Consider the following 115,343-nt stretch of genomic DNA (forward strand, 5'->3'; position numbering starts at 1 on the left):
CACCAGCGCCGCGTCCTTCGCCACGCCCTTGGCCCCGTCGACCACGAACGTCGTCACCGACCTGGAGGGCACGGTGAGCGTGGCCGAGCGGTCGTCGCCGACCCGGACCGGCGTGCCGCGCACCAGACCCCCGTCGACGTCCGACACCACGGGGGTGACGGTGGCGTGCGGCAGCACCACGCCGAACCGCGACAGGTCCAGCGTCACGGCCCGCTGCCGGTCCGCGCTGTTGACGTGCACGACCGTCGCGGAGTCACCGGAGGCCGACACTGCGGCCAGGCTGGACGTGTCGTCCACCTTGACCACGCGGTCACCGGGGCGCACGAAGTGGGTGAAGTTCCGGATCGTGTTGAACTTCGTGTTCGTGCGGACCGGGCACGTCTCCAGCGTCGCGTCGGGCGCGCAGTCGAACGGGACCTGGACGCTGCCCCAGTTCTTCCCCGCCGCGAACTGCGGGTTGTAGTCCTCGATCGCCTGCCACAGCACCCACGCGGACGGCTCCAGCTCCCGCATGTCGGAGACGATCCGCTCGGCGATGCCGAGGCCGGGGTCCATGTCGGTGAAGCTGTGGCGGTTGCCCCAGGTGCCGTCCACCTCGCTCATCCACAGCGGCTTGCCGGCGCCCTTGGCGATGTCCCGCGCGGACGTCCGGTCACCGGTGCCGTAGGTGTGCACGTTCAGCTGGTCGACGGCCGCGCGCCCCTCCGCGCTGTAGCCGTTCCAGTTGGTCCGGAACGTCCCCGGGTTGGTCTCGTCCATCGCGGACAGGCGCGCGCCGAGCTGCGACTCGTCCAGCGCCCGCCGGAGCGCCAGGACCACGCTCTGCTGGAGGGCCGGGCCGGCGTGCGCGCCCTCCTGACGACCGCCGGTGGGCCGGCCGTCAGGACCGAGCTGCGTGCCCCAGTACGAGGTGTTCGGCTCGTTCAGCGGCTCGACCAGGTCGAACTCGATGCCGTGCGCACGTTCGATGTGCTCCGACACGCGGACCAGGTACGTGGCGAAGTCGTCCACCCGGTCGGCGCGGATCTGGTCGGCGCTCGGGTCGAACCCGCCGGACACGTACCCGCTGACCGTCTGGAACCACGGCGGCGAGTTGCTGAACGCCTCCCACGTGTCGACCTTGTCCTTGATCCGGTCGATCCACCACCGCTGGTTCGCGTCGGCGTCCCAGTTCCAGTGCTCCGGGTTGTCCGGGTCCCACCAGTCCACGTCCTCGCGCGTGGTGCCCTCCGGCGCGCGCCAGAAGCCCTCCATCGTCGCGCCGGCCTTCATGTAGTCCTTGCGCACGTCCGGCGCGTTGCCGCCGCCGATGTTGTAGCGGGCGATGTTGAGCCGCAGCCCGTCCTCGCCGAACAGCAGGTCGGCCAGGCGGTCGCGGACCTCGTCGGGATAGCCGCCGGTGGCGTTGGCGAACCAGACCAGGCTCGTGCCCCAGCCCTCGAACGCGGGCTGCTGGTAGGACGGATCGGGCCGGACCGTGACCGACTGCACCTCCTCGGCCTGGGCCACCTCTCCCTGGGCGACCGCCCCAGGAGGCCCGGCCGCGGCCAAGGCGCCGCCCGCCAGCACGGCGGCCAGGCCGAGGCGGACGAGCCTGACGGGTGTTCTGCGCGGTTCCATCGTCGTTGATCTCCTCTTCAGAACGGACGGCCCTGCGGGGAGGAACAGCGTGGAAAGCGCTTTCCCGCTACGGCGAAGCGCTCCCCACGACGGTGTGCACTACGGACTTGCTGCGCCCAGGCCTACAGCGCCCGGACCTACTGCGCCCGAGCCTCCTGGCCGGACAGCGGCGCGGTGATCGCGCGCGTGTTGCCGAACACCACGTAGAGCAGCGGCGCGCACGCCACCAGCAGACCGGCCACCGGCTGGGCCAGCACGATCCCCGCGGCCAGCCCGAGCACGACCACGTTGGCCAGCCCGAGGTACCAGCGCCGCGCCACCAGGCACAGGCACGGCCACAGGAGCGCACGCGCCCGGACGCCATCGGCGGACGTCGCGAGCACGAGGACCACCGCGATCACCGTCGCCACGACCAGCGCGGTCGCCGTCACGAAGAACGGCACCAGCGCCGGTCCCCACGACGTGCGGGCCACGATGACGGCGTCGAACCCCAGCACCGCCACCACGGCGGCACCGCCGAACCACACCGCCGACGCAGGGGCGGCAGCACGCCGGTATGCCGTGACGAACGGCCGCCACACCGACGGCGGACCGTCGCCCAGCGCCGCGAAGCAGCCGAACACCCCCGCCAGCGCCGGCGCGCAGACCCCCGACAGCACGACGAAGAACGGCCACGACGCGAGCGGATCGCGCACGACGGCCAGCGCCAGCAGCAACGGGGAGCAGGCAACGGCGAGCAGCACGTTGGCCATCAGGCCGACGTACACCATCCCGAAGACCTTCTCGTAGGTCTCCTGGGCGGCGGGGCGCAGCAGTCGCACGGCCACCGCGCTCACCCCTTGATCCCGGTCGTCGCGATGCCGCGGATGAAGTACCGCTGCCCCAGCAGGAACACCAACAGGATCGGCAGCACGGACAGCACCGCACCGGTCATGATCATCGCGTACTCGGCGTCGTACTGGCCGACGAACGAGCGCAGGCCCAGCTGCACGGTCCACAGCTCGTTGCTGGTCAGGTAGATGAACGGCCCCATGTAGTCGTTCCAGGTGTTGACGAACGTGAGCAGCGCCAGGCTCGCGAGCGCCGGTTTCGACAGCGGCAGGATGATCCGCCAGTAGATCCCGTACTCGTTCAGCCCGTCGATGCGCGCGGCCTCGCACAGCTCGTCCGGGATCGACATGTAGTACTGCCGCATCAGGAACACGCCGAACGCGCCGAACGCCTGGAGCAGGATGATCGACCAGTACGTGTTCGTCAGCTCCATCCGCTGCATCATGATGTACTGCGGCACCATGTACGCCTGCCACGGCACGGCGATCGTGGCGATGTACATCAGGAACAGCGCGTCGCGGCCGGGGAACCGCACCTTGGAGAACCCGTACGCGGCGAAGCTGCCGGTGAGCACCTGGAGCACGGTGATCGTCACCGAGAGGAACAGCGAGTTGCCGAGGTAGGTGGCCAGCGGGATGCGGTCCCAGATCTCCACGAAGTTCGACCAGCGGAGTTCGTCCGGGATCCACTGGATCGGCACGGTGAACACCTCGTTGTCGCGCTTGAGCGACGCGGAGAGCATCCAGGCGAACGGCACGAGCACGAGCAGCGCCACCGCGATCATCGCGGTGTAGGTGAGCACCGGTCGGGCGATCCGCCACGCGCCGCCGGAGGACTTGGCCGGTGGCGCCGGGTCGAGCGGCGGCGCGGTTGGCGGCGCCGGGTGCAGCGTGGTCATCAGGCGTTCCTCCGCTCGTTGAGGCGGAACTGGAGGACGGTCACGCTGAGCACGATGACGAACAGCACCAACGCGATCGCGGACGAGTAGCCGAAGTGGCCCTCGGTGATGCCCTCCCGGTACACGAGCTGGGAGAGCACCAGCGTGCTCCGGCCGGGGCCGCCGTTGGTCATGACGACGATGAGGTCCAGCACCTTGAAGCTCTGGATCGTCAGCATGACCAGCACGAAGAACGTGGTCGGCCGCAGCGACGGCAGGGTGATGTGCCAGAACCGGTGCCACGCGTTGGCGCCGTCCACCCGTGCCGCCTCGTAGAACTCCTCCGGGATGGACTGGAGCCCGGCCAGGTAGAGCACCATGTAGTACCCCATGTCCCGCCACACGCTGGTGATGATCACCGCGGGCATCGCCCAGTCGGTGCTCGACACCCAACCCGGCGGATCGCTGACGCCCAGCGCGCCGAGGAACTGGTTGACCGGGCCCATGGTGGGGTTGAACAGCATGTTCCACACCACCGCCACGGCGACCAGCGACGTGACGTAGGGGAAGAAGGCCGCGGTGCGGAAGAAGCCCACACCGCGGATCTTCCGGTTGAGCACGATCGCCAGGCCGAGTGCGGCGACCATGGTCAGCGGGATGTGCCCCGCCGCGTAGTACAGCGTGTTGCCCAGCGCGACCCGGAAGTTCTCGTCCTCCAGCATCTCGGCGAAGTTGTCCAGGCCGATCCACTCCGGCGCGCGGTAGGAGTCCCACTCCATGAACGCCAGGGCGAACGCCGCGATCACCGGCACGAGGGTGAACAGGGCGAACCCGACGAAGTTCGGGAGGATGAAGCTCCAGCCGATGAGGGTGTTGCGTCGTGTCCGTCGCCGTTGGGCCGGACCGCGAGGCGGCGCCACCGGCGGTGCTTTCGTCTTGGTCACTGCGTTGGCCATGCTCGTCCTCGTGCTGGTCTCGGGGGCGTCGAGGTCGGGGGAGGCTAGTCGATGACCTTCTTGACCCGGTCCCGCATGGTCCGGATGCCCTCCTCGACCGACTTCTCGCCGACCATGATCAGTTCGTGCTCCTCCTTGAGGATCGTGTCCACGTCGGCGGTGTGCTCGCTGACCGGCATCTCCAGGACGATCTTGTCCGGGGAGAGGGCCTTGGCGGTCTGATCGCCGCTGGGCATGCCTTCCAGCGACGCGTACAGCTTGGTGATCTCGTCGCTCTGGAGCGCCGGCACGACGCCGACCTTGGTGATCGCCTTCGCGCCCTCGGGCCCGGACGCGAACTCCACGAACTTCCGCGCGGTCTCGGTGTGCTTGGCGTTCTTGTTGACCGCGAACGCCGTCGGCGAGCCGAACGTGGTGGTGCCGGACGAGCCGGCGCGCTGCGGCATGGGCGCGATGCCCCACTCGACCGCGGTGTCGCCCTTCTTCTTGGCGGCCAGGATGCCCGCCGTGTACCAGGTGCCCATCGGCAGCATCGCGGTGGCGCCGGTCTCGAACATGGTGCGGTAGCTGGCCTGCTGGGCCGTCGCGCTGCCGAAGTCGAGCGCCGCGCCGGACTTCTGCAGGTCGAGCGCCAGCTCGTACTGGTCGGCGAAGAACTCGAAGTCGCCGCCGATCTGGTCACCGTCGTTCTGCGCCGCCGAGATGGCCTGCACGACCGACCGCCAGGTGTGGTGGTAGGTGCCGTAGACCTTCTTGCCGTCCACTTCCTTCGTGAGCTTCTTGGCTGTGTCGGCGTACTGGTCCCAGGTCAGGTCCTCCGGGTAGGCGATGCCGGCCTCGTCGAACATCTTCTTGTTGTAGTAGAGCAGCCAGAAGTCCTGCCGGTAGGGCAGCGCGAAGTACTTGCCCTCCTGGTCGAAGGCGTCGAGCCCGGCCAGGTCGCCGGTGTCCTCGTCCTTCACCAGGTCGCTGACGTCGGCCAGCTGCCCGCGGCCGGCGTAGCGGGCGTAGTCGATGACGTTCTTCATGGTGATCACGTCGGTCGTGTCACCGCCCGCGAGCATGGTCGTGACCTTCGTGGGGTAGTCGGCGGCCAGGATGTCGACCGGCTGCACCGTCACATCGGGGTTGGCCGCCTCGAAGGCGTCGAACACGGCCTGGAACTCGGGCGTGCCCGCCAGGTTCCACACCGCCACGCTCAGCGTGACCGGGCCGCTCTCGTCGGCCGGTGCACCCGAACCACAGCCCGCCGTCACCAGCGACAGCGCCGTGAGGGCGACCAGGGCCCCGCGGACGCGGCCACGCCGACCCGCGCGAGGCTCGTTCGGAGTCATCATTGATCCCGTCCCTTTCCCAACTTCATTCCGTGGTGGTGCGGCAGGTGCGCCGCGGTCGAGCCGCCGCCCGGCGGTCACGCGCTCTTCCCGAACGTGTCCGGGGTGACGGCGGCGCGCGGCGGGCGACCGGACAGGTAGCGCTCCAGCTCGTCGATCGCGCTGTCGCTCATCCGTCGGGTTTCCGAGCCCAGCGAGCCCGCGATGTGCGGGGTGATCATCACGTTGGGCAGGTCGTAGAGGACCGAGTCGGCCGGCAGCGGCTCCGGGTCGGTCACGTCCAGGATCGCGTCGAGCCGCCCGGTGGCGCACTCCCGCTCCAGCGCCGCCGTGTCGAGCACCGAGCCGCGCGCGGTGTTCACCACCGTCGCGCCGTCGCGCAGCATCGCCAGCTCGGCGGCCCCGATCAGGTGGTGGGTGGAGCCCAGCTCCGGCACGTGCAGCGAGAGCACGTCGCTGGCCCGCAGCAGCTCCGGCAGCCCCACCAGCCGGCCACCCGCCGCCGCCACCTCGGCCGGGTCCACGTACGGGTCGTACACCAGCACCGTCACGTCCATCTCGCGCAGCCGGTCCACCACCCGGCGGCCGACCCGGGAGAAGCCGGCCACGCCGATCGTGCGGCCCCTGTTGGTCAGCTCGCCGCGCCGCGCCAGGTAGGACCAGTCGTCGCGGTGCTTGCGGGCGTCCTGGGCGAGGAACGGCGCCTTCTTGCCCGCGAACACGATGGCGGCCACGGTGAACTCGGCCACCGGGATGGCGTTCTGGTCGGCCGCCGTGGTGACCAGGATGCCGCGCCGCCACACCTCGTCGGTGACGAACGACCGCACGCTGCCCGCGCCGTGGAAGATCGCGCGCAGGTCGGGCGCCGCGGCCAGCCGCTCCGTGGTGAGCGGCGGGCAGCCCCACGACGTCAGCAGCACCTCCACCTCGCGCAGTCTGCGCCGCACCGCCGGCGAGTCCAGCTCTGCCGTCGACACCGGGTCGGCCAGGCCGACCAGCCGGTCCAGGCGGTCCAGCTGCGCCGGTCCGAACTGGACCCGGAAGTGCTCCGGCTCCATCACCAGCAGCGCCTGTGGTCGTCGTGGTCCGTGGGTCACGCGGAATCCTTTGCGGCCGGAACGCTCGAAAGAGTGGACCGATCATGTGTGATCGTGTTTTTCAAGTCAAGACTTGTTTCGTTCAGTTACGATCAGAATGATCCAGGTGACCGAGCGAAGGTGAGCCGAGATGATCAACGCGGAGTCGAGCGGCGCCGAACGGTCCGTCGCGGGTCCGTTGCGGGCCACCTGGGGCTCGCGGGCCGAGGCGTCGGCGCTCGCGGACGTGCTGCTGCCGCCGTCGACCGCGCTGCCCCCGTTCGGCGACCCGGACCGGTGGCCGCCGGACGCGGTGAGCCGGCTGGCGTCCGTCCTGGAGCGCGCCCGCGGGGAGTTCGGCACGCCGTGGCCGCAGCCGACCGCGTCCCGGTACGCGCGGTTCTTCCGCGACGGCGACGGCGACCGGATCGCTTACGAGACACCGGTTTTCGACCACGACCACCGCCTCACCCGTGCCGCGCTCGCCGCCCTCGTCACCCCGGACGACGACGACCTGCTGGACGAGGTGGCCGACGGCATCGCGCTGCTGTGCGAGCGCAGCACCTGGTGCTGGCCCGCGCACGAGGAGCACCACCGGGTGCGCGGCGCCGTCGTGCCCGATCCCGACCTCCCGTACCTGGACCTCGGCGCGGGCGTCGTCGCCGCGCAGCTGGCCTGGCTCGACCACGTCCTCGGTGATCGGCTGGACCGCCGGTGGCCCGGCCTGCGCGCCCGCGTGCGCCGGGAGGTCCGGGTCCGCGTGCTCGACCCGTTCACGTCCCGCCACGACTGGCACTGGCTCGGGCTCGACGGCGACGTGCACAACTGGTGCCCGTGGATCTGCGGCAACGTCCTGGTCGCCGCCCTGCGCCTGGTGGACGACCCGGCCGACCGCGCCAGGGTCGTGGCCGACGCCGTGCGCGCGATCGACCGCTACCTGGCCGCCCTCCCGCCGGACGGGTCGGTGGACGAGGGCTTCGAGTACTGGTGGAACGGCGCGTGCCGGGCGTTGGAAGCCCTCGACGTCCTGGAGCACGCCACCGACGGCGGGCTGAGCGCGGCGGATGTGCCGGTGGTGCGCGAGACCGTGCGCTTCCCGCGCCTGATGCACCTCGGCGGACCGTGGTACGTCAACCTCGCGGACGCCCGCGCCCGGCCGGACGGCGGTCAGCCCTGGCACGTGCCGCAGGAGTGGGCCCGCCGCACCGGGGACCGGGACGTCGCCCGCCACGCCGCGGCCCAGCGGTCCACCTCCATCCCGGACACCGCCGAACTCGGGCGCGCGCTGCGCGATCTCGCCACCCCGCTGCCCGACCACCCCGCCGGACCACTGGCCGAGAGCGCCTGGCTGCCCGGCACGCAGGTCGGCCTGGCCCGCTCCACCGCCGGACCGACCCTCGTGGTCAAGGGCGGCCACAACGACGAGCACCACAACCACAACGACGTCGGCAGCGTGATCGTCGCGGTCGACGGGGTGCCGGTGGTGGTCGACGCGGGCCGCCCGACCTACACCAAGCAGACGTTCAGCGCCGACCGCTACGACATCTGGACGATGCAGAGCAGCTGGCACAACGTCCCCGAAGTGCGCGGCACGCCCCAGGGCACCGGACGCGGCCACCACGCCCGCGACGTCACCGCCGAGGACACACCCGACCGGTTCCAGGTCCGGCTGGACCTCGCCCCCGCGTACCCCGTGCCCGCGTTGCGGTCCTGGTGGCGCACCGCGACCCTGCACCGCGACCGCCGCCGGGTGACGATCGAGGACTCCTGGGACTTCGCCGACCACGGCGACTCCCGCTCGACGCTGCACTACCTGCTCGCCGGCGACGTCGTGCGGGACGGACCGGGGCGGCTGGTCGTCCATCCGGTCGACGGGGCGCGCGCTACGCTGGTCGCTTGGGATCCGAGCCTGGCGTCGGCCGCGCTGACCGTGCGCGAACTCGACGACCCGCTGCTCAGGACTGTGTGGGGAGTGAAGCTGACCCGGCTGGAGCTGCGCCTGCCCGAGGCGGCGCGAGGTAGCCTCGTGATCATGGTGGAGGTGTGCGCATGACGACGTCCGAGCCGTCCGCCATGCTGCCCTCGGAACGGCGCGCCAAGGTCGTCGAGCTGCTGCGCCGGCGCGGCACCGTGCGGGTGCACGACCTCGCCGACGAGCTCGAGGTCTCCGCCATCACCGTGCGCCGGGACATCACGCTGCTCGCCGAGCAAGGACTGGTCCGGCGGGTCCGCGGCGGCGCCACCGTCACGGCGACCGCGGCGGACGACGCCCTGGCCTACGCGGTGCCCCACGGGCACGCCGCGGAGTCGAACGGCAGCGCGGCGGCCGTCGCCGAACGCAGGCAGCCCGCCGAGCGCCCGGGTCAGCTGACCGTCGGCATGGTCGTCCCGTCGCTGGACTACTACTGGCCGGACGTGATCAAAGGTGTGCGCGAGGCCGCCGCCGAGGCCGACGTGCGGATCGTGCTGCGCGGCGCGACGTACGAGGCCGCCGACGAACGCCGCCAGCTCACCCGGCTGATCGAGGCCGTCGGCGTCGACGGCCTGCTGGTCGCCCCGACCACCACCGGCGACGAGGGCGAGGCCCTGATGCGGTGGCTGCGATCGGTCGAGGTGCCGGTCGTGCTGATCGAGCGCACGCCGACCGACAGCTACCACGGCGCGGTCGAGTCCGTGGTCAGCGACCACGCCCGCGGCGCCGCGATGGCCGTGCGCCACCTCGCCGAACTCGGCCACCGGCGCGTCGGCCTGAGCACCACGGCCCTGAGCCCGACGTCCCCGCACGTCCGTCGTGGCTGGCGGGAGGCGTGCGAGCAGCTCGGCCTCCCGATCGACGGCACCCCGGACCTGCGCACCGTGAACCGGCCCGACGCGCAGTGGCCCGCCGCCCTCGACGCCCTGCTGGACGCCTGCGTCGACTCCGGCACGACGGCCCTGCTCGTCCACTCGGACCCGGAGGCGATCTCCCTGGTCGAGCGGTGCCAGGAGCGCGGCATCCGGGTGCCGGAGGACCTGGCGCTGGTCACCTACGACGACGAGGTGGCCGAGCTGTCGGACCCGCCGCTGACCGCGATCCGCCCGCCGAAGGCCGCCGTGGGCCGGGCGGCCGTGACCCTGCTGGCCGAGCGGCTGAACGACCCCGACCCCCACCGTCCCGCGCACCGCGTCGTGATCGAACCCCGGCTGATCGTCCGCTCGTCCTCCTGAGAATCGAGTGGTGCCGTGCGCAGTCTCCCGGCCAAGGACCGACCCGGCAGGGACGCGTGGCTCGGGCCGCTCTCCCTGTGCCTGGGGCTGCTCAGCTGGCCGATCCCGGTCGGCGGCGTGGCCCTGGCAGTCGCCGCGGTGGCTTGCGGCGCGCTGTCGATGGGCACCAGGACGGAGTACCGGCTCGACTGGACCGCCGTGACCGGCACGAGTGTCGCGGTGCTCCAACTGCTGCTCTCGCTGATGCTGTTCGCCATGGAAGCCGGCGGTCACTGACCGCCCCCACCGCACGCCGGAGTGCGACTGTCGCTTCTGGACCGGAGATCGGTTAGCGCTAACACCGGTCGGCCGCCGAGCTGCCACGACCACTCCTCGCGCTCCATCGTCGAATGCCGTCGAACGAGACGGAACCCTTGACAGTCGAGTGATCGCCCGATTACGAATGGGTCTTCCGACCGGTGCTCACCGCCTGCCAGACACACTGATGTTAGCGGTAACAACACTGCTTGCCCAGGTCAGGCCGTCAGTCCTCGGTGGACACACAGCCCTTCCTCAACGTGGAGGATCGAATGTCCCGACTTGGCGTGCGCGGACGACCGCGCACCCGGACCAACAGACCCGCCGTGGTGCTCGCGGTGGCGGCCTCGGTGGTGGCCGGCGGCCTCGTCGCCGTCGCCACGCCCGCTTCCGCCGCCACGGTCGACACCAACGCCAGCTACGTGCTGGTCGCCCGGCACAGCGGCAAGGCTCTGGACGTCTACAACCTCTCCACCGCCGACGGCGGCCAGATCGTGCAGTGGCCCCGCAACGACGGCGCGTGGCAGCAGTGGCAGTTCGTGGACTCCGGCAGCGGCTACTACCGGATCAAGTCCCGGCACAGCGGCAAGGTCCTCGACGTCGAAGGGGCCTCCACCGCCAACGGCGCGAACGTCGTGCAGTGGACCGACAAGAACGCGAGCAACCAGCAGTTCCGGCTGGCCGACTCCGCCGACGGGTACGTGCGGCTGATCAACCGCAACAGCGGCAAGGCGCTGGACGTGTGGGAGCGCTCGACCGACGACGGCGCCCGGATCTCCCAGTACGACGACGTCGACGGCGCCAACCAGCAGTGGCAGCTGGTCAAGCTCGGCACCACGCCGCAGCCGACCGGCCGCCAGGTGGAGAACCTGGACCGGGGCGTGGTGAGCGTCCGCTCGGGCACCGGCAACCTGGTGAGCTGGCGCCTGCTCGGCAGCGACCCGGCCGGTGTCGGGTTCAACGTCTACCGGGGCACGACCAAGCTCAACAGCACGCCGATCACCGGTTCCACCAACCACCTCGACGGCGGGGCGGCGGTCGACGCCTCCTACACCGTGCGGGCCGTGGTGGACGGGGTCGAGCAGACGCCTTCACCGCAGTCGCTGCGCTTCGCCAACGGGTACCTCGACGTGCCGCTGCAGATCCCGGCGGGCGGCACGACGCCGAGCGGCGAGAACTACTCGTACTCGGCGAACGACGCGAGCGTGGGCGATCTCGACGGCGACGGCCGGTACGAGATCGTGCTGAAGTGGGATCCGTCCAATGCGAAGGACAACTCGCAGTCGGGTTACACCGGAAACGTCTTCATCGACGCGTACCGGTTGGACGGCACCCGGTTGTGGCGAATCGACCTCGGTCGGAACATCCGGGCGGGTGCGCATTACACGCAGTTCCAGGTGTACGACTACGACGGTGACGGTCGGGCCGAAGTCGCGATGAAGACCGCGGACGGCACGCGTGACGGTCGCGGTGTGGTGATCGGGAGTTCCAGCGCCGATTACCGCAATTCGTCCGGTTACGTCCTGTCCGGTCCGGAGTTCCTGACCATGTTCAACGGTCAGACCGGCGCGGCGATGTCGACCGTGAACTACGACCCGCCGCGCGGGAACGTGTCGTCGTGGGGTGACAACTACGGCAACCGGGTGGACCGCTTCCTGGCGGGCACCGCCTACCTGGACGGCACGCGACCGTCGTTGATCATGGCCCGCGGGTACTACACGCGCGCCGTGGTCGCGGCCTGGGACTTCCGCAACGGCGCGCTGACCAAGCGCTGGACGTTCGACTCCAACGCATCGGGCAACTCCGGGTACGCGGGTCAGGGCAACCACTCGCTGACCGTGGGCGACGTCGACCAGGACGGTCGGGACGAGATCGTCTACGGCGCGGCCACCATCGACGACAACGGCCGCGGCCTCTGGACCACCGGTCTCGGGCACGGCGACGCGGGCCACCTCGGCGACCTGGACCCGTCCCGTCCGGGCCTGGAGTACTACAAGGTCTCCGAGGACTCCTCCAAGCCCGGATCCTGGTTCGCCGATGCCCGCACCGGCCAGCGGCTGTGGACCACCGCCCCCGCCGGTGACAACGGGCGTGGAGTGTCGGCCGACATCTACGCGGGCAGTCCCGGCGCGGAGTCGTGGTCGAGCGCTGACACGCAGCTGCGCAACACGCGGGGCACCGGAATCGGCCGCAAGCCGTCGTCGGCGAACTTCCTGATCTGGTGGGACGGCGACGCGTCGCGCGAGCTGCTCGACGGCACCCGCATCGACAAGTACGGCACCTCCGGCGACACCCGCCTGCTCACCGGCAGCGGCGTGGCCTCGAACAACGGCAGCAAGTCGACGCCGGCGCTGTCCGCCGACCTGGTCGGGGACTGGCGCGAGGAGGTCATCTGGCGCACCGGTGACAACCGGGCGCTGCGCATCTACTCCACCCCGCACCAGACCAACCGCCGGATCACCACGCTGATGCACGACACCATGTACCGCGTCGCCATCGCGTGGCAGAACACCGCCTACAACCAGCCGCCGCACCCGAGCTTCGCGATCGGGTGACCGACCGGAGGTCCGGCTGAACCAGCGGCGGGGGGCGCACCAGCGTCCCCCGCCGTTTCCATCGGCGGCCGATCCACCGCGTGACCGACCCATTACCCGAACGACACATTCTCCACAATGGACCTTGCGGTGTGACGAGGCGGACGCGGAGCGCGACCGGTGTCCGACCCGGCGGGTCGCGGTGGATCGCGACCCGGGGGCTACGGGTTCCCGTAGCGATGACCCGACCCCGCACCAACTTCCGCCATTGCTCCGAATGGGTCTTGAGCCGGGCCGGTTCGTCCGGAATGCGCTCCGCCGACCGGCGCTCGATCCTGGCGTCTAGGATCCAGTTCATCGGCGGCGCGAAGCGGAACTCCAGCCGGCGCCGGACCCCCGTGCCGCTGCCCTCGGGGGTGCGCCGATGAGACCCCGGAAGTTGGCCGTCCGGTTCATCGGATGAAGCGCCTGGAGGATGTCCACGCGCTTCCCGGGCGTCAGCACGACTCGCTGAGTGCTCATCGGCGCCGGCATGCCGAGCGGTTTCCGCCGGAACCGGAACACCGTTTCGTTCTCCGTGCGGCGCAACCCACTTGATCGTCTGCGACCGCGGGTCGACCGCCTGGCACGCCTCGACGTCCACGATGAACGCCAGGACCCCGTCGGCTGGACGCCCGGTCACCGTCGTCGCCTCCCCCACTGCCGCCGCGCCACTCCCCCCTGAGTTTCTCGACCGAACCGGCACCCGCGCCGGCCATACTGGCCCCGGACGAGCGCACCGAGGGGAACAGCCGCCGATGATCGACCTGGTCCTGCCCGGCGCGGTCGCCTGTGCGGAACCGCTCCACGACCCGGAGGGAGCGGCGCTGTTCCCCGAGGAGGAGGCCGTGGTCGCGACCGCGTCGCCCAAGCGACGCAAGGAGTTCGCGTCGGCGCGGTTGTGCGCCCGGCCCGCGGCGGTCGGCCGGTCCGTCGACTGCGTGTCGACTGGCATCGACGCGGCGCCGGCCGGCCCACTGCCGGACGGTGACCTCGACGCGATCGGGATCGCCCGAGGAACGACGGGAACTCGACGCGCCCTCCGCGCGTCTACCCGACGTCGCGTGGGACCGGATCCTCTTCAGCGTTACAGAGTCCGCCTGCACGACGTGGTTCCTGTTGACCAGGAGGTGGTTGGGATTCGACGAGGCGACCGTCCACATGGCACCGGACACCGGCCGGTTCACCGCGTCGCCGCTGGTGGCAGGTCCGCCCGAGCCGGGCCGACCGACCGGCCGCCGGCTCGTCCGGGACGGGTTCGCGGTGCCCGCGGTGACGCGGGCAGACCGTCGGCGAAACGCGGCGTCAACCCCCGGGAAGCCCTTCGTTAACACCCGCCCGGTTGTGCTTGACAGGCGTTAAGTTACGTCGCTAGCTTACCGGGCCAATGTCAAGGAAACCTCTGGACCAGCCCAAACGCCGGCTCTCGTTCAGCGAACGACGGGCCGTCATCCTGGCCGCGGCGAGCGAGGTGCTCGCGGCGAACGGGTACGAGCAGGCGTCGATGCGGGAGATCGCCAAGGCCTCCGAGGTGACCACTCCCGTGCTCTACGACCACTTCCACTCCAAGATCGACCTCTACCTGGCGGTCGTCCGGCACCACGCGGAGAAGCTCGTCGTGAGCTGGTCGGAGCCGCCGTCGATGGCCGGCATCTCCGAGCGCTTCAAGCAGAGCAGCAGGGCGTTCTTCTCGTGGATCCGCCAGAACGAGGACAGCTGGCGAATCCTGTTCATGGACAACCCGCGTGACCCGGCCGCGATCCAAGCGCACCAACAGGTTCGCGGCCTGGCCACCGAAGCGGTGGCGAAGCTCCTCGATACGCTGCCGCCGGTCAGGATTCCCGGTACGTTCAACCTCGCCGACGCCAACCTGGCGATCGCGGCGCAGCTCACCGGTGCGGGCAACGCGCTCGCCACGTGGTGGTGGGACAACCGGGACATCCCGACCGAAACGATCGTCGAACTGAACCACGAGTTGGTCTGGAACGGGTTGAGCTCGTTCATGGGTGAACGCACGGACTGATTTCCGCACCGGGCGGAGACGGTGGGGCCGGAACACGACGGCCCACACCGGGGTTTCACCACGCTTGGGGAGGCGTCGTGAAGGAACACGGACAGGACGAAGAGCGACAACGGCGCGTCGCGATGATTCTTCCCGGGCAAGGCGCCCAACACCCCGGAATGGGTGTCGACCTGTACCGCAAAGATCCATTCTTCACCGCGGCGATGGAGGAGTTCTCCACAGCCGCGGGAAACTTCGGTGATCGGCTGCGGGACGAGTGCTCCTCGAAGCGGGTCCTCGGGGTGGTTGCAGTGCCATGGTGGGTCGACACCCGGCGATCCGGGCCGGCCGCAGTGTGCTGCGGCCGATGATCGCGGCACCGGGTTCGGATATCACCGACGATCTGCGCGTAGTGACAATCGATGCCGCACTCTCGTCACCAGACCCACAGGTGTTCGACTGAGCAGCAGGGACACCCAGGGACTCCATCAACCAACATGCCGTCGACCAGTCTTAGTTGGGGACCGCCGCCAATGTCTACGATAGCCAAGAACCAGTACGAGCAATGGCTCAAGGTCGTGTACGACCGCATAGCGGTGAACTTCAGCCGCGCCGAACCGCGCAGACGGGCGTGGACCTACCTGGCCGATCTACCGCGGGCCCACGCCTCGGGGTTGCGCAACAGGGACGGTCTCGGCAACTACTCCGGTGAACAGCGGGCGGACGGCGTCCAGCGACTGCTGACCAGCGCCCAGTGGAGCGAGACGCAGGTGCGCGACGAGCTGCGCGCCATCGCCGTCCACTACGGCGGGAGCACCGGCGGCATCCTGTACCTGGCGGAGGTCGCGTTCCCCAAGAAGGGCCGCAACGCGGTCGCGGTGGAGCGCCAGTACAACCCCGAGACGATGCGGGCGGAGAAGTGCCAGATCGGCCTGCTGCTGTTCCACGTCACCGCGCAGGGGCGGGCGTTCCTGGTCGACCGGGAGCTGTACGTGCCGAAGAGCTGGGCCGACGACGCGCAGCGGTGCGCGCGGGCGGGCATCCCCGACGACTACCGCTACCGCACCAAGTCCGCCATCGGCGGCATCATGGTCCGCCGGGCGTTCGAGGCGGGTATCCAGCCGGACTTCGTCATCTCGTCGGTCTTCTGCAACGACAAGCTGAAGCTCCAGAAGTGGTTGCGCCACAAGCAGGTCCCGCACATCATCTCGATCACCGCGGGCGAGGTCGGACAGGCGCGGCACTTCGCCGACGACATCGCGTTGCGGCCGGCCGACGTGCAGCGCGCGGCCGACCACCACCGACTCGGCGACTTCGACCGGCGGCACCAGGCGTCGCACCACGACCAGGAGACCTGCGCCTACAAGCGCGGCATCCTGCACAAGGTCAAGCTGGACGGCGACGCGCCCGCCGGCTTCGAGAGCTCCTACCTGATCGCGTCGCCGTCCACCCAGAACGCCGGGCCGCGGTCGTACTTCGCGTGTTACCTGAGGCAGCGGACGCCGTTGCCGGAGATCACCCCCATCGTCTCACTGATGCAGTCCACAGGCGCGTACTGCAAGAGGGCGAAGGAGGAGATCGGCCTTGGCCACTACGAGGTGCGCAGCTGGCGTGGCTGGTACCGCCACATCACCCTCGCCATGGCCGCCCACACCGCGCTGGAACTGGCCCGAGAGCCTAGTTCCGCGCTCCGGATCGCGTGACGTGGCGGGCACGCCGAAGGGCTGGGAGTCCTTCGGCGTGCCCTTGCTCTCCGGCCGGGCACAACGGCCGCCGGCCCGCCGGCCGCACCACGGTGACCGGCCTGCCCGCCCGACCGGCCCGTCGCTGCCAGGCGCCGGTCCAGCCCCGAGGCGCCCTCAGCCAGAGCGGTCTTCATCCGCACAGGGCACGCTCCTGCTCCCGCATCCCGCTGACGCCTTTCACTGCCGCCCGCTTCGCCACCGCCCGCTCCGTCACCGCGTGCTTCCTCACCGCGTGCTTCCTCACCGCGTGCTTCCTCACCGGCCGCCACGCACGAGCCGACCCCGCAGGACCACCGCGATCGGGTGGGAGAGCTGGTGCAGGTCCGTGCGCGGGTCCTCGGCGTAGACGACCGCGTCCGCCGGCGCACCCGGCTCCAGACCGGGCAGCCCGAGGTAGGCGCGGGCGTCCCAGGAGGCGGCGGCCAAGGCGTCGTGCGGTCGCATCCCGGCGGCGGCCAAGGCGCGGACCTCGTCCATGATCCGCCCGTGCGGCAGCGAATCCGTGCCCGCCAGCACCCGGACCCCCGCCTCGGCCGCTTGCGCCACCAGTGACGCGTGCGCCCGCGCGCCCTGGACGAACCACCGCTTACCAGGGCTGTCGTCCCGGAGGAGCACTTCCGGCAGCACGTTCTCCAGCACGGACAACGTCGGCGTCAACGCCGTGCCCTGCTCGGCCATCCGGTTGAGCAGCTCGGGCTCCAAACACATCCCGTGCTCCACCGAGTCGACCCCGGCGGTCACCGCCACCGCGCCGCCGCCGGCCTGCTGCGTGTGCACCGCGACCCGACCACCCACCGCGTGGACGGCGTCCACCACGCCGGTCAGCACGTCGACCGGCACCGGCTCGCCCGCCGAACTCCAGTCCCCGATGATCTTCACCCAGCCGGTGCGGGCGGCCTGGGCGGTGGCGACCGCGGCCATTTCGCCGTGGTCGACGCGGCGGCCCCAGCCGTCGAAGAACTGCCCGTGCTGCGCGAGCCACGGACCGGCGTGCCAGGCCCTCGGCGTCTCGGGATCGGTGCCGAACCAGTCCGGCGGCTCACCGGCCAGGCCAGGTGACCGGATCGCCGTCACCCCCGCGTCGACGTGCTGCCGGAGGTGGTCGCGCAGCATCAGGTCGTCGAGCGGTTCGCCCGCGACCTCGACGCCGGGGTGGGTGTGCGCGTCGACCAGTCCGGGCAGCAACCAGCCCTCGGCGACGACCTCAGCGTTCCGCACCGGGTCCGCGGTCCACCGGTCGCCGTCCGCGTAGAGATCGACGTACTCGCCGTGCGGGAGCGCACGGCCGCGAATCCGAACAACCACCGAACACCTCCGGTCACGGCGGGCCGAGCAGCACGGTCACCGCGTCGCCCTCGTCCGGCTCCTCAGCCTGCCGCACCGAGGCTGTCCACGGTGGCCGATCCGGTGGAGGACCCGCTTCAGTCGGTGATCCGCCGCCGGTAGAGGGCGGTGGCGATGGTGAACGACGCGATCAGCAGACCGACCGACCACGCCGGCGCGATCCAGCCCTTGTCACCGATCGGCGTCCCGGTGAGCAACCCGCGCACGGTCTCGATCACCGGCGTGATCGGCTGGTGCTCGCTGATGCCCTGCAGGAACGACGGCATGGTGTCCGTCGGCACGAACGCGCTGCTCAAGTAGGGCAGGAACAGCATGAAGAAGCTCATCGAACTGGCCGCCTCGACCGACTTCGCCATCGCGCCCAAGCCGGCCGCCAGCCACGACAGCGCCAGCACGTAGAGCAGCAGCAACCCCGCCGCCGCGAGCCACTCCACCAGCGAGGCGGACGGGCGGAAGCCCATGGCGATCGCCGCGCCGACGACGATCGTGGTGGACATGGTGTTGCGGGCGATGCTGGCCGTCACGTGACCGGTCAGCACGGCGAAGCTGCGGATCGGCATGGACCGCAGCCGGTCGATCATCCCGCTGTTCATGTCGTCGGCGACGGCCATCGCGGTGGACGCGGCGCCGTAACCCGTGCACAGCAGGATGATCCCGGGCACCACGTAGTTGATGTACGCGGTGCCGGTGTTGATGGCGCCGCCGAAGACGTAGACGAACAGCGCCATCATCATCAGCGGCAGGACGACGGACATGATCAGCGTCTCGGCGTTGCGCCGGCCGAGCCGGATGCTGCGGCCGATCATCGTCATCGAGTCCGCGATCGCGTAGCTCATGCGGGCACTCCTTCACGGACGGTCAGGGCGAGGAAGACGTCGTCGAGGGTCGGGCGGTGCGAGGAGACCTGGGCGGGGACCACGTTCGCGGCACGCAGGTCGTCCAGCACGGAGTGCAGGTGCGTGGCGGTGCCGTCGGACGGGAGGCTCAGCACCAGCCGTTCCTGGTCGGTGAAGCCGCCGAGCCGGGCGAACGCGGCGGCGAGCGCGGCGGCGGACGTGAAGCGGAGGTCCAGCCGGTCGCCGCCGACCTTGGCCTTGAGGGCGTCCGCGGTGCCGTAGGCGGCGACCTTTCCCCTGTCCAGCACCATGATCCGGTCCGCGAGGCGGTCGGCCTCCTCCAGGTACTGGGTGGTGAGGAAGATCGTGGTGCCGGTCCGGACCAGGTCGCGGATGGCGTCCCACATGGTGTTGCGGCTGGACGGGTCGAGGCCGGTGGTCGGCTCGTCCAGGAAGATCACCCTCGGGGCGGCGACGAGGCTCATCGCCAGGTCGAGCCGCCGCCGCATGCCGCCGGAGTAGGTCTTGACCCGGCGGTCCGCCGCGCCGACCAGGTCGAACCGCTCCAGCAGTTCGCCGGCGCGGGACTTCGCCTTCGATCGGCCGAGGTGCATCAGGCGACCGACCACGACCAGGTTCTCCCGGCCGGTCTGCTCGTCGTCCACGGCGGCGTACTGGCCGGTCAGGCTGATCACGCCGCGCACCTTGGCGGGCTCGCGCACCACGTCGAACCCGGCCACCCGGAGGTCCCCGCCATCCGGCTTGGTCAGCGTGGACAGGATCCGGATGGTCGTGGTCTTGCCGGCGCCGTTGGGACCGAGCAGCGCGAAGACCGAGCCCTCGGCGACCTCCAGGTCTATCCCGTCCAGCACCGCGTTCGACCCGTACGCCTTGCGCAGGTCCCTCGCCTCGACGATCATCGCCGCCCCCTTATGTGTATGCGATACGCTAAAAAGCGTAACTCATACGCAGTTAGTTCCGGAAGCCCTAGACTGACCGCCTGCGGTGACGAGAGGGTGAGGATGACCGAGGAGAACGGCCTGCCGGCGGACGTCGCGCTGCTCTGGGGGCTGCGCGATGCGCCACGGCGTGGCCGCAAACCGGCGCTCTCGGTAACCGACATCACCCGGGCCGCCATCGAGGTCGCCGACACCGAGGGGCTGGGCGCGGTGTCCATGGCCAGGGTGGCGAAGCAGCTGGGCAACTCCACGATGGCGCTGTACCGGTACGTGAAGAGCAAGGACGAACTGCTCAAGCTGATGTCGGACGCGGCGCTGGACGACCCGCCGGAGATGCCCGCGGACATCGACTGGCGCGACGGCCTGGCCCTGTGGGCGACCAGCGTGCTGGCCGCGCTCCGCAAACACCCCTGGTACGCCAGGATTCCGCTGGACGGGCCGCCGCTCGGGCCGCGGAACCTGGCGTGGTTCGACTGCGCGTTGGGCACGCTCGCCGACACCCCGTTGGAGGAGGGGGAGAAGGTGGGCGTGGTGATGGGGCTGCTGACGTTCGTGCACGGTGAGGTGCGGTTGACCGTGGAGCTGGCGGAGAGCTACCGGGACAACCCGGAGGCGTTCGGCCGGGCGTACGCGCGCGCGTTGCGACTGTTGGTGGACCCGCGGAAGATGCCCGCGCTGGGCCGGGTGGTCGACGCCGGCGTGTTCGACTTCGACACGCTCTACGACGAGCGCGAGGTGGAAGCCGACTTCGGGTTCGGCCTGGACCGCTACCTGGACGGCGTGGCGGCCTACCTGGCCCGCCGGGCCTAGTCGCGCTGCTCGACCTGAAAGGTGCTGCGGGGTCGGTCGGGACCCCGCAGCACCGCAGGATCACCGCCGGGCGGAGCCGGCCTGCGACACCCGCTGCCGCACGGGTGCGTCGGCCGACATGATCGCCAGGCCGGCGGTGATCAGGACCAGGTTCTTGACCACGAACTCGCCGGTCATGGTGAGGAGCAGCGGGTTGCCCGTCTGGAACGCGACGGACGGCTGCATGACGAGCGTCAAGAACGTGCCGCACAGGTGGAGCACGACGAGGAGCGCTACCCAGCGCAACCGGCGACCCACCACCAGAGCGACACCCAACACCACTTCCACCACCCCGAGCGCGAGCACGAATGCTCGCGGGTCGAGCCAGGGAACTGTTCGGGCGACCAGGTCGGCGACCGGCGTCGTGCCGGTGATCTTGAGGGCGCCGAACCACACGAAGACCACGCCGAGCGACCCTCGCAGGAGGGGGATGCTCAACGCGCGCAACGCATTCGCACGCGCATCCAGACGGGACGAGAGCTCGATCATCCACATCACTTCCTTCGCGAGCGGGACCACGTCGACCCGCACAGGAGGTCGTCCGCGTTCATGTCCACGCTGACCGGAACCGGACTGGGAGCGCTCCCAGAACTGTAACGGTAAGGAAACACAATGTGAAGACCCGATTCCAGTCGGCCACAACTACCACCTCGCGAGCCGTCCACTCGGGCATCGCGAGTCACGCGGTGGCGCAGCGGGGAGCGGATCGGGGGGTGGCGCAGGCGCGTGGGTGCCCGTCGCGGGTGGGCGGCGGATGCCTGCTCCTCGTGAGGTGGGCGTCGTTGAGTGGCGGCTTCGGGGTGGGGTTGGCGGTGGTGGCCAGCGGTCGCGGTGGGTGTTGGTCGTGGTGGTGGTGTTTCGGGGGTCCGCTTCTCTCAACCGAGGTACGGGAACAGTGTTTCCGGACATTCTCCGACGATGATCACCCGATCGTGTCCGGCAGCCAGGGCGTGAACTCGCCGGCTGGGACCGGAGGACCGAAGAGCCCACCCATACCGGCCACCGCGCCGGCCGCACGCCACCACTCCGCCTGCTCCTCCGTCTCCACCCCGTCCACCAGCACCTGCACGCTCGCCTGCCGCGCCAACCCCATCAACCCGGCCAGGTACTCCGCCTCACCCCGGGCCTGCCTCGCCACCAGCCGCGAAGCCACCCGCACCGACCCGACCGGCAACTCCGAGGCCGCCGCCCAGTCGTCCGGTCCCACCGCGAACTCGTCCAGCGAAGTCCCGACCCCCAACTCGGCCAACACCGTCAGGTTGTCCACGGCATCCGACTCCGCCAACACCTCGACCGGCATCCCGACCACGAGCCGCGACGCCGCGAACCCCGTGTCGTCCAACACCCGCCGCACCCGCCGGACCAGGTCACCGTCGCACGACTGGTGCCGGGTCAACCCCACGTGCAACGGCACCGCCAACCCGGACCCGCCCCACCACCGCACCTGTCCGCAAGCCGTCGCCAACTGCCACTCGCCCAACGGCAGGATCAAGCCGGTCCGCTCCGCCAAACCGACGCAACCCGCGTGGTCCAGCGCCTCGTCACCAGGATCCTCCCCAGCGACGAGACCTCCAGCGACGAGACCCCCAGCGTCGAGACCCCCAGCGTCGAGACCTCCAGGGACGAGTGCCCCGGCACCACGATCGCCGGCACCGAGATCCCAGTGCAGCCGCGCCGCCACACCCGCCAACCCACGCCCGGCCAACCCCACCACCGGTTGGTACCGAACGCCGACCTCCCCCTGCTCCCAAGCCCCCGGCATGGCCACAGCGAGCGCGTCCACCCGACGCTCGTTCGCGTCCTGCGCGTGGTGGAACAACTCCCACTGCCCGCGCCGCCCCAGCTTCGCCCGCCGCAACGCCTGCTCCGCCGCACGCATCACGTTCGCCGGATCCCAGTCCGACGGCGGCCGGCGCACCACACCGACGCTCACCGACACGGCCAACCCGCAGTCGTCGACGTACACCGGTTCCGACAGCTCCCGGTTGATCTCGGCCACGATCGTCCCGACGTCCGGCGTGCCGGCCGCGTTCTCCACCAGGATCCCGAACTCGTCACCCTCGAACCGCGCGATCATGGCCTTCTCCCGCGCCATCACCGCCTTCAACCGCTGCCCCACGTGCACGAGCAGCCGCTCGCCGGTCCGCCACCCGAGGCTGTTGCACACCATCCCGAACGCATCCACGTCGAGGTGGAACAACGTCACCCCGCGCACCGGGTCCGCCCGCCGCAGCGCGCTCTCCAGGTGCGTGCTGAAGTACTGCCGGTTCGGCAACCCGGTCGACACGTCGTGCAGCGCCTGCCGGTTCAGCTCCGACTGCAGCAGCATCAGCTCGGTGCCGTCCTCGACCACGGCCACGAAGTGACCCGGCTGGTCCTCCGCCCCGCGCAGCAACGACACCGTCAACGAGATCCGCGCGACGTCGCCGTCCTTGCGCAGCAACCGCTGCGGCTGCCGGATCCGCTCCTGCCTGCCCTCGACCAGCGCCTGCAGCGCCTCGCCGAGGACCTTCACCGAATCCGGGTGCACGAGGTCCAGCAGCGCGAAGCCCGTCAGCTCCTCGGTCGTGTACCCGAGGATGTCGCCGATCGCCGCGTTCGCCCGCACCAGCCTCCCGGCCAGGTCGATCACCAGGATGCCGCTGGACGAGGAGGTCGCGACCTCCTCGAACCGGGCCTCGCTCTCCCTCAGGTTCCACTGCGCGTCGCGGACCGCCTTCAGCATCGAGAGCTGCATGGACTCCTGGTGCTCGAACACCGCACGCTTGGTCGCGGCCAGGAACCCGCACGACAACGACCCGAGCGCGGACACGATCCGCTGCGCGTAGCGCTCGACGGGCTGGAACTCGGGCAGCGCGAGCAGCCCCTTCCCGAGCACCTCGGCGGTGACGCGCAAGCCGTCCTCACCGATGTAGCCGAGCCCGACCAGCTGTTCCCCGAGCCGCTCGACCACATGATCAGGACCGGACTCGGCGGACGGCTCGGCGTGCAGCACGTCGCACAACTCGTCCAACCGGTCGCTCAATTCGCGGTCGAGTTCGTCCCTCGTCAGCGGAACGACTACGGCGCCGCTGAGCAGGTACGACCACTTCCGCGCAAGGAGTTCCCGACCACGACCGGGTGGTGGCGTGGCCTCTGGTCTTCGACTGGGGTACGGCATTCCCGTTGCCCTGCTCCGATATAGAGGATCCGCGGAAGCTTACCCACCCCCCGCCGGCCAACACTCGACCGGACGTGTGAACCGGCGGTCTGAATCGGAAACAGCACAGGTGACTTTCCGTCATCCATTCAGGACATTCGCCCGACCTTCGCGCAGACCAGCGTGTTCATCCCCGGTTCGGACGCGATCTCGGCAGGTCCGGCGGGGTGCCACTCGTCACAGCGGACCACGCCCGGTTCGGCCGGGTCGGAGCCCTCGAACAACCGCACGACTTCGGCATGGGAACGAGAGTTCACCTGATCGGGGCTTTCGCTCCGCTTGATCACGTCGGTCGCCCCGGTCAGGCTCTCGCCCTGGTGGCCCTGGTGGCCCCGGTGACCTGGGTGATCGCCAGAAACTGCCCGGCGCCGGCGCGGCCCGGTACCGGGCCGCAGTCCCAGCGGGTCGACCTCCTCCGGCACCCAGTGCAGCATGAGCAGCCCGATGGGCTGGTCGAAGTCCAGCAGCCGACGCGCCTCGCTCTGTCCCACACCGTGTACCGGACGACGCGGCCGAGGGACTCGCAGTCGACGCGGGCGGCCTTGCGCCGGCCGGGATGGCGGCCTTGATCTGGCGGCGATCAATAGGTACCGCGATCGCTGAACCATCGGTGTGACACCAACCCACCCGGATGGGCCTGTCTGTGTCGACTGAAAGTAATCACTGCGCAATCACGACGAGGTGGTCCGTGTCGGTCCCGGCCCGGTGGAGGCGTATTTCATGACCAGCCCTCGACTCGCGCACCAAGTGCTGGTCACGGACAGCGCGCTTTTCCGCAAAAGTGCGATGTTCGACAAGTTCCCACGTATCCGGACAACGGTGTGATGCTCTCCAACGGCGCGTTCCACCGCGCGCTGCGCGAGGGTGTCGTGTGAGTCCTGCGTTCGGAACACCCGGGTTCAACGCCTAGTACAAGATCGTCTGTTCTGAGCGTTGAACCCGGAATCCGTGAACGCAGGACTCACGCGGTTTGTGGGCGCTCGGGGGTCAGCCGGCCCGGATGTCGTCGAGGGAGAAGCTCCCGCTCACCACGGGGTTGCCCTCGACCTGGTTGATGAAGATGTTGAACTGGGACAGGTCCTTCAGGTCTTCCGGCGTGATCCGCCGGTGCGCGTTGCCGGTGTCCCAGGGCGCCGGGCGCCAGTCCGCGAACGGGATCGTCACCACGCCGCCGGTCGTCCCGGCCAGCGACGGGTAGGCCTCGTAGGCCACCCCACCGGCGTTGAGCTGCAACACCAGCTTGTGGTTCGACCCGTCACCCTTCAGCCACACCGACAACCCGGTGTACGCCGACCAGTCGCCCTCGATGCGCTTGCCGATCCCGGTGTACGTCTGGAAGCTGAAGTCGTAGTCGAACTTCAGCGCCTTGCCACCGTTCTCCGCCGCCAACGAGATCGTGTTCGTCCCGTACGGGCTGTACTCCGCGGCCAACGCGGTGTCGTCCACGTGGCCCTCGAAGTCGTCCACCACGCCCGGCGCCAACGGCGGTTTCGCGCCCAGGATCACCCGGTTCTCCACCACCAGCGGCTCGCCGGTCGACGCGGTCACCTTGAGCTGCGTGACCTTGTTGGTCAGGTTCTCCGCGCCGATGTCCCACGTGCCGGTGTAGTAGCCGGACTGCCGGTCCAGCTTCAGCCGGTGCCTGGTCGGGTCGTCACCCACGGTGTAGTGGACCGACTTGGCCTTGGCGTCGAGCAGCCGCACGCGGATCGTCGTGGTCGGCGTGACGACGCGTTCGCCGTCCGTCGGCGACACGATGTGCATGAACGGCTCGTGCGCCTCCGCCTTCACCTTGCGCCCGTACACGTTCCCGAGGTCCAAGGCCTGGCTGAACACCGCGAACGGGTCCGCGTGCAGCCGCTTCAGGTCCGGCAGCAGTTCGTGCTCGGGCTCGGTGGCGGTCGCCGGGTACGGCAGGAAGAACTGCTCGGTGCCGAAGTTCACCCACGTCAGCATGAACGCGCTGCGCCTCGCCCACGGGTCAGCCTTGATGGCGTCGAACATCGTGGTGAACCAGCTGAGGTTCCCGTTCTGCCCGTTGGGCTTCAGCGCGCCGGTGATGCCGTACTCGGTGAACGCCGACACCTTCCCCTTCTCCGCCGCGATCCGGGCGATCATGCCGAGGTCGGCGACGATGCCGTCCAGGAACTGCTGCGACCCGTTGCTGCCGTCGTAGGTGTCGATGCCGAGCACGTCGACGTAGTTGTCGCCCGGGTACGTCCGCATGTAGACGTCGTCCACGCCGCCGTAGCCGCCGCCCGGCGAGTACGCGTACAGGAAGTTGTGCACGTCCTTGACGTCGCGCAGGTACTCGACGGTGTACCGGAACAGCTCGACGTACTTCGCCGGCGACGCGTGCGCCGCACCCCACCAGAACCACGAGCCGCTGTTCTCGTGGAACGGCCGGTAGATCATCGGGATCGGGTTGCCGTTCGCGTCGTCGACCTCGTGCGCGAGGCGGGCGACCCGGTCGAGGTAGGCGTTGAACTGCGCGTTGTGGTCGCCGCCGGGCAGGATGCGGGTGACGACGTCGCCGTTGGTGTCGTAGAAGCTGCCGCCGGTGACGAAGTTGTCCATGTGCGACGCGAGCGTGTGCACGCCGCCGATCTCGTTGTGCGCGGTCTCGATCAGCTTGACCGTGGCCTGGAAGTTCTCCTCCGGGGCCGGGTCGCCGGGCGAGGAGCCGTAGCCGAGGTGGCCGGTGTCCCAGCCGAACAGCGCCGGGTGGTCGCCGACGCCCGCCTTGACGTCGGACTTCAGCCCATCGGTCTCGGTGAACTCGTCCCAGGTGACGCCGAACTCGGTCGTCTGCTGGTGGCCGAACAGCACGCCCTTGCCCTGCTGCTCGCGCAGGTAGGAGAACAGGGACCGGGTCTCCGGGGTGGCGTCCGGGTCGGAGATCCGGACCGTCTCCCGCTTCGCCTTGCCGTCCGCGGACCCGGTCCCGGCGGGGGCGGCCGAAGCGCCGACCGCGCCGGCGCCCAGCAGGGCTGCGACCACGACCGCGACGGTCCCGCGTCTTGCTGGTGAACGTTTCCTCATGACTCCCGACCTCTCGGCTCTGAGGGGCACTCGCTGGGAACGCACGATAGCGGCCTAAGTTTGGTAAGTGAAGAAACTTGTCCGATGCCAGTCCACCGACCGTCTCCGGAGAACCGGGATCACGCGTCGCCGAGTGACTCCAGCACCTGCTTCAACGTCTCGGCCAACGCGGTCCGCTCACGCTTCGACAACGCGCTGAGCAGCCGGTTCTCCGTGGCGAGGTGATCAGGCAGGGTCCGGTCGATCAGCTCCCGACCCTCGTCCGTCAAAGCGACGACCACCCCACGCCCGTCGTGCTCGTTCGGCGTCCGGACGACCAGCCCGCGCGCTTCGAGGCGGTCGAGCCGCTGCGTGACCGCTCCTGACGTGACCATCGACGACCGCATCAGCTCGGTCGGGGTCAGCCGGTGCGGCGGCGCGCTGCGGCGCAACGTGGCCAGCACGTCGAACGAGGCGCGGTCCAGCCCGTGCTCGGCGAACGTCTTGTTCAGCTCGCCGTCCACCAGTCGGGCCAGCCGGCTGAGCCTGCCGATCACCGCCATCGGGGAGACGTCGAGGTCAGGGCGCTGCCGGCGCCACTGGCCGAGGACCAGGTCGACGTGGTCTGCCATCGAACTAGCTTAGCGGTGAGGTAAGTCACGGGTGAGGCGGTCTGGCGAGATACCTTAGCGCTGAGCTACTTTGTTTTAGTGCTAAGCAAATGGGTCACCGCGCTCGCCCCCGCCGTGTGGGGCACGACCTACTTCGTCACGACCGAGTACCTGCCGCCGGACCGACCGCTGCTGGCCGGCCTGCTGCGGGCGTTGCCGGCCGGGTTGCTGCTGGTCGCGATCACCCGGCAGCTGCCGCGCGGCGACTGGTGGTGGCGGTCGCTGGTGCTCGGCGCGCTCAACATCGGTGTGTTCCTGCCGCTGCTGTTCCTCGCCGCGTACCGGCTGCCGGGCGGGGTCGCGGCGACGGTCGGCGCGGTGCAGCCGCTGGTGGTGGCCGGGTTGGCGACGGCGTTGCTCGGTCAGCGGATGACGACCCGCACGGCGCTCGCCGCGATCGCGGGCATCGTCGGCGTCGCGCTGCTGGTGCTCCGGGCCGACGCCCGGCTGGACGCGGTCGGTGTCGCGGCGGCGCTCGGGGGCGCGGTGGCGATGGCGACCGGCGTCGTGCTGAGCAAGCGCTGGGCCACACCGGCGCCACTGCTGGCCGTCACCGGGTGGCAGCTCGTGGCGGGCGGCGTGGTGCTGCTGCCGGTGGCGCTGCTGGTCGAAGGCTTGCCGCCGACGCTCACCGCGACGAACCTCGGCGGCTTCGCCTACCTGGGGCTCATCGGCGGCGCGCTCACGTACGCCCTGTGGTTCCGCGGCATCCGGCTCTTGCAGGCCACCCAGGTGACGTTCCTGGGCCTGCTGAGCCCGGTCGTCGCCACGCTCGTCGGCTGGCTGGTCCTCGACCAGGGGCTGACCGCTCCGCAGGTGCTCGGCGCGACGGTCGTGCTCGGCGCGCTCGTCGTCGCCCAACGGAAGACAGTGGAGCAGAAGGGGGAAAGCCATGAAGATCACCGTGTTCGGAGCCTTCGGCGGCGTCGGCCGCCGGGTGGTCGAGGAGGCGCGGCGGCGCGGCCACGACGTCACGCCCGTCAGCCGCCGGCCCGGTCCGGGCAGCGAGGTCGGTGACGCGAGCGTCGTCGCGGACGTCGTGCGGCTCAGCGCGGGCCGGGACGTGGTCATCAGCGCGACGCGCCCGCGAGACGGGAGGGAAGCGGAACTCGTGACGGCCACCGAGGCGTTGCTCGCCGGGGTCGCGGAGACCGGGGTGCGGCTGCTGGTTGTCGGTGGCGCGGCCACGCTCATCACGCCCGAGGGCCACGCGGTCGAGGACGCGCCCGACTTCCCGGCCGAGCTGAAGCGCATCGCGCGAGCGTGCGCCGAGCAGTTGGCGGTGTGCCTGGCCGACGGCGTCGCCGACTGGACGTACTTGAGCCCGCCGGCGCTGCTGGAGCCCGGTGAACGGACCGGGGTGTTCCGGGTCGGCGGCGACGAGCAGGTCGGTTCCACGATCTCGATCGAGGACCTGGCGGTGGCGTTGCTGGACGAGGCGGAAACGCCCGAGCACCAGCGCGAGCGGTTCACGGTCGGGTACTGACGGCGGCACGCGGAAGGGGGCGGGCCTGTGCAGGCCCGCCCCCTTCCGCTTCCGATCAGGTCAGCTCAGCTCGGCGCACGTCCTGGCGTCCGGGTCGGCCGCCGCCTTCGGCACCCACCGCACGTTCGCGAAGGAGGCCTGGAAGGGGGCGTCCGTGTACACCAGGAACGGCGTGTTGACGTTCTCCAGGTCCAACCCGCCCTGCGCGAAGCACGAGATCGGGATCTTCACCGTCGACTTCACGCCCAGCGGCACCCCGCTGAACACCCCGGTCGCGTTGACCTCGGCGAAGCACGGGTACTGGCAGTGCGCGCTCACCACGGTCCGCGCGGTCGGGGCCTGGTGCACGATCACGTCGAACACCAGCGCCGCGTCGGCGTTGAGGTAGCCCCGCAGGTCGGTGCCACCCGCCGGGTCTTGCGCGTAGACCTGGCCCGGACCGGTGCCGGTCCACGTCGTCTTCATCGCGTCGCCCTGCACGTTCACGTCCGCCGGCACGACGGTGATCTCGCTGTGCGCGGCCTCGCCGTCGGGGCCGAGCTCGGTGCCGCCCCAGTTCTCCGGTGAGCCGATGGCGCTGCGGTACGGCGCGACGTCCGTCCGCACGTGGATCTCCAGGTCCTCGGTCGCCGTGCCTCCGCCGCCGTTGCCGGCGCAGCCGAACTCGGGGGACGTCTCGTCCAGCCGACCGACGTCGCCTGTCTGGTCGAGGGTCAAGCCGTAGCCCGCCTTGAACAGCGGGTCGCCGTCCGCGTCCAGCGGGGACTGGCAGGCGCTGCGCGGCCACGAGAACGACAGCTCGCCGGTGAAGCCGGTCTTGGTGTGCTTGCCCCGGACCAGCAGGTCCGCCACACCGCCGCCCTCGGTGCCGGGCAGCCACGCCGCCACGAACGCGTCCGAGCGGTTCAGCTCCTTGTTGACGTGCAGCGGACGGCCCGTCACGTACACCGTGACGACCGGCGCGCCCTTGCCGCTGACCTTGTCCAGCACGGCGAAGTCGTTCGGGTACAGCTTCGCGGCCTCCAGCGAGCGCTTGCCGAGGTCGCCGACGCCCTCCGCGTACGGGGTCTCGCCGATCACCGCGACCACCGCGTCGAACCCGGCCGGGTCGACGTCACCGGTCTCGCTGAACACCACGTTCTCCGCGCCGAGCGCTTCCCGCAGGCCACCGAGGATGGTGGTGCCGTTCGGGAAGTCGGCGTTCGTGTTGCCGGTGCCCTGCCAGCTGAGCGTCCAACCGCCGGTCTGGTTCTGCAGGCTGTCCGCGCTCTTGCCGACGACCAGGACCTTCGACGTCGGCGCGAGCGGCAGCACCCGGTCGTTGTTCTTCAGCAGCACCTGGGACTTGCGCACCGCCTCACGGGCGAGCTTGCGCGCCTCCAGGGCTACGGCCGAACCGGCGTCCTCGCGCGCCGACGGCTTCACGCCGTCCAGCACACCCGAGCGGAGCTTGACGCGCAGGATGCGGGTCACCGCGTCGTCGATGCGCGCCATCGGGATCCGACCGTCCTCGACCTGCGCGACCGTGTTGGCGATGAACGCCTTCCACTCGTTCGGCACCATCACGACGTCCATGCCGGCGTTGATCGCCTGCGGGCAGCTCGCGTTGGTGCAGCCCGCGACCTGGCCGATGCCGTTCCAGTCGGACACCACCAGGCCGTCGAAGCCCATCTTGCCCTTGAGGATGTCGTTCACCGCGAGCTTGCTGCCGTGCAGCTTGCCCTCGTCGATGCCCTGCTCCTCGTTGGTCCAACTGTTGAACGACACCATCACGGTCTGCGCGCCGGCCGCCAGCGCCCCGTAGTAGCCCTGGCCGTGCACGTTGATCATCTCGGCTTCGGTGGCCGGGTTGACGCCCTGGTCCTTGCCGCCGAGCGTGCCGCCGTCACCGATGAAGTGCTTGGCGGTGGCGAGCACGCCCACCCGGTTGCGCCCCTTGCCCTGGAGGCCCACGACGGCCTCGTAGCCGTAGGCGCGGGTGATCCGCGGGTCCTCGGCGAAGCCCTCGTAGGTGCGGCCCCACCGGTCGTCCAGCGGCACCGCCAGCGTCGGCGCGAACGCCCAGTCCTGGCCGGTGGCGCGGATCTGCCGGGCGGTCGCCTTGCCGATGTCCCGGATCAGGCACGGGTCCTGCGCCGCGCCGAGCCCGATGTTGTGCGGGAAGATCGTCGCGCCGTAGACGTTGTTGTTGCCGTGCACGGCGTCGATGCCCCAGAGCACCGGAACCTGCGTCCGACTGGCCTTGGACGCGTCCCAATAGGCGTCGGCCAGGGCCAGCCACGCCTCGGGCGCCGCGTGCTTGTCCCGGTTCGGCCACGAGCCGCCGCCGTTGAGCACCGAGCCGATGCCGTGCTCGCGCACCTCGTCCGGGGTGATCGCGCCGATCTCCGGCTGGGTCATCTGGCCGACCTTCTCGGCCAACGTCATGCCCGCGAGGATGCCCGCGATCCGCCGCTCGCCGTCCGGTGTGGACTTGACCCGGCTCTCGACCTTCGGCCAGTCGGCCAGTTCCGGGAGCTCGTCCTCGATCCGGGCGCAGCCGTGGTCGGTGTTCGGCGCACCGATGACGGGCTGGGCCGACTCCTGGGAGGCGGCGACGCCTCCGGTGATGAGACCGGCGGCGAGCACCGCGGCCAGCGCGGCGCTCAAGGTTCTGCGGGACATCGGCGGTTCCGTTCGTCTTCGGGGGCGACGGCTCTGTCGCGCCCGATCCTCGTTACCTCACCCACCCGGGTCAAGGGTTCCGTGGGAGCGCTTCCTCGCAGGTAGGAGTTACGGTCCCGGCGCGAGTTACGGTATTCCCGCACCGACTGCCACGACCCGGCACGTCGGCGTCCGCGATGAGGAGGCAACACTCTCCCCACCAGCGGACACAAGTGGGACATGACGACCGAAGACCCCGACGACCGCACCCTGTGGTCACCGGCCGCGGCAGGGAGCGGCGGATGGCGCGACTGCCGGTCGCCGTGGCGGAACTGCCGCGCAACGAGCGTGAAGCGCTCGCGTTGTGCGTGTGGTCCGGTGTGTCCTGTGCGGACGCCGAGCGCCCGGTGCTCGCGGACCGTCGCGGGAGCGGGTGGCCGAGATCGAGGACGGGTGCGCGCAGATCGCCTGGCATCCGCGAGAAAGCCGTGCTGCACCAGCACTTCACCGACGCCGTGGGCACGTCCGCCCTGCTCTGCACCGAGCACGCCGCGCTGGACTGCACGATGGACGGCCCGCCATGCCGTACAACGCCGGGTTCACCGGCGACCTGGAGGTCGAGTGGCTGCCCGGGGAGTTCTCCGTTGGACGTCCTCAGCGCGGCGGCCGGGGGTGACGGCGGCAAGGCGGAGTACGCGGGTGTGCCGGGGTACGAGCCAGGCGCCCGGGCGCGTGACGGCGAAGGTGGCCAAGGTGACCTTCGCCGTGGGCGGGCAGACCGCGGAGGCGACGATCGCCAACGGCATGCTCGTCGCATCCCGCCGTACCCCTCGGACCACCGGATCCCCGAGAACCGGACTATGACGCCTTGCACGCTTGCGGAGTAACCGGTTGAGCCATGCGGCGGTACGAGGGGAACGAAGGAGCTTCCTGGGGTTATGGGGTTCACAGACTGTGCCCGGTTCGCTACCTTTGGGATCTGGGAGCGCTCCCAGTCCGCAGTCGGCAAATCCTCAATGTGGAGGACAACACATGACCTTCAGACGCGGTGCCCGAACGGTGATCGGCGCCTTCACCTCGGTCCTGGCGGTCCTCGCCGCCAGCGTCGTGACCCTGGTCGGTGCGACCGGTGTCGCAAGCGCGCACGGTTCGGTCACCGACCCCCCGTCGCGCAACTACGGCTGTTGGCAGCGCTGGGGCAGCGACCACCTGAACCCGAACATGGGTCAGACGGACCCGATGTGCGCCCAGGCCTGGAAGGCCGACCCGAACGCCATGTGGAACTGGAACGGCCTGTACCGCAACGGCGTCGGTGGCAACCACCAGGGCGCCCTGCCGAACGGCCAGCTGTGCAGTGGCGGTCTGGCCGAGGGTGGCCGGTACCGGGCGCTGGACACGGTAGGCGCGTGGAACACCACCACCAAGCCCCGCCAGTTCACGCTCACCATCACGGACCAGGCGCGGCACGGTGCGGACTACCTCCGCATCTACATCACCCGCCAGGGCGTCAACACGGCGACCACGCCGCTGCGCTGGAGCGACTTGGAGCTGGTCACGTCGACCGGCCGTTACCCGACCACGGGCAACTACCAGGCGCAGGTCAACGCGGGCAGCCGCACCGGCCGCCACGTGGTGTTCACGATCTGGCAGGCCAGCCACATGGACCAGGCCTACTACCTGTGCAGTGACGTGAACTTCCAGTAAGACCGCGCGCACGGGTGCGGCGAAGGCCTTCGCCGCACCCGTGCGTCACCCTTCGAGGTTCGTGGTGGCCCAGAAGGCCTCACCGCTGCCGGTGACTTCGGCGGCGTTGTCGCTGTGCGACAGGAACATCGACTCACCGCCGCCCAACGTGATTCCTTCACCGTCCCGGGTGACCACCACGGATCCCTTGGTGCACAAGAGGAGTTGCGGACCACCGCCGGGAAGCACGGCGCCGGGGCGCGCGGAGTGCAAGCGGAACTCCGGGTCCGGCGTCCGGTAGGTCCTCAGCGGACCGCCACCCTCGCCGTCGAGGACGTCGGCGGGACCGGACCGGTGGTCGACCAGCGACAGCACGGCGTGCACGTCCACCGGTTTGGTGGTCAGGCCCGCGCGGAGCACGTTGTCGGAGTTGACCATCAGCTCGACGCCCGTGCCGCGCAGGTGGGCGTGCAGGATCCCCGCGCCGACGTACACCGCCTGGCCCGGCCGCAGCTTCACCGCGTTGAGCAGCAACGCCGCCACCACGCCCGCGTCCGTCGGGTAGACCTTGGCCAGTTCCGCGATGTGCGCGAGGGCCGGCACGCGGACCGCCGCGTCCGCCACCTCGGCGACCAACTCGGCGTCGGCGGTGTGCAGCGCCCAGCGCAGTGCGCCCCACGTGTCGCAGACCGCGAGCTCCGCCCGCATCGGCGCCAACGACGGCAGGCCCAGCTCGTCCAGCAACGCCACCGTGTCGGCGGGACGGCGGAAGCCCGACATGGTCTCGAACTCCGTCAGCGCGACCAGGATCTCCGGCTTGGCGCGGTCGTCCCGGTAGCCCTGCTCGGCGAACCCGACCACGGCCTGGTCCCGGTTCGGGTGCACCTGCAAGGACAGCGGCGCGTCCACGGCCAGCACCTTGAGCAGGAACGGCAGCCTGGGACCGAAGGCGGCGAGGCTGTCCGGTCCGAGCAGCCCGGCCGGGTTGGCGGCGAGGTAGGCGTCCAGCGGCACGGCGCAGTCGACCAGCCGCGACGGGTCGTCGGGGTGCGCGCCGACCCACAGCTCGGCCTGCGGCACCGGGCTCGGCGACGGCTCGCCGCGCATCTCGGCGAGGGCTGTCCGCGAACCCCAGTGGTACTCGCGGACGACGGTCTCCAGCTTGCGCACGGCGATTCCTCAGATTCCCACGGGCACGGACGGGACCCGTTCGGCCGCGAGCAGTGCCGCGGCGCCGATCAGGCCCGAGTCGACGCCCAACGTCGCCGGGCGCACGTCGACCCGGCGGATGAACTCCAGCCCGCCGTAGTCCGCGAGCGGTTCGGTGATGGCCGGTTCGAGCAGGTCCCAGGCCTGCGCCACGCCGCCGCCGATGACCACGCGGTCGATCTCGCACAGCGCGGAGGCGACGGTGATCACCTGCGCCACCGCCGCGCCGGAACGGTGGAACGCGGCCTGCGCGGTCGGATCGCCCGCCCGTGCGGCGGCGGCGAGCGCGACGCCGTCCGCCGTGCCGCCGAGTGGCTGCCAACCCTGTTCCAGCGCCCAGCGCACCATCGACGGGCCGCTGGCGATGGCCTCGGAGCAGCCGTTCGCGCCGCAGCCGCAGAGCGGGCCGGCGGGGTCGACGACGAAGTGGCCGACGTGGCCCGCGTTGCCGGTCGTGCCGAAGTGCGGCCGGCCGCCGAACACGAACCCGCCGCCGATGCCGGTGGAGACGACCATGCCGAGCAGGCACTCGCTGCCCTGGCCGTTGCCGTGGTGGTACTCGGCGAGGGCCATGCAGAGCGCGTCGCCGCCGAGTCGGACCGGGAGGCCGGGCAGCAGGTCGCCGACACGGGCGGTGATCGGGAAGTCCCGCCAGCCGGGGATGTTCACCGGGCTGATGGTGCCGTCGCGCAGGTCCATCGGGGCGGCCGAGGCGATGCCCGCACCCACCACGGCGCGGTCCTTCACCAGGTCCAGCAGCTCGTCCAGCACGCCTGCGAGTCCTCGCCAGACGGTCTCACCGTCACCCGCCGGTGTGGGCGTGGTGCGGCGGGCCAGGACGGAGCCGCCCGAGTCGACCAACGCCGCCGCGAGCTTCGTGCCGCCGATGTCGATGGCGACCGCGACCGGGTCGAGTGCTTGCCCCATAGGACTTAGTTAAGCGGTTAATCAAAGTTACGTCAAGCCCTGTTGACGGCGTCGGGGATTCCAGCCGCCTCACCCAGCCGACGCACGACGAACCCGAACCCGGCCACGAGGCTCGTCGTGACACGGGTTCGGGTTCCACGGGCTCGCCGAAGCAGGACAGGCATGGTGGAGGCCCTTGCCGCCATGCCTCGGGGTCGATCCGACCGTCAGAGGTGCTTCTCGATCCCGGCCAGCTCGTCGGCCTCGAACGACAGGTTCGCCGTGGCCGCCACGTTGTCCTCCAGCTGCTTCACGCTCGAAGCGCCGATCAACGCCGACGTCACGTTCCGCAGCACCCACGCGATCGCGAGCTGCGCCAACGTCTGCCCGCGCCCCTTCGCGATGTCGTTCAACGCCCGCACCTTGGCCAGCGTCGACTCGTCCAGGTTGGACGAGGACAGGAACGGTGAGGCGCTCGCCGCCCTCGACCCCTCCGGCACGCCGTTCAAGTAGCGGTCGGTCAGCACGCCCTGGGCCAGCGGCGAGAACGCGATGCTGCCCGCGCCCACCGAGTCCAACGCGTCCAGCAGACCGTCCTCGACCCACCGGTTGAACATCGAGTACGACGGCTGGTGGATCACCAGCGGCGTGCCGAGCGAGGACAGCACCCGCGCCGCTTCCAGCGTCTGCTCGGCGGAGTAGTTCGAGATGCCGACGTACAGCGCCTTGCCCGACCGCACCACGTGGTCGAGCGCGCCCATCGTCTCCTCGATCGGGGTCTCCGGGTCCGGCCGGTGGTGGTAGAAGATGTCGACGTAGTCCAAGCCGAGCCGGGCCAGCGACTGGTCCAGCGAGCTGACCAGGTACTTCCGCGAACCCCACTCGCCGTACGGGCCGTCCCACATGTGGTACCCGGCCTTGGTGGACACCAGGATCTGGTCCCGGTACGGCCGGAAGTCGTCGGCGAACACCCGGCCGAAGTTCTCCTCGGCGCTGCCGGGCGGCGGACCGTAGTTGTTCGCCAGGTCGAAGTGGGTCACCCCGAGGTCGAACGCCCGGCGCAGGATGGCGCGCTGGCCGTCCAGGTGCCGGTCGTGGCCGAAGTTGTGCCACAGGCCCAGGGACACGGCGGGCAGCTTGAGCCCGCTGCGGCCGGACCGGCGGTACGGCATGCCCCCGTCCGACGACTCGGCGTACCGCGACGGAGCAGCTTCATACGTCATGACGGTCCTTCACCGGTGCTTTCCCTCGGGAGCAGCTGGGCCTTCGGCGACCAGCGCTCGGCGACCTCGTCACCGGCGATGAGTTCCAGCACGGACTCGGCCACCGTGACGCCGAACTGGTGCACGTCCACGCTCATGGTGGTCAGCGCGGGCGACGTGAGGCGGCACAGCGACGAGTCGTCCCACGCCACCAGGCTGAGCCGGTCGGGCACGGCGACGCCGAGTCGCTTCGCGACGGTCAGCCCCGCGACGGCCATCACGTCGTTGTCGTACAGGATCGCGGTGGGCGGCTCGGGCGCGTTGAGCAGCGTGGTGGTGAGCTTCGCGCCCGACACCTCGGAGTAGTCGCCCTCCAGCACGACGGGCTCGATGCCCGCCGCCGCGCAGCCCTCCAGCAGCGCGGCGGTGCGCGCCCTGGTGTGCAGCAACGTCTCCGGCCCGCTGACCCGTGCGATCCGGCGGTGCCCGAGGTCGAGCAGGTACGCGAGGGCTTCACGCATCGGGCCGGCGTCGTCGGAGCGGACCGCGGGCACGGCGACCTCGTCCGGCTCGCCGACGTACAGCGCGGGCAGGCCGATCTCCCGCAGCGTCGCCGGGCGGTGGTCGTCCACGGTGCGGTTCACCACCACGACCGCGTCGACCACACCGCCCGCCGCCCACCTGCGGTAGGCGGCGATCTCGGCGTCCTCGGTGCCCACGATGTGCAGCAGCACGGAGCGGTCGCCCTCGGCGAGCCGCTCCTCGATGCCCGCGATGAACTCCATGAAGAACGGCTCCGCGCCCAGCAGCCGCGCGGGGCGGGCCAGGACCAGGCCGACGGAGCCGGTGGTCACGTCCGCACCGCGCTCAGGCTGTTGGCCGTTCGCAGCACCAGCGGGCCGGTGAGCGCGGACGGGTCGGCCAGCGTGGTCGCGGTCCGGACCAGGAACGAGTGCGTCCGGCCGGCGGCGAGGGTGACCAGGGCGTCGTCGGTCACGGCGTCCTCGGCGACCCGGTCCGCCAGCACGGCGACGTCACGGGCGAAGGACGTCGCGGTGACGTCCACGCGGTAGCCCTCGGCCACCCGGCGCACCTCGGCGGTGAGCGGTGCGGGGTCGTAGGACAGCTCCAGGTCCTCCTGGAACAGGTGCGCGGTGCGCGCGTCGTCCGTGTCCACCAGCAGCACCTCCCCCTTCGGGTCGGCCGGCGTGACCAGGTCCGCCGCCAACTCCAGCTGCGCGACCGACCTCGCCGGCACGTCGAGCGGGAGTTTAACCGCCGCGAGCACATCACCGTTGAACGTCTGCCGCTCCAGCGTGACTTCGCTGGTCCAGACCTCGTCCGTGTCGTTGACCGCGATCAGCGCGTCCACGCCGTCCCGCGGCTGGACGGTGAGCAGGCGCGGCGCGAAGGCGTGCTTGAGCGAGTAGTACAGCGGCTTGGGCCGCTCGTCGCCGTCGATCGCGGCCCACGAGGTGACCGGCCAGCAGTCGTTGAGCTGCCACACGAGCGCGCCGGCCGTGCGGGGCCAGTGCGAGCGGAAGTGCTCGACGCCGAACGCGACCGCGCGGGCCTGGTTCAGCTGGGTCGCCCAGTGCCAGTCCTCGAACGCCGCCGGCGCGTGCAGGTGCGGCGCGAGGCCGCGGTCCAGCTTGCCGTTGCCGTCGTCGGCCTTCTGGTGCAGCAGGAACGCGGGCGACGTCGGGGTCATCGGCTCGTCGTGCACCCACTTGGTCAGGGTGGCCCAGGTCGGCGGGCCCTGGAAGCCGAACTCCGAGCAGAACCGCGGCAGGTGGTCGCGGTAGTGGGTGTAGTCGACCTGGTTCCAGACCTCCCACTCGTGCCGGGTGCCGTGGGTGTCGGCGTTCGGGTGGAGGTCGCCCTGGCTGTACGGGCTGCCCGGCGAGTAGTGCCTGGTCGGGTCCAGTTCCGCGACGATCCGGGGCAGCAGCCCGGTGTAGTAGCCGAGGCCCCAGGTCCGGCCTTCGAGCCGTTCCTTCCAACCCCAGTCCTCGAAGCCCCACAGGTTCTCGTTGTTGCCGTTCCACAGCGCGAGGGAGGCGTGCGAGGTCAGCCGGGCGACGTTCTCGCGGGCCTCCGCCTCGACCTCCTCCCACAGCGGCGACTCCTCGGCGTACGCGGCGCAGGCGAACAGGAAGTCCTGCCACACCAGCACGCCGCGCTCGTCGCAGACGTCGTAGAAGTCCTCGGTCTCGTAGATCCCGCCGCCCCAGATGCGGAGCATGTTCATGTTGGCGTCGACGGCCTGCTCGACCCGGCGGACCAGGCGGTCGCGCGTGACGCGGGTGAGGAAGTGGTCGTCCGGGATCCAGTTGGCGCCCTTGGCGAACACGGGCTTGCCGTTCACGACGAACGTGAACGGGGTACCGATCTCGTCGGGGGTGGTGTCGACGGTGATGGTGCGGAAGCCGACGCGGCGCTCGGTCCGGTCCACGTCGTCGCCGTCGGACCTGAGGACGACGTGCAGGTCGTAGAGGGGGTGGTCGCCGTAGCCGACGGGCCACCAGAGGTCGACGTCCGGCACCTCGACCGCCACCACGGCGGTGTCGCCCTCGACGCGGGAGCTCCGCTCCACGCCGCCCACGGTCGCGACCACGGTCAGGTCGGAGTCCCGCGCGCGGTCGACCTCGACGTGCACCTCGACGCGGCCGGCGCCGTTCTCGTCCACCGTGACCAGCGGGCGGACCTGGTGCAGGCGCGCCTCGGTCCAGCGCTCCAGCCGAACCGGCTTCCAGATGCCGGCGGTCTGGAGGTCGGGGCCCCAGTCCCAGCCGAACGAGCAGGCCATCTTGCGCAGGGCGTTCATGGGGTGCGGGTAGGCGCGGTCGCGCCGGCCCAGCTCCTCCTCCTGCTCCTCGGCGTACGCGAGGGCGGAGCGGAACGTGACGACCAGGTCGTTCGCGCCGTCCTTCAGGTGCTCGCGCACGTCGAAGCGGTAGGAGCGGAACATGTTGGCGGTGCTGCCGAGCACCGTGCCGTTCAGCTCGACCGTGGCGACGGTGTCGAGGCCGTCGAACGCCAGCTCGACCTTCTCGCCCGCCTTGGCGGCCTCGGCTTCGAACGTCAGCGCGTAGCGCCAGTCGGCGCGGTGCATCCAGGCCAGCTCGGCCTCGTTGGTGTCGAGGTAGGGCTCGGGGATCAGGTTCGCCGCGAGGAGGTCGAGGTGCGTGCTGCCGGGCACGACGGCGGGCACCTCGCGGTCCGCGACGGCCGCCGGGATCGGCCCGCCCACCGCGCTCAGACGCCACCCGTCGTGCAAGGTCGTGCGGATCATCGTTCCTCTTTTCCCGGCGGCGGCGGTGGGTTTCTGCCGTGTGACATTCAAGGTATGGCGATTCTTACGCCAGCAACTAAAGTAAGTCAACGAGGTTCACCGCCAGAGAGGAAGACCACAAGTGGCCGACGTGACGCACCTGCGGGCAGCGGGTGTGAGCCTGGTGCTCGACTTCTCCGGGGGAACGCTTCCCCGCGTCCGCTACTGGGGCGCCGACCTGGGCGAGCTGGATCCGCCCGCACTGGCGGCGGTGGTGCTGGCCCAGCAGCCGCACCCCATCGGTTACTCGGTGGACGGCGCGGTCGACGTGGCCGTGCTGCCCGAGCAGTCCGCCGGGTGGCTCGGCACGCCGGGGATCATCGGCAACCGGGGCGGGCGGGACTTCTCGACCGCGTTCCGGGTCGTGTCGGTCGAGGGGTCGGTGGTCCGCGCGGTCGACGAGGTCGCCGGGCTCGAACTGGAACTGGACATCGAGCTGACGCCGTCCGGGCTGGTCCGGCAGCGGGCCGTGCTGTCCAACACCGGGTCGTCGGAGTTCGCCGTGGACGCGGTGAACCTGACCCTGCCGGTGCCGGGGCAGGCCGTGGAGATCCTGGACTTCACCGGGCGGTGGACGCGGGAGCGCAGTCCGCAGCGCACGCGGTGGACCCAGGGCCTGCGCGTGCGGGAGAACCGGACGGGACGGACCGGCTACGACTCCGCCTACCTGTTCGCGGCGGGCACGGCCGGGTTCGACAACCGGTCGGGCGAGGTCTGGGCGGTGCACACGGCCTGGTCGGGCAACCACCGGACGTTCGCCGAGAAGACGTACCACTCGGTGTCCCTGCTGGGGTCCGGCGAACTGCTGCTGTCCGGTGAGGTGGTGCTGGCCCCCGGCGAGTCGTACACGTCGCCGTGGCAGTACGCGTCGTACGGGCACGGGCTGGACGAGGTGTCCGGGCGGTTCCACCAGTACCTGAGGTCGCGGCCGGCGCACCCGTCGTCGCCGCGCCCGGTCGTGGTGAACACGTGGGAGGCCGTGTACTTCGACCACGACCTCGACCGGTTGAAGGCCCTGGCGGACGCCGCCGCGTCGGTCGGCGCCGAGCGGTTCGTGCTGGACGACGGCTGGTTCGGCTCGCGGCGGGACGACCAGCGCGGCCTCGGCGACTGGTACGTGTCGGACGAGGTGTGGCCCGACGGGTTGAAGCCGTTGACGGACCACGTGACCGGGCTGGGGATGCAGTTCGGCATCTGGGTCGAGCCGGAGATGGTCAACCCCGACTCGGACCTGGCCCGCGCGCACCCGGACTGGATCATGGCGGCGGGCGACCGGCTGCCCGGCGCGGCGCGGTACCAGCAGGTGCTGGACCTGGCGCGGCCGGAGGCGTTCGAGCACATCCTGGAGCGGCTGGACGACCTGCTGTCCGCGTACCCGGTGTCGTACCTGAAGTGGGACCACAACCGGGACCTGGTGGACGCCGGGCACCGGCCGACGGGGCGTGCCGGGGTGCACGGCCAGACGTTGGCGATCTACCGGCTGCTGGACGAGCTGCGGCGGCGTCACCCCGGGGTGGAGATCGAGTCGTGCTCGTCCGGTGGCGGGCGGGTGGACCTGGCGATCCTGGAGCGCACCGACCGGGTGTGGGTGTCGGACTGCATCGACGCGCTGGAGCGGCAGTCGATGCAGCGGTGGACGAACGCGCTGATCCCGCTGGAGCTGATGGGGACGCACGTGGGCGCGGGGACGTCGCACACGACGCACCGGCAGCACCCGATCGACTTCCGGGCCGGCACGGCGCTGTTCGGGCACTTCGGCATCGAGTGGGACCTGACCAAGGCGTCCGCCGCGGACCTGGAGCGGCTGGCGTCGTGGGTGGCTCTGTACAAGGAGCTGCGGCCCCTGCTGCACACCGGCGTGTCCGTGCACGGCGACCACCCGGACCCGGCGATCGACGTGCACGGCGTGGTGGCGCAGGACGGATCGGACGCGGTGTTCGCGATCGTCGCCCTGGCCACGTCGGCGCTGTACCCGCCCGGCGCCGTGCGCCTGCCAGGCCTGTCCCCGGACCGCGCGTACCACGTCCGCCCCCTGCCGCCCGGTGACGTGCCGGACGGCAACGCGCACAACTGGGGCGTCCACCTGCCGTGGTGGCAGCCGGAAGGCGTGACCCTCCCCGGCCGCGTCCTCACCACCGCCGGCGTCCAGGCCCCCGTCCTCTACCCGGAACGCCTGGTGCTGCTCCGCGCGACGGCGGTCTAGCACCCGGAACTGTCAGACCCTCCGGGCAGGATAAAAGCAGGGGTCCCCTCGTCGGACCCCTGCTTTGCCGTTCGGCATGTGTTCGCTCGCCGTCCGGCACCGGTTCGCCGTCCCGGCCGGCTGCTAGGTCTCCAGCCGCACGACGACCGCTGCCGGCGCGTCGCCGTCGTGGTGGACGCGCAGTGCCCCCTGCTGCGCGTCCCACCGGCAGCCCCACGCCGGTGACGTCACCGGGAACACCGGCGACACCGCCACGTCGACGCCGCGCAGGTGCGGCACGGGCAAGTCGACGTCCGCGGCGGCACCCGGCAGGCGCCAGACCGTCACGTAGCTGTTCCGGGCGGCACGCAGGCCTTGCGCCACCCACGGTCCCGTGCGATCGGTCAGGCCCAACGGCCAGAACGGCACCGAAGCCGAGATCTCCGGCCGCAGTCCCTTGTGGACGGTGACGGCCTCGCGGACCAGGGCCAGCTGCGCGGAGTCCATCAGGTCGACCCGACCGGCCAGGTAGAGGCGGCCCAGGACGCCCGTCGCCAGCGTGAAAGCGGCCTCGTCCGGCGACATGCCCGGCTGCGCGTAGGCCCAGTTGCCCGCCTGCTCCGGCAGCACGGAAGCGGGTGCGGCGGCGGCGATCGGCGGGTACAGCAACGGGTTCTGCTGGTCCGACGTGGACTGGAGGTGCAGGCGCGACAGCATCGCGTAGTCCATCCGCATCGCACCCGACGCGCAGTTCTCCAGCAGCAGGTCCGGGTGGCGTGCCAGCACCCCGTCCAGCCACGCCAGGTGCGCCCGGTTGTGGCCCAGCAGACCCTCACCGGGGGCGACGCCACCGACATCGGTCCCCGCACCCGGCATGATGTTGTAGTCGAGCTTGATGTACCCGACGCCGAACTCGCCGACCAGCCGGTCCACCACCTCGTCCACGTGCCGGACCGCCGCCGGGTGCCGCAGGTCCAGGTGGAACCGCCCGTGCTCCCCCACCCGCGCACCCTGGCGCTGGAAGAAGGCGTCCTCCGGCAACGACCGCGCGAACTCCGACCGCACGCCGACGACCTCGGGCTCCAACCAGATCCCCGGCACCATCCCCCGCGCCCGGATCCGGTCGGTGACTTCGCCGAAGCCGCCGGGGAACCGGGTGCGGGACGGCCGCCACTCCCCGACGCTGTCCCACCACTTGCCGTCCTCGTCGTACCACCCCGCGTCCACGCAGAAGTAGTCCGCGCCCACCGAGGCCGCCGCGTCGATCAACGGCAGCAGCTTCTCCGTCGTCGGGTCGCCCATCAGGGTGTTCATGTAGTCGTTGAAGATCACCGGCAACGACGGCGCGCGCCGGTTCCGCAGAGTGGCCCGCCGTTGCCGCGTCAACGCGCCGAAAGCGTCGTCCACCCCACCGGCGACGACCGCCACCGACACCGGCACGGTGGTGAACCCGGCGCCGGCCGACACCACGCGCGACCACTGGTGCTCGGCGTCCGTCGGCCCCAGGAGCGCCACGTAGGCACCGCCGACCGTCTCGCCGACCTCCCAGTGCCACGCGCCGTTGTGCTCGATCTGCCACGCGAGGGCCCAGCTGTCGTCCCGCGCCACCAGAACGCCGCAGGGCAGGTGCTCACCGGTCGACCACGAGCTCCGGGACGTCAACGCGAACCGGCTCCGCGACGCGTGGTGGTGCACGGTCGGGTCCATGGCCACCAGACCGGCTTCGCGCAGCGGCGTCCGGTGCCAGCGCGACTCGGCGACCCAGTCCGAGTCGCCGTGCACGAGGTCCACCTCGTCCACCGAACGCCCGGCGTCCACCAGGAACGCCCCGGTGGACAGCGATGTCACCGCCTGGAGGCGCACCGACCCGGAGCCCTCGACGTCCACCTCCGTCCACGTGCGCACCGCGGGCACCCCGGCCACGCCCTGGAACACGGACGACACCACCAGCCCGCTCACCGGGTCGTGCTGCACGACCCGCAGCTCGTCGGCGGACGCCACGTGGGTGCGGTACCGCAGCCGCGCGCCGATCTCGGTGTCCGCGTAGCGGTGGCTCCCGGGGAACCGGCCGTGGCCGAGCGCCTGCACCTCGACCAGCGGCACGCCGATCCCGGGAGGAGGCCCGGAAGGCCGCAACGAGACCAGGCGGACCGGTCGGTCGTCCGCCACCTCCAACAGCAGCCGGATGGCACCGGTGGACCAGCTGACCGTCATGTGGCGATGTCCTCCCAGACCCCGGTGTTGTGGTCGAACGCGGCAGCGGCGCCGGCCCGTTCCACGTCCGCCGGGTCGATGTCCACGTTCCGGCCGCGCGCCTCGGGGTTCGGCGCGGCGGAAGCCAGGATCTTGGTGTACGGGTGCTGCGGGTTGAGGATCACCTCGTCGGCCGGTCCGCGCTCCACCACGCGGCCCTTGTAGAGCACGAGGATGTCGTCGGAGAAGTGCCGCGCCGTGGCCAGGTCGTGCGTGATGTAGAGGACGGCCAGGTTCTCCTCCCGCTGGAGGCGGGCCATCAGGTTCAGCACGCCCAGCCGGATCGACACGTCCAGCATCGACACCGGCTCGTCCGCCACCACGACCTTCGCGCCCGGCGCCAACGCCCGTGCGATCGCCACGCGCTGCCGCTGACCGCCGGACAGCTCGTGCGGCCGGCGTCCGGCGACCTCGCGCCCCGGCAGCGACACGCGATCCAGCAGCCGCACCACGTCGTTCCAGCCGTGCGGCCGACCGTGCAGCTTCAACGGCCGGGCCAGGTGGTGCTCGATGGTGTGGAACGGGTTCAGCGAGGCGAACGGGTCCTGGAACACCATCTGCACGTTGTCCCGGTACTGCCGCTCGGGCACGCGCTGCCCGTCCGGCCCGGTCAACGTGATGGCGCCGCCGCTCGGCTTCTCCAGCCGGGCGATCATCCGGGCGATGGTGGACTTGCCCGAGCCGGACTCGCCGACCAGCGCGACCGTGCGGCCGGGGGTGAGCGTGAACGACACGTTGTCCACCGCACGCAGCCGCACCCGCCGCAGGCCGACCCGGACGTGGAAGTCCTTGACCAGCTCGCGAGCTTCCAACGTGGTCATCGGACGCCTCCGGACGGGGTGGTCTCGCCGGTCCGGTCGACCGGCGTCATCTGCTCGCCGGAGCGGACGAACGAGCCGCGTTCGCCGGTCAGGCTGGGGAACGAGTCGAGCAGCTGGCGGGTGTACGGGTGCGCGGGCCGCTCGAACATCTGCCGCGCCTCCGCGTACTCGACGACCTCGCCCTCCTTCATCACCGCGATGCGGTCGGCGAGTTCGAGCAGCAGCGGCAGGTCGTGCGTGATGAACAGGACGGCGAAGCCGATCTCGTCGCGCAGCCGCAGGATCTCCCGCAGGATGCCGCGCTGCACGACCACGTCCAGCGCGGTGGTCGGCTCGTCCATGATCATGACCTGTGGGTCGAGCAGCAGCGCCATCGCGATCATCACGCGCTGCCGCATGCCGCCGGACAGCTCGTGCGGGAACGAGCTGAGCCGCCGCACGTCCACGCCGACCAGCTTCAGCACTTCCTCGCACTTCGCGCGCCGCTCGGCCTTCGTCATCTCCGGCCGGTGCGTGGTGAGCACGTCCTCCAGCTGCGCCCGGATCGACAGGACCGGGTTCAGCGCGTTCATCGCGCCCTGGAACACCATGGACAGCTTCGACCAGCGGAACGCCCGCAGCTCCTCGGGCGTCAGCGCCAGCACGTCCACGTCGTCGCCGTCGCGGTCGTGGAACGTCACCGAGCCGGTGGTCACCTCGGCCGGCGGCCGGTGCAGCCGGTTGATCGCGTAGGCGAGGGTCGTCTTGCCGCAGCCGGACTCGCCGGCCAGGCCCAGGATCTCGCCCCGCCGCAACGTGATCGACACGTCCTTGACCGCGTGCACCGGGTTCTCCACCTGGTAGACGACGGACAGGTTGTCGACGGTCAGCACCACGTCGTCGTCCGTGCGCCCGGCGGGCTCCGGCGCGGGCACGGCTTCCGCCTTGCTGCGCCGGGGGATGTCCCGCAGCTTCGGGTTGATGATCTCGTCGATGCTGAAGTTGACCAGCGCCAGACCGCAGCCGAACAGGGCGATGATCAGGCCCGGGGGCACGAACCACCACCACGCGTCACGTTGCAGCGCGAAGCCGTTCTGCGCGTAGTAGAGCATCGTGCCGAGCGTGGACGAGTTGGACGCGCCCAGGCCGAGGAACGACAGGCCCGCCTCGCTCAGGATCGCGTAGATCACCGAGAACACGAACTGCGAGGCCAGCAGCGGCAGCAGGTTCGGCAGGATCTCGACGGTGATGACGCGCCAGGGCTTCTCGCCGGAGACCTTGGCGGCGGCGACGTAGTCCCGGTTGCGCAGCGACAGCGTCTGCGCGCGCAGCACCCGTGCCGACGCGGCCCAGCCGGTGATCGCCAGCACCACCGCGATCGTCCACGAGCCGCGCTGGTCGGCGGGCACGAACGCGGAGATGACGATCACCAGCGGTAGGCCGGGGATCACCAGCATCACGTTGGAGAACAGGGAGAAGCCCTCGTCCACGTACCCGCCGATGTAGCTGCCGACGATGCCGAACAGCGCCGACAGGACGGTGGCCATCACGCCGACGAGCAGGCCGATGTAGAGGGAGCCCCGGGTGGCGTACGCGAGCTGGGCCACGATGTCCTGGCCGGTCTGCGTGGTGCCCAGCCAGAACTCGCCGCCCGGCGGGGTCAGGCTGATGTCGCGGATCGTGTTCGGGTCGCCGACCAGGAACGGGCCGATCACGCCGAAGAACGTGATCAGCGCGATCAGGAACAGGCCGACGCCGAGCTTCGGCGACCAGCGCGGCAGCATGGACCGCCAGCCGGACCGCCCGCGCGGAGGCTCGACGGTGACAGCACTGAGATTCGTCACGGTGTCCGTTCTCCTTCTCAGCCGCTGACGCGGGTGCGCGGGTCGATGACGGCGTACAGCAGGTCGACCACGAGGTTCGCGCCGAGCACGGCGACCGTGATCACGAGGAAGATGCCCTGCATGAGGGCGTAGTCGTTGTTCTGCACCGCTTGCAGCAGCTTCGACCCGATGCCCGGGTAGGAGAACACCTGCTCGGTGATGATGGAGCCGGCCACCACGAACCCGAGCGAGATCGCGAAACCGGCCACCGACGGCAGCACCGCGTTGCGGGCCGCGTACTTGATCATGATCCGGGAGTCGCGCAGGCCCTTGGCCTTCGCCGTGAGCACGTAGTCCTCGGCAGTGGTGGACACCATCATGTTGCGCATCCCCAGCAGCCAGCCGCCGACGGACGAGATGACGATGGTCAACGCGGGCAGCGTGCCGTAGTAGATCGCCGAGCCGATGAAGTCGGCGTTCCAGCCGGGCCAGAGGACCACGTCGTAGCCGCCCTGGAGCGGGAACCAGCCCCACGCCGAGGACAGCACCGCGACCAGGATCAGGGCCAGCCAGAAGTACGGCACGGCGGCGAGCACGGTGGTGGCCGGCACCAGGTTGTCCAACCAGGTGCCGCGCCGCCAGCCGACGAACGTGCCCAGGGCGATGCCGAGGACGAACGACAGGAACGTCGCGATCCCGACCAGCATCAGGGTCCAGGGCAGGGCGTCCGCGATGATCTGGGACACCGGCGTGGGGAACGAGCTCACCGATATGCCCAGGTCACCGCGGAACATGTTGCCCAGGTAGGAGGTGTACTGACTGATGAGCGACTCACCGCTGTTCGTGCCGAGCAGCAGTTCGTACGCCCTGCGGGCCGATGGGTCCACGGTTCCGCCGCGTTGCGCGAGCTTCGCCATCAGGATGTCCACCGGGTTGCCCGGCATGAGCCTCGGGATGAAGAAGTTCAGCGTCAGCGCCGCCCAGAGGGCGACCAGGTAGAACGCGAACTTTCGGGCGTAGTACCTCATCGGTCCGCCTATCGGTCACTCAGTCGATCACTGGCCGGCCGGCTTGAGCTTCAGGTAGATCTCGGAGGCCTCCGGGCGCGCCCAGACGGCGGGGAACGCGTAGAGGTCGTCCTTGGTGGGCCAGCCGGTGAACTTCTTCGCGTTGTACTCGCTGGTCGTGCCGCCGGTCAGCACGGGGATGTACGGGATGAACTCCTCGATCTCCGTCTGGATGGTGTCGAAGTGCGGCTGCCGGGCCGCGCTGTCCTCCGGGTTGATGCCCTTCAGCGCGGTGAGCGCGGCGTCGACCTCGGGGTTGGAGAAGCGCGAGAAGTTCGGGTTCGCGGTCTCGCCGACCTTGGCCGTGGTCGCGGTGCTGAAGAAGTAGGACGCGTTGTAGAACGGGTCGGGAGCCGGACCCTGGTGCAGCGAGTCGATCAGCAGCTCGAACTCGCCGCGACCGCGCGCGTCGGACCACTCGTTCCACGAGACCTGCTGCGCGGTGATCTTGATGCCGACCTTCTGCAGCTGCTGCGTCATCGTGTCGACGGCGGTGATGTAGTCCGTCCAGCCGGCGACGACCTTGAGGGTCATGGCCAGCGGCTTGCCGTCCTTCTGGTAGACGCCGTCGCCGCCCTTGGTGTAGCCGGCGCCCTCCAGCAGCTGCGTGGCCTTGGCCTCGTCCGGCTGCATCGGCGCGGTCTTCTCCTTGAGCTTGTCGGAGATCTGCTCCTTGTCCCGCTCCAGCAGCGCCGCGCCGGGGGAGACCTCGCTGGCGGTGTTCTCGAACGCCAGCGCGTTGACCTGGGTGCGGTTGATCGCGTAGTAGATCGCCTTGCGGACGGCCACGTCGGTCTGCGGGCCCTGGCAGCCCAGCTCGGCGTTCGAGCAGGTGAACAAGGCCGTCTGGTTCATCGGGATGGTGATGGCCTTGTAGCCCGGGTAGTTCTTCTCGACGTCCTTGATGTCCGGGACCGGGCCGGTCTGCCAGTCGATCTGGCCGGCCTTCAGCGCGGCCTCACCGGACTGGTTGCCCGACAGCGCGAGGTAGCGGACCTTCTTCAGCGCCGGCGCGCCGGAGTGGTACTCGGGGTTCGCCTTGAGGGTGAACGCCTGGGCCTTGAACTCGTCCAGCATGAACGGTCCGGTGCCGACGGGCTCGTTGACGACGTCGGTCGCCGGGGTCGCGATGTCCTTCCACTTGTGCTCGGGCACGATGAAGATCTTGCCGAGCACCTGCGGGCCCTCCATGAAGGACGGCTCGGTGAACTTGATCGACACGTGCGTGTCGTCGACCGCGGTCGCGACGCCCTTGTAGCCCGTGCTGTTCATCGTCGGGTTCTTGGAGATCATGTCGAGGGTGAAGACGACGTCCTTGGCGGTGAACTTCTGCCCGTCGGTCCACTTCGCGTCGTCCCGCAGCTCGATGTCGAGCTGGGTGCCGTCCGCGTTCCACTCGAAGCTCTTGCCCAGGCGGGGCCGCGGCTCGACGTCGCGGATGTTGTTGAAGAAGAACATCGGCTCGAAGATCGTGCCGGGGCCCTCGATCTGGGTGGGCGAGAACGGGTTGAAGTTCAGCTGCCAGTCACCGGACTGGCCGGTGTACACGATCAGCGTGTCCTTGTTCTCGTCGCCGCCCGCGTTCGATCCACCACACGCGGTAGCGAACATGGCGACCGCGGCCAGTCCGGCCGCCGCCATGCGTGCCCGTGAGAAGCGCCTTGCCTTCAGGAACATCGTCGATTCCTCTCGTGGCCCGAGACCGGCCGCGGTCCCGCGTTGAGGCAGATTGTTAAGTCATCGAAGAAACGAAGTCAACACCTCGGCGTCATCTGCAGGTCAAGTTGCTACTCTTCGTCCGTCGAACGAACTAAGACGGCGGGAGACCAGGTGAGCGGTCCGGCGCGGGCGACGCAACACGCGAGCAGCAAGTCCGCGGTGCTCGACGTGATCCGCGCCGCGGGCACGATCAGCCGGGTCGGGCTGATCAACGCCACCGGCTTCACCGGCGCCACCATCTCGACGGTCGTCCGCAGGCTCATCGACGAGGGCCTGGTCGTGGAGACCGGTCGCGCGGAGTCGACCGGCGGCAAGCGTCGGGTGTTGCTGCAGCTCAACCACTCCTCCCGCTACGCCGTGGGCGTGCACCTCGACCATGCGGGCATCACGTACGTGCTGACCAATCTCGGCGGTTCGGTCGTCGCCCGCATTTCGAGGGCGGGCGCCGGCGCGGCGGAACCCCAGACCGTGGTGGCCCGGATGGCGGCCGAGGTGAAGGGCCTGATCGACGGCGTGGGCGTGGAGCACAACCGGGTGCTCGGCCTCGGTTTGGTGTCCCCCGGGCCGCTCAGGTCGAACACCGGCATGGGCCTGACCCCGCCGACCATGCGCAAGTGGGAGGACTTCCCGCTCGCCCAGGCGCTGGAGCAGGCCACCGGGCTGCCGGTGGTGCTCGACAACGACGCGACGGCGGCGGCGCTGGGCGAGCACTGGTCCGGCGGCATCGGCGGGACGGCCGTCTCGGCGGCGCTGTACATGGGGACGGGCATCGGCGCGGGCCTCGTCATCAACGGCATCACGTACCGGGGTGGCAGCGGGAACGCCGGGGAGATCGGCCACATCTGCGTGGACGCGGACGGGCCGGAGTGCTGGTGCGGCGCGCGTGGGTGCGTCGAGGCGCTGGCCGGCCCGTCGGCGGTCGTGGCGGCGGCTCGCGCGGATGCCTCGCTGGCCGGTGCGGCGGGGTTGAACGGGCGGGCGAAGTCGGTGTCGTCGGACTTCGCGGCGGTGAGCCGGGCGGCGCGGCGAGGTGAGCCGGCGGCGATGGCGATCCTGGAGCGCTCGGCGCGGTACATCGCGGTGGCGGCGCGGACGTTGGCGAACATCATGGACCTGGAGGTCCTGGTGCTGACGGGGCCGAGCTTCGCGATCGCCGGGTCCGTGTACCTGCCCGTGGTCCGCGACGAACTGGACCGCACGTTCTTCTCCCGTGCGGCGCACAGCGTCGACGTGCGACTGTCCCGTTCCGCCGCCACGGCGTCGGCGATCGGCGGCGCGGCACTCGTGCTCCAGTCCGAGCTGGTGCCGCTGCACGAGGGCTTCAGGCTGCCGGAGAACCTCTCCGACTCCGAGCCCGCCGCCCTGCCCGCCTCGCGTGCGTGAGCGGACGGTGCCGGGACCCCGGTGTTCGACTCGCGAGGGTCTAGCCGCCGTGGCCGGGTGACCGGCGGGAACGGAGCCGGAGGCGCACGACCACGGCCAGGCCGAACACCACGAGCAGGGCCGCGACGGCGAACGTCCGGCTGGTCCCGCGAGCCACTTCCGCCGACGTGGCCGCGGTGACGTCGCTGGTGCCCGCCGCGAAGGTGAACACCGCCCCCATGAGCGACGCGCCCGCCATGAAGCCGAGGTTCCGGGAGAGGTTCACCAGGCCCGACACCACGCCGCGCCGCTGCGGCGGGACGTCGTTCATGACCGCGGTGTTGTTGGCCGCCTGGAACAGCGCGTAGCCCGCCGTGACGACGACCAGGGGCACGACGTACCCGGTGACACCGGCCGCCACCGGCATGAAGGACAGCACCGCGGCGCCGCCGATGATGCCGGACAGCCCGACGACCACCACGGCCTCGGCTCCGAAGCGGTCGGTGGCACGGCCGGCCGGGACGCCGACGAGGGCCGCCACCGCCGGTCCGGCCGACATCACCAGACCGACCGCGGCGGGGTGGAGGCCGAGCGCCAGGGCCAGGTGGAAGGGGCCGACGACGAGGGTGGTCATCATGACCGTCGAGACCAGGGCGCTCGTCGTCAGGCCGGCGGCCAGGACGGGGTCGCGGAACATCGAGAGGGTGACCAGCGGGGACGAGACCCGGCGCTCGACCACGACGAACAGGACGAGGCCGGCCGCCGAGGCGATGAGCAGGCCGACGGCGAGCGGGCCCGACCGGTCGCCCTCGACCGTCATCGCCAGCGCGTAGGCGGCCAGGGTGATCGCCAGCAACGCCATGCCCGGGGTGTCGAACCGCCGGTGCGCGCCACGCGGCGTCGGCGCTGAGCCCGGCAGCACCCGGTGCGCGAGCACGAGCGCGAGGACGCCGAGCGGCACGGCGACGAGGAAGATCGCACGCCAGCCGGAAACCGCGATCAGGACTCCGCCGAGGGACGGCCCGAGCGCCGTGCCGACGGCCGACATCGTGCCGAGCAGCCCCATGACCCGACCCGTGCGCTCCTTGGGCACCGTCTCGCCGACGAACGCCATGGTCAGCGCCATCATGCACGCGGCGCCGACGCCCTGGAGCGCCCGCCCGGCGATCAGCACCGGCAGGTTCGGGGCGAGCCCGCACAGCAGCGTCGCGAGGGTGAACACGGCGGTGCCGCACAGCAGCAGCCGACGCCGACCGGTGAGGTCGCCGAGCCGACCGGCTCCGACGATCACCGTCGTGAGGGTCAGGAGGTAGGCGATCACCACCCACTGGACCTCGTTGAAGCCGGCGTCGAGAGCCGCCGCCACGGTCGGCAGGCCGATGTTGGCGGTGCTGATGCCGAGCGACGGCAGCAGCACGGACAGCGACAGCGCGGTGAGCACCCGGGTCGCCGGTGGACGGTGCGCGGGCGGCGCGGGCGGCGCTGGTTCGGTGCCCGGAGGGGTTGCAGGTCTCAAGACGGTGGCCGCTTCCTGGAGTCGGTGCCGGTCGCGTGTGGACGCCGGTCGCCAACGACCGTAAGTCGGCCCGGGGCATGGCGGAAGGCGCAATGATGGCAATCCACTTGTGCGCCGGACGCCATGTCGCGGCTGGTTCGTGGGATGGTGTGCCGATGGCGCGCCCCGATCTGAACCTGCTGGTCACACTGGACGTCCTGCTCCAGGAGGGCAGCGTGACGCGGGCGGGGGAACGGCTCGCGCTCAGTCCCTCCGCGATGAGTCGCGCGCTCGCGCGGCTGCGCCGGACCACCGGAGACCCACTGCTGGTGCGGTCGGGTCGGGGGTTGGTGCCGACGCCCCACGCGTTGGCGCTCCGCGACCGCGTGCGCGGCCTGGTCCAGGAAGCCGAAGCGGTGCTGAGCCCGGCCGAGGAGCCGGACCTGGCGACGCTGGAGCGGACGTTCGCCCTGCGCACCAGCGACGGGTTCGTGGAGAGGTTCGGACCCGCGTTGGTGGCCGAGGTGGGCCGTGCGGCACCCGGCGTGCGACTCCGGTTCCTCCAGAAGGCCAAGAAGGACAGCGTTCCCCTGCGGGACGGCGTGGTCGACCTGGAGACGGGCGTTGTCGACCGAACGCTCGCTCCGGACGTCCTGAGCGAGCCCTTGTTCACCGATCGGTTCATCGGGGTGGTGCGGAACGAGCACCCGCTGAGCACGGGGGAGGTGACAGCCGCCCGGTACGCCTCCGCGCGCCACGTGCACGTCTCCAGGCGCGGCCTGGTGGAAGGGCTCGTGGACGAGGCCCTGCACCCGACGGGCCACCGGCGGACCGTCGTGACGGTGGTCGACGGCTTCGGCGCGGCGCTGGCGCTGGCGAACGCCTCCGACCTGGTCGCCACGGTTCCGGAGCGGCACACCGCGAACCTGCGGCACGGGATGCGCGCGTTCGAGCTGCCCTTCCGCGCGCCCGAGGTGGTGGTCTCGCTGCTGTGGCACCTCCGGTTCGACGCCGATCCGGCGCACCGGTGGCTGCGCGACCGCGTGCTCGACGTGTGCCGGTCCGACGAGCGGGGCTGAGGGCGGACCGGGCGTCAGCGGGTCAGCGGCGGGCGGCCCAGAGGAGGCCTCGTTCGACCAGGGTGCGGACGGGCGGCAGGGCCAGGTCCGCGGGGAAGTGGCCAATGGTGCAGGCGAAGACCCGGCCGGCGCCCCAGCGCCTCGTCCAGACGGCCGGGACGGTCAGCTGCGCGTTCCACGGCTCGGCGGCGGGGAACGTCGTGGTCGCGTGGACGTCGTTCAAGGCGTCCGTGAGCACCCAGTACTGCTCGGTCCGCAGCGAGAAGCCGGTGAGGCCTTCCACGATCGGGTGGGTGGAGGTGATCTCGATCCGGTGGTCCACGAAGTCACCGGGGTGGGCCACGAACTGGCCTCCGACCAACCTCATGTAGTCGCGGGAGTGGCGGAACGAGTCGACCAGGCCGCCGTGCCACCCCGCGAGGCCCGTGCCGGAGCGCACCGCCGCGTCCAGCCGGGCGAACTGCCCGTCGGTCAGCTCTCCGTCGCTCCAGCACTGCACGACCAGGTCGTAGCGCGCCAGGTCGGAGTCGTAGGCCTCCAGGGAGTCCGACACGTCCACCGAGAAGCCCGACGACCGGAGGAACGGGAGGAACGAGTCGGTGGCCTCCACGGGCGAGTGCCCGTCCCAGCCGCCGCGAACCACTAGTGCCTTCACAGCTCAGCACCTTAGGGGACCGCGCGAGCAGCTAGGCGCGGGCGACCAGACCGGCCAGCTGGTTGACCAGGCCCTCGGTCAGGCCGATCCGGAACACCTCGTCCGGCGGCGGTGCGCCCATCTCCCGCATGACCTGCGCGACGGCCTCGGACGGGTTCGCGTGGGGCCACAGGCCGGCCGTCATCACCAGCACCGCCCGCGCGAAGTGTCGCGCGGCGGCCTCGTCCAGCACCGGCACGCGCGCCCGCACGACGTCACCCAGACGGGTGGTGTGGAAGGTCGCCCGGCGTTTGAACACGCGGGCGAACTCCACCGGGATGTTGCGCTCCAGCACCCCGGCCATGCCGCTGGTCAACTCGCACATCAGCCGCCGGCGGTGCAGGGACGCGGCGATGGTGGTCGCCACCTCCTCCGCCCCGGACGCCGAGGTCAGCGCGCCCTCCACCTCGTCCAGCCAGGCGCCCCACTCCTCGTCCAGCACCTCCAGGAAGATCGCCTCGCGGCTGTCGAAGTACCGCAGCACGTTCGACTTCGCCAGCCCCACCCGATCGCTCAACTCCCGCAGGCTGATGTCGGCGACGGACCGCTCCCGCAACATCGCGCACGCCGTTTCGAGGATCGCGCGTCGCCGCTGCGCCACCTGCTCCGGCTTCCTGGCGCGCTTGAACTCCACCGGGGAAGGCTAACAGCCCACCGGTCTTTTGCCAGCCGATCGGGGGACCGCGGCTTGGCCGCCCGTCACGGCGGGTAGGTGGCTGGGGTGCAGACGTTCCTGCCGTGCACGACCTTCGGCCGCAGCGCCGCCGTCCTCGACTCGCGGCGGCTCGGCAAGCAGCGCGTGGAGACCCTGCAGATCCTGCGCGCCCTGGTGTGGCCGGAGTACGGCTGGAAGCGGCACCCGGCGGTCGTGATGTGGCGCGGCTTCACGCCCGCGCTGGTCGCCTACGGCGTGGCCGTGTGCGACGAGTGGCTCCGCCGGGGCCACCGCGACGGCATGCGCGCCGCGCTCCTCGACTTCACCGGCGGCCGGGAGCCGACGTGGTCCTGGTGCCTCGCCGAAGGCCTGCTCCCGCCCTGGCTCGGAGACGAAGACCTGCACCGCAGCCACCGGTCCGCACTCCTGCGCAAGGACCCCGACCACTACCGCCCGCTGTTCCCCGACGTCCCGGACGACCTGGACTACGTCTGGCCGCCGCCGGTGTTCCCGATGGACGTCCCCGACACACCGGGCCTGGTCGCGTACCGGATCGACCGGCCTCCCCTGCCCGACGAGCACCTGCCGCCACCGCCGCTCGACCACCGCCCCGGCCCGTCCGTCGCCCGCGTGCCCACCGAGGCCGACCTGGCGGCCATGCGCGCCGAGGCGACGGACCCGCGACCGGTCCGCTTCTTCCGCCGCGGCCAACGCCTACCGCCTCCGACCACCCGTTTCACCGTCCGACGAAGACTTCCCTGAAGAAGTTCGACGGGTGTGTCGATCCGGGCGGGTTCCCGTTCGTCGGGTTGGTGAGACCACCGAGCAGGGGAGACCGAGATGGCCACCACGACGTACACCCGTCCCGCCGCCACCGTCCTCAACACCAAGCGCAACGACCTGGTCCTCGCCGCCTTCCGCGTCGTGGTGTCGTTCCTGTTCGGGTGCCACGGCCTGATGGGCCTCGGCTTCCTGGGCGGCATCGACGGGCAGGGCACTGCGGTCCCGTTCGGCTCGTGGCCGGGCTGGTACGGCAGCGTCATCGAGTTGGTCGGCGCGGTCCTGGTGCTGATCGGCCTGGCCGCGCGTCCGGCGGCGTTCGTGCTCTCCGGCGTGATGGCCTACGCGTACTTCACCGTGCACCAGCCCGAGGCGCTGCTCCCCCTGCACAACATGGGGGAGCCGGCCGCCGTCTACAGCTGGGTGTTCCTCCTGCTCGCCGCCTTCGGCCCCGGCGCCTTCACGGTTCAAGGGGCCATCGCGGGTCGGCGCGCCTCCCGCGGGCACGCCGACCGGTGACCACGCCGGAACGGGATTTCCTCCCGATGGCGCACCTCCCTGGTGGAGGTGCGCCATCGGCGTGTTCAGGCGGCAACGTGGTGGGCACCCTCCCGGCATGGCGGAGCCCAAAGTCCAGTACCCAGGTTTGACCGACGACGTCCGACCCACCCCCGACCACGGTGAAACGACCTACCGCGGCACGGGGCGCCTCACCGACAAGAAGGCTGTCATCACCGGCGGCGACTCCGGCATCGGCCGCGCCGTCGCGCTCGCGTTCGCCCGTGAAGGCGCGGACGTGCTCATCTCCTACCTCGAAGCCGAGGAGAAGGACGCCCGCGAGACCGCCCGGCTGATCGAGGACGCCGGCCGCACCGCCGTCGTCGTCCCCGGCGACCTGGTGGAGGAGTCGCAGTGCGCAGACGTGGTGGCCCGCGCGGTCGACGAGTTCGGCCGCGTCGACATCCTGGTCAGCAACGCCGCCTACCAGATGTCGCAGGACGGCGGCCTGCTCGACATCTCCACCGAGCAGTTCGACCGCGTCATGAAGACGAACGTCTACGCGATGTTCTGGCTGTGCAAGGCAGCCGTCCCGCACATGCCCGAAGGCTCTTCGATCATCACCACGTCGTCCATCCAGGGCTTCCAACCCTCCTACCAGCTCCTCGACTACGCCACCACCAAGGCGGCGATCGTGAACTTCACCAAGGGCCTGGCGCAGAACCTGGTGGAGCGGAAGATCCGGGTCAACTCGGTCGCGCCCGGTCCGGTGTGGACGCCGCTCATCCCGTCCACCATGCCGCCGGAGAAGGTGGAGAGCTTCGGCGAGCAGTCGCCCATGGGCCGCGCCGGGCAGCCCGCCGAGCTGGCGCCGCTCTACGTCTTCCTCGCCTCGGCCGACTCCAGCTACATCACCGGTGAGGTCATCGGCGTCACCGGAGGTTCACCCATCACGTGACACCGCTGGTCAGCGGCCTGCAAGAAAACCTTGAAGAAATGTCGGCCCGCGTGTCGATCCGCGAGCCCCTCCGTTCGTCGCGTCAGTACGGGCCACGATGGACCGGCCACGACGAACCGACAGGGAGATCGAGATGCGTTTCATGGTGATCGTGAAGGCCAACGAGGACACCGAGGCGGGGGTCCAGCCCAGCGAGGAGATGCTCAACGAGATGGGCGCCTTCAACGAGGAACTGGCGAAGGCCGGCGTGCTGCTCGCGGGCGAGGGCCTGCACCCCAGCTCCAAGGGTGCGCGGGTCTACTTCTCCGGTGACAAGCGGACGGTCGTCGACGGTCCGTTCACCGAGACCAAGGAGCTCATCGCGGGCTTCTGGCTGCTGGAGGTCAAGTCACTGGAAGAGGCCGTCGAATGGGTGAAGCGGGCGCCGAACCCGACCGGCGAGGAGTCCCAGATCGAGATCCGCCAGATCTTCACGGAGGACGACTTCGTGAACGCGTCGGAGGAGATGAAGGAGCGCGAGCGCCAGTTGCGCGCCGAGACCGAGGCCCGCACCAACGGCTGAGGGCCGCGGCCCGAGACGTTCTCGCTTGCCGACGCGCATCGGTAGCTGGTCTGATCCCGGACCGTGATGGCTACCGATGCGCGTCGTGCGGTCGAAGCGGTGTGGCGGATCGAGTCCGCGCGCCTGATCGCCGGGCTGGCGCGAGTGGTGCGGGACGTCGGGCTGGCCGAGGAGCTGGCCCAGGACGCGATGGTCAGCGCGCTGGAGCAGTGGCCGGAGCACGGCATCCCGCGCAACCCCGGGGCGTGGCTGATGACCGCCGCGAAGAACCGGGCCGTCGACCTGATCCGGCGCAAGCAGAACTACCAGCGCAAGCTGGAGGAGATCGGCCGAGCCACCGAAGCCGACCACGTGCCGGACGCCGCCGCCAAGGTCGGTGAGATCGACGACGACCTGTTGCGGCTGGTGTTCACCGCGTGCCACCCCGTGCTGTCCACCGAGGCGCAGGTGGCGTTGACCCTGCGCATGCTGGGCGGCCTGACCACCGAGGAGATCGCCCGCGCGTTCCTGGTGCCCGAGCCGACCGTGGCGCAGCGGATCGTGCGGGCGAAGAAGACGCTGTCCAAGGCGGGTGTGCCGTTCGAGGTGCCGGCGGAGAACGAGCGGGACGCCCGGCTGTCCTCCGTGCTCGGCGTGATCTACCTGATCTTCAACGAGGGCTACTCGGCCACCGCCGGTGACGACTGGATGCGGCCGGGGCTGTGCGAGGACGCGCTCCGGCTGGCCCGCGTGCTGGCCGGCCTGATGCCGCGCGAACCCGAGGTGCACGGGCTGGTCGCGTTGCTGGAGATCCAGGCGTCCCGGGCGAAGGCCCGGATCGGGCCGAACGGCGAGCCCGTGCTGCTGCTGGAGCAGAACCGGGCGCGCTGGGACCAGCTGCTGATCCGCCGTGGTCTCGCGGCCTTGGCCAAGGCCGAGTCGCTGGGCGGCGCGGGCGGCCCGTACGCGGTGCAGGCGGCGATCGCCGCGTGCCACGCGCGTGCCCGCGTGCCGGAGGACACCGACTGGACCCGGATCGCCGGCCTGTACGAGGCGTTGTCGCTGGTCGCGCCGTCCCCGATCGTGGAGCTGAACCACGCGGTGGCGATCGGGATGGCGTTCGGCCCGGCGGTCGGGCTGGAACTGGTGGACGAGTTGGTCGACGAACCCGCGTTGAAGGAGTACCACCTCCTGCCGAGCGTGCGCGGCGACCTGCTGGCCAAGCTCGGTCGGCACGCCGAGGCGCGGGTGGAGTTCGAGCGGGCGGCCGGGCTCACCCGCAACCAACGGGAGCGCAAGCTCCTGCTGGACCGCGCCGCCGCCTGCTAGCGGCGCGAGAACGACAGGAGCTCGCGAGAACGTTCCGCGTGAAGCTCCCCGACGCGCCGCCGGGCGAGGTCGTGGAGGGCCGGTTGGAGCGACGCGTGCGGTCCGGCATGGACCGGGGAGAGCGGCCGGGCGCCCGCATCTGAGAAGCTGGCCCACAGGGGGGTGGCCGCATGAGCGACCGCGCGGGAAAACTCCTGCACCAGCGGGACTTCGTCCGTTTTTGGGCCGCCGACACCGTGTCCCTCACCGGCACGCACATCACCACGCTGGCGCTGCAAACCGTGGCCATCGTGACGCTGGGCGCCTCGCTCACCGAAACGGGTGTGCTGGCGGCGTCACGCTGGCTGCCCTACCTCCTGTTCGGCCTGGTCGCCGGGGTCGTGGTGGACCGCCGTCGCAGGCTGCCGGTGCTCATCGGCACCGACTTCGCCCGCGCCGCCGTGCTCGCGCTGATCCCGCTGACGGCCCTCACCGACACCCTCACGTTGCCGCTGCTGTTCGCCCTGGTGGTGGTCTTCGGGACGTTGTCCCTCTTCTACGACGCGGCGCACCAGTCGTTCCTGCCCCTGCTCGTCCCCACCGCCCGCCTCACCGACGCCAACGCCCGCCTGGAGCAGACCGGGTCGGTCGCCCAGGGCTTGGGCCCGCTCGTGGGCGGCGCGCTGGTCAAGCTGATCGGCGGACCGCTCGCGATCCTGGTCGACGCCGTCTCGTACCTCGTCTCCGGTCTGGTGCTGGCCACCCTCCGCACGCGTGAGCAGGTGCCGGAGGCGCGGAAGCGGGACCTGCGCGCCGAGGTGCGGGAAGGCCTCCGGTGGGTCTACCGCCACGAGGTGCTGCGGCCACTCGCGATCGCCACGCACACGTGGTTCCTGTTCACCGCGATGGTCACCCCCGTCTTCTCCTTCCTGATGCTGAACGCGCTGGGCTTCGACGCGCTCGACTTGGGCATCACGTACGCCATCGGCGGGATCGGCGGGGTGCTCGGCGCGTCGCTGTCCAGCCGGGCGGGACGGCGGTTCGGCGTCGGCCCGGTGATCGTGGCCGCCCGCTGGCTCACCCCGGCGGCCTACGCGCTGGTCCCGTTCGCCACGTCGAGCGCGACCGGGTTCGCCCTGCTGTGCGCGGCGCAGTTCCTGTACTGGCTGTCGGCCACCTTGGACGGCGCGGTGGAGATGGGCTACCGGCAGACCATCACGCCGGGGCGGCTCCTGGGCCGGACGAACGCCACCATGCGGTCGGTCAACCGGGCCTCGCTCATGGTCGGCGCGCTGGCGGGCGGCCTCCTCGCCGAGTGGCTGGGCATCGGGACCGCGCTGTGGATCGCGGTGGCGGGCCTGGTCGGGCAGGCAGTCGGCATCTCGCTCACCGCCGTCCGCCACGCCCGCCTCTAACCTCTGCACGGTGGACCTGCGCACCGCCACAGCCGCCGACCTCGACCGGATCACCGCACTGGACGACTCGTTCACCACCGACACCGTGTTCGAAGTGGTGGCCGCGCCTGACGGGTTCACCCTGCGCTCCCAGCCGATCGATCCGCCGCTGCACAAGCTCTTCCCCCGGGACGAACCGGACGGCACGGTGTTCGTCGCCGCGGACGGACCGCGGGTGCGCGGGTTCGTCGCGATCGACCTGGAGGACTGGCGCCGGCGGTTGGTGATCCAGCAGGTCACGGTCGCGCCGGGCCATCGCGGGCGTGGCATCGGACGGGCGCTGGTCGAGCACGCGTGCGCCCACGGCCGCGAGCACGGCGCGCTGACCGCCTGGCTGGAGACGTCCACCGTCAACGTGCCCGCCATCCGCGCCTACCGGCGCATGGGGTTCACGTTGTGCGGCCTGGACACCACGTTCTACCGGGGCACGCCCGCCGAAGGCGAGACCGCCCTCTTCTTCACCCGCGCCCTGGCCGACGAATGCCCCAACCCGTCACCAGCCTGCACCGACGCGTGAATCCACTGGTCCAGCAGGATGTCGCCGCGGGCAGCTTGCCCGTTAAGCCGTGCCCACTCGCCACGCCTTCCGGTCCGACCGCCTCGGATGCCGAAGCGACCCGGTCCTGCGGTCCGACGACCACCACGGCCGGACGTACACGCTCACCGGACCCGAGCTGCTCGGCGTCGCGGACCAAGCCGCGGTGCTGTCGGGCCGCCCCGCGGGCACGTACGCCGCCTGGGCGCGCGACCGCTACCCGAGGTCCTGACCCGGCCTACCCGGACGCGCCCAGGTGCCGGACCGCTTCACGGGCGATGTCCGTCCGCGACCGGACCCCCAGCTTGGCCAGCACGTGGGACACATGGGTGGCCACCGTGCGGCCGGACAGGAACAGCCGTTCGCCGATCTGCCGGTTCGACAACCCGGTCACGACAAGCTCGGTGACCTTCAGCTCCATCGGGGTCAGGCTCTCCCACCCGTGCGTGGCCCGCCGGTGCTTGGCGTGCGGGCCACGCCGGATGCCGTGCTCCCGCAAGCGGGCCAGCAGCCTGGTCGACTCCCACTCCGCGCCCAGCACCGCGTGCACGTCCACCGCGTGGCTCATCGCCGCCCGCGCCGACGACCGGTCACCCGAGGACGCGAACAGCTCCGCAGCACCCGACAAAGCCTTGGCCCGGAACAACGTCCGGCCCGCCACCCGGTACTCCTCGGCCGCGTGCAGCAACCCCACGGGATCGGCCGACACCAGCGCCCGGCAGTACGCGGCGGACGCCCGCCGGTGCGGCACGTCCAGCTCCGCCGCCAGCACCTCCGCGTGCCGGACCGCGTCGGCGGCGTCCTCACCCAGCTCCACGGCCAGCCGCACGAAGTCCGGCAAGAGGTCTTCCACCGAATCCCACCCGGTCAGCACCGACCACGCCTCGCGCACCAGCCCGGCCTGCTCCAGCGACAGGCTCACGGCCAGCGCCAACGGCCCGATCACGTGCCCGTCCAGGCCCGTGCCCACCGCGTCCAGGTGCCGCCGGGCGCCCGCCGCGTCGCCCCGGTGGAGGTGGATCAACGCCGCCACGCCGTGGTCGCACCGGGACACCATCGGGTGCTTCAGGTCGTCGGCCAGCAGGTCGACGTCGACCAGCGCCTCGTCCCACCGGCCCGCGTCCAGCAGCAGCTGCCCCAACGCGCTCTGCGCCTGCGCGAGCCGCACGAGGTTCCCGACCCGGTCGGCGGCGGCCCGGACCACCTGGGCGGACGCGATGGCCTCCGCGCCCCGGTCCAGCTCCCCCAGCGTCACGGCCTGGTTGATCTGGAGCAGCAGCCGCAGGTCGGACGCCGCCGGCTCGCCCATCGCCACCGCCAGCGCCCGGTCGAACAGGGGCAACGCCTCGGCCATCCGACCGCGCACCATGGCCACGATCGTGCGGACGTGCAGCGCCCAGCTCGTGGCCCACCGGTCGCCGTCGACCAACGCCGCCTGCGCGAGCCGCTCGGCGGCGTCCAGCTCGCCGATGTCCCAGTGCGCGCGGGCGGCCAGCACGAGGAGCCGCGCCCGGTCCGACGACGTGAGGTCCGGTGCCGCGAGCGCGCGCTCCACCTCCACCAACGTCTCCGCCGAACGCCCCGTCATGCTGCGGCACTGCGCCAACGTCCAGTGCAGGCCGACGAGCGTCCCGTGCTCCAGACCGGCCAACGCCACGGTCTCGGCGCCGTGGTGATCACCCAGCCGGAACCGGGCCTCCGCCAGGTGCGCCAGCACCACACCGCGCCGTGACCCGACGTTCGGCGCGGCCACGACCCGGCTGAACAGGTCCACGGCGGCCTCGGGCGCGTGCGCGATGAGCGTCGAGCCGTGGATGACCAGCCACTCCACCACCCAGTCGGGCATCCGGTCGTCGGCGGCGAGCAGCTGCCGCGTCACCCGGTCCACGCCCGCGCCGGTGTCGACCAGCGCACGGGCCGCCTCGACGTGCCACGCGCCGCGCGCCGCCTCGGGCACCTCGTCGTACAGGGCCGTGCGCACCAACGGGTGCCGGAACGACAGGCCGGCCGTGCCGTCCACCAGCACGCCCGCCACGGTCGCCTCCTGCAACGCGGGCAGCAGCTCCACCACCCGCATCCCCAGCACCGCGGCCAGGTCCGCGACCGGGAAGTCCACGCCGAGCAGCGCGGCGGCCACGAGCACGCGGCGCACCTCCGCGCCGAGGAACCCGATCCGGTCCGCGATCGCGGCGGACAACGACGGCGGCACGCCGGAGTCGGTCAACCGCGCGACACCGGCGGCGTCCACCTCGATCGCGCCGCCGCGCAACAGCGCCTCGACCAGTTCGACCAGATAGAGCGGGTTGCCGCCGGCGTCCTCGGCGAGCCGCGCCAAGGCCTCGTCCGGGGTGCCGCCGGCGAGCGCGCCGGTCAGCTCGACCACGGCCGGCGGCGCGAGGCGCGGCACCGGTAACCGGGTCACGCCCTTGCGCAACGCGGCCAGGTCGTCCCGGCGCGGCAACGGCCGCAGCACGCCGATCAGCAGCAGCGGCAGTTGCGGCACGAGCCCCGCCAGCCGCCGCCACACCGCGACGCTCGCCTCGTCCGCCCACTGGAGGTCGTCCAGCACGAGCACCACCGGGCCGATCGCGCACAGGTCGTCCACCCGCGCCAGCAGGCGTTCGGCGGTGACCGCGGCGCTCTCCGACCGGCTCGCGGCGAGCGCGTCGAGCAGCGGCAGCAGCGGGAGGGGACGGCCCAGCTCGTCACCCGCGCCCCGGCACACCCGGAAGCCGCGGGCCGTCGCCGCGTCGCACGCCGTGCGCACCAGCGCGGTCTTGCCGATGCCCGGCTCGCCTTCCACGAGCAGCGCGCTGCCCCGCCCCCTGGACAGCTCGTCCACCAGCCCCAGCAGGCGGCCGGTCTCCCGCTCGCGGCCCGCGAGACGCAGTGTGACGGCGCGCACACTCTGAGAATACGGCGCTAACTTCAGATTAACAAGACGTTAACTATCACCGGATTAGCCTGATCGTCACACAGTTCTCCGATTGTTCACGCCGATTCCGCCCCCGATCCCGTCGGCACAATGCCACGGTAATCGCCGGAATTCCCCGATCCCTCGACACGGAGAACGCATGCGAATCGCACGAGTGCTCGTCGCCGCCCTGGCAGTCGCCGTCTTCACGACCGCCGCACAGGTGTCCACCAGCCCGTTCGGGGGCATGCCCTACAACTGACCAGCCGTATTCCACGCGGGTTGTGCGAATAGCGCACAATAGGGGTCGCCCGGCCGACGACGTCCGGCTCCCCACCGCTCCGGCACACCCATTCACCCCTTCTTCCGCACCGCCGTGCTGCCGGCACCGTCGGTGGTGCTGACCCACCTGGCGGCCACGGCGATCGTCGTCGCGGCCGCGGCGGGCTTCGACCAGGCCGTGTTCCGCCTGGCCGCCCTCGCGTCCGTCCTGCCACGGCGGATCGGCCCACCGCCCGCGGACGAAGGTCGCGGAGCCGGTTCAACCGCGTGACGGCCGAGCCGGGTGCGGGTTGGCCTGTGCCATGCGCTGTGGTTGACAACCCTTGCCGCCCCCGGCTCGGCCGCTCGCCCGCCTCTCGGTGGGCTGGGCGCTGCTGGCCGACACCGTGCCGATCTATCCGCTGTACGCGCTGCTGTTCGTGTCCACCGGGCTGTCGGATGCCGAGGTCTCGGCGCTGTTCGCGATCTGGTCGACGGTCGCGGTCGTGGCGGAAGTGCCGTTCGGCGCGTTCGCGGACCGGTTCTCCCGGAAGTGGTCGATCGTCGGCGCCGGCGTGTGCCAGGCCGCCGGTTACGCGCTGTGGACGGTGCTGCCGGGGTTCACCGGGTTCGCGGTGGGATTCGTGCTCTGGGGCGTGGGCGGCGCGATGTCGTCGGGCGCGGTGGAAGCGCTGGTGCACGACGGTCTCGCGGCGGCCGGCGCGGTCTCCCACTTCGGCGAGGTCCTCGGTCGGGTCACGGCGGTCGGCCTGCTGGCGCAGATCCCGGCCGCCCTGCTGGCCACCGTGCTCTTCTCCACCGGCGGCTTCGCGCTGGTCGGGTGGGTGAGCGTGGCGACGTGCCTGGGCGCGGCCCTGGTGGCGACGCGGCTGCCGGAGACGCCCCGACCGGAACCGGAGAGCTACCTGGCCACGCTGCGGTCCGGCCTGTCCGAGACCGCGCGCGTGCCCGTCGTCCGGCGGGCGGTGCTGGTCGTGGCGATGCTGGCCGCCGTCGACGCGTTCGAGGAGTACTTCCCGCTGATCGCGGCGGACTGGCGGGTGCCGCTGGCGTTGGTGCCGCTGGCGACGCTGGCCATCCCGCTGGCCGGCGCCGCCGGCGCCGCGTTGGGTGGCACGCGGCTCCCACTGGGGGTGCTCCTGGGCGGAGTGGCGGTGCTGCTGGGCACGGCCGGTCTGGTCGGCCACCCGGCGGGCCTGGCGGTGGTGGCGGTGTTCTACGGCGTGTACCGGCTGGTGTGGGTGACCACCGAGGCGCGGTTGCAGGAGCGGATCACGGGTGACGCGCGGGCGACCGTGACGTCGATGGCCGGGCTGGCGAGCGAGGTGTTCGCGTTCGCCGTGTACGCGGCGTGGGTGGCCGGCGGCGTGGTCGGCGTGTCGCTGCTGGTGCTCGTGCCGGCGGTGTTCCTAGTCCGCCAACGACTGGACTTCGGCGTACGTCGGGACGTCCGACGGGACCAGACCGCCGTCGCGCACGGCTCGCGCGGTCCGGACGGCCTCGCCCAGAGCGGCGCGGAACAGCAGTGAGCCGGTGCTGACCCGGCGGACGCCCAGGCCCCGCAACGCGCGGGCGTCCAGCTGCGCCAGGACGTTCAGCGGCGCGGGGACGGCCGCGACGACGTCGGCGATGCCCCGTTCGTCGGCGAGGCCGGGCACGAAGACGCCGTCGGCGCCCGCGTCCACGTAGCGGAGGGCCCGGTCGACGGTGGAGTCCCGGTCGACGCCCAGCCAGTGCGTGTCGACGCGGGCGTTGACGAACAAGCCGGGCGCGGCGTCCTTGAACGCCCGCACGATCGCCGCCTGCTCGTCAGGATCGGCGAGCCCTTCCCCACGCCCGTCCTCGACATTCACCCCGGCCACGCCCAGCTCCCACAGCTCGGCCGCCAGCCCGCGCACGTCCCGGCCGAAGCCGGCCTCGACGTCCACCGTCACCGGCACGGGCAGCCGCACCAGCGCCCGGGCCAACGCCAGCGTCTCCTCCCGTGCCACGCCGGCCGCGTCCGGGATGCCGTGCGCCGCAGCGACGCCGAGGCTCGTCGTCCCGACCGCCGGGAACCCCGCCCGGACCAGCGCCGCCGCCGACGCGAAGTCCCACGCGTTGGGCAGCACCAGGAAGTCGTCGTGCAACCGGTGGAACGCCCGCGCACCCTCGACCAACGCCCACGCGTGCGCCTGTCCCGGGCACTCGTGCCGTCCCGCGCCGAACCACGTCTCGCCCAGGTCCACCTCGACCACCGACCCGTCCGGCGCGACCCGCCGCGTCACCGGCACCGGCGGCTCGACCCCGGCGATCAACGCCCGCGTCGCGTCGCACGCCTGCACCAGCAGCCCGATCCGGTTGGCCGTCTCCTCGTCCCACGCCCCGCCGCACGCGGCGACCAGCCGGGCCACCGCCTCATCGGCCTCAGGCGTCACGTCCACGTGCGGCTGGTAGCACCGGGCCACCACCACGACATCGCCCGCGACGGACCGGGGCAGCCCCAACGCCTCCGCCACCACCGCCACCGGCATCCCCGGCCGCCGCAGCGATTGGAGATCCACAGTGGACAGGACGCGTTCGACGAACGCCCGCCGCCGCTCGCGGTCCGCCCCCTCGCTGAACCGCACCACCCCGGCCCGCAGCCACGCCACCCCGGACTCCGCCGCGGGCGCCGGCGTCACGACGTACGACTCGTCAAGCAGGACCTCGGAAGTCATGCGGCCAACGTAAGCCGTCCTCGCTTCGGCGCGCGCCGAACCGTGGTCGGCGCACAATGGCGGGATGGCAGCCGACGACCTGGCAAACCTGGCCGCGTTGCTGGCCGACCGCAGCCGCGCCCGGTTCCTGCTCGCGTTGATGGACGGCCGGGCGTGGACGTCCGGTGAACTGGCCGACGCCGCCGGAGTCGCGCCGTCCACGGCCAGCGAGCACCTGACGAGGCTCGTCCACGGCGGGCTCCTGGTCGAACGCCGCCAAGGCCGGCACCGCTACGTCCAGCTCGCCGGCCCGAAGCAGGCCCGGCTGCTCGAAGACCTCCTCGGCTACCTCGGCCCGGCCGAACCGACGGGACGCACGCTCCGCGCGTCCGCCGCCGACCAAGCCCTGCGCCGCGGCCGGACGTGCTACGACCACCTCGCCGGACGGCTGGGCGTGGCCATCACCGACGCCATGACGGCCCGCGGCCTGCTCACCGACGAGCCGGCGGTCACCGACGACGGCCTGGCGTGGTTCGAGGTCGAACTCGCGTTCACCCCGCCCGCCACCCGCCGGCCGCTCGCCAGGGCGTGCCTGGACTGGACCGAGCGCCGCTCCCACCTGGCGGGCACGGCCGGCGCACACGTGTGCGCCCACCTCCACGCCCGGGACTGGGTGCGCCGGATCGGCACCGGCCGCGCCGTCCGCCTCACCCCGACCGGTCGAACGGCCCTGCGCGACCTGCTCGGCCTCGCTGACGTGCTCTAGTCGCGCTTGAGCCAGTTCGGCAGCCACGAGTCGTCCCCCGCCGGCAGCACGTCGATCACCACGCAGGTGATGTTGTCCGGACCGCCGCCCGCGTTGGCCGCCTCGATCAACGTGCGCACGGTCTCGTCCCCGTCCGCCGTGGCCGTCAGCAGCCGGGCGATGTCCGCGTCGGCCAGCACGTCCGACAGGCCGTCCGAGCAGATCAGGTACCGGTCGCCCGCCTCGACGTCCTGGAAGAACAGGTCCGGGTCGTGCGCGCTACCCGCCTGGAGCGCGCGCATGAGCATGGACCGGCCGGGGTGCTCGGCGGCCTGTTCGGCGGCCATCCGACCGTCGTCCACCAAAGCCTGGACCATCGTGTGGTCCCGGGTGACCTGGGTCAGCACGCCCTCGCGGACGACGTAGCAGCGCGAGTCGCCGATGTGCCCGACTGCGAACCGCTCGCCGTCCCACCACAGCGCGGTGAGCGTGGTGCCCATGCCGCGCATGTCGAAGTTCTCCTCGGCCAGGTCGGTCAGCCGGATGGCGATCTCCCGCGCCGCGCCGGACAGCTCGCCGAGGGGGTCGTCGGCCTCCAGGTCGAGATCGGCCAGCACCGCCACCGCGATCGAACTCGCCACTTCGCCGTACGCGTGACCGCCCATGCCGTCGGCTACGGCGAACAGGCGCTCCTTGAAGTACACGGAGTCTTCGTTCGCTTCACGGCGCAGGCCGGGGTCGGTGCCGACGGCGTACCGGAGCGCATACATGCCGCACAGTGAATCACCCGCACGGGTGCCCGTGAGCAGGGCATGTCCAATTCGGTCACCTGGGACGACCGTAAAACTCGCTCAAGAGCAGCATGGCCGCCCCGGCCGCGACCACGTCATCCCCCAGCGGGGTGATCGACACGTCCACCGGCAGCCACTCGTCCTTCGGCAACCTGGCCCGCACGCCGTCGAGGTAGGCGGCGGGTTCGGCGAGCACCGCGCGGCCGGCCAGCACCACGTGGTCGATGTCGAGCAGCTGCACCAGGTCGGCCACCGCCACGCCCACTATGGACGTCGCCTCGACCAGGTCGCCCTGGGCGGCGGCGAGGTTGTGCAAGGCCTCGATGCAGCCGCTCCGGCCGCACACGCAGGGTGGGCCGTCCAGCTGGATCGTGGTGTGGCCGTACTCGCCCGCGTTGGTCCGGACGCCCCGGTGCACGCGGCCGTCCAGCAGCATCCCGATGCCGAGGCCGGTGCCGACGAGCACGAGCACCGCGTCCCGCAGCTCCTCGCCGCGCCGCCACGCCTCGGCCACCACCGCCGTGTTGGTGTCCTTGTCGAGCACCACCGGCAGCCCGAGCTGCTTCTCCGCCATCGCCCGCAGCGGCACGTCGTGCCACGCGGTCAGGCCGGTCGGGTAGTGCACGACGCCGGTGCGGTGGTCGAGCGGTCCGACGAAGCCGATGCCGACGCCGAGCAGCCGTTCGCTGCGCAGGCCGTCCACCAGGCGGGTCAGCTCGGCCACGAACGTCGGCGGGTCGAAGTCGCACGGCAGCGGCGCGACCGCCCGGTCCAGCACGGTGCCCGCCAGGTCGGTGAGCACGACCCGCAGCTCGTCCCGCTCGACCTGGGCGCCGAGCGCGAGCCTGCTGTCCGCGACGAGCTTCAGCAGGGTGCGCGGCTTGCCGACGCCGACGTTCCGGGTGCCGGACTCGACCAGCAGGCCGTCGTCGATGAGCCGGTTCACCACTTTGGACACCGCCTGCGGCGTGAGCCCGCTGCGGTCGGCCAGCTCGACCCTCGTGACCGCGCCGGACCGTGCCAAACCGAGCACTACCGCGTCGTTGTATCCCCGCAGGAAGCGCAAGTTCGGCACGGGTCCATCATCGCACCTAGCAATTACTAAACGACGTTGCTTTAATCCTTCCATGCTTCTCCGCACCGGACTGCTCGGCTACGGCATCGCCGGCCGCGTGTTCCACGCACCGCTCATCGCCGCGACGCCCGACATGGAGCTGACCGCCGTCGTCACCACCGACCCGGCACGGCGGGCGCAGGCCGAGGCGGCCCACCCCGGCGTCGCCCTGCCGCACATCGCCGAGGAGTTGTTCGCGCTCGACCTGGACCTCGTCGTGGTCGCCACCCCGAACCGCACGCACGTGCCGCTGGCGCTGTCGGCGATCGAGGCGGGCATCCCGGTCGTGGTGGACAAGCCGTTCGCGCCGACGTCCGCCGACGCCCGCCGGGTGATCCAGGCGGCGCGGTACCGGGGCGTGCCGGTGACGGTGTTCCAGAACCGGCGGTGGGACTCCGACTTCCGCACGATCCGGTCGCTGCTCGCCGAGGGCGCGCTGGGCGCCGTGACCCGGTTCGAGTCCCGGTTCGAGCGGTGGGTGCCGGACGTCTGGGACAACTGGCGCGAGCTGGGCGCGCCGGAGGAGGCCGGTGGCCTGCTGTACGACCTGGGCCCGCACCTCGTCGACCAGGCGATGGAGCTGTTCGGGCCGGTGGCGACGGTGTACGCGGAACTGGACCAGCGGCGACCCGGCGTCGAGGTGGACGACGACGTCTTCGTCGCCTTGACGCACATGAACGGCGTGCGGTCGCACCTGTGGGCCAGTGCCGCCGCGCCGCACCACGGACCCCGGTTCAGGGTGCTCGGATCGACCGGCGCGTACGTTTCGGACGGCTTGGACCGCCAGGAGGACGCGTTGGCAGCCGGCAAGCCATTTGACGATTTGTCGACACTCGGCCGGGTGGGTCTGCTGGACGAGGCGCAGGAAGTCGTCGGCCTGCCGGGCGCCTACTCCGAGTTCTACCGGCTGCTGGTCGCCGCGCTCCGCGACGGTGGCCCGCTGCCGGTCGAACCCGAGTCGGCGGTCTGGGCGCTGGAAGTCATCGAGGCGGCGTTCACGTCCGCCCGGACCGGACAGGTGGTGTCGCTGTGAGCTTGCTGGAGACGTTGGCCGAGCAGGAGTCCCGGCTGGTGTTCACGTCGTTCGACAACGAGGTGGCGCTGGCGCTGGGCGCGTTCCTGCTGTCGGCCGCCCGCGAGCGGTCGCTGCCGGTGACGATCTCCGTGCGGCGGGGGCGGCAGCGCCTGTTCCACGCGGCGCTGCCGGGCACGTCGGCGGACAACGACGAGTGGATCGACCGGAAGAGCCGCGTGGTGGACCGGTTCGCGCAGAGCTCGTACCGGGTCGGCGAGAGCTTCCGCGCCGACGGCAAGACGTTCGAAGAGGACTCCCGCCTGGACCCCGACCGCTACGCCGCGCACGGTGGCGTGTTCCCCGTGATCGTGGCCGGCGTGGGGATGGTGGGCACCGTCGGGGTGTCCGGCCTGCCCCAGGCCGACGACCACGCGTTCGTGGTGGAGCGGTTGGCGGAGTTCCTGGCGTCGACCTGACCGAGGGCGCGCACGGCTGTCCGCCCGCAGCCGCGCCCTCCGCCGCCCGGCGTCGTCCTGCCCCCGGACGCCGCCGGGACAGGCGGTGAAGGGCTTCCCCACCCCCCGGGAAGCCCTTCACCGCCTTGCACCGAACGTCAGCAGAACACCTCGTTCAGCATCTCGTCGTACCCCGCGATCTCGCCGGGGTCCGGAGCCGACGTCAGGGACGCCGTCAGGCGGGTCTTCGTGTCCGGCGTGCTGACCATCAGGCTGGAGTAGCCGGGGATGCCGCCGCTGTGGCCCCACACCGTCACGCCGCACGGCAGTTCGGTGGCCGCGAAGCCGAGGCCGTAGCCGTGCGTGCTCGGCAGCGCGGACGTCAGCTCCTCCTGCTCCGCCGGCCCGAGCAGCCGGCCGTCCAGCAGCGCGTCCGCGAACCGGTCCAGGTCGGCCGTCGTGGAGATCATCTCGCCCGCCGCGTACGCGACCGACGGGTTGATCTCGGTGATGTCCACGACCTGCCCGGCCACGCGCACGTACCCGTGCGCGTGCGGTCCGGGGATGCCGGTGCGGGTGCCCGGCACGGAGGTGGCGCGCAGGCCCAGCGGACGCAGGACGCGCTGCGTCACCGCGACCTCGTACGGCCGGCCGGTGACCTGCTCCACCAGCATCCCGGCGACGACGTAGTTCGTGTTCGAGTAGTTCCAGCCGGTGCCGGGCGCGAAGTCCAGCGGCTGCGCGGTGGACAGCGCCACCAGCTCGGCGGGCGTCCACGTCCGGTAGCGGATGCCCTCGAAGTCGTCCGGGTCCAGCGGCAGCGCGGCGGTGTAGTTGTACAGGCCGCTGGTGTGCTGCAGGACGTGCCGCACGGTGATCTCGTCGCCGTCCGGCAGGAGCCCCGGCAGGTACCGCTGCACGGGCGCGTCGAGGTCCACCTCCCCCTCGCCGACCAGCTGCAGCACGACCGTCGAGACGAACGTCTTGGTGATGCTGCCGACCCGGAACCGGCCGTCGGTCGGCACCGGGCGCGGCGAGTCGACCTCCGCCGTGCCCGCGCGGGCGGTGAACTGCCGCCGTCCGTCGGTGATCCGGACCTGCACCCCCTGCGCGCCGGTGCGGGCCATGTCGTCCAGCGCCCGCTGCACGACCTCGCGGTCGATCCGGCCGTGACCGGCGGCCCCAGGCTCGGCGACCGCCGTCCCCCCGATGCCCACGGCCGCCAACCCCACTGCGGCGACCAGGGCGATTCCCCTCGTGCCCATCGGCGTGTCCTCCCTGTTGACGCTGAGGACACCGAGTCTTGCCGTCCGGCGACGTCCGCACGTCGGACCCTGGTCTGGGAGGGGATATGACTTTAGGCTGACCCACCCCTAGTGGTCGTCGAGCCGCGGAACCGGTTCCAGGCGCTCCACCGCTACTCCATTCGAGTGACGACAATGGTCTAGACCTTGACCGTGAAGTGGTCTGAACCACATGGTGACATCAACCCTGCACTCCTTTTCCTGGCGAGGAGCACGATGTCCAAGATCCGATGGCATGTCACAGCGTTGTTCGTGGCGGTCGCCACGTTGGTGGTGGGGCTGGTCGTCGCACCCGCGGCGAGCGGCGCGGCCGGCGTCTCGGCCACCTTCAGCAAGGGCTCGGACTGGGGCACCGGGTACGAGGGCAAGTACACGATCAAGAACGGCGGCACGTCGGCTCTCACGTCGTGGACCGTCGAGTTCGACCTGCCCGCCGGTCACCGGGTCGGCTCCCTGTGGGACGGCTCGCACACCACCAGCGGCCAGCACGTGACGGTCAAGAACACGTGGAACGGCCACGTGGGCGTCGGCGGCACGGTCAGCTTCGGCTTCAACGTGGCCTACTCCGGCCCGTACTCCGGCCCGGTCAACTGCAAGCTGAACGGCGCGTCGTGCGACGCCGGCGGGACCAACCCGACGACGACCACGACCACCACGACCACCACCACGACGACGACCACGACCACCACGGGTCCGACCACGACGACCAGCAACCCGCCGGTCGGCGGCAAGAAGAACCTCGGCTACTTCACCCAGTGGGGCGTCTACGGCCGCCAGTACTTCGTGAAGAACATCCACACCAGCGGTTCGGCCGCGAAGCTGACGCACATCAACTACGCGTTCGGCAACGTGCAGAACGGCCAGTGCACCATCGGTGACGCCTACGCCGACTACGACATGGCGTACACCGCCGCGAACTCCGTCGACGGTGTCGCGGACACGTGGGACACCGGCGCCCTGCGCGGCTCGTTCAACCAGCTGCGCAAGCTGAAGAAGATGTACCCGCACATCAAGGTGCTGTGGTCGTTCGGCGGCTGGACCTGGTCCGGCGGCTTCGGCCAGGCCGCGCAGAACCCGGCCGCGTTCGCCGAGTCCTGCTACAAGCTCGTCGAGGACCCGCGCTGGGCGGACGTGTTCGACGGCATCGACATCGACTGGGAGTACCCGAACGCCTGTGGCCTGACCTGCGACACGTCCGGCTTCAGCTCGATGAAGACGATCTCGCAGGCCCTGCGCACCCGGTTCGGCGCCAACTACCTGGTGACGGCCGCCATCACGGCGGACGGGTCGAACGGCGGCAAGATCGACGCGGCCGACTACGGCGGCGCGGCGCAGTACCTCGACTGGTACAACGTCATGACGTACGACTACTTCGGCGCGTTCGCGGCCCAGGGTCCGACGGCACCTCACTCGCCGCTGACCGCGTACCCCGGCATCCCGCAGGCCGGCTTCAACTCCGACGCGGCGATCCAGAAGCTGAAGGGCAAGGGCGTCCCGGCGGCCAAGCTGCTGCTCGGCATCGGGTTCTACGGCCGTGGCTGGACCGGCGTGACGCAGTCCGCTCCGGGCGGCTCGGCGACCGGCGCGGCGCCGGGCACGTACGAGGCGGGCATCGAGGACTACAAGGTCCTCAAGACCAGGTGCCCGGTCACCGGCACCATCGCCGGCACGGCGTACGCCCACTGCGGCAACGAGTGGTGGAGCTACGACACCCCGGCCACCATCGGCGGCAAGATGACCTACACGAAGAACCAGGGTCTCGGCGGCGCCTTCTTCTGGGCGCTCGACGGTGACACCGCCAACGGCGAGCTCATCACCGCGATGGGCAACGGCCTGAAGTAACACCTTCCGGCACGAACGACGGGCACTGCGGGCGTCCCTCCCGCAGTGCCCGTCGCCGTTTCCCACCCCACCGCGCAACTCGCGGTGCCGGAGTGGAGGGCTCGCGTGCGAGAGCGCTCCCACCACGCGAGTCCTCCACTCCGGCACCGCGAGTCGTCCAGTCGGGCACCGTGAACTGCGCGGCCGCACGCTACCCACGACGACGGCCCGCGTGCCGGAGCGCGCGGGCCGTCGGGACGAACCAGGCTGGACGGACCAGGGTGGGGGCCGACCAGGACTACAGCGTGAGGCTCCAGGAGTTGATGTACCCGGTGTCCGCCGAGTACACGTCCTGCACCCGCAGCTTCCACGCCCCGTTGCGCGCCTCGGACGAGACGTTCGCGGTGTACGTGGTGTCGATGTTGTCCGCCGAGTCGTTGTTCGACGACTTCAACCGGTACGCCGAACCGTCCGGCGCGACCAGGTCGATCACCAGGTCACCCCGGTAGGTGTGCACGATGTGCACCTCGACCTGCGACGACGACGAAGCGTTGCCCTCGCAGCCGGCGATGGTGATGGTGCTGGTGACGGCCGCGCCGTTGTCCGGGATCGCGACGTCGGCGTCGTTGGTGGCCTTCGCGCAGCCGACCGGCGGGTTGCCGGCGCCGCCGTACGGGTTGGCCGCCTTCTTCGCCGCGTACATCAGCATCGGCTTGACCTTCGGCCAGAACGTCGACGCCTGGCACGAGTACGCCGGGAAGAAGCCCGAGCAGGTGCCGGACGACGGCCCGACCTCCCACACGAACGACGCCACACCCAGGTCGTCGTACACCCAGTCGTCCGTCGCGCCGGCCGCGTTGTACAGCACCTCGCCCGGCTGCCCGTACTGCCAGCCGCCGGCCAACGTGGCCATGTCCTTGGCCATCCCGCGCATCGCCGCGTCGTTGCCGGTCTTGTACGACGTCGTCCAGCCCCACGGGAACAGCACCAGGTTCGAGTAGCTGTGCATGGAGATGACGACACCGGTCGTGTCGGCGGGCGCGGCGTCGGTGACGCCGGTGCCGCGGCGGTCGCGGTACAGGTTGCGCCACAACCCCTGCAGCGCCCGCGTCTCGACCTCGGAGTTCGCCGACGGACCCTTGTAGGTCTGGTCGCACGGGTTGGACGACGTGCCCGAGCCGCCCCAGTGGGAGTCGGTGTTGCGGTTGAGGTCGACGCCGACCTGCGACGACGACGTGCCGGAGCAGTTCGACCCGTTCGTGGTGTTGGCGTTCTTGCGCTGGTAGCGCGGCGAGTTGCCGCCCTGCTGCACGATGTTCACGCCGTCCGGGTTGGCGATCGGCACGACCCACACCTCGGTGGTGTCGAGCAGCGCGGTGACCTCCGGGTCGACCCCGTACCCGGTGGTCAGGTGGTCGATCCAGCGCCACGCGATGTCACCGGTGGACAGCTCGCGGGCGTGCAGCTGGCCCATCACGAAGAACCGGGGCTTCGGCGCGGTCGGGCTCAGCGCGCAGTCGCCCGCGTTCTTCTTGGTGATGCAGATGGCGCGCAGGTCGTACCCGCCGGCGCCCTGGGTCTTGCGCCACGAGTCGCCGTAGTCGACCAGCGTGGTCAGGCCCGGGTGCTGCTGGCCGACCAGGTCGAGGTGCGACCAGTGGGCGTTGATGGTGCGGTAGCCGCCGTAGTAGGTCTCGTTGATGTCCGCCGCGTCGAACGACGGCGACTGGGACTTCTTGGCCGGCGGCTGCCACTCGGGCGCGGGCAGCACCTCGTCCACGACCGCGGTGAACCCGGCCTGCTTGAGGCCTTGGCCGGTGCCCTTGTCGCCGAGCACGAACAGGTAGTCACCGTCCCGGTCCTCCAGCACGTCGAAGCCGCGCCCGAGCAGGTCCTGGGCGGCGGCGCCGAGCGGCGCGTGGACCTTGTAGACGTAGGTCGGTCCGGCTTGCACGGCGGCGACCTCGGGCGCGGGTCCGGCGGTGCCGGGGATGCCCCCGGTGACCACCACCGCCGCCGCGACACCGGCTATGGCCAGTGTCAGCAGGGAACGTCTGGTCGACTTCACGGTTGTTCCTCCTAGGCAGGGTGAATCGGAGGATGGGGTATCGGGACCTGCTTGCACACCCGCCATCCGGCCATACCTGGTGGTCGCGGCCCGCGGTTGCGGCCAGGGTTTTGACGGATGACGGTGAGGTACCCCGATCTTGCTCCGGATGGAGGAGGAGTCGTGACGGACGAAGAACTAGTCGAGCGGATCAGCAGGCTCGTGGAGGAAGAACACCGGCTGGAGGGCTCGCGCATCGGCGAGGGCCTCGGCGATGGTGACACCCGGCGGCTGCACGACCTCGAAGTCGCCCTGGACCAGACCTGGGACCTGCTGCGACAGCGCAGGGCACGGCGTGCGGCGGGCCTCGACCCGGACGCCGCGAAGCCCCGGGACCCCGACATCGTGGAAGGTTACCGGCAGTAGTCGCCGCGCCGCCTTGACCCGTCCCCTGGGGCAGCCCGGATGGTCGTCGCCATGGAGGATGTGCGGGTGGCACGGCTACTGGGCATCGGCGAGTTCGCCCGCCGGTCGAGGCTGTCGGTGAAGGCCCTGCGGCTGTACGAGCGCCAGGGCCTGCTGCGGCCCGCCGAGGTCGGCGAGGGCAACGGCTACCGGTGGTACCGCGAGGAGCAGTTGGCCGGGGCGCGCCTGGTCGCGCTGCTGCGCAGGCTGGACATGCCACTGGCCGAGGTCGGCCGGATCGTCGCCGCGCCCGAGCGCGAGCGGGCCGACCTGGTCGCCGACTACTGGGCCGAGGTCGAGCACCGGCTGGCCGTCCAGCGCGGGCTGGCCGCACACCTCCGCGTCGTGTTGTCCGGAGGAGAGGGACTGTTGGAGATGTACGAGGTCAAGCAGCGTGACGTGCCCGAACAGGTGGTCCTGACGGAGCAGCGGCACGTGCTCCAGCCGGGGCTGGTCGAGTGGATCGGCGCTTCGATGGCCCGCCTGGAAGCGGCGGCCAAGGCGTACGGCGGCATCTCGGCCGCCCCGTTCGTCATCTACCACGGCGAGGTCAACGAGGACAGCGACGGCCCGGTCGAGGCCTGCGTCCCGATCAACCCCCCGACCGACCGCCCGACCGACCTGGGCGACGCCACCACCGCCTACCGGATCGAACCAGCGCACAGAGAGGCCTACGTGCGGCTCGGCAAGGCCCAAGTGGTGTACCCGCAGATCCTGTCGGCCTACGACGCCGTCGCCGTGTGGCTGAAGGAGAACAACCTGACCATCGCGGACTCTCCGCGTGAGGTCTACTTCGCGAGCCTCGCCGATGCCGACCCGGACGACGTGGCGTGCGACGTGGCGTTCCCGGTGCGCTGAGCTCGGATCACGTCGCACACGGCGCTGGAGGACGGCCTCAGAGCAGCTGGGCCAGCCGGTGGTCCAGCGCCGTGTGCCGACGTCCGGCGCCCACCGTGCGGACCGCCTGACCGATCGCCTTGCGCGACCCGACCAGCACCACCAGCTTCTTGGCCCGGGTCACCGCCGTGTACAGCAGGTTCCGCTGGAGCATCATCCACGCGCTCGTCGTGATTGGAATGACGACGCACGGGTATTCACTGCCCTGTGAGCGATGAATCGTCATGGCGTAGGCGTGGGTCAACTCGTCCAACTCGCCGAACTCGTAGTCCACGTCCTCTTCCTCGTCGGTCCGAACGGTCAGCTTCTGCTCCACGGCGTCAATCGCCGTGACGACGCCGAGCGTGCCGTTGAAGACGTTCTTCTCGTAGTTGTTGCGCATCTGGGTGACCTTGTCGCCGACCCGGAACACCCGACCGCCGAACCGGCGTTCCGGCATGTCCGGTGTGGACGGTGTCAAAGCCTCCTGCAGCAAGGCGTTCAGCCCGCCCGCGCCCGCCGGACCCCGGTGCATCGGCGCGAGCACCTGGATGTCCGTGCGCGGCTTCAGACCGAACTTGCGCGGGATCCGGTTGGCGACGACGTCGACGACCAGGGCCGCCGCGTCCTCCGCCTCCTCCGCCGGGAACAGGAAGAAGTCCGGCATCCCTTGCACGATCGGGTAATCACCGCTGTTGATGCGGTGCGCGTTGGTCACCACACCCGACTGCTGCGCCTGTCGGAAGATGTGCGTCAGCCGGACGTTCGGGATCGGGCCGGCGGCGGACAGCACGTCGCGCAGCACCTCACCGGCCCCGACGGACGGCAGCTGGTCGACGTCGCCGACCAGCAGCAGGTGCGCGCCGGGCGCGACCGCCTTCACCAGCTTGTTCGCCAGCAGCAGGTCGAGCATCGACGCCTCGTCCACCACGACGAGGTCCGCGTCGAGCGGACGCTCGCGGTCGTAGGCGGCGTCACCGCCCGGCTTCAGCTCCAGCAGCCGGTGCACGGTGCTCGCCTCGTGCCCGGTCAGCTCGGTGAGCCGCTTGGCCGCACGGCCGGTCGGCGCGGCCAGCACGACCTTCGCGCCCTTCGCCGCCGCCAGCTTCACGATCGACCGCACGGTGAAGCTCTTGCCGCACCCCGGACCACCCGTCAGCACGGCGACCTTGCTGGTCAGGGCGAGCTGGACCGCCGCGCGCTGCTTGTCCTCCAGCGACGCGCCGAGCCACGCGAACGCCCGTTCCCAGTCCACCCCCCGGAACGCGGGCATCCGCTCGTCACCGGCCTTGAGCAGCCGCAGCAGCTGGTTGGCCAACGAGATCTCGGCCCGGTGGAACGCGACCAGGTAGATGCCGGGCTCGCCGTCCGGCATGACCTCGCGGACCACGCCCTCCTCCGCGACCAGCTCGGCCAGGCACTCGATGACCAGGCCCGCGTCCACCTGGAGGATCTTGATCGCGTCACCGATCAGCGCGTTCTCGGGCAGGTAGCAGTTGCCGTCGCCGGTGGCCTCGGACAGCGTGAACTGGAGCCCGGCCTTCACCCGCTGCGGGCTGTCGTGCGGGATGCCGACGGCCTTCGCGATCACGTCGGCGGTGCGGAAGCCGATGCCCCAGACGTCGTTCGCCAGGCGGTAGGGCTCCTCGCGGACGACGTCGATCGCCTTGTCGTTGTACTGCTTGTAGATGCGCACGGCCAACGACGTCGACACGCCGACGCCCTGGAGGAAGACCATGACCTCCTTGATCGCCTTCTGCTCCTCCCACGCGTCGGCGATCAGCTTGGTCCGCTTCGGACCGAGCTTGGGCACCTCGATGAGGCGTTGCGGCTGGTGCTCGATGACGTCCAGCGCGTCGACGCCGAAGTGGGTGACGATCCGGTCCGCCAGCACCGGGCCGATGCCCTTGATCAGCCCCGAGCCGAGGTAGCGGCGGATGCCCTGGATCGTCGCGGGCAGCACGGTCGTGTAGTCGTCCACGTGGAACTGCTTGCCGTACTGCGGGTGCGAGCCCCAGCGACCGCGCATCCGGATCGACTCGCCGGGCTGCGCGCCCAGGAGCGCCCCGACCACGGTGATCAGGTCCCCGCCACGGCCCGGGTCGACGCGGGCGACCGTGTAGCCGGTCTCCTCGTTGGCGAACGTGATCCGCTCCAGCACCGCTTCCAGGACCGCGTCAGCCACGGGGTCACCCTAGGACGCCGCACCGACGAGCCGGCACACCGGTCTCACCGCTTCACGGCTTGCTGCTCTACGGCCACAGCACCGCGCGTCCGCCGCACTCGCCCACCACCACACCGTGGTCGTTGATGGCCAGGGCGAAGCCGTAGTTCCCGGACGGCACCGGCAGCAGCGTGACCTTGCCCGACTTCGACCACCTGATCGGGCGGTCGTACCTGCTGATCGCGGTGCCGGCGGCCACGCCGCGGTCGTTTAGGTGTCGAAGCCGAACGCGGTGCGGCGCAGCGGACGCTGGAAGTCGACGTACCAGCGGACCAGCCGGTGCGCGTCGGACGGGTCGTGGAAGGCGCGGACGCTGAACCACTTCTCCGGCGGGTTCCACAGCAGTTGGGCCGTGTCCCGCCGGATCCACGGGGCGAGTTGCCGGGTACCGGCGGCCAGGTCCGGCAGTCCCCGCTCGCGCACGCGGTCGTCACCGGTCAGCAGCCAGTCGATCCACGTCGTCGTGGCCCGCGTCTCCGCGCCCGGTCGGCAGCACGCGACCAGCGCCTCCGGCGCGTCACGGAGCGTCCTCAACGCGTGCGCGCTCCACACCCCGCCGCGGAAGACGTCACGGCGGACGACGGTCGTGCCCGGTTCGGAATCCCTCATGGCACCTCCGGCCGCAAGGACGTGTGACCTGCGCCGAGGTTGCCCGCGGATGTCTCCACAGGACGTTCACAACTCGCGCCGTCCACCTCCACGGCTCGCACCTAGAGTCGGCCCCATGACACGCCGCGTTCTGGTGGTCGAGGACGACCTGACCATCGCCGAGTCCGTGGCCGCACGGCTGCGGGCCGAGGGGTTCGAGGTCGACGTGGCGCACGACGGGCCGTCCGCCGTCGCCCGTGCCCTGGACACCCGACCGGACCTCGTGGTGCTGGACGTGATGCTGCCGGGGTTCGACGGGCTGGAGGTGTGCCGGCGGATCCAGGCGCAGCGGCCGGTGCCGGTGCTCATGCTGACCGCCCGTGGCGACGAGACGGACCTCTTGGTGGGGCTCGCGGTCGGCGCGGACGACTACCTGACCAAGCCGTTCTCCATCCGCGAGCTGGCCGCACGGGTGCACGCGCTGTTGCGCCGGGTGGAACGGGCGGCGTCGGCCGCGGCGGCCCGGATCACGGTGGCGGACCTGGAGATCGACTTGGCCGAGCGGCGGGTGGTGCGCGCCGGGGCGGAGGCGCACCTGACGCCGACCGAGTTCGAGCTGTTGGTGCACCTCGCCGAACGGCCGCGCGCCGTCCAGTCGCGGGAACGGCTGTTGAGCGAGGTGTGGGGGTGGCAGGACGGCACCGGGACGCGGACCGTGGACAGCCACATCAAGGCGTTGCGGCGGAAGTTGGGGACCGACCTGATCCGGACCGTGCACGGCGTCGGCTACGCGTTGGAGGTCCCCAGATGAGCCTGCGATCGGCGTTCCTGACCACGGTGGAGCTGCTGCCCCGCCCGCTGGACCCCGTGCGGTCGATCAAGTTGAAGCTCGGCATCCTGGTGGTGTCGGCGACGGCGGCCGGGTTCACGTACTTCCGGCTCCGGATCGGGTGGCTCGCGCCGGGCACCACGTACGGCGCGATCGCGATCATGCTGGTGACGTCCCAGATCCTCGCGCACGGGATGACCAAGCCGTTGCGGGAGATGACGGCGGCGGTGCGGGCGATGCGGGCGGGCGACTACAGCCGGCGGGTGCGCGCGACGGCGCGGGACGAGGTCGGCGAGCTGGCCGGCGCGTTCAACCAGATGGCGGCCGACCTGGGTGCCGCGGACCAGCAGCGGCGCGAGCTGATCGCGAACGTGTCGCACGAGTTGCGCACGCCGATCACGGCGTTGCAGAACGTGCTGGAGAACGTGGTCGACGGGGTCGCGCAGCCCGATGCGGCGACCATGCGGACGGCGTTGGCGCAGACCGAGCGGTTGAGCCGGCTGGTGACCGAGTTGCTGGACCTCTCGCGGATCGACGCGGGCGCGCACCGGTTGGACAAGGCCGACTTCGCTCTGGCGCCGTTGTTGGAGGATGTCGTGGCGGAGGCCTCGGTGGCCGCCCGGGGGGTGCGGTTCACCATCGACATCTCGCCGCCGGACGCCACCGTCCACGCCGACGAGGCGCGATTGGCACAGGTGGTGGCGAACCTGCTGGACAACGCCGCCCGACACGGTCCGGCCGGTGGCGAGGTGCGCATCTCGGCTTCCGTGGGCGACGATCTGGTGCTCGAAGTCGCCGATGACGGGCCGGGGATCGCGCCACAGGACCGGGAGCGGGTCTTCGAGCGCTTCACCCGTGGTGAGCGGGCGGGCGGCGGTGGCACCGGTCTGGGCCTGAACATCGCCCGCTGGGTCGTCGACCTGCACGGCGGCACCATCGCCGTCGTCGACGGCCCCGGCTGCCGAATCCGCGCCACCCTCCCCGCCACCCCCACCTGACCCGCGAGTCCTCCGTCCGGAACGCGCGAGTCCACCGTCCGGAACGCGCGAGTCCACCGTTCCGGACACCCGAGTTCAACACTCAGAACACCGCCGCGCACACGGCGGGCGATGGCGCACGCCCTGGAGGCAACACCCGATGTCACCCAACCGCGCACTGCTCACCGGCGCCGCAGCCGGAATCGCGGCGGCGCTTCTCCTCCCCGACGGACCGGGCCTCGGCTGGTCGCTGACCGCCGCCGTCGTCTTCGCACTCGTGCGGAAGGTCAGACCGGTGTGGGCGGTCCTGTCGGTGGCGTTGTTCGCCGTCGGGGCGTTCGTCGCGGCGGAATGGCTCTTCGTGCTCTGCGCGATGGCCGGGTGCGCCGCAGGATCACTCGCGGTCGCCGGGGGGCGGACCGCGCGTGGCGTGGTGTTCGGCGCCGGAGCGGTGCCCATCGCGGCGGTCCGGGCGCTGCCGTGGCTGGCACGCGGCGTGAAGGAACGGGGGACGCCGCCCATGACGCGCCCCATCGTGGTGACCGCCGGCCTGCTGCTGGTCTTCGTCCCGCTGCTCGCCGGGGCCGACGCGGCGTTCGCGGACCTGCTCGGCTCGATCGTCCCCGACGAGTCGTCCGGCCGGCCGATCGTGCTGTTCCTGGTGGTCGCCCTCGGCACGGTCGGCGCGTGCCACCTGCTCGCCTCACCACCGGACCTGGACGGGACGGCCGTCCTCGCCCGCACGGTCGCGCGGCGTGACTGGGTGCTGCCGGTGGGTGCGCTGGTGCTGCTGTTCGCCGTCTTCGTGGCCGTGCAGATCACCACCCTCTTCGCGGGCGACGAGCACGTCATCACCACGGCCGACCTCACGTACGCCGATCACGCGCGCAGCGGCTTCTGGCAACTGCTCGCCGTCACCCTGCTGACGCTGGGCGTGATCGCCACCGTCGCCCGGCTGGCCCACCTCGACTCGTCCACCGACCGCAAGTGGCTGCGCGTCCTGCTGGGTGCGCTCAGCGTGCTGACGTTGGTCATCGTGGCGTCCGCCCTGACGCGCATGTGGCTCTACCAGCAGGCTTACGGGTTCACGGTGCTCCGCGTCCTCGTGTCGGCGTGTGAGCTGTGGCTCGGCGGCGTGTACCTGCTGGTGCTCGCGGCTGGCGTGCGGCTGGAGGGCGGGTGGCTGGCGCGGGCCGTCGTGGGCACGGGGTTCGCCGCACTCCTGGGGCTGGCGGCGCTCAACCCGGACCGGTTCATCGCCGAGCGCAACATCGAGCGCTGGCACGCCACCCGCGAGATCGACGTCTGGTACCTGAGCAGGCTGTCCGACGACGCCGTGCCCGCCCTCGCCTCGCTCCCGCCGAGCCTGCGCGACTGCGCGCTGAGGTACCGCCGCGTCCAGGCCGACGACTGGCGTGCGTGGAACCTCGGCCGGCAGCGGGCCCGGACCGCGCTCGCCGAGGGTGGGTCCGGAAGGTGCGCACATGCCGAGCGTTGAGTCCGGGTGTTCCCGGATTGGGTCTCACGCGTGCGGAACGGAGGACTCGCGGACGTGAAGTAGGACTCACCGGGGTCCTTGGCGGGAGCGGGTGGGCGGTTGGCAGGGTGGGTACGGACTGGGGAACGTCCCCACGTGGAGAAGGAGGTGCCCATCCGTGCTCGCAGCCGTCATCACGTTCACCGGCTCGCTGCTCGTCGCCTTGGTCGCCGTCACGCTCGTCCACCGGGTGGTCCGCCGCATCGGCCGCCGGTCCGAGCTGTTCGCGGGCCTCGCCAAGCAAGCGCACAAGCCCGCGCTGGCCGTGGCGGTCCTGCTGGCGGTGCAGTTCTCACTGGGCGTGGCGGCTCGCGGCGACTGGCGACCGACCGCGCTGCACGTCACGGGCATCGCGCTGATCCTCGCCGGCGCCTGGCTGCTCGCCGCGCTGCTGGTGGTGGTCGAGGACGCCACGCTGGCGCGCATCCGGGTCGACGTGTCGGACAACCGCCACGCCCGCCGCGTGCACACGCAGATCACGTTGGTGCGCAGGGTCACCGTCGTCCTCGTGAGCGTGCTGGCCGCCGCCGCCGTGCTGATGACGTTCCCCGCCGCACGTGCCGCCGGGACGAGCCTGCTGGCGTCCGCCGGTGTCATCGGCGCGATCGCCGCCCTGGCCGCGCAGTCCTTGCTGGGCAACGTGTTCGCCGGCATCCAGATCGCGTTCAGCGACGCGCTGCGGCTGGACGACGTGGTGATCGTGGAGCAGCAGTGGGGCCGCATCGAGGACATCACCCTCACCTACGTGGTCGTGCACCTGTGGGACGACCGGCGCCTCATCCTGCCCACCGCCTACTTCCTCAAGAGCCCGTTCGAGAACTGGACGCGCACCCAGTCGGCGCTGCTCGGCACGGTGGAGATGGACCTCGACTGGACGGTGCCGGTGGAGGAGCTGCGGCAGGAGCTGCGGCACGTGCTCGAAGGCACCGACCTGTGGGACGGCCGGGTCTCCGTGATGCAGGTGACGGGCGCGGTCGGGTCGTTCGTGCGCGTCCGGGCCCTGGTCAGCGCGTCGGACGCCGGGCGGCTGTGGGACCTGCGGTGCGTGGTGCGCGAGCACCTGGTCGGCTGGCTGCGGGCGAACCACCCCGGCTCGCTGCCGCAGGTGCGGGTGCGCGACCTGCCCCGGTCCGGCGACCACGCAGAGGTGCGACCGGCGCACGAGCCGTCGGACAACCGGGTGTTCGGCGAGAGCGCGGACGGTGAAGAGCGGGTGCAGGCGTTCAGCGGACCAGACCAGTCCGTGCAACCACGGTGACCTCGCTTTACGTCCTTGTGGTGGCAGGATCGCCCCACGGGAGGAAGCCCATGCGGAAACTCGTACTACCGGTGCTGGCGGGACTGGCAGGGCTGGCGCTGGTGGGCTGCGGCGACCGGCAGGACGCCGGTTCCCACCCCGTGCTCACGGTCCCTACCAGCGCGATCTCGGAGGTCCAGGTGCTGCCGGAGCTCAGCCCGCAGGGCAAGGACGTGCTGGAACGGGCCAAGCGCTCCGGCGCGCGGACCGTCGTGCTGACCGTCGCCACCGACCAGGGCAGGACCGACCAGGTCGCCGCCGGTCTGCGCAGCCTTGGCGGCACCGTGGAGGCCACCGACGCCACCATCGGCTACGTCCGCGCGTCCGTCCCGGTCGACCTGGCCGAGCGGGTGACGGCGATCGAGGGCATCAGCCGGGTGGACGTCGACGAGCCGTTGTCCAACATCGACCCCACTCCCTAGGACGACCCGCACGAACGGCTCAGGGCCACCCCCGCGTGCAGCGGAGGTGGCCCTGAGGTCTACCGGGTGGCGTCAGGCCACGTTCTGCACGATCACCGCGCTGCGGCCGACGGTCACGCCGTCCGCCGTCTGCACGGTCAGCTCGCCGCGCAGCACGCGACCGGCGCCGGCCTGGCCGGCGACCGTCACCGTGCCCGGCACCGTCCACGTCTCACCGGCGGTGCGCTCCGAGTCGGTGTCGGTCACGTCGACCGTGCCGAGGCCCGGGGCGACGAACAGGTCGATGTAGTCGTACTCCGTGGCGCCCGAGGGCACCTCGTAGCCGTCCACCCGCACCTGCCACGTGCCCGCGGCCGGGTTGTTGATCGTGACGGACTCCTCCGAGTCGCCGTCCGCCGCCTGACCGGCCAGCACGCAGGTGCCGGACGTGCAGTTGTAGACGAACAGGTCGAGGTCGGCGGACACGTCGGCGGTGTTGCCGATCGTCGCGCGCAGCGACGTGGAGCCCGGCGCCACGACCACGGCGTACGTCTGGACCGCCGCGTCCGCGATCGACGGGCGCGAGATCCGGGCGCTGGCCAGCGAACCGCCGACGAGCTTGCCGGTGAACGTGGCCAGCGAGTTGGTCACCGTGTACTCGCGGCTGATCGGGGTGCCGATCGTGGCCGACGCGATGGTGTCCGGGTTCGGGCTGACCGTCGTGCCCAGCACGGACGCGGACACCGAGAACGGCGCCGAGTCGGCGTCGGAGGTGCGCCGCGCCTCGACCACGATCTCCCACACGCCCGGCGTCGGGTTGCTCACCGTGCGGCTGGTCGGCGTGCCACCGGAGCAGCCCGCGCCCGCGTCGGGGTTGTAGCAGTTGATCGACGACGTGGAGTCGAACGGCACGCCGTACGGGTCGTAGCGCAGGAACCGGACCTGGCCCTTGCCCGCCTCGGCGCCGCCGGCCGCCATGTCGACCTTCAGCGCGCTGGTGCCGACCGGCACCTTCACGAAGAAGCTCTGCGACTGGTTGCGCGCGATCGTGCCGGTCTTGGTCACCGAGTACTTGCCCGCCGCGGTGAACTCGTCCGCCGCGAACACGGTGTTCAGGGTGAACACGTCGATGCCGGGGGTGGCCGCGTTGTCGAGCTTCAGCACGGCCGAGTGCGCGCCCGCCGTGGTCGGCTTGACCTTGACGTCGAACGTGACCGGCGTGTTCAGCGGCAGGCTGACCTGGGACTTGGACGAGAACGTCCCGTCGTTGCCCTGCCACTTCACGGAGAACCGCTGGTTGCCGGCCGGACCCGTGGTGCGGGTCAGGGTGTAGGTGCGCGTGTACTCCGCACCCACGGACACGCCCTCGCGGTCGTGGATGCCGACACCCGTGTTCGGGGTGGCCAGCAGACCGGACAGCGCGGTGTTCACGGCCACCGACGTGGTGACGGCGTGCGTGTCCGGGTGCGCGTTGAGCTGCGCCCACGCGCGCTTGGTGTCGAACAGACCGGCGCCCTGCTCGTAGGCCTGCAGCGTGGAGACCCACTTGGCGCCGGACTGGATGGCGTTGCGCAGCGCCGCGACGGGCGGGCGCTCGCCGTTGTGCTCGGCCTTGTACGCGCTGATGAGCAGCGCGGCGGCGCCGGTCGCCTGCGGGGCGGCCATCGACGTGCCGTTGAACATGGCGTAGCCGGCGGGCAGGTCGAACGTGCCGCCCACCGGGCCGGGCGCCTGCCACTGCGGCGTGGTGGAGATCGCCGAGCCGGGCGCGACGATGTTCGGCTTGAAGCCGCCGTCCTCACGCGGACCGCGCGACGAGAAGCCGTGCAGACCCTCGCGCTGGGTCGTCACCGAGCCGTAGTTGGACAGCCAGGTGTCGGCCGTGATGTACGAGCCGACGCTCATCGCGTCCGTGGTGACCGACGGGTCGCCGACCGTGTTGGCGCCCGCGCCGCTGTTGCCGGCGGAGATGAACACCTGCACGTTGTACTCGGCGATGGTGCGGTCGTAGAGCTTCGCACGCGCGTTGTTGCCGTCGTTGAGGGCCGGGAGGCCGCCGATCGAGATGTTGACGACGTCGGCGCCGTTGCGGGCCGCGTACAGCAGGCCGTCGATCAGGCCGCTGCTGGTGCACGACGGGGTGGTGAGGCAGACCTTGACGGCCATCAGCTTCGCACCGGGCGCCGCGCCGACCATCCGGCCGCCGAACATCTTGTTCGCCGACGTGATGCCCGCGACGTGCGTGCCGTGCGCGGCCGACATGCCGATGTTGACCCACGCGGTGGCGCCGGCGTCGTAGTTCGACTTGTCGGTCTGCACCACGAACGGGATGGTGTCCAGCACCGGCGTGGCCGGGTTGTCGACGCCGAAGTGGCCGACGTCCTTCTTGTACTTGTAGTCGATCATCGCGGTCTGGTCGGTGAAGTCGCCGTCACCGTCCACGTCCACGAAGACTTCCTTCGTGGTGACGTCCTGGAGCACGCCGAACGCGTCCACGCGGTCGCCGTCGCGGTTGATGTCACCGCCCATCTCGCTGTTGGCGAGACCCAGGTCGCCCGCGGTCTCGCGGAACAGGCCGAAGCTGTACGGGCCGCCGGTGGCGGGGGCCGTGTAGCTCACGCCGGCGTTGGTGAACGCGCCGTTGTAGCGGCCGGCCAGCTGGACCCACGTGCCGTCACCGGAGTTGGTGGCGTTCGCGTTGTACCAGTCGACGACCTTGCGCTCACCGGTCGTGGTGGTCGCCAGGGCCGGGTGGTCCAGGTCGATGCCGGAGTCCATGATCGCGATCGTGGTGCCGCGACCGTCCCACCGGGGGTGCTGGGAGGTGAACTGCGCGGCCTTGGTGTCCTGCGTCGGCATGTACGGGTTCATCTTGGGCGTCGACGGGCCCGGTGCCGGCTGCGGCAGCGGGGACGTCGCGCCCTCGGGACGCGGGTTGTCCAGGACGACCAGACCGTCCACGTCCACCGCGTTCACCGACGCGAGCTTCGCGGCCTGCTCGGCCTTGTCGCGCGGCACCGAGACCTTGAGGTAGTCGACGTCACGCTCGGTCGACTCGACCACGCCGCCCAGGGCCTTGAGGTCGTTGGTGGCGGAGTCGAGCTTGCCCTCTTCGGCGGCGACCAGGAGCGTGACGTTCGCCTGCCCGGCCTTCGCGGCCTCGGCGACGCGCTCCCGGTCCTGCTTGTCGAGTTGCTTGTCGGCGGGCGCGGGGGCGGGTGGCGCCTCCTGCGCGACTGCCGACCCGGCGGCGAAGCCGAACCCAGTGGTGCCCAGCACGGCGGCCAGCAAGGCCGCACTGGTGCGGTGTCTCCACCGGCTTCCTGAGTTGATCACGGCGCAAACCCTTCGTGGGGAAAGATTGGCGCAAGCACATCTCTCGAACCACCGGGTGACAATCGGACGAACGGCCCCAATGACAAGTCCACATTGGACTGATCGGGCTATTGCGCAAACGCGCGAGAAGTGCCGCGAAACTCCGGAACGGGTGCGACTACTCCAGTCAAGAGCCGACCGGCCGGAATGTCAAACTCTGTCAACGGTGAACCGCCCGGAAGCGTGGGAAATCCGTAACAAATCGCACATCAACACGATGGCGAGCACACTGGACGACATCGTGGACACCGAGCCGATCGACCGGATAGCCGACGAGCTGTACGCCCTGCCGCCGGCGGACTTCGTCGCGGCCAGGGACACCCACGCGCGCATCGCCGCCGAGCACGGCGACAAGGCGCTGGCCAAGCAGATCGGGGCGCTGCGCAAGCCGACCGCGTCCGCGTGGGCGCTGAACCTGCTGGCCCGCGAGGGCGCGTCCGACCTGGCCGAGGCGGTCGCCCTGGGTGACCAGTTGCGCGCCGCGCAGGAGGAGTTGCGCGGTAACGCGCTGCGGGAGCTGGGTGCGCGGCGACGGGCGGTGCTGAGCGCGCTCGTGCGACGGGTGGAGACGCTGGCGAAGGACGCCGGCCAGCCGCTCGGGTCCGATGCCGTGCAGCAGGTGCGCACCACGTTGACGGCGGCGCTGGCCGATGCGGTGCTCGCCGCGCGGATCAAGGCGGGTCGACTGGTCAAGCCGGTCGAGCTGTCCGGCTTCGGGCCGTTGAGCGAGCACGCCGTGCCGGTGCGCGACGACCTGGCTCCACGTCGTGAGCAGCGGCGGGAACGACAGCTCGCACGGGCGCGGGACGACATCACCAGTGCGCAGGCCGACGTGAAGAAGGCGGACACAGCCGTGACGGAAGCCGAACAGGCGTTGACCGAGCGCGAGGAGCACACCGCCACGCTGCGGGCCGAGCTGCGGCGTGCCCAGCAGGCCGAGCAGGAGGCGGCGACGCGGCTGGCGAAGGCCAAGCGCCGGGCCGAGACCGCCCGGGAGAAGCTGACGGGCGCCGAGACCCGGATGACCGAGCTGCGCGGCGACGCCTGAGCGACTGCGGACCGTCACCACGGGTGTTGACGCTCCGTAGTGATGCCCACCACCCCGGGGCAATCCGGGGAACACGTGTCCGACACCGCCCGTTCTACTGTTGGTCGGCAAGTGGACGCCGCACCGGACGTCAGGCCCGCAGGCACCACCCCCCAATGCCCGCGAGGCCCCTCTCCCCGAGACGTTGCAGGTGCGCCCACGCACGCCCGACCGCCGTCGGCCGAACGGTTCCCCCCACCGGACGGCCGACGGCTCCAACGTGACGTCGCCGGTTTCGATAGCCGCAGCTCAGACCATGTACTGGTCGTGCCGGGCGTAGAAATCGGCCCACTCCTCGCGGCTGAGCGCCCGCCCCGAATCGAGGATCTCCGCGAGTTCGCGGAAGAACTCCTCGCGCGGCGGCGCGGGCGCGAAAAGGATCACCATCGACGCCGGTTCGTCGGTGTCGTTGCGGAAAGCGTGCACGCCGCCTTCCGGCACGTGCAGGAAATCGCCCTCGGCGCCGTTCACCCAGGTCTCGCCGTTGAACAGGCTGACCACTCCCGAGGTCACGTAGAACGACTCCGAGAACGTCTTGTGGAAGTGCGGTGCGGGGCCGCCCGCGCGGGGCTTCATCCGCCAGTCGAACAGGCCGAACCGGTTGCCCGTGACGTCGCCGGGCGCGACCAGCCGCGCCTGGCTCTGCGGCCGGTCGACGGTCGGCACCTCCGCGACCGGCCGCCACACCGCGCTGACCTCGCCCACGTCACCCGCGTACGTCACCGTGACCACTCCCTAAAGTGAATTTTCTTCAAGTCTCGTGCACCGCGCGCGCTTCGATCTAGACTCGCCCGATGGCACATGACGCGGATGTCATCGTCGTCGGCGCGGGTCTGGCGGGTCTCGTCGCCACCGCCGAGCTGGTCGACGCGGGACGCAAGGTCATCCTGCTCGACCAGGAGCCGGAGGCGGCGTTCGGAGGGCAGGCGTTCTGGTCGTTCGGCGGGTTGTTCCTGGTGGACAGCCCGGAGCAGCGGCGGCTGAAGGTGAAGGACTCGGCGGAGCTGGCGCTGCAGGACTGGCTGGGCTCGGCCGCGTTCGACCGGGACTGCGACCACTGGCCGCGTCAGTGGGCCGAGGCGTACGTGGACTTCGCGGCGGGCGAGAAGCGGTCGTGGCTGTACGCGATGGGCGTGCGCTGGTTCCCGCTCGTGCAGTGGGCCGAGCGCGGCGGGTACCTGGCCGACGGCCACGGGAACTCCGTGCCGCGGTTCCACGTCACGTGGGGCACGGGGCCGGGGATCGTCGCGCCGTTCGAGCGGCGGGTGCGCGAGGGCGTGGAGCGCGGGCTCGTGCAGCTGAAGTTCCGGCACCGCGTGACCGGGCTGACCACGACCGGCGGTGCGGTGGACGGCGTGCGCGGCTCCGTGCTGGAGGACAGCGCGGTCGAGCGCGGGGTGGCCAGCTCGCGCACCGTCGTGTCGGACTTCGAACTGCGCGCGCAGGCCGTCGTGGTGACGTCCGGCGGCATCGGCGCGAACCACGAGATGGTCCGCCGCAACTGGCCCGCGCGCCTCGGCACGCCGCCCGCGCACATGCTGTCCGGTGTGCCCGACCACGTCGACGGCGAGATGCTGAAGGTCGTGCAGGACACCGGCGGCGAGGTCATCAACGAAGACCGCATGTGGCACTACCCCGAGGGCATCGCCAACTACGCGCCGATCTGGGGCAGGCACGGCATCCGCATCCTGCCCGGACCGTCGTCGCTGTGGCTGGACGCCACCGGGCAGCGGCTGCCGATCCCGCTGTTCCCGGGCTTCGACGCGTTGGGGGCGTTGGAGCACATCGTGAAGACCGGGCACGGCTATTCGTGGTTCGTGCTCAACCAGCGGATCATCGGCAAGGAGTTCGCGCTGTCCGGGTCGGAGCAGAATCCCGACCTGACCGGCAAGGACGTCCGCGCGGTGCTGAAGCGCGCGCTGCCCGGCGCCGTCGCCCCGGTGGAGGAGTTCGCGAAGCGGTCCGAGGAGTTCATCTTCGGCCGCACGCCCGCCGAGCTGGCCGCCGGGATGAACGAGCTGACCGGCACCTCCATGATCGACCCCGTCGCGCTGCAGCGCACGATCGTCGAGCGCGACCGCCAGGTGATCTCGGGGCTGGGCAAGGACATGCAGATCAACGCCATGCGCGAGGCCCGCAAGTTCATCACCGACAAGCTGATCCGCGTGGTCGAACCCCACCCGCTCCTGGACCCGAAGGCCGGCCCGCTGATCGCCGTCCGCCTCTCGGTGCTCACCCGCAAGACCCTGGGCGGTCTGCACACCGACCTGTCCGCGCGCGTCCTGCAATCCGACGGCTCGCCCCTGCCGGGCGTCTACGCCGCCGGCGAGGCGTCCGGCTTCGGCGGCGGCGGCGTCCACGGCTACCGGGCCCTCGAAGGCACCTTCCTCGGCGGCTGCCTGTTCTCCGGCCGAGTAGCCGGCCGCGCCGCAGCCGCCGCCACCGCCTGACCCGCCGCGCAACTCACCGTGCCCGACCGCGCAACTCGCGGTGCCCGAGTGGAGGACTCGCGGGTGAGAGCGCTCTCACCCGCGAGTTGTCCGGTCGGGCACCGCGAGTTGTCCGGTCGGGTTGGGTGAGTTGTCCGGTCGGGCACGCGAGTTCACCGTTCGGGTCAGGGGGTGGGGGTCAGTTTGCGGGCCAGGTCGTCGGCGTCCGGGAGGCGCAGGTCGTGGTAGAGCTGGTGGGCGGCTTGCCAGTGGGGCCTGGCGGCGGTGGGTCCTTCGGACTGTTCCAGGACGTCGCCGATCGCGCGGTGGCACAGGGCCTCCTGGTAGTGGTCGCCCAGGCGGGCGGCCAGGGCGAGACCCGCCCGGTAGGACTCCAGGGCCTCGTCGGCACGGCCCAGCTGCTGGGACGCGGCGCCCACGGTGTGGAGGGCGGCCGTGTGGGCCTTGGACGGCGCGGACGGGAAGAGGGTCAGGGCTTCGGTGGCGTGGCGCAACGCCGCCTCCGGCTGGTGCTTGCGCAGCAGCACGTTCGCCAGGTTGTTCTGGATGCTCGCCTGCGACCGCCTGTCCCCGACCTCCCGCGCCACCTCCAGCGCCTCCAGGATCACCTCCTGCGCCCGGTCCAGCCGGTCGTCCGCCATCAGGCAGTACCCCAGGTTCGCCAACGCCGCCAGCTCCAGGTGACGGTCGCCCTCCGCCAACGCCGCCGCCCGCGTGCACGCCTCGACCGCCTCGTCGATCCGCTCCAGGTCCGCCAACGTCGACCCCAGCCGCAGCAGGAACGTCGCCTCCGCGTGCCCGTCACCCAGCGATCGCGTCGCGGCCAACCCGATGCGGCACAACGCCAACCGGTCCAGCCGGTTGCCGCGCCGGAAGTGGAACGCGTCCAGGCACAACGCCAGCTTCCACGTCCGCTCCCGCTGCCCGCCGTTCACCGCCATGTCCAGCGCCAGCCCCAGGTTCGCCTCTTCCCGCGTGAACCAGTCCAACGCCGTCGCGTGCGACAGCAGCTCCGGGAACGACGACGGCGGGTGCTCGGCCGGCCCGAACGGCCGGACGTGGTCGGACAAGTGCGTCCGCGCCCGGTCCGCCACGTGCAGGTAGTAGTCCAGCAGCCGGTGCGCGGCCAGCTCCACTTCGGACTCGGTGGCCGCCAGGTGGTGCGTGAACAGCCGCACCAAGTCGTGCCGCGAGTACCGGTCGGGCGTCGACTCGTGCAACAGGTTCGCGTACGCGAGCGTCCGCAGGTGCGTCCGCGCGCTGGCCACGTTGATGTCCAGCAACGCCGCCGCCGTGTAGCTGTCGAGGTCCGTCCCGGGGTGCAGCCCGAGCCGCCGGAACAGCCGCGCCGCGCCCTCGGGCAGCTCGCGGTAGCTCACCGCCAACGCCGCGTGCACCCCGCGCCCGGCCTCCGGCAGCGACAACGCCGACAGCCGCCCCTGCTCGTCACGCAGCTCGTCCACCAGCGACTGGATCGTCCACCGCGGCCGTGACGCCAGCCGCGCGCCCGCGATCCGCAACGCCAGCGGCAGCCGGTCGCACTGCTCCACCAGCTCGGCCACCGCGTCCGGTTCCTGCTCGATCCGCTGACGCCCCAGCAGAGCCGCCAGCAGGTCCTCGGCGCTCGACTCCGGCAACGTCGGCACGTGCAGCGACGACGCCCCCTCCGTGACCACGAGGTCGTCGAGCCGGTGCCTGCTCGTCACCAGCACCAGGCAGCGCGCCGACCCGGGCAGCAGCGGCCGGACCTGCTCGGCCGACCGGGCGTTGTCCAGGAACACCAGCACCCGACGCCCGGCCAGCAGCGACCGGTACTGCGCGGCCTGGTCCTCCAAGCCGACCGCGATCTCCGAGTCGGTCAGCCCCAGCGCCCGCAGGAACCCGATCAACGCCGTCCGCGGGTCCAGCGGCTCCGTCTCGTCGAACCCGCGCAGGTTCACGAACAGCTGCCCGTCCGGGAAGTCCGCGGCCACCCGGTGCGCCCAGCGCAGCGCCAACGCCGTCTTGCCCACGCCGGCCGGCCCGACCAGCAGCCCGATCGCCGAGTCCTGGCCGCTCAGGCTCTCACCGAGGTCCGACAGCTCCGGCTCACGCCCGACGAACCCGCGGTGCTCGCGCGGCAACTGGGCGGGCTCACGCCCCACCGGCACGGATCGCGCGGCGTCACCCGCCAGCACGGCCTGGTAGGCGTCCCGCAGCTCCGGACCCGGGTCCACGCCCAGCTCCTCGGCCAGCCGCTCCCGCGTCCGGTGGAACAGGGCCAGCGCCTCGGCCTGGCGCCCGGTCCGGTGCAGCGCCAGCACCAGCCATGACACCAACGCCTCGCGCAACGGGTTCGCGTCGACCGCGTCCCGAAGCCCGGCCACCGCCTCGGCCGCCCGGCCCAGCCGCGACAGCCGGGTCGCCAGCTCCTGCACGGCCACCAGCCGCAGCTCCTCCAGCCGCGCGGACACCGCCTCGCGCAGGTGGTCGCCCGGCACGTCGGCGAGCACCGGCCCGCGCCACAACGCCAACGCGTCCCGCAGGAGCCCGACCGCGTCGTCGTCCGTCGCGTCGCGGGCGGTCGCCAGCAGGTCTTCGAACCGGAACACGTCGACGGCGGCACGTTCGCCGGTCAGCACGTAACCGGGTGCGCGGGTGACGAGCGCGACACCGCCGGTCAGGACCTTGCGCAGCTGGGCGATATGTCCTTGGAGGGCGGCTTTCGCCTGCGGCGGCGGTGAGCCGTCCCACACCAGGTCCAGGAGGCGATCACCGGACACCACCCGGTTCAGTTCAAGGGCGAGGGCCGCCAGGACCGTCCGCCGCTTGGCCGCACCGAGCCGGACCGCTTCCCCACCTGCGTGAACCAGCTCAACGGGACCGAGCAGGTTCACCCGCATCTGAATCCCTTTCGGCGTTGTCACCGTGCCGTCGCAGAGTTTCCCACAGTGGTCGGCCCGGTCCGGGGAGCTGCGCGGGAGGTCACGTTGGGGCGGCGTTGGCCGGGCGTTGGAGCACACCGCGAAGGTGGGTTCCGTCCAGCAGGCCGCCGTCGCGAGGGATACCGATGTACATCGCCGATACCGGGGATGCAGTGGCCCCGCCCCAGGAGATCCCGACCGTGAACGGTCGGCTCGTGGCGCTCCAGGAGACCGTGAACACCGGCCAGGTGTCGCTCGACCCGGTCACCGGCGAGGAGTTGCGCAAGATGCTCGTGGAGCAGATGGACCTGGTCGACTCCTGGCTGGAGCGCGCCGGCCGGCTGGCCCGTCCCGCGCCGCTGGGCGCGAACCCCGTCGGCGACCGGATGGCGCTCAAGTTCGAGGCGCGCGCGGACGGCGACCCGCGGTCGTTCGTCGCCGTGATGACCGCCTACCGCGAGGTCCTCCAGCAGACGCACGACTCGGTGCAGTGCGCGATCCGCAACTTCATCGCCATCGACGAGGAGCACGGCTCCGAGTTCGTCCGGCTGAACGCGAACTGAGAGGGCTGCGACGATGGCGGAGCAGGCAGGGCTGCCGGACCAGGAGATCGACCTGGTGCTGACCGACGCGCAGAACTGGGCGTCACGGTCGCACCGCGAGCTGTACGACGCGGTGCACAACAACAACGACCCCGGCCAGACCGGTGAGATCGGCTCCGAGTGGGGCCAGTTCGGCACCGAGCTCACCGAGTCCGCGACGCTGATCAACGAACGGGTCGCGGTCAGCGAGTCCGGCTGGACCGGCGGCGCCGCGGACGCCGCGCGGCTCGCGATCAAGGGCCTGGCCGAGTGGGTCACGCACACCGCCGCGACCGCGGTCGAGGTCGGCAAGCGGGTGCAGGACCAGAGCCAGATCATGGAGAACGCGCGGGCGAGCATGCCGGAGCCGGTCGAGTTCGACTGGAACCAGGCCACGGGGACGTTCACGGCGGGCGGCATCGCCGGGTTGGCGTCCTCGGCGGTCGACGTGCAGGCGGCCAACGAGAAGGCGCGGGCGTTGCACGAGCACGCCGTGACGGTCATGAGCACGATGGAGAACGAGTCGCGGGCGGTCGACCAGACCACGCCGCGGTTCACCGCGCCGTTCAACCCGGTCACCGGTCGGACCGAGGAGCCGCCGGCCATGCTGATGCGGACCCTGTCGGTGGAGGGCGGGGGCGGTGGCGGTGGTGCTGCCGGTGGTGCTGACGCCGGCGCGACCGCGCCCTCGAACTTCGCGGGGACGGCGCAGCAGTCCCGGCAGGCCGAGGCGCTGCAGCCGATGACGTCCGCACAGGCTGCGTCGTACGCGCCGCCGGCCCCGACTTCCCACACGGCTTCGGCCCAGCCCGGCGCGTACCCGGGTGGCGGCGGGACGTACGCGAGCGGCAGCATCGCGGCTCCCGGCGCGACGCCGAGTCCGGCGGTGTACCGGCCCGAGGGCACGACGGCTGCCGCGGCGGCGGCGCAGGTTCCGGTGGCCAACCCGTACACGCCGCGGTCCAGCTCGAGCTACACGCCGTCCGGTGGCGGCTACAACGCGTCCGGCTACAACCCGTCCGGCTACACGCCGCCGAGCAGCGGTCAGGTGCCGCCGTACCAGCCGGCCGCCCCGAACGCCGTGCCGCGCCAGGGCGGTGGCACCCTGCCGCCCGGCGTGAGGCCGCCGAACTACATCCCGGCCGGCTCCCCCGGCACGCCTCCGTTGCCCGGCGGCGGTGTCGGCGGCGGAAGTGGTGGCGGTGCCGGCGGAAGTGGCGGCGGCGGCCGGATGCCGATGGGCGGTATGCCCCCGGGCGGCTTCGGCGGTGCTCCCGGTTTCGGCGGCGGTCCCGGCTTCGGTCCCACCGGGTCCGGTGGGGCGGGCGGCGCCGGCGGGTCGTTGGCCGCCGGTGGTTCGACCGGCGCGGTCGGTGGTCCTGCCAACCCCGGTGCCCGTGGCGCGATGCCGGTCGGCGGGTTCGGTCCCGGTGGCGCGGGCGCGGCGGGCATGCCGATGGCCGGTGGCGCTCCGGGTGGCGCGCCGGCAGGTGGTCAGCAGGGCGAGGACAAGGAGCACCGGGCCGCCGCGTACATCCGGGGCGAGGACATCTTCGAGGTGCCGGGCGAGAACCTGCCGCCGTCGGTGATCGGCGGGGCGAAGCCGCGGAAGAAGGGCGACCAGTCGTGATCGAGCCCGAGTTCGTGCTCACGCCGCGACAGCTGGACGTGCTGTGGCACCACCTCGACCTCGGTCGCCTGCCCTACCCGCTGGACGTGCCGAGCCACGGCGCCACGGAAGAGGAACGCCGGCGGCTGCGGGAGGAGGTGCGCGCGGAGTACGGCGAGCCCGACCCCCGGCTGGTGGCGCTGCTCCGGCTGCTCGGCGACCACGAGGTGGCGGTCGACGCGATCGCCCACATCGACCGCGCGGTGCGGGCGGTGGCCGTGTCCGATGGTGAGCGGGGCGCGTTGGCGCTGATCGACAGCGGTTCGGTCGGTGTGCTGGAGATCCGGCCGACCGCGTTGGCCCGGTCGATCGTCGACGTGCTGCCGGACGGGTCGGCGGGGCCGGGCAGCGCGCTGTCGCTGCGGCTCGACGCGTTGACCGCGGCGGCGCAGGACGAGCCGGAGGACGACGAGGACGACCCGTGGGGCGGCGGGGAGCTGGACGAGCGGGAGGCGTTGCAGAAGGCGGGGTTGTCGCGCGAGGACGCGACGGTGGTCAGCGAGTTGGCCGGCAGCCGGGTCGCCGGTGGCCAGTTCGGGGTCACCGTCGGCACCGGCTACCGGCGGGACCGGGCCGGCACGCTGATCACCTGGTTCGACACCCACCAGGGCCGCTACCTGATGGTGCACGAGAACGGCTGGCTCAGCCTCGCCCCCACCGACAACGACCGCATCGCCACCCGCATCGCCGCAGTCCTCGCCACCCTCCCCTAACCCACCCACCCCGCGAGTCCTCCACCCAGACACCGCGAGTCCTCCGTTCGGAACGCGTGAGTCGTACCTCCGGAACACCCGTGTCCTGCGTTCGGAACACCCGAGTTCAAACGCTCGGACGCGGGAGACGACCGGAACCGCTCGACCAGCCGCGAGTAGCTGTCGTCCCCGTGCCCGCCCCCGACCACCGCGCGGTGCTTCAACGCCCCGAACGGCACCGCGTGCTCGCCCCGGTCCACCTCGTCCGCCAACGACGGCAGGTAGCCGAGCAGCCCGCTCAACGACGCCCCCGCGTGCCCCGGGAACCGCTTCACCTCGACGCCCTCGCTCGACAGCAGCGCCGCCGCGTGCAGGAACCCGTTGAGCGTCCCCCACATCGTGTCGTTCACGGCCAGCCCGAACAGCGCCGGCATGCCCGCGATGTCACCGAGGTAGGTCCCACGCCTCGCCGGACGTCCCATCGGTCAGGTTCACGACCGCACGCCCGGCCAGTGACCCGGCCGACGCCAGGGCTCTCCCGCGCGGCGCCATTGCCCTTGACGTTCACCACCAGAAGATCACTCGCCGCGACGGCCTCCGCCACGGACGGCGCAACCGACGCCCCTTCCTCCACCAGCGCATCGGCCTTGCCGTCGTGCGGTTCCACACCGTGGTCCGCTGCCCGCCCACCAGGAACCCGGCGGCCACAGCGGACCCCATCTCCCCCGGACCAAGCACTGTCACAGCCATGCCCCGACGCCGAAACCTCGAGCCGGCCCGAGGTCAAGCACCGCCCCGGCGGCATTCCGGCCCGCCTCGATCGCCCTCCCGCTCAACCACCCGAGACCGCTACGCTCACTGCGCCCCAACGGTCCACCCTTACACCATTCGAGTGACAATGGACCGCAATTCGCACGCCGGTGTACCACGGTGATCACTTCACCCGATACGTCGAACACAGGGTGACCGATGACGATTGGCCCGCAGAGCTGAATGACCATGGTCGAACAGGCAGGCACGGTGCGACCCGCTGACGCGTCCGGGGAGTCCTCCGGAATCCGGGACGGGTTCGCGCGCGACTGGGCTGCCGCCATCACGCCCACCGTCCCCCCGTCCGCCGCGCTGCCGCGTCCCCTGCTGGAGGAGCTGCTCGCCGGGTTCACCGACGACCTGCGCACCGCGCTCCGGCACGATCGCCCGACGTCCGCGCGCCAGGTCGGTCGCGGTCTGGTCGAGCACGGCCTGGTGTCGACCGAGACGCTGGAGCGCACGCTCGCGTTCGTCGGCGAGAACCTGGCCACCGACCTGCCTGCCGATCCGGCCACCGATCACAAACACCTGATCGGCGTACTCAGCGCACTCGCGGCCGGATTCAGTGACGCCCTGCGCACGAATACCCGGGAAGGGCACGGGAAGAACTCCACCCAATCAGCCGAATCAGCCGCACGAAGGGGTGAAGCGAAGTTCCGAGCCGTATTTCAGACATCGGCGCTCGCCATCGCGGTCTCCGACGTGAACGGCCTGATCCTCGACTGCAACGAGGCGTTGCTCGCGATGCTCGACCGCACCGCCGACGAACTGGTCGGGACCGTCGCCCGCGACCTGGTGCACCCCGACGACCGTGACCTGATCTCCCGGGTGGCCCGGCAGCTGACGACCGGCCGCGAGCACGTGCGCGTGGAGACGCGGCTGGTCCGCGCGGACGGCGAGGTCGTCGACGTGCTCGTCGCGTTGGCCTTGCTCCGCGACGACGACGGCGCGCCCGCCTTCTACGTGACGATGATCGAGAGCCTGGACGAGGTCCGCGCGCTCCAGGCGCAGCTGGTCCGGCAGAGCCTGCACGACATGCAGACCGGCCTGGCGAACCGGGCGCAGTTCGTCGGCTGGCTGGAGGGCGCGGTCGGCGCGAAGGGGCCCGCGACGCTCGCGCTGGTCGTGTTCGACCTCGACGGGTTCCGGGTGGTCAACGACGCGTTCGGGCACGACGTCGGCAACCTCATCCTGACCGCCGTCGCCGGGCACCTGCGGTCGGTGTTCGACGGGATCGGGCAGTTGGCCCGGATCGGCCCGGACGAGTTCGGCGTGCTGATCCGCGACCCGGCCGACGTGCCGACCGTGGTGGCGCTCGCCGAGTCCGCCGTCGACATGCTCGCCGAGCCGGTGTGGGTGGGTGACGACGGCATCGGCGTGACGGCCAGCGTCGGCATCGTCGTGCAGCCCGCGCGCGGGGCTGACGCGGTCGAGCTGCTGCGGTGCGTCGATCTGACCGTGCGGTGGGCCAAGGACGACGGCAAGGCCCAGTGGGCGCTTTACGACCAGGGCCGCGACCAGCGCGAACGCGCGCGGATGCGGTTGGCCGCGTCCATCTCGGGCGGGCTGGAGCAGGGCGAGTTCCGGGTCGACTACGAGCCGGTGCACTCGCTGGCGGACGGGTCGCTGCTCGCCGTCGAGGCGCGGTTGCGGTGGGACCACCCGACGGAGGGCCTGCTGGACCCGCAGACGCTGGTGTCGCTGTCGACGTGCACCGGGATGGTGGTGCGGCTCTGCGAGTGGGCCATCGGGCAGGCGTGCGCCGACGCCGGTCGCTGGCACGCCGAGTTCGGGGCCGCCGCACCGGTGCTGAGCATGGACCTGAGCGCGCGGCAGTGCCAGGAGCCGGAACTGGTGGCGACCGTGCGGCGGGCGTTGCGGGAGAGCGGGCTGCCGGCGGCGATGCTGCAGTTCGAGCTGGGCGAGCAGCTGCCCGCGTTGATCAGCGACGACCAGGTGGACGAGCTGACGTTCCTGGCCGAGCACGGGGTGCGGCTGGTGCTCGACCAGGTCGGTGGCGGCAACGTGCCGGTGGACCGGCTGCGGCGGATCCCGTTGAGCGGGGTGAAGTTCCAGGGTTCGCCGGTGTACGGGTTGGCGGAGGGCGCGAACCGGATCGACGAGAGCGCGGCCGTGACGCTGCTCAGGTGGACGCGGACGCTGGGAGTTCCCGTGTACGCGGCGGGTGTGCGCACGGAGTTCGAGGCGCGGCGGTTGGCGGAGCTGGGTGTGACGGGGGCGCAGGGGCCGCTGTACGGGTCTTCGTGGCTGACGTTCGACGAGGTGTCCGCGGTCCTGGGCCGGAGCTGATCGAGGGCCGGAGCTGATCGAGGGCCGGCGCTGATGCCGCGCGGGGTCCGAGCGTTGAATTCGGGTGTTCCGGACGCAGGACTCGCGGGATAGTGGTGGGGTGGACGTTGCACTCGTGGCGGTCGCCGAGGCGGACAAGCCCGTGCTGGCCAACCTGATCCAGCTCTACCAGCACGACTTCTCCGAGATCCGCGAGCTGCCGCTCACCCGGCACGGCACCTTCGGCTACTCCTACCTGGACCACTACTTCACCGAGCGGGCGCGCGAGGCGTACTTCATCGAGAACGGCGGCGAGCCGGCCGGGTTCGCCCTGGCCCGCGGCGACGTCGACGCGGACGGCTCGTGGAACGTCGCCGAGTTCTTCGTCGTGCGCGGCCACCGGCGGAAGGGGGTGGCACGGGAAGCGGCACGCCTGCTGTTCGCCCGCCACCCCGGTGTCTGGACGTTGAACTTCGACCACGCCAACGACGCCGCCGCGGCGTTCTGGCCGTCCGTCGCCGCGTCGATCGCGGTGGGGCCGGTGGACGCGGCCGACGTCGTCGGGGAAGTGCCGTGCACGCGGCTGAGGTTCCGGGTGGCCTGACCGCCAGGCCACCCGGGCGTCACCTCAGCCCGGCCACGTCAGCCCCACGCCGTCAGCCCACCACGTCAGCCCAGCCACTCGGGCCGCAACGGCATGTGGGACCTGGCGCCGTCCAGCTTCACACCCAGCACCTGGTGCAGCTGGATGTTGTTCCGCTCGAACCCGAGCCGGGACGCGGCCAGGTACAGCCGCCACACCCGCGCCCGGCCCAGCCCCACCTCGGCCACTGCGTCGTCCCAGTGCTCCTCGAGGTTGTCGCACCACGCCGCCAGCGTCATCGCGTAGTGCTCGCGCAGGTTCTCCTCGTGCCGCACCTCGAACCCGGTGTCGTGCATCAACGACACGATGTGCCCCGGCCCGACCAGCTCGCCGTCCGGGAACACGTACCGGTTGATGAACCCGCCGGTCCGCGCCGGCTGCTTGTTGTCCGGCCGGGTGATGCAGTGGTTGAGCATCCGCCCGCCGGGCCGCAGCTTCCGGTACAGGGACTGGAAGTACGCGGGCAGCTTGGCCTTGCCGATGTGCTCGGTCAGGCCGATCGAGCTGATCGCGTCGAACCCGCCCTCCCGCACGTCCCGGTAGTCGAGGTACCGCACCTCGGCCAGGTCGGACAGCCCGGCCTCCACGATCGCCTTCTGCGCCCACTCGGCCTGGTTGCGCGACAGCGTCACGCCCAGCGCGCGCACGCCGTACTCCCGCGCCGCGTGCACCACCATCCCGCCCCAGCCGCAGCCCACGTCCAGCAGCCGCATCCCCGGCCGCAGCCCGAGCTTGCGCGCCACCAGGTCGTGCTTGGCGAACTGGGCCTGTTCCAAAGTGGACTCCGCCGTCGGGTACACCGCGCACGTGTACGCCATGGACGGTCCGAGGACCCACTCGTAGAACGTGTTCGACACGTCGTAGTGGTGCGCGATCGCCTCGCGGTCACGCGCCTTCGAGTGCCGCAGGCCGTGCAGCCGGCGCTCCTGCGGCGGCACCTCCACCCGCGTCCGCAGCCGGGTGCGCCCCAGCGTGGCCAGCAACTCCACCCGCTCGGCCCACGGCAACCCCCGCAGCGACATCTCCGACAGGTGCCGCAACGCCCCGTACACCCCGCCGATGATCTCCAGGTGCCCGGTCACGTACGCGCGTGCCAGGCCGAGCTCACCCGGTGCCGACGCCAGGTACGACAACGCCTCCGGCGTGCGCACCTCGATGCCCACACTCGCGTCGGCCGGCCCCGCCTCGCTGCCGTCGTACGCGCTGAACCGCACGGACGCGTCGCCTCCGACCGCCCGCTGGAACACCTCCGCCAACCGCATGGCCCCGGCTCCCTTCACCTACGGAGAACACACTTGGCGTACAGATCGGGCAGCCTGCCCGCAGGGTCGTACCGCTCCTTCAGCTCCTGGTACGTCGAGCCGTTGTAGTTGGCCCAGAACTCCCCCTCGCGGTAGTACGAGTCGGAGTACAGCGACTTGTGCCCGCCCAGCTCGGTGACCTTGTCCTCGATCATCCGGTTCCGGCTGCCCTGCTCCTCGCCCGGCCGCAGCGAGACCGTCGACCAGAAGCCGACGTTGACGTACAGCACGTCCGGGTCCATCGGGTACAGCGGCCAGACGCCGTCCCGGCTGCGCAGCCGCACCGGGCACAGCCACACCGGGCTGATGCCGATCTCCCGGTGGAAGAAGTCGAGGAACTCGGCGAGCCGGTCGACCGGGATCTCCACGTCCTGGATCACCGGCTCCTGCACCGCCTTGCTCAGCCGGTCGGACAGCTTGTGCCGCCGGTCCCACGCCACGACCTTGCGGTACACGTCGGACCGCAGGTACCGCTTGGGCACCAGCCGCCGCACCAGCGGGTGCTGCACGCCGAACGCCCGCGAGCACCAGAACCAGTCGGTGTCCCACCGCCACAGGTAGTCCCGGACGGTCAGGTAGTCGGTCCGCCGCCGCTGGATGGACCGGTAGTAGACCTGGTTGCCGGTGTAGTCCGACGTCCACGGCGCGGTGCCGGCCCAGCTCCCGAACGTCAGGTACTGCTCGCCGCCGGAGAACACCGTGCCGTCCACGAAGTCGACCGGTTCGCCTTGGTAGGCGCGTTCGGCGCAGACCGCCGCGATCACCTCGGCGCACTCCCCCGCAGCGCCGAACGGCACGTGGCGCAGCTTCACGTACGGCTTCACCGGTTCGAGCTCGATCTCCAGCCGCAGCGCGTAGCCGAGCGTGCCGTACGAGTTCGGGAAGCCCCGGAAGAGACCCCCGTGCACGTCGTCGTGGGGACTGGTCACCACGACCTCGCCGGCGCCGGTCATCACCTCCAGCTCGCGCACCGACTCGTGCGGCAGACCGTTGCGGAACGAACTGGACTCGATACCGAGGCCCGCCACCGCGCCGCCGAGCGTGATCGTCTTGAGCTGCGGCACGACCAGCGGCATCAGGCCGTGCGGCAGGGTGGCGTCCACCAGGTCTTCGTAGGTCGTCATGCCCTGCACCCGGGCGGTTCGGGCCTCCGGGTCGACCGACAGCACCCGGTCGAACCGGGCCACGTCGAGGCCGCCGGACTGGTCGGCGCGGAATCGGAAGAGGTTCGACGTCGACTTGGCCAGGCGCACCGGCGCGCCCGCCGGGATGGCCGCGTACTGGCCGCGCAACGCGGCGACCGCCCGTCCGTGGTCCGACTCCCCGTCCTGCTCGGAGTGGTCCTGCACGTGATCCCTCACCGGACCGACGTTAGGCCGCCGTGGCTTGATCAGCACCCCCAAAATCGGCCTACAAGCAAGTTACCCACGGGTAGTACGCTGAGTGGTTATGACCCACGCCACGCACGAGGTGACCAACCAGGTCCCGCCGCTGGAAGGCCACGACACCTCCGCCGACCCGGCACTGCTGGACGGTCTGCACCGGGCCGGCGCGGCGTGGGCGGAGCCCGAGGTGCGCGCGCTCGGCGTGCTGGCCGGCACGGCGCACGTCCAGGCCCTCGGTCGGCAGGCGAACGCGTACCCGCCCGTGCTGCACACGCACGACCGGTACGGGCACCGGATCGACGAGGTCGAGTTCCACCCCGCCTGGCACGAGCTGATGGAGACCGCCGTGTCGAGCGGCCTGCACGCGGCGGCGTGGCAGGACGACCGGCCGGGCGCGCACGTCGCCCGCGCGGCCAAGTTCTTCGTGTGGAGCCAGGCGGAGGCGGGGCACGGGTGCCCGATCTCGATGACGTACGCCGCCGTGCCCGCGTTGCGCACGACGCCCGAGCTGGCGTCGCGGTACGAACCGCTGCTGGCGTCCCGCGAGTACGACTTCGGGCTGCGCGCGCCGCTGACCAAGCGCGGGTTGATCGCGGGCATGTCGATGACCGAGAAGCAGGGCGGCTCGGACGTGCGGGCGAACACCACGCGGGCCGTGCCGCAGGGCGACCACCACCTGCTGACCGGGCACAAGTGGTTCACGTCCGCGCCGATGTCCGACCTGTTCCTGACGCTGGCGCAGGCGCCGGGCGGCCTGTCGTGCTTCCTGGTGCCCAGGGTGCTGCCGGACGGCACGCGCAACGCGATGTTCCTGCAACGGCTCAAGGACAAGCTGGGCAACAAGTCGAACGCGTCGGCGGAGCTGGAGTACGACGGCGCGGTCGGGTGGCTGGTCGGCGAGGAGGGTCGGGGCGTGCGGACCATCATCGAGATGGTCAACACGACCCGGCTGGACTGCGTGCTCGGCTCGGCGTCCGGGATGCGGCTCGGGTTGACGCAGGCCACGCACCACGCGGCGCACCGCAAGGCGTTCGGGGCGTACCTGATCGACCAGCCCGCGATGCGCAACGTGCTGGCCGACCTGGCGGTGGAGTCGGAGGCGGCGACGACGGTGGCGCTGTGGCTGGCCGGCAACCGCAGTCGGCTGGGGCTGGCGGTGTCGAAGTACTGGGTGTGCAAGCGGGCTCCCGCGCACGCGGCCGAGGCGTTGGAGTGCTTGGGCGGCAACGGCTACATCGAGGACTCGGGTCTGCCGCGGCTGTTCCGCGAGTCGCCGCTGATGTCCATCTGGGAGGGTTCGGGCAACGTCGCCGCGCTGGACGCGTTGCGCGCTCTCGGGCGTTCTCCCGAGGCGGTGGAGGAGTTCTTCGGCGAGCTGGACGCGGCGCGGGGCTCGGACCGGCGGCTGGACGCGGCGGTGGACGGGATCAAGGCCGAGCTGACCGACCTCGGTGACCTGGAGGTGCGGGCCCGGCGGCTGGTGGAGCGGATGGCGCTGGCGTTGCAGGGTTCGCTGCTGGTGCGCCACGGGCACCCGGCGGTGGCGGACGCGTTCTGCGCGTCCCGGCTGTCCGGCGACTGGGGCGCGGCGTTCGGCACCCTGCCGCGCGGCGTGGACTTCGGCGCGATCGTCGAGCGGGGGTTGCCGAAGCTGTGAGCGCCGTGCGAGTGGAGCGTTCCGGTCCGGTGTTCACCGTCCTGCTGAACCGGCCCGCCGTGCGCAACGCGGTGGACGGCCCGACGGCGCACACGTTGGCGGAGGTGTTCCGGGAGTTCGACGAGGACCCGACGGCGGCGGTGGCCGTGCTGCACGGCGAGGGCGGCACGTTCTGCTCGGGCGCGGACCTGAAGGCCCTGGGTTCTCCCCGGAGCAACGACCCGGAGTCGCCGTCCGGCCCGATGGGGCCGACCCGCCTGCGTCTGTCGAAGCCCGTGATCGCCGCCGTCTCCGGTCACGCGGTGGCGGGCGGGTTGGAGCTGGCCCTGTGGTGCGACCTCCGGGTGGCCGACGAGGACGCGGTGTTCGGCGTGTTCTGCCGGCGTTGGGGCGTGCCGCTGGTCGACGGCGGCACGGTCCGCCTGCCCCGGTTGATCGGCACGTCGCGCGCCATGGACCTGGTCCTGACCGGCAGGCCGGTGGCCGCCGACGAGGCGCTGGCCATCGGCTTGGCGAACCGGGTGGTGCCGGCCGGCACGTCGAGGTCGGCCGCCGAGGCGCTGGCGCTGGAGATCGCCGCGTTCCCCCAGACGTGCCTGCGGGAGGACCGCTCGTCGGTCCTCGAACAGGAAGGCCTGTCGGAAGAGGACGCCCTGGCCAACGAGCTGCGCCACGGCCTGGTCTCACTGCGAGAGGTGGAACAGGGCCTCCGCCGCTTCCGCTCCGGCGAAGGCCGCCACGGCCACTTCTGATCCGTCGGCGTGACGGACCGGCCCGTGTGCCGGGTCGGCGGCACGCCCGTGAGGCCGAACGCCGGAGCCGCCGCCGCACGTTCGCGCCACCGATCCGCGTGAACGGGCCAACCTCGCCGAAAGCCCGGACCTGCCGGCCCTCACGCGATTTCCTGGAGATCCGGAGCTCTAGGGGGAACACGATGACAAAGCGCTTACAAGGCGTGCTGGCAGCGGGTGTGGCCGTCTCGCTCGTGCTGGGCGGGCAGTCCCCGGCCACCGCCGACCGGCAGTCCGTCCAGCGGATCCAACCCGACCCGGTGCTGATGTTCCCGTCGAACCGGGCGGACACCGACTGGGCCGCGGTCGCCCGCGACCGGTCGGTGAAGGCGGAGGCACGCGACCAGCGCTTCGACGCGCAGGTCGCGTTGCCGTACCGGGAGCGGGAGGCGGCGGGCACGACAGGCGCCAACGACACACCGGGGACGGCCGAGCACATCGCGGGGTTCGGCACCCGCCGGAACACGAACCCGAAGGTCGCGCTGACCGGCGACCTCAAGCCGGACGGCACGATCCCCACGTTGCCGCCGTTCGCCGAGACCAACGACGCGATCGGCCTCGCGAGCGACGTCGGCATCGGGGACGTCCGCCAGGCCGTGCGCACCGGCGGCACGATCGGCGACGGCCCGCACGGCAGCGCCGGCGACGGCACCGGTGACGTCGACTTCCACCGGCTCGCCGGCGGGACGTCGGGGGTGACGTTCAGCGCGCGGACGTCCACCCCGGTCGGGGACCTCGACACGGTCCTCGCGCTGTTCGACGCCGACGGCGGCCTGTGGGACATCAGCGGCGACACCGCCGGCTCCACCGACTCCGCCATCACGTTCACCATCCCGCCGGGCGAGCAGTTCTACCTGATGGTGGGCTCGGACCCGTTCGGGCTGCCGCGCGACCCCAAGACGCCCGGCACCGGCGACGGCGTCCGCACCGAGGGCCCGTACGAGCTGCGGATCACCAGCGGCAAGAGCAGCGGCGACCTCGACTACTACTCGTTCGACCTGCGTGCCGGCGACGTGCTCGGCGCGTCCCTCTCGGGTGGCGGGACGAGGCTCGCGGTGCACGACCCGGCGGGCCGCGAGGTGTTCGGCTCGACTCAGGACTTCACCTCCCTCTTCGCCGTCGACTCGCCGATGCCCGGCGGCGGCAACGCCGTCGTGGACTTCGTGGCCCCGGGTGACGGCCGCTACCGGCTCGGCGTCGAGGCGGGCGAAGGTCCGTACGACGTCAAGCTCGAAGCGTTCCGCCCCGGCACCGAAACCGCTCCGCGCGGCTCCGTGCACGCGGTCTTCCTGGACTTCGACGGCGCCAGGGTGAACACGGCGATCTACGGCAACGGCGGCGGTCTCCGCGACCTCTCCCCGCTGTCGCGCTTCCTGCCCGGCTGGGGGCTCACCACGCGCGACGAGTCCGCGTTGATCGACGCGATCATCGCGACCGTGCGGGAGAACCTCGAACGGGACATGATCGCCAAGGGCACCAACCCCCGGTTCGCGCTGCGCCTGCTCAACAGCCGCGACCACGCCGACCCGTGGGGACGCCCGAACGTCAGCCGCGTCATCGTCGGCGGCAGCACGGCCGAGTCGGGCATCTCCACGATCGGCATCGCGCAGTCGATCGACGCCGGCAACTTCGGTCGTGAGGAGACCGCGCTGATGCTGCTCGACGAGCTGAGCGGACCGGCCGGACCGGCGTGGTCGCTCAACTCGCACGTCGGCGCGGGCAGCGACAAGATCGCGTTCATCGGCCGCGCGGTCGGGAACATCACCAGCCACGAGATCGGGCACATGTCGGGCAGCTGGCACACCAACGGGCGCAACGACGTGCACGGCATCATGGACCCGGGCGGCAACCCGGCGGTGATGTTCGGCGTCGGCCCGGACGGCCTCGGCGGCACGGCCGACGACCCGGACCTCGACCTGGTCGAGGAGGAGCTGAGCCCCGACGAGGGCTTCACCGGCGTCCAGGACACCGTCAACCGCACCGCCTGGGCGTTCGTGCGGGGCACGGGCTGACCTGCGGCACGGCACGCTGGGCCCGTGCCGCACTCCGGCACGGGCCTAGCTCTTCAGCCCGAGTTCCCGCGCGATCAGCATCTTCTGGACCTCGCTGGTGCCCTCGCCGATCTCCAGGATCTTGGCGTCGCGGTAGAACCGGCCCACCGGGAACTCGTTCATGAAGCCGTAGCCGCCGAAGATCTGGGTCGCCTCGCGCGCGTTGTCCATCGCCGCCTCGGACGACACCAGCTTGGCGATCGCCGCCTCGCGCTTGAACGGCTCGCCGCGCAGCATCTTCGCCGCCGCCTGGTAGTACGCCAACCGCGAGGTGTGGGTGCGCGCCTCCATCTCGGCGAGCTTGAACTGGATCGCCTGGTAGGAGCCGATCTTGTGGCCGAACGCCTCGCGCTCGCCCACGTACCGCAGGCACTCGTCCACGCACCCCTGCGCCAGGCCGACGCCGATGGCCGCGATCGCCACCCGGCCCTCGTCCAGCGTCTGGAGGAACTGCGCGTACCCGCGCCCGCGCTCGCCGACCAGGTTCGCCACCGGCACCCGGCAGTCCTGGAACGACAGCTCACGCGTGTCCGACGCGTTCCAGCCGACCTTGGAGTACTTGCGCGACACGGAGAACCCGGGCGTGCCGCTGGGCACGATGATCGCCGAGATCTCCGGCTTGTCGTTCTCCCGCCGCCCGGTGATCGCCGCGACCGTCACCAGACCGGTGATGTCCGTGCCCGAGTTGGTGATGAACGCCTTGGTCCCGTTGATCACCCACTCGTCACCGTCGAGCCGCGCGGTGGTCCGCAGCGCGCCCGCGTCCGACCCGCCGCCGGGCTCGGTCAGCCCGAACGCACCCAGCACGGAGCCGGAGCACATCCGCGGCAGCCAGGCGGCCTTCTGCTCGGCGGACCCGAACCGGTACAGCGGCACGGAGCCGAGCGAGACCCCGGCCTCCAGCGTGATGGCCACCGAGGAGTCGACCCGCGCCAGCTCCTCCAACGCCAGGCACAGCGCGAAGTAGTCGCCGCCCATGCCGCCGAACTCCTCCGGGAACGGCAGGCCGAACAGGCCCATCCGCCCCATCTTGGCGACGATCTCGTACGGGAACTCCTCCCGCTCGTAGAACCCGCCGATGACCGGCGCGACCTCTTCGCGGGCGAACTCCTCGACGGTCTTGCGCAGCGCCTCGTAGTCCTCGTCAAGGCGGAAGTCCAACATCGTTCACTCCTCGTGGGGCACGACGACGGCCAGGGGTTGGTCCAGCGCGACCTGTTGGCCCGCCTGGACCCGCACTTCGGTGAGCACGCCCGACACGGGTGCCGTGACGGTGTGCTCCATCTTCATCGCTTCGACCACGAACAACGGCTGACCGGCGGTCACGTGCTCACCCTCGGCAGCACGCACCACCAGCACCGTGCCGGGCATCGGGCTGGTCACCGGACCACCGCCGGCCGCCACCGCCGACGACGACACCTCGGACGGCGGCGTCTCGGTCAACGCCCACGTGCGCCCGTCCACGCCGAGCCACAGCACGTCACCGGAGCGGGCCATCGCATACCGCCGACCACCGACGACGAGCCGGTCGCCGTCCACGGAAGCGCTGAGCCGCAACGGTTCCCGACCGCCGACCGACACCTCGTCACCGCGCACGCGGACCTCGACGCCGTCGATGAGCCACGTGGTCCACGCGTGCTCGCCGACCCGCCACCCGCCGGACCGCTCCCACGGGTCGTCACCGCGCACCGCGAGCTGCCGCTCCAACGCCGCCGCCGCCAACACCTCGTCCGGCACCTCGTGGCGCACCAGCGACTCCAGCTTGCGCTCCACCAACCCGGTGTCCAACGCGCCCGCGCGGACGTCCGGGTCGGCCAGCAGCGCCCGCAGGAACGGGATGTTCGTCGTCACGCCGAGCACGACCATCCGCCCCAGGGCGGAGTCCAGCCGGCGCAACGCCTCCCCGCGCGTCGCCCCGTGCGCGATCACCTTGGCGAGCATCGGGTCGTAGTCGCTGCCGACGACCGACCCGACCCGCAGCGCCGAGTCCACCCGCACGTCGGAGGGCTCGTGCAGCGCCAGCACCGTGCCGCCGGTCGGCAGGAACCCGCGCGCCGGGTCCTCGGCGTAGACCCGCGCTTCCACGGCGTGCCCCGTGAGCCGCACGTCGTCGAGCCGGAGGTGCTCGCCCGACGCCACGCGCAGCTGCCACTCGACCAGGTCGACGCCGGTCGCCAGCTCGGTGACGGGGTGCTCGACCTGGAGCCGGGTGTTCATCTCCATGAAGAAGTAGTCGCCGGACGCGCCGTCCACGATGAACTCGACCGTGCCCGCGCCGACGTACCCGACGGCCTTCGCCGCCTCGACCGCCGCCGTGCCCATGGCGTCCCGCATCTCGGGCGTGACCAGCGGCGACGGCGCTTCCTCGATGATCTTCTGGTGCCGCCGCTGGAGGCTGCACTCACGCTCGCCGAGGTGCACCACGTGGCCGTGCGCGTCGGCCATGACCTGGATCTCGATGTGCCGCGGGTTGCCGATGAACCGCTCGATCAGCAGCGCGTCGTCGCCGAACGACCCGCGCGCCTCCCGCCGCGCCGACTCGATGGCGTCCCGCAGGCCGTCGCCGGACTCCACCAGCCGCATGCCCTTGCCACCACCACCGGCGGACGGCTTCAGCAGCACCGGGAACCCGATCTCGGCCGCCGCGGCCACCAGGTCGTCGTCGGTCATCCCGACCTCGGTCCGCCCCGGCACCACCGGCACACCGGCCGCCGCGACGGTCAGCTTGGCGCGGATCTTGTCGCCCATCGCCTCGATCGCCTCGGCGGGCGGCCCGATGAACACCAGCCCGGCCTTGTCGCAGGCCCGCGCGAACTCCGCGTTCTCGGCGAGGAACCCGTACCCGGGGTGCACGGCCTGAGCCCCGCTCGACACCGCGGCCTCGGTGATCCGCTCGATCGACAGGTAGCTCTCCCGCGCCGACGCCGGCCCGATCCGCACCGCCACGTCCGCCAGCCGCACGTGCAGCGCGTCCACGTCCGCGTCGCTGTAGACCGCCACCGACCGGATCCCGAACCTCCGCAACGCGCGGATCACGCGCACCGCGATCTCACCGCGGTTGGCCACCAGAACGGTGTCGAACATCCCTTGCCGCACCATCTCCTGTCGCAACATCGCCCTCACATCCGGAAGACGCCGTAGGAAACCGGCTCGATCGGGGCGTTCGCCGCCGTGGACAGGGCCAGGCCGAGCACCATGCGCGTGTCGAGCGGGTCGATCACGCCGTCGTCCCACAGCCGGGCCGTGGAGTAGTACGGGTTGCCCTGGTCCTCGTACTGCCGCCGGATGGGCGCCTTGAACGCCTCTTCGTCCTCGGCGGACCACGCGTCACCGAGCTGGTCGCGCCGCACCGTCGCCAGCACGGACGCCGCCTGCTCGCCGCCCATCACCGAGATCCGGGCGTTCGGCCACATCCACAGGAACCGGGGCGAGTACGCCCGCCCGCACATCGAGTAGTTGCCCGCGCCGAACGACCCGCCGATGACCACGGTGAACTTCGGCACGCGGGCGCACGCCACCGCCGTCACCATCTTCGCGCCGTGCTTGGCGATGCCCGCCGCCTCGTACTCCCGGCCCACCATGAACCCGCTGATGTTCTGCAGGAACACCAGCGGCACGCTGCGCTGGTCGCACAGCTGGATGAAGTGCGCGCCCTTCAGCGCCGACTCGCCGAACAGCACGCCGTTGTTGGCGACGATGCCGACCGGGTGGCCGTGGATCCGGGCGAACCCGGTGACCAGCGTCGCGCCGTACTCCTTCTTGAACTCCTGGAACCGGCTGCCGTCCACGACCCGCGCGATCACCTCGCGCACGTCGTACGGGGTGCGGCTGTCCGTGGGCACCACCCCGTACAGCTCGGCGGGGTCGACGACCGGTTCGACGGTCGGCTCCACCTGCCACGGGCGCGGGGCGCGCGGCCCCAGCGTGCTGACGATCGAGCGCACGATCCTGAGCGCGTGCGCGTCGTCCTCCGCCAGGTGGTCGGTGACGCCGGACGTGCGCGAGTGCAGCTCGCCGCCGCCCAGCTCCTCGGCCGTGACGACCTCGCCGGTCGCGGCCTTCACCAGCGGCGGGCCGCCGAGGAAGATCGTGCCCTGACCGCGCACGATCACCGCTTCGTCCGACATCGCGGGCACGTACGCGCCGCCCGCCGTGCACGACCCGAGCACGGCCGCGATCTGCGGGATGCCCCGGCTGGACATGGTGGCCTGGTTGAAGAAGATCCGGCCGAAGTGCTCGCGGTCCGGGAACACCTCGTCCTGCCTGGGCAGGAACGCGCCGCCGGAGTCGACCAGGTAGACGCACGGCAGGTTGTTCTGCAACGCCACCTCCTGGGCGCGCAGGTGCTTCTTGACCGTCATCGGGTAGTACGTGCCGCCCTTGACGGTGGCGTCGTTGGCGACGACCACGACCTCGCGGCCGGAGACGCGGCCGACACCCGTGATGACGCCCGCGGCCGGCGCCTCGTCGCCGTACATGCCGTCGGCGGCGAGCGGTGACAGTTCGAGGAACGGCGAACCGGGGTCGAGCAGCGTGTCCACCCGGTCGCGGGGCAGCAGCTTGCCTCGCTCGACGTGCCGGGCGCGGGCCTTCTCCGGGCCGCCCAGGGCGGCCGTGCCGAGCTTGGCGCGCAGGTCGTGCACGAGCCGGGTGTGGTCGTCGTGGTAGCGCCGGAAGGCATCGGCCGACTTGTCGGCCGTGCTGCGCAGCACCGGGGCGTCCATCGGGCTCCTCGCGGTTAGCAGTCGTTAACCCGAGGAGATGTTAGCGCTTGTTAACGCCGGCTCACAAGCCGGAGGGGGCCGCGGGTGCGGCCCCCTCCGGGAGTGCGTCACGCTCGTGCAGCTCAGCCCGTGACGGCGTTGAGCTGCGGCAGGTAGCCGAGGCGCTGGCCGTTGCGGTTCGGGTGGTAGGACTCCTCCACCGGCCAGGACAGGCTGTTCAGCCACCAGTCGGACGAGCAGATCTCGTGGCCGGTGAACGCGCCGCGCAGGTCGCGGTAGGCGAACGCCTTGGCGCCCGCCCGTGCGGAGATGACCTGGTGCAGGGTGTCGGACGCGGAGTTGATCGCGGCCCGCTTGGTGTCGCTCAGGCCGACCGAGCAGCTGCCCGGCACCTTGTACAGGCGCGGGTAGCCGAGCACGACGACCGTGGCGGACGGCGCGCGGTTGCGGATCTGGGTGTAGACGTTGTCGAGCAGGCCCGGCAGGGTGTTCGTGGCGTAGGCCTTCGCCTGGTTGACCCGGTTGACACAGGTCGAGTCGGAGCCGAACGTGCAGGTGGTGATCACGTCGGTGAACCCGGCGTCGTTCCCACCGATCGAGATGCTGACCAGGGACGTGGTCGAGGTGAGGGCGCTGACCTGGTTGTTCAGCACGTCACCGGTCCGCGCGCCGGAGCAGGCGACGAACTTGAACGACGCCGGCGCGTGCGAGGCGGCCCAGAGGGCGGGGTAGCTGTACGGGCTGCGCTTGCAGCCGCCCGAGTCGCCGTAGTACGAGCCGGTGCCCGTTCCGGACGAGTAGGAGTCGCCGAGGGCGACGTAGTTGGCGCCGGCCGCCTCGGCCGGCACGACGAGTGCGAGCGACGCGGCTAACGCCAGTGCTGCGGTGGACAGGATTCGGACAAGGCGCATCGGAGCCTCCCGGAGGGAAACAACGCAGGGTGATGCGGAACACGTCAAGTGTTACCAGCAGGTAAGGCCGCTTAAGAAGAGTGGGTCAAGAGTTAACTACGTGTTTCGAGGACCGGTTGGTGATCTTCTGCCGACGGTGAGGTTAACGGGCGTTTACGTGCGTCGGGCCCGCCGTTTAAGATGGGCGGCGTGCCAGCCGAGACAGCGAAGCAAAACCGCCGGGACCAGATCCTGGCCGCCGCCGCCGAACTGTTCGCCCGGCACGGCTTCCACGGCGTCGGAATCGACGACATCGGTGCCGCGGTGGGCATTTCCGGGCCGGCGCTGTACCGGCACTTCCGGAGCAAGGACGCGATGCTGGGCGAGATGCTGACGTCCATCAGCGAACGGCTGCTGGAAGGCGGGCAGGCCAGGGTGTCGGCGTCCACCGACCCGGCGCACGCACTTCGGGAACTGATCCGGTGGCACGTCGATTTCGCGCTGGACGACCCGGCGTTGATCACCGTGCAGAGTCGCAACCTGGCCAACTTGACCGACCCCGACCGGCGACGGGTGAGAGCGCTCCAGCGCCGTTACGTCGAGGTGTGGGTGGAGATGATCC

92 protein-coding genes (2 of these 92 running past the window's edge) are annotated in these 115,343 nt (G+C 71.3%); 45 read left to right on the forward strand and 47 right to left on the reverse strand.

Features of this window, described 5'->3' with window-relative positions:
* From ACRAKI_RS31320 to ACRAKI_RS31345, 6 genes are all read right to left on the reverse strand, one after another.
* Positions 1-1,620 carry the 5' portion of a glycoside hydrolase gene (locus ACRAKI_RS31320; protein ID WP_447004089.1) on the reverse strand. Its footprint begins 1,566 nt before the window's first position, so only the first 1,620 of its 3,186 coding nucleotides appear in the window; the start codon lies at positions 1,618-1,620; its stop codon lies off the left edge, out of view.
* 137 nt (positions 1,621-1,757) lie between these two features.
* Positions 1,758-2,447: a hypothetical protein gene (locus ACRAKI_RS31325; RefSeq protein ID WP_447004090.1), complete on the reverse strand. Its 690-nt coding sequence runs from the start codon at positions 2,445-2,447 to the stop codon at positions 1,758-1,760.
* Between the two features lie 5 nt (positions 2,448-2,452).
* Complete coding sequence (locus tag ACRAKI_RS31330) at positions 2,453-3,349, reverse strand: carbohydrate ABC transporter permease (RefSeq protein WP_447004091.1); 897 nt, start codon at positions 3,347-3,349, stop codon at positions 2,453-2,455.
* Positions 3,349-4,284: a carbohydrate ABC transporter permease gene (locus ACRAKI_RS31335; RefSeq protein ID WP_447004092.1), complete on the reverse strand. Its 936-nt coding sequence runs from the start codon at positions 4,282-4,284 to the stop codon at positions 3,349-3,351. The genes ACRAKI_RS31330 and ACRAKI_RS31335 overlap by 1 nt, the downstream gene beginning before the upstream one ends.
* 44 nt (positions 4,285-4,328) lie before the next feature.
* Positions 4,329-5,621 carry an ABC transporter substrate-binding protein gene (locus ACRAKI_RS31340; RefSeq protein WP_447004093.1) on the reverse strand — a complete coding sequence of 431 codons (1,293 nt, stop codon included), beginning with the start codon at positions 5,619-5,621 and terminating at the stop codon, positions 4,329-4,331.
* A gap of 74 nt (positions 5,622-5,695) precedes the next feature.
* Positions 5,696-6,715 carry a hydroxyacid dehydrogenase gene (locus ACRAKI_RS31345; protein WP_447004094.1) on the reverse strand — a complete coding sequence of 340 codons (1,020 nt, stop codon included), beginning with the start codon at positions 6,713-6,715 and terminating at the stop codon, positions 5,696-5,698.
* Between the two features lie 130 nt (positions 6,716-6,845).
* Here ACRAKI_RS31345 and ACRAKI_RS31350 point away from each other — a divergent pair, with 130 nt between their 5' ends.
* The 6 genes from ACRAKI_RS31350 (at position 6,846) to ACRAKI_RS31375 (ending at position 16,476) form a co-directional block, all read left to right on the forward strand.
* Positions 6,846-8,747, forward strand: coding sequence for a heparinase II/III domain-containing protein (locus ACRAKI_RS31350; protein WP_447004095.1), 1,902 nt, complete (start codon positions 6,846-6,848; stop codon positions 8,745-8,747).
* The gene (locus ACRAKI_RS31355; RefSeq protein ID WP_447004096.1) at positions 8,744-9,901 is read left to right on the forward strand and encodes a substrate-binding domain-containing protein; all 1,158 of its coding nucleotides are present in this window, start codon (positions 8,744-8,746) and stop codon (positions 9,899-9,901) included. Before ACRAKI_RS31350 ends, ACRAKI_RS31355 begins: the two co-directional genes overlap by 4 nt.
* A gap of 15 nt (positions 9,902-9,916) precedes the next feature.
* The gene (locus tag ACRAKI_RS31360; protein WP_447004097.1) at positions 9,917-10,177 is read left to right on the forward strand and encodes a hypothetical protein; all 261 of its coding nucleotides are present in this window, start codon (positions 9,917-9,919) and stop codon (positions 10,175-10,177) included.
* 293 nt (positions 10,178-10,470) lie between these two features.
* Entirely contained in the window at positions 10,471-12,753 is a 2,283-nt protein-coding gene (locus tag ACRAKI_RS31365) for a rhamnogalacturonan lyase family protein (protein WP_447004098.1), read from the forward strand.
* 1,405 nt (positions 12,754-14,158) lie between these two features.
* The gene (locus ACRAKI_RS31370) at positions 14,159-14,794 is read left to right on the forward strand and encodes a TetR/AcrR family transcriptional regulator (protein ID WP_447004099.1); all 636 of its coding nucleotides are present in this window, start codon (positions 14,159-14,161) and stop codon (positions 14,792-14,794) included.
* 512 nt (positions 14,795-15,306) lie between these two features.
* Positions 15,307-16,476, forward strand: coding sequence for an IS701 family transposase (locus ACRAKI_RS31375; protein ID WP_447004100.1), 1,170 nt, complete (start codon positions 15,307-15,309; stop codon positions 16,474-16,476).
* Between the two features lie 297 nt (positions 16,477-16,773).
* On the opposite strand, the gene ACRAKI_RS31380 is transcribed toward ACRAKI_RS31375, so the two are convergent.
* The 3 genes from ACRAKI_RS31380 to ACRAKI_RS31390 all read right to left on the reverse strand — a co-directional run bounded on the left by ACRAKI_RS31380 (position 16,774) and on the right by ACRAKI_RS31390 (position 19,618).
* The gene (locus ACRAKI_RS31380; protein WP_447004101.1) at positions 16,774-17,823 is read right to left on the reverse strand and encodes an amidohydrolase family protein; all 1,050 of its coding nucleotides are present in this window, start codon (positions 17,821-17,823) and stop codon (positions 16,774-16,776) included.
* Positions 17,824-17,939: 116 nt separating this feature from the next.
* The gene (locus ACRAKI_RS31385) at positions 17,940-18,698 is read right to left on the reverse strand and encodes an ABC transporter permease (protein WP_447004102.1); all 759 of its coding nucleotides are present in this window, start codon (positions 18,696-18,698) and stop codon (positions 17,940-17,942) included.
* Positions 18,695-19,618, reverse strand: coding sequence for an ATP-binding cassette domain-containing protein (locus ACRAKI_RS31390; RefSeq protein WP_447004103.1), 924 nt, complete (start codon positions 19,616-19,618; stop codon positions 18,695-18,697). Before ACRAKI_RS31390 ends, ACRAKI_RS31385 begins: the two co-directional genes overlap by 4 nt.
* Positions 19,619-19,720: 102 nt before the next feature.
* On the opposite strand from ACRAKI_RS31390, the gene ACRAKI_RS31395 reads away from it, so the two are divergent.
* A complete protein-coding gene (locus ACRAKI_RS31395) occupies positions 19,721-20,467 on the forward strand; it encodes a TetR/AcrR family transcriptional regulator (RefSeq protein ID WP_447004104.1) in 747 nt (248 codons plus the stop codon).
* 60 nt (positions 20,468-20,527) lie between these two features.
* Here the strand turns inward: ACRAKI_RS31395 and ACRAKI_RS31400 are convergent, their stop codons facing one another.
* From ACRAKI_RS31400 to ACRAKI_RS31420, 5 genes are all read right to left on the reverse strand, one after another.
* On the reverse strand, positions 20,528-20,944 hold the full coding sequence (locus ACRAKI_RS31400) for a DoxX family membrane protein (RefSeq protein WP_447004105.1): 417 nt from the start codon (positions 20,942-20,944) through the stop codon (positions 20,528-20,530).
* A gap of 484 nt (positions 20,945-21,428) precedes the next feature.
* Positions 21,429-23,531 (reverse strand): EAL domain-containing protein, encoded by a 2,103-nt coding sequence (locus ACRAKI_RS31405; RefSeq protein ID WP_447004106.1) that lies wholly within the window; start codon positions 23,529-23,531, stop codon positions 21,429-21,431.
* A 263-nt stretch (positions 23,532-23,794) separates the two neighbouring features.
* Positions 23,795-24,196: an SAM-dependent methyltransferase gene (locus tag ACRAKI_RS31410; protein ID WP_447004107.1), complete on the reverse strand. Its 402-nt coding sequence runs from the start codon at positions 24,194-24,196 to the stop codon at positions 23,795-23,797.
* Between the two features lie 496 nt (positions 24,197-24,692).
* Positions 24,693-26,705 (reverse strand): glycosyl hydrolase, encoded by a 2,013-nt coding sequence (locus tag ACRAKI_RS31415; protein WP_447004108.1) that lies wholly within the window; start codon positions 26,703-26,705, stop codon positions 24,693-24,695.
* A gap of 161 nt (positions 26,706-26,866) precedes the next feature.
* A complete protein-coding gene (locus tag ACRAKI_RS31420) occupies positions 26,867-27,358 on the reverse strand; it encodes a MarR family winged helix-turn-helix transcriptional regulator (protein WP_447004109.1) in 492 nt (163 codons plus the stop codon).
* Positions 27,359-27,436: 78 nt separating this feature from the next.
* On the opposite strand from ACRAKI_RS31420, the gene ACRAKI_RS31425 reads away from it, so the two are divergent.
* Together ACRAKI_RS31425 and ACRAKI_RS31430 are read left to right on the forward strand one after the other, a co-directional pair.
* Positions 27,437-28,414 carry an EamA family transporter gene (locus ACRAKI_RS31425; RefSeq protein ID WP_447004110.1) on the forward strand — a complete coding sequence of 326 codons (978 nt, stop codon included), beginning with the start codon at positions 27,437-27,439 and terminating at the stop codon, positions 28,412-28,414.
* Entirely contained in the window at positions 28,296-28,883 is a 588-nt protein-coding gene (locus ACRAKI_RS31430; RefSeq protein ID WP_447008569.1) for an NAD(P)-dependent oxidoreductase, read from the forward strand. Before ACRAKI_RS31425 ends, ACRAKI_RS31430 begins: the two co-directional genes overlap by 119 nt.
* Before the next feature lie 60 nt (positions 28,884-28,943).
* Here ACRAKI_RS31430 and ACRAKI_RS31435 read toward each other — a convergent pair whose 3' ends face one another.
* Positions 28,944-31,547, reverse strand: coding sequence for a glycoside hydrolase family 3 N-terminal domain-containing protein (locus ACRAKI_RS31435; protein ID WP_447004111.1), 2,604 nt, complete (start codon positions 31,545-31,547; stop codon positions 28,944-28,946).
* Positions 31,548-32,558: 1,011 nt separating this feature from the next.
* On the opposite strand from ACRAKI_RS31435, the gene ACRAKI_RS31440 reads away from it, so the two are divergent.
* On the forward strand, positions 32,559-33,230 hold the full coding sequence (locus ACRAKI_RS31440; protein ID WP_447004112.1) for a lytic polysaccharide monooxygenase auxiliary activity family 9 protein: 672 nt from the start codon (positions 32,559-32,561) through the stop codon (positions 33,228-33,230).
* A 45-nt stretch (positions 33,231-33,275) separates the two neighbouring features.
* On the opposite strand, the gene manA is transcribed toward ACRAKI_RS31440, so the two are convergent.
* From manA to ACRAKI_RS31465, 5 genes are all read right to left on the reverse strand, one after another.
* Positions 33,276-34,379 (reverse strand): mannose-6-phosphate isomerase, class I, encoded by a 1,104-nt coding sequence (manA, locus tag ACRAKI_RS31445; RefSeq protein WP_447004113.1) that lies wholly within the window; start codon positions 34,377-34,379, stop codon positions 33,276-33,278.
* Positions 34,380-34,388: 9 nt separating this feature from the next.
* Positions 34,389-35,345 (reverse strand): ROK family protein, encoded by a 957-nt coding sequence (locus ACRAKI_RS31450; protein ID WP_447004114.1) that lies wholly within the window; start codon positions 35,343-35,345, stop codon positions 34,389-34,391.
* Between the two features lie 206 nt (positions 35,346-35,551).
* Positions 35,552-36,547 (reverse strand): L-glyceraldehyde 3-phosphate reductase, encoded by a 996-nt coding sequence (gene mgrA, locus ACRAKI_RS31455; RefSeq protein WP_447004115.1) that lies wholly within the window; start codon positions 36,545-36,547, stop codon positions 35,552-35,554.
* The gene (locus ACRAKI_RS31460) at positions 36,544-37,380 is read right to left on the reverse strand and encodes a LacI family DNA-binding transcriptional regulator (RefSeq protein ID WP_447004116.1); all 837 of its coding nucleotides are present in this window, start codon (positions 37,378-37,380) and stop codon (positions 36,544-36,546) included. Before ACRAKI_RS31460 ends, mgrA begins: the two co-directional genes overlap by 4 nt.
* Positions 37,377-39,821 carry a glycoside hydrolase family 2 protein gene (locus ACRAKI_RS31465; RefSeq protein WP_447004117.1) on the reverse strand — a complete coding sequence of 815 codons (2,445 nt, stop codon included), beginning with the start codon at positions 39,819-39,821 and terminating at the stop codon, positions 37,377-37,379. The genes ACRAKI_RS31460 and ACRAKI_RS31465 overlap by 4 nt, the downstream gene beginning before the upstream one ends.
* A gap of 121 nt (positions 39,822-39,942) precedes the next feature.
* Between ACRAKI_RS31465 and ACRAKI_RS31470 the strand changes: the two genes are divergently transcribed.
* Positions 39,943-42,063 (forward strand): alpha-galactosidase, encoded by a 2,121-nt coding sequence (locus ACRAKI_RS31470; RefSeq protein ID WP_447004118.1) that lies wholly within the window; start codon positions 39,943-39,945, stop codon positions 42,061-42,063.
* 123 nt (positions 42,064-42,186) lie between these two features.
* On the opposite strand, the gene ACRAKI_RS31475 is transcribed toward ACRAKI_RS31470, so the two are convergent.
* From ACRAKI_RS31475 to ACRAKI_RS31495, 5 genes are read right to left on the reverse strand one after another with little or no spacing between them, the layout of a single operon-like run.
* On the reverse strand, positions 42,187-44,256 hold the full coding sequence (locus ACRAKI_RS31475; protein ID WP_447004119.1) for a glycoside hydrolase family 36 protein: 2,070 nt from the start codon (positions 44,254-44,256) through the stop codon (positions 42,187-42,189).
* Positions 44,253-45,116, reverse strand: coding sequence for an ABC transporter ATP-binding protein (locus ACRAKI_RS31480; RefSeq protein WP_447004120.1), 864 nt, complete (start codon positions 45,114-45,116; stop codon positions 44,253-44,255). Before ACRAKI_RS31480 ends, ACRAKI_RS31475 begins: the two co-directional genes overlap by 4 nt.
* On the reverse strand, positions 45,113-46,939 hold the full coding sequence (locus ACRAKI_RS31485; RefSeq protein WP_447004121.1) for a dipeptide/oligopeptide/nickel ABC transporter permease/ATP-binding protein: 1,827 nt from the start codon (positions 46,937-46,939) through the stop codon (positions 45,113-45,115). The genes ACRAKI_RS31480 and ACRAKI_RS31485 overlap by 4 nt, the downstream gene beginning before the upstream one ends.
* A 17-nt stretch (positions 46,940-46,956) precedes the next feature.
* Entirely contained in the window at positions 46,957-47,946 is a 990-nt protein-coding gene (locus tag ACRAKI_RS31490) for an ABC transporter permease (RefSeq protein ID WP_447004122.1), read from the reverse strand.
* Between the two features lie 27 nt (positions 47,947-47,973).
* Complete coding sequence (locus ACRAKI_RS31495) at positions 47,974-49,662, reverse strand: ABC transporter substrate-binding protein (protein WP_447004123.1); 1,689 nt, start codon at positions 49,660-49,662, stop codon at positions 47,974-47,976.
* A 153-nt stretch (positions 49,663-49,815) separates the two neighbouring features.
* Between ACRAKI_RS31495 and ACRAKI_RS31500 the strand changes: the two genes are divergently transcribed.
* Complete coding sequence (locus tag ACRAKI_RS31500; RefSeq protein ID WP_447004124.1) at positions 49,816-51,087, forward strand: ROK family transcriptional regulator; 1,272 nt, start codon at positions 49,816-49,818, stop codon at positions 51,085-51,087.
* Positions 51,088-51,127: 40 nt separating this feature from the next.
* Here ACRAKI_RS31500 and ACRAKI_RS31505 read toward each other — a convergent pair whose 3' ends face one another.
* On the reverse strand, positions 51,128-52,507 hold the full coding sequence (locus ACRAKI_RS31505) for an MFS transporter (RefSeq protein ID WP_447004125.1): 1,380 nt from the start codon (positions 52,505-52,507) through the stop codon (positions 51,128-51,130).
* Positions 52,508-52,737: 230 nt separating this feature from the next.
* On the opposite strand from ACRAKI_RS31505, the gene ACRAKI_RS31510 reads away from it, so the two are divergent.
* Positions 52,738-53,640 carry a LysR family transcriptional regulator gene (locus ACRAKI_RS31510; protein ID WP_447004126.1) on the forward strand — a complete coding sequence of 301 codons (903 nt, stop codon included), beginning with the start codon at positions 52,738-52,740 and terminating at the stop codon, positions 53,638-53,640.
* Between the two features lie 22 nt (positions 53,641-53,662).
* Here ACRAKI_RS31510 and ACRAKI_RS31515 read toward each other — a convergent pair whose 3' ends face one another.
* Positions 53,663-54,295, reverse strand: a complete 633-nt coding sequence (locus ACRAKI_RS31515) for a ThuA domain-containing protein (protein WP_447004127.1) — start codon at positions 54,293-54,295, stop codon at positions 53,663-53,665.
* Positions 54,296-54,326: 31 nt separating this feature from the next.
* Positions 54,327-54,968, reverse strand: coding sequence for a TetR family transcriptional regulator (locus tag ACRAKI_RS31520; RefSeq protein WP_447004128.1), 642 nt, complete (start codon positions 54,966-54,968; stop codon positions 54,327-54,329).
* A gap of 87 nt (positions 54,969-55,055) precedes the next feature.
* Between ACRAKI_RS31520 and ACRAKI_RS31525 the strand changes: the two genes are divergently transcribed.
* From ACRAKI_RS31525 to ACRAKI_RS31560, 8 genes are all read left to right on the forward strand, one after another.
* Positions 55,056-55,751: an MSMEG_6728 family protein gene (locus ACRAKI_RS31525; RefSeq protein ID WP_447004129.1), complete on the forward strand. Its 696-nt coding sequence runs from the start codon at positions 55,056-55,058 to the stop codon at positions 55,749-55,751.
* Between the two features lie 78 nt (positions 55,752-55,829).
* Complete coding sequence (locus tag ACRAKI_RS31530) at positions 55,830-56,288, forward strand: DoxX family protein (RefSeq protein WP_447004130.1); 459 nt, start codon at positions 55,830-55,832, stop codon at positions 56,286-56,288.
* A 97-nt stretch (positions 56,289-56,385) separates the two neighbouring features.
* Complete coding sequence (locus ACRAKI_RS31535; RefSeq protein ID WP_447004131.1) at positions 56,386-57,225, forward strand: SDR family oxidoreductase; 840 nt, start codon at positions 56,386-56,388, stop codon at positions 57,223-57,225.
* A 133-nt stretch (positions 57,226-57,358) separates the two neighbouring features.
* Positions 57,359-57,787 carry a YciI family protein gene (locus ACRAKI_RS31540; RefSeq protein ID WP_447004132.1) on the forward strand — a complete coding sequence of 143 codons (429 nt, stop codon included), beginning with the start codon at positions 57,359-57,361 and terminating at the stop codon, positions 57,785-57,787.
* Positions 57,788-57,853: 66 nt separating this feature from the next.
* Positions 57,854-59,095 (forward strand): RNA polymerase sigma factor, encoded by a 1,242-nt coding sequence (locus ACRAKI_RS31545; protein WP_447004133.1) that lies wholly within the window; start codon positions 57,854-57,856, stop codon positions 59,093-59,095.
* 170 nt (positions 59,096-59,265) lie between these two features.
* Positions 59,266-60,489, forward strand: a complete 1,224-nt coding sequence (locus ACRAKI_RS31550; protein ID WP_447004134.1) for an MFS transporter — start codon at positions 59,266-59,268, stop codon at positions 60,487-60,489.
* Between the two features lie 10 nt (positions 60,490-60,499).
* Positions 60,500-61,045: a GNAT family N-acetyltransferase gene (locus ACRAKI_RS31555; protein ID WP_447004135.1), complete on the forward strand. Its 546-nt coding sequence runs from the start codon at positions 60,500-60,502 to the stop codon at positions 61,043-61,045.
* Positions 61,046-61,094: 49 nt separating this feature from the next.
* Complete coding sequence (locus tag ACRAKI_RS31560) at positions 61,095-61,295, forward strand: hypothetical protein (RefSeq protein ID WP_447004136.1); 201 nt, start codon at positions 61,095-61,097, stop codon at positions 61,293-61,295.
* A gap of 6 nt (positions 61,296-61,301) precedes the next feature.
* Here ACRAKI_RS31560 and ACRAKI_RS31565 read toward each other — a convergent pair whose 3' ends face one another.
* The gene (locus ACRAKI_RS31565; RefSeq protein WP_447004137.1) at positions 61,302-63,968 is read right to left on the reverse strand and encodes an AAA family ATPase; all 2,667 of its coding nucleotides are present in this window, start codon (positions 63,966-63,968) and stop codon (positions 61,302-61,304) included.
* A gap of 385 nt (positions 63,969-64,353) precedes the next feature.
* Between ACRAKI_RS31565 and ACRAKI_RS31570 the strand changes: the two genes are divergently transcribed.
* The gene (locus ACRAKI_RS31570) at positions 64,354-64,530 is read left to right on the forward strand and encodes a hypothetical protein (protein ID WP_447004138.1); all 177 of its coding nucleotides are present in this window, start codon (positions 64,354-64,356) and stop codon (positions 64,528-64,530) included.
* Between the two features lie 52 nt (positions 64,531-64,582).
* Positions 64,583-65,788 carry an MFS transporter gene (locus ACRAKI_RS31575; RefSeq protein WP_447004139.1) on the forward strand — a complete coding sequence of 402 codons (1,206 nt, stop codon included), beginning with the start codon at positions 64,583-64,585 and terminating at the stop codon, positions 65,786-65,788.
* Here ACRAKI_RS31575 and ACRAKI_RS31580 read toward each other — a convergent pair.
* Positions 65,669-66,958, reverse strand: a complete 1,290-nt coding sequence (locus ACRAKI_RS31580) for an isocitrate lyase/PEP mutase family protein (RefSeq protein WP_447004140.1) — start codon at positions 66,956-66,958, stop codon at positions 65,669-65,671. The two genes, ACRAKI_RS31575 and ACRAKI_RS31580, sit on opposite strands and share 120 nt — an antisense overlap.
* A 64-nt stretch (positions 66,959-67,022) precedes the next feature.
* Here ACRAKI_RS31580 and ACRAKI_RS31585 point away from each other — a divergent pair, with 64 nt between their 5' ends.
* A complete protein-coding gene (locus ACRAKI_RS31585; protein WP_447004141.1) occupies positions 67,023-67,703 on the forward strand; it encodes an ArsR/SmtB family transcription factor in 681 nt (226 codons plus the stop codon).
* On the opposite strand, the gene ACRAKI_RS31590 is transcribed toward ACRAKI_RS31585, so the two are convergent.
* Together ACRAKI_RS31590 and ACRAKI_RS31595 are read right to left on the reverse strand one after the other, a co-directional pair.
* Positions 67,700-68,452, reverse strand: a complete 753-nt coding sequence (locus ACRAKI_RS31590; protein ID WP_447004142.1) for a PP2C family protein-serine/threonine phosphatase — start codon at positions 68,450-68,452, stop codon at positions 67,700-67,702. The two genes, ACRAKI_RS31585 and ACRAKI_RS31590, sit on opposite strands and share 4 nt — an antisense overlap.
* A 55-nt stretch (positions 68,453-68,507) precedes the next feature.
* Complete coding sequence (locus tag ACRAKI_RS31595) at positions 68,508-69,548, reverse strand: ROK family protein (protein WP_447004143.1); 1,041 nt, start codon at positions 69,546-69,548, stop codon at positions 68,508-68,510.
* A gap of 52 nt (positions 69,549-69,600) precedes the next feature.
* Here ACRAKI_RS31595 and ACRAKI_RS31600 point away from each other — a divergent pair, with 52 nt between their 5' ends.
* Together ACRAKI_RS31600 and ACRAKI_RS31605 are read left to right on the forward strand one after the other, a co-directional pair.
* Entirely contained in the window at positions 69,601-70,620 is a 1,020-nt protein-coding gene (locus ACRAKI_RS31600; RefSeq protein WP_447004144.1) for a Gfo/Idh/MocA family protein, read from the forward strand.
* Positions 70,617-71,078, forward strand: coding sequence for a heme-degrading domain-containing protein (locus tag ACRAKI_RS31605; protein WP_447004145.1), 462 nt, complete (start codon positions 70,617-70,619; stop codon positions 71,076-71,078). Before ACRAKI_RS31600 ends, ACRAKI_RS31605 begins: the two co-directional genes overlap by 4 nt.
* Positions 71,079-71,215: 137 nt before the next feature.
* Here ACRAKI_RS31605 and ACRAKI_RS31610 read toward each other — a convergent pair whose 3' ends face one another.
* Positions 71,216-72,322 carry a serine hydrolase domain-containing protein gene (locus tag ACRAKI_RS31610; RefSeq protein ID WP_447004146.1) on the reverse strand — a complete coding sequence of 369 codons (1,107 nt, stop codon included), beginning with the start codon at positions 72,320-72,322 and terminating at the stop codon, positions 71,216-71,218.
* Positions 72,323-72,577: 255 nt separating this feature from the next.
* Between ACRAKI_RS31610 and ACRAKI_RS31615 the strand changes: the two genes are divergently transcribed.
* Entirely contained in the window at positions 72,578-74,203 is a 1,626-nt protein-coding gene (locus tag ACRAKI_RS31615) for a glycosyl hydrolase family 18 protein (RefSeq protein WP_447004147.1), read from the forward strand.
* Positions 74,204-74,480: 277 nt separating this feature from the next.
* On the opposite strand, the gene ACRAKI_RS31620 is transcribed toward ACRAKI_RS31615, so the two are convergent.
* Entirely contained in the window at positions 74,481-76,250 is a 1,770-nt protein-coding gene (locus ACRAKI_RS31620; protein WP_447004148.1) for a M14 family zinc carboxypeptidase, read from the reverse strand.
* Between the two features lie 162 nt (positions 76,251-76,412).
* On the opposite strand from ACRAKI_RS31620, the gene ACRAKI_RS31625 reads away from it, so the two are divergent.
* Both ACRAKI_RS31625 and ACRAKI_RS31630 read left to right on the forward strand, forming a co-directional pair.
* Positions 76,413-76,655 (forward strand): DUF2630 family protein, encoded by a 243-nt coding sequence (locus ACRAKI_RS31625; RefSeq protein WP_447004149.1) that lies wholly within the window; start codon positions 76,413-76,415, stop codon positions 76,653-76,655.
* 66 nt (positions 76,656-76,721) lie between these two features.
* Positions 76,722-77,552: a MerR family transcriptional regulator gene (locus tag ACRAKI_RS31630; protein WP_447004150.1), complete on the forward strand. Its 831-nt coding sequence runs from the start codon at positions 76,722-76,724 to the stop codon at positions 77,550-77,552.
* A gap of 37 nt (positions 77,553-77,589) precedes the next feature.
* Here the strand turns inward: ACRAKI_RS31630 and recD2 are convergent, their stop codons facing one another.
* From recD2 to ACRAKI_RS31645, 3 genes are all read right to left on the reverse strand, one after another.
* Positions 77,590-79,755 (reverse strand): SF1B family DNA helicase RecD2, encoded by a 2,166-nt coding sequence (recD2, locus tag ACRAKI_RS31635; RefSeq protein WP_447004151.1) that lies wholly within the window; start codon positions 79,753-79,755, stop codon positions 77,590-77,592.
* 67 nt (positions 79,756-79,822) lie between these two features.
* On the reverse strand, positions 79,823-79,993 hold the full coding sequence (locus tag ACRAKI_RS31640; protein WP_447004152.1) for a hypothetical protein: 171 nt from the start codon (positions 79,991-79,993) through the stop codon (positions 79,823-79,825).
* 11 nt (positions 79,994-80,004) lie between these two features.
* The gene (locus ACRAKI_RS31645; RefSeq protein ID WP_447004153.1) at positions 80,005-80,403 is read right to left on the reverse strand and encodes a hypothetical protein; all 399 of its coding nucleotides are present in this window, start codon (positions 80,401-80,403) and stop codon (positions 80,005-80,007) included.
* A 115-nt stretch (positions 80,404-80,518) separates the two neighbouring features.
* Between ACRAKI_RS31645 and ACRAKI_RS31650 the strand changes: the two genes are divergently transcribed.
* From ACRAKI_RS31650 to ACRAKI_RS31670, 5 genes are all read left to right on the forward strand, one after another.
* A complete protein-coding gene (locus tag ACRAKI_RS31650) occupies positions 80,519-81,193 on the forward strand; it encodes a response regulator transcription factor (protein WP_447004154.1) in 675 nt (224 codons plus the stop codon).
* Positions 81,190-82,209, forward strand: a complete 1,020-nt coding sequence (locus ACRAKI_RS31655; RefSeq protein WP_447004155.1) for a HAMP domain-containing sensor histidine kinase — start codon at positions 81,190-81,192, stop codon at positions 82,207-82,209. The genes ACRAKI_RS31650 and ACRAKI_RS31655 overlap by 4 nt, the downstream gene beginning before the upstream one ends.
* A gap of 139 nt (positions 82,210-82,348) precedes the next feature.
* On the forward strand, positions 82,349-83,686 hold the full coding sequence (locus tag ACRAKI_RS31660) for a DUF4153 domain-containing protein (protein ID WP_447004156.1): 1,338 nt from the start codon (positions 82,349-82,351) through the stop codon (positions 83,684-83,686).
* 157 nt (positions 83,687-83,843) lie between these two features.
* A complete protein-coding gene (locus ACRAKI_RS31665) occupies positions 83,844-84,983 on the forward strand; it encodes a mechanosensitive ion channel family protein (protein ID WP_447004157.1) in 1,140 nt (379 codons plus the stop codon).
* A 50-nt stretch (positions 84,984-85,033) separates the two neighbouring features.
* Positions 85,034-85,444 (forward strand): hypothetical protein, encoded by a 411-nt coding sequence (locus ACRAKI_RS31670; RefSeq protein ID WP_447004158.1) that lies wholly within the window; start codon positions 85,034-85,036, stop codon positions 85,442-85,444.
* A gap of 72 nt (positions 85,445-85,516) precedes the next feature.
* On the opposite strand, the gene ACRAKI_RS31675 is transcribed toward ACRAKI_RS31670, so the two are convergent.
* Positions 85,517-88,759 carry a S8 family serine peptidase gene (locus ACRAKI_RS31675; RefSeq protein ID WP_447004159.1) on the reverse strand — a complete coding sequence of 1,081 codons (3,243 nt, stop codon included), beginning with the start codon at positions 88,757-88,759 and terminating at the stop codon, positions 85,517-85,519.
* Positions 88,760-89,015: 256 nt separating this feature from the next.
* Here ACRAKI_RS31675 and ACRAKI_RS31680 point away from each other — a divergent pair, with 256 nt between their 5' ends.
* The gene (locus ACRAKI_RS31680) at positions 89,016-89,846 is read left to right on the forward strand and encodes a hypothetical protein (protein ID WP_447004160.1); all 831 of its coding nucleotides are present in this window, start codon (positions 89,016-89,018) and stop codon (positions 89,844-89,846) included.
* A gap of 288 nt (positions 89,847-90,134) precedes the next feature.
* Here the strand turns inward: ACRAKI_RS31680 and ACRAKI_RS31685 are convergent, their stop codons facing one another.
* Complete coding sequence (locus tag ACRAKI_RS31685) at positions 90,135-90,608, reverse strand: cupin domain-containing protein (protein WP_447004161.1); 474 nt, start codon at positions 90,606-90,608, stop codon at positions 90,135-90,137.
* Between the two features lie 71 nt (positions 90,609-90,679).
* On the opposite strand from ACRAKI_RS31685, the gene ACRAKI_RS31690 reads away from it, so the two are divergent.
* Positions 90,680-92,335 carry an FAD-binding dehydrogenase gene (locus ACRAKI_RS31690; protein ID WP_447004162.1) on the forward strand — a complete coding sequence of 552 codons (1,656 nt, stop codon included), beginning with the start codon at positions 90,680-90,682 and terminating at the stop codon, positions 92,333-92,335.
* A 164-nt stretch (positions 92,336-92,499) separates the two neighbouring features.
* On the opposite strand, the gene ACRAKI_RS31695 is transcribed toward ACRAKI_RS31690, so the two are convergent.
* Entirely contained in the window at positions 92,500-95,217 is a 2,718-nt protein-coding gene (locus ACRAKI_RS31695; RefSeq protein ID WP_447004163.1) for a BTAD domain-containing putative transcriptional regulator, read from the reverse strand.
* 221 nt (positions 95,218-95,438) lie between these two features.
* Between ACRAKI_RS31695 and ACRAKI_RS31700 the strand changes: the two genes are divergently transcribed.
* From ACRAKI_RS31700 to ACRAKI_RS31710, 3 genes are read left to right on the forward strand one after another with little or no spacing between them, the layout of a single operon-like run.
* Positions 95,439-95,801, forward strand: a complete 363-nt coding sequence (locus ACRAKI_RS31700) for a hypothetical protein (RefSeq protein WP_447004164.1) — start codon at positions 95,439-95,441, stop codon at positions 95,799-95,801.
* A gap of 13 nt (positions 95,802-95,814) precedes the next feature.
* Positions 95,815-97,449, forward strand: a complete 1,635-nt coding sequence (locus tag ACRAKI_RS31705) for a PPE domain-containing protein (RefSeq protein ID WP_447004165.1) — start codon at positions 95,815-95,817, stop codon at positions 97,447-97,449.
* Complete coding sequence (locus ACRAKI_RS31710) at positions 97,446-98,201, forward strand: ESX secretion-associated protein EspG (RefSeq protein WP_447004166.1); 756 nt, start codon at positions 97,446-97,448, stop codon at positions 98,199-98,201. The genes ACRAKI_RS31705 and ACRAKI_RS31710 overlap by 4 nt, the downstream gene beginning before the upstream one ends.
* Here the strand turns inward: ACRAKI_RS31710 and ACRAKI_RS31715 are convergent.
* Entirely contained in the window at positions 98,198-98,662 is a 465-nt protein-coding gene (locus ACRAKI_RS31715) for an imine reductase family protein (RefSeq protein ID WP_447004167.1), read from the reverse strand. The genes ACRAKI_RS31710 and ACRAKI_RS31715 overlap by 4 nt on opposite strands.
* A 517-nt stretch (positions 98,663-99,179) precedes the next feature.
* Between ACRAKI_RS31715 and ACRAKI_RS31720 the strand changes: the two genes are divergently transcribed.
* On the forward strand, positions 99,180-101,300 hold the full coding sequence (locus ACRAKI_RS31720) for a putative bifunctional diguanylate cyclase/phosphodiesterase (protein ID WP_447004168.1): 2,121 nt from the start codon (positions 99,180-99,182) through the stop codon (positions 101,298-101,300).
* Between the two features lie 100 nt (positions 101,301-101,400).
* Entirely contained in the window at positions 101,401-101,883 is a 483-nt protein-coding gene (locus ACRAKI_RS31725; RefSeq protein ID WP_447004169.1) for a GNAT family N-acetyltransferase, read from the forward strand.
* A gap of 65 nt (positions 101,884-101,948) precedes the next feature.
* Here the strand turns inward: ACRAKI_RS31725 and ACRAKI_RS31730 are convergent, their stop codons facing one another.
* Positions 101,949-103,184: a class I SAM-dependent methyltransferase gene (locus ACRAKI_RS31730; protein WP_447004170.1), complete on the reverse strand. Its 1,236-nt coding sequence runs from the start codon at positions 103,182-103,184 to the stop codon at positions 101,949-101,951.
* 14 nt (positions 103,185-103,198) lie between these two features.
* Positions 103,199-104,584, reverse strand: a complete 1,386-nt coding sequence (locus tag ACRAKI_RS31735) for an FAD-binding oxidoreductase (protein WP_447004171.1) — start codon at positions 104,582-104,584, stop codon at positions 103,199-103,201.
* 88 nt (positions 104,585-104,672) lie between these two features.
* Between ACRAKI_RS31735 and ACRAKI_RS31740 the strand changes: the two genes are divergently transcribed.
* The 3 genes from ACRAKI_RS31740 (at position 104,673) to ACRAKI_RS31750 (ending at position 109,068) form a co-directional block, all read left to right on the forward strand.
* Complete coding sequence (locus ACRAKI_RS31740) at positions 104,673-106,265, forward strand: acyl-CoA dehydrogenase family protein (RefSeq protein ID WP_447004172.1); 1,593 nt, start codon at positions 104,673-104,675, stop codon at positions 106,263-106,265.
* Entirely contained in the window at positions 106,262-107,017 is a 756-nt protein-coding gene (locus ACRAKI_RS31745; protein WP_447004173.1) for a crotonase/enoyl-CoA hydratase family protein, read from the forward strand. The genes ACRAKI_RS31740 and ACRAKI_RS31745 overlap by 4 nt, the downstream gene beginning before the upstream one ends.
* Before the next feature lie 182 nt (positions 107,018-107,199).
* A complete protein-coding gene (locus ACRAKI_RS31750) occupies positions 107,200-109,068 on the forward strand; it encodes a PPC domain-containing protein (RefSeq protein WP_447004174.1) in 1,869 nt (622 codons plus the stop codon).
* Between the two features lie 45 nt (positions 109,069-109,113).
* Here the strand turns inward: ACRAKI_RS31750 and ACRAKI_RS31755 are convergent, their stop codons facing one another.
* The 4 genes from ACRAKI_RS31755 to ACRAKI_RS31770 form a co-directional block, all read right to left on the reverse strand.
* Positions 109,114-110,271 (reverse strand): acyl-CoA dehydrogenase family protein, encoded by a 1,158-nt coding sequence (locus tag ACRAKI_RS31755; protein WP_447004175.1) that lies wholly within the window; start codon positions 110,269-110,271, stop codon positions 109,114-109,116.
* Between the two features lie 3 nt (positions 110,272-110,274).
* A complete protein-coding gene (locus tag ACRAKI_RS31760) occupies positions 110,275-112,191 on the reverse strand; it encodes an ATP-binding protein (RefSeq protein ID WP_447004176.1) in 1,917 nt (638 codons plus the stop codon).
* A 35-nt stretch (positions 112,192-112,226) separates the two neighbouring features.
* Positions 112,227-113,831, reverse strand: coding sequence for a carboxyl transferase domain-containing protein (locus tag ACRAKI_RS31765; protein ID WP_447004177.1), 1,605 nt, complete (start codon positions 113,829-113,831; stop codon positions 112,227-112,229).
* A 122-nt stretch (positions 113,832-113,953) separates the two neighbouring features.
* Positions 113,954-114,742 carry an SGNH/GDSL hydrolase family protein gene (locus tag ACRAKI_RS31770; RefSeq protein ID WP_447004178.1) on the reverse strand — a complete coding sequence of 263 codons (789 nt, stop codon included), beginning with the start codon at positions 114,740-114,742 and terminating at the stop codon, positions 113,954-113,956.
* A gap of 189 nt (positions 114,743-114,931) precedes the next feature.
* Between ACRAKI_RS31770 and ACRAKI_RS31775 the strand changes: the two genes are divergently transcribed.
* A protein-coding gene (locus ACRAKI_RS31775; RefSeq protein WP_447004179.1) for an SACE_7040 family transcriptional regulator crosses the window boundary here: on the forward strand, positions 114,932-115,343 show its 5' portion. Its footprint extends 164 nt past the window's final position; only the first 412 of its 576 coding nucleotides appear in the window; the start codon lies at positions 114,932-114,934; its stop codon lies beyond the right edge, outside the window.

It is taken from the genome of Saccharothrix isguenensis (assembly GCF_052936305.1).

Excerpts from the sequence above, each read along its gene's own strand:
- ACRAKI_RS31330 (WP_447004091.1), bottom strand. The coding sequence starts at position 3,349 with ATGACCACGCTGCACCCGGCGCCGCCAACCGCGCCGCCGCTCGACCCG.
- ACRAKI_RS31335 (WP_447004092.1), bottom strand. The coding sequence starts at position 4,284 with ATGGCCAACGCAGTGACCAAGACGAAAGCACCGCCGGTGGCGCCGCCT.
- ACRAKI_RS31340 (WP_447004093.1), bottom strand. The coding sequence starts at position 5,621 with ATGATGACTCCGAACGAGCCTCGCGCGGGTCGGCGTGGCCGCGTCCGC.
- ACRAKI_RS31350 (WP_447004095.1), top strand. The coding sequence starts at position 6,846 with ATGATCAACGCGGAGTCGAGCGGCGCCGAACGGTCCGTCGCGGGTCCG.
- ACRAKI_RS31355 (WP_447004096.1), top strand. The coding sequence starts at position 8,744 with ATGACGACGTCCGAGCCGTCCGCCATGCTGCCCTCGGAACGGCGCGCC.
- ACRAKI_RS31365 (WP_447004098.1), top strand. The coding sequence starts at position 10,471 with ATGTCCCGACTTGGCGTGCGCGGACGACCGCGCACCCGGACCAACAGA.
- ACRAKI_RS31370 (WP_447004099.1), top strand. The coding sequence starts at position 14,159 with ATGTCAAGGAAACCTCTGGACCAGCCCAAACGCCGGCTCTCGTTCAGC.
- ACRAKI_RS31375 (WP_447004100.1), top strand. The coding sequence starts at position 15,307 with ATGTCTACGATAGCCAAGAACCAGTACGAGCAATGGCTCAAGGTCGTG.
- ACRAKI_RS31385 (WP_447004102.1), bottom strand. The coding sequence starts at position 18,698 with ATGAGCTACGCGATCGCGGACTCGATGACGATGATCGGCCGCAGCATC.
- ACRAKI_RS31390 (WP_447004103.1), bottom strand. The coding sequence starts at position 19,618 with ATGATCGTCGAGGCGAGGGACCTGCGCAAGGCGTACGGGTCGAACGCG.
- ACRAKI_RS31395 (WP_447004104.1), top strand. The coding sequence starts at position 19,721 with ATGACCGAGGAGAACGGCCTGCCGGCGGACGTCGCGCTGCTCTGGGGG.
- ACRAKI_RS31420 (WP_447004109.1), bottom strand. The coding sequence starts at position 27,358 with ATGGCAGACCACGTCGACCTGGTCCTCGGCCAGTGGCGCCGGCAGCGC.
- ACRAKI_RS31435 (WP_447004111.1), bottom strand. The coding sequence starts at position 31,547 with ATGTCCCGCAGAACCTTGAGCGCCGCGCTGGCCGCGGTGCTCGCCGCC.
- ACRAKI_RS31440 (WP_447004112.1), top strand. The coding sequence starts at position 32,559 with ATGACCTTCAGACGCGGTGCCCGAACGGTGATCGGCGCCTTCACCTCG.
- ACRAKI_RS31450 (WP_447004114.1), bottom strand. The coding sequence starts at position 35,345 with ATGGGGCAAGCACTCGACCCGGTCGCGGTCGCCATCGACATCGGCGGC.
- mgrA (WP_447004115.1), bottom strand. The coding sequence starts at position 36,547 with ATGACGTATGAAGCTGCTCCGTCGCGGTACGCCGAGTCGTCGGACGGG.
- ACRAKI_RS31465 (WP_447004117.1), bottom strand. The coding sequence starts at position 39,821 with ATGATCCGCACGACCTTGCACGACGGGTGGCGTCTGAGCGCGGTGGGC.
- ACRAKI_RS31475 (WP_447004119.1), bottom strand. The coding sequence starts at position 44,256 with ATGACGGTCAGCTGGTCCACCGGTGCCATCCGGCTGCTGTTGGAGGTG.
- ACRAKI_RS31480 (WP_447004120.1), bottom strand. The coding sequence starts at position 45,116 with ATGACCACGTTGGAAGCTCGCGAGCTGGTCAAGGACTTCCACGTCCGG.
- ACRAKI_RS31490 (WP_447004122.1), bottom strand. The coding sequence starts at position 47,946 with ATGAGGTACTACGCCCGAAAGTTCGCGTTCTACCTGGTCGCCCTCTGG.
- ACRAKI_RS31495 (WP_447004123.1), bottom strand. The coding sequence starts at position 49,662 with ATGTTCCTGAAGGCAAGGCGCTTCTCACGGGCACGCATGGCGGCGGCC.
- ACRAKI_RS31510 (WP_447004126.1), top strand. The coding sequence starts at position 52,738 with ATGGCGCGCCCCGATCTGAACCTGCTGGTCACACTGGACGTCCTGCTC.
- ACRAKI_RS31530 (WP_447004130.1), top strand. The coding sequence starts at position 55,830 with ATGGCCACCACGACGTACACCCGTCCCGCCGCCACCGTCCTCAACACC.
- ACRAKI_RS31535 (WP_447004131.1), top strand. The coding sequence starts at position 56,386 with ATGGCGGAGCCCAAAGTCCAGTACCCAGGTTTGACCGACGACGTCCGA.
- ACRAKI_RS31540 (WP_447004132.1), top strand. The coding sequence starts at position 57,359 with ATGCGTTTCATGGTGATCGTGAAGGCCAACGAGGACACCGAGGCGGGG.
- ACRAKI_RS31545 (WP_447004133.1), top strand. The coding sequence starts at position 57,854 with ATGGCTACCGATGCGCGTCGTGCGGTCGAAGCGGTGTGGCGGATCGAG.
- ACRAKI_RS31550 (WP_447004134.1), top strand. The coding sequence starts at position 59,266 with ATGAGCGACCGCGCGGGAAAACTCCTGCACCAGCGGGACTTCGTCCGT.
- ACRAKI_RS31580 (WP_447004140.1), bottom strand. The coding sequence starts at position 66,958 with ATGACTTCCGAGGTCCTGCTTGACGAGTCGTACGTCGTGACGCCGGCG.
- ACRAKI_RS31585 (WP_447004141.1), top strand. The coding sequence starts at position 67,023 with ATGGCAGCCGACGACCTGGCAAACCTGGCCGCGTTGCTGGCCGACCGC.
- ACRAKI_RS31590 (WP_447004142.1), bottom strand. The coding sequence starts at position 68,452 with ATGTATGCGCTCCGGTACGCCGTCGGCACCGACCCCGGCCTGCGCCGT.
- ACRAKI_RS31600 (WP_447004144.1), top strand. The coding sequence starts at position 69,601 with ATGCTTCTCCGCACCGGACTGCTCGGCTACGGCATCGCCGGCCGCGTG.
- ACRAKI_RS31610 (WP_447004146.1), bottom strand. The coding sequence starts at position 72,322 with ATGGGCACGAGGGGAATCGCCCTGGTCGCCGCAGTGGGGTTGGCGGCC.
- ACRAKI_RS31615 (WP_447004147.1), top strand. The coding sequence starts at position 72,578 with ATGTCCAAGATCCGATGGCATGTCACAGCGTTGTTCGTGGCGGTCGCC.
- ACRAKI_RS31645 (WP_447004153.1), bottom strand. The coding sequence starts at position 80,403 with ATGAGGGATTCCGAACCGGGCACGACCGTCGTCCGCCGTGACGTCTTC.
- ACRAKI_RS31650 (WP_447004154.1), top strand. The coding sequence starts at position 80,519 with ATGACACGCCGCGTTCTGGTGGTCGAGGACGACCTGACCATCGCCGAG.
- ACRAKI_RS31655 (WP_447004155.1), top strand. The coding sequence starts at position 81,190 with ATGAGCCTGCGATCGGCGTTCCTGACCACGGTGGAGCTGCTGCCCCGC.
- ACRAKI_RS31660 (WP_447004156.1), top strand. The coding sequence starts at position 82,349 with ATGTCACCCAACCGCGCACTGCTCACCGGCGCCGCAGCCGGAATCGCG.
- ACRAKI_RS31670 (WP_447004158.1), top strand. The coding sequence starts at position 85,034 with ATGCGGAAACTCGTACTACCGGTGCTGGCGGGACTGGCAGGGCTGGCG.
- ACRAKI_RS31680 (WP_447004160.1), top strand. The coding sequence starts at position 89,016 with ATGGCGAGCACACTGGACGACATCGTGGACACCGAGCCGATCGACCGG.
- ACRAKI_RS31690 (WP_447004162.1), top strand. The coding sequence starts at position 90,680 with ATGGCACATGACGCGGATGTCATCGTCGTCGGCGCGGGTCTGGCGGGT.
- ACRAKI_RS31695 (WP_447004163.1), bottom strand. The coding sequence starts at position 95,217 with ATGCGGGTGAACCTGCTCGGTCCCGTTGAGCTGGTTCACGCAGGTGGG.
- ACRAKI_RS31705 (WP_447004165.1), top strand. The coding sequence starts at position 95,815 with ATGGCGGAGCAGGCAGGGCTGCCGGACCAGGAGATCGACCTGGTGCTG.
- ACRAKI_RS31715 (WP_447004167.1), bottom strand. The coding sequence starts at position 98,662 with ATGGGACGTCCGGCGAGGCGTGGGACCTACCTCGGTGACATCGCGGGC.
- ACRAKI_RS31720 (WP_447004168.1), top strand. The coding sequence starts at position 99,180 with ATGGTCGAACAGGCAGGCACGGTGCGACCCGCTGACGCGTCCGGGGAG.
- ACRAKI_RS31730 (WP_447004170.1), bottom strand. The coding sequence starts at position 103,184 with ATGCGGTTGGCGGAGGTGTTCCAGCGGGCGGTCGGAGGCGACGCGTCC.
- ACRAKI_RS31740 (WP_447004172.1), top strand. The coding sequence starts at position 104,673 with ATGACCCACGCCACGCACGAGGTGACCAACCAGGTCCCGCCGCTGGAA.
- ACRAKI_RS31750 (WP_447004174.1), top strand. The coding sequence starts at position 107,200 with ATGACAAAGCGCTTACAAGGCGTGCTGGCAGCGGGTGTGGCCGTCTCG.
- ACRAKI_RS31755 (WP_447004175.1), bottom strand. The coding sequence starts at position 110,271 with ATGTTGGACTTCCGCCTTGACGAGGACTACGAGGCGCTGCGCAAGACC.
- ACRAKI_RS31760 (WP_447004176.1), bottom strand. The coding sequence starts at position 112,191 with ATGTTCGACACCGTTCTGGTGGCCAACCGCGGTGAGATCGCGGTGCGC.
- ACRAKI_RS31765 (WP_447004177.1), bottom strand. The coding sequence starts at position 113,831 with ATGGACGCCCCGGTGCTGCGCAGCACGGCCGACAAGTCGGCCGATGCC.
- ACRAKI_RS31770 (WP_447004178.1), bottom strand. The coding sequence starts at position 114,742 with ATGCGCCTTGTCCGAATCCTGTCCACCGCAGCACTGGCGTTAGCCGCG.